Genomic DNA, 112,498 nt, shown 5'->3' with positions numbered 1-112,498 from the left:
GCTCCTCACTGCGGCAGAGGAACTCATCGATCAAGACGTCCACCCGACGGTTATCACCGAGGGCTTTGAGAAAGCTCTCGTCGAAGCAACTCGGATAGTTGATGAAATAGCTGAGAAGGTTGATCCTCTTGATAGAAACGTGCTCGAGAAAATCTCTCAAACCGCTCTATCGAGTAAGGTTGTTGCAGAGTTCAAGGAGTTCCTATCTAAGATAATTGTCGATGCGGCGTTACAGGTTGTAGAGAAGAAAGATGGCGGCTACAAGCTGAGTCTTGACGACATTAAGGTCGAGAAAAAGAGAGGCGAAAGCATCACGGAAACCGTGCTCGTGAAAGGGATTGTGCTAGACAAGGAGGTTGTCCACCCTGCTATGCCTAAGAGGGTTGAGAACGCGAAGATCGCCCTGCTCGACGCCCCATTGGAGATCGAGAAGCCCGAGTGGACGGCAAAGATCAACGTCACCACACCCGAGCAGCTGAAGATGTTCCTTGATCAGGAAGCCGAGATACTTCGAAAGAAGGTGGAGAAGATCAAGGAGAGTGGTGCTAATGTGGTTTTCTGCCAGAAGGGTATTGATGATGTTGCGCAGTACTACTTGGCTAAGGCTGGGATTCTGGCTGTTAGGCGTGTGAAGAAGAGTGATATGGAGAAGCTTGCTAGGGCTACTGGGGCGAGGATCCTGACTAGGGTTGAGGACATCACGCCCGAGGCCCTGGGCACCGCGAAGCTCGTGGAGGAGAGGAAGGTGGCGGACGAGAAGATGGTCTTCGTCGAGGGCTGCCCCAACCCCAAGAGCGTCACAATCCTCGTCAGAGGCGGCGCAGAGCACATCGTGGACGAGGCTGAGAGGGCAATACACGACGCTCTTAGCGTTGTGAGGAACGTCATACAGGAGCCGAAAGTGGTGGCTGGAGGAGGTGCCGTGGAAATCGAGCTCGCCATGAGGCTCAGAGACTTTGCCAGAACCCTGCCAAGCAAAGAGCAGCTAGCCGTGCTGAAGTACGCTGAAGCCCTCGAGAACTTCGTGGCGATACTTGCGCAGAACTCGGGTGTGGAGCCGATAGATGTGTTAGCCGACCTTAAGCGCCTACACGCAAAGGGCGAGAAGTGGGCAGGGATCAACGCCTACACAGGGAAAATAGAAAACATGTTCAATGCCGGAGTGCTCGAACCGGCTAACGTCAAGAAGCAGGTGCTTAAATCCGCAACCGAAGCGGCGATAATGATACTTAGAATCGACGATATCATCGCCGCACAGCCTCCTAAGAGCAAAGAAAAGGGCAAAGAGAAAGAATCCGAGCATAAGGGAGAGTCGGAATTCGACTAAGAGACCCCTTTTCTTTCTAAAAAAATTTAAATATTGTTTCTCTTGCTTAACTCGTTTATGTCTGATGATAATAAGCTTCAACAAAAGCAGTTTCAGGTAAAGATCGGTCCACCATGGCTGACACGTTTCGAGAAAGCGCGAATTATAGGCATTAGAGCACTGCAGATCTCTCTCGGCGCGCCCGTCTTAATTCCTATAGAAGATTTGGAAAACTTAGACTCACTGAAAATTGCTGAGAAGGAGCTGGAGGCCCATGTACTACCAGTAATTATAGTAAGGTGGACCCCCGACGGCAAGTACCAGGAGATCCCTCTTAAGTACCTAAAGTTGAGTCCCCCCTAGCTCTCCTTCCTAAGCTCTATCTTTTCATTAGTTATAACAACTTCGAAAAAGTCACCGATACTCGGTTTTGTGACGAACCTCTCCCACTCGTCCTCAGATAGCAGTATGGTCACTCGAGGCACTCTTACAGCGCCCGGTGGCGCACCGGGAAACATCCTCATTATCTGGGTGATTATGGGGGCTATTTCCCTACCTATCTCGCTATCCGGTGACCTTACGAATAGAGGTTCGGGCACTTCTCTTTCCTCACTGAGTTCGATCTTCACCATCTTTTCACCAAAAGGCGCGTCGATGGTCTGTATGAGCGTAACTTTCGCTTTAAAGCGAACACTCGTCAGAGACACGCTCACATAAAGCTTCCCCACCTTATTAAGCCTTCTGAGCTTTGAACCCTCACAGCAGATTTCAGATATGCTTGAACTCTCTTCAAGTGATATTCTGGGAAAAGCCCCGGCCGGGATTCGAACCCGGGACCTTCGGCTTTCTCGAACCCTTTCTCTAAGGCCTTACAAGGCCGACGCTCCACCAGTCTGAGCTACCGGGGCTGCTCACCATCATGCAGAGGAATCTTATCAGCTTTTCGCTAGACGTGCCCCATATTACTTGCAACTAGCTTCGGCTAGGTTTATAGTCCAGCTAATCATTCGCATTCAGTAAGGTGGGCCCGCCGGGATTCGAACCCGGGACCTCCGCCGCTCTCAGATGTGCTTACTCTTACCTTGTGAGGGCGACATCCTAACCGCTAGACGACGGGCCCTGAAAACCAACATAGAAACTACTAGAATTAAAAGTTTTTTCAGGCTGACTGCCGTTCCTCACAGCTACAGCTCGGTCGGCAAGTCACTCATCATCACAACGAAGAAGTGATGTCACGCTATATATTGACTATCGTCTAGCTAGAAGCGGGCCGGCCGGGATTTGAACCCGGGACCTACGGGTTAAAAGCCTCGACTCACCTAGCAGAGCTAGGCAAACCGTCGCTCTTCCTAGCTGAGCTACCGGCCCCGCCCGCTGTTTCTAGCATACACAATTGAGCGGATATTAACTTTTCTCTTCAATCCCGTTGTGGAGAAGCTCTGCGAGATGCTCTCGAGGAACGCGAACCTGTTGTCTTGTATCTCTGTACCTTACGGTGACCGTGCCGTCTGTTGCCGTCTGTCCATCAACGGTTACGCAGAAAGGAACCCCTATCTCATCTGCTTTTGCGTAACGTTTACCGATGCTGCCGTCTTCATCGTAGTAGGCTCGGAAACGGTCTCTCAGCTCGTTGTAAATTTTCCGAGCTAAAGTATCCAAGCCATCTCGCTTTACAAGCGGAAAAACTGCAACCTTGAAGGGAGCGATCCTAGGCTTGAGTCTAAGGTAGGTTCGCTTTTCCTCGATAGTGTAAGCCTCCGTAAGTACAGCTAGGATGATCCGCTCGAGCCCGAACGAGGGCTCTATGACGTAGGGAATAACCTTTTCTCCGTCGTCGACGATATGCAGAGGTTCACCACTGTGCTCTTGGTGCCTCCTAAGATCGAAGTCGGTTCTATTCGAAATGCCCTCTATTTCTTTCCAACCCATGTATGGGAAGTAGTACTCGACGTCAAAGGTCTGTTGGGCGTAGTGGGCCAGCTCTGATTTGATGTGTTCTCGCACTCGAAGATTCTGTGGAGATAAACCGATACGCCAAAGCCACCTAAGAGACTCTGCTATCCAATAAGCATGCCACTCAGAACCAATAAGCCCACTCGTTACAGCATCCTCCACTTTTATTTTCCTAGCCTGCTCTAAACCCTTCTCTTGATCCTCTGCAGAGAGGAGGTTTATCTCTATGTCCTTAATCTCGTCAAAGTAAGGGCAGTCGTTCAGCTTTTTAGGATTCACGAAGTACTCTATTTCCATTTGTATGAACTCTCGTAGCCTGAATAGAAAATTCCTGGGAGATATCTCGTTTCTGAAGGCTTTGCCGTACTGGGCTATGCCAAACGGAAGAGTTGCTCCCATACTGAAAACAACATTTTTAAAGTTTACAAATATCAGTTGTGCCGTCTCAGGTCGCAGGTAAACTATGAACGGAGGAGACTTTTTCGGGCCAAGGTTAGTTGAGAACATTAGGTTAAAAGCTCTAGGCTCGCTGAGCTCGCCGCCGCAGGCTGGACAACGAACGTTATGCGAGCGGAGCAGGGTTTTAATGCCTTCCAGTGTGTACTGCTCGACCTTCACGCCTAAATCTTCGAGTAAGTGATCAGCTCTATACTCTGTACCGCACTTCTGACACACGACTATATAATCAATAAAGCTTTCAACGTGGCCGCTGGCCTCCCACACCTTTGGATGTGTGATGATACTACCGCTGAGACCGTAAATGTCGTCCCTTCTTTCAACGAAGTACCACCACCAATCATCAAGTATGTTTTTCATTAGGTCGACTCCGAGAGGGCCATAATCGTAGAAACCGCTAAGGCCTCCGTAGATTTTTCCTGTCTGGTAGAAAAAACCCCTCCTAGTGCATAGCTCGGTGATTTCGTCGAGCGTAACCATCTTCTGCGCTCGTCCCACCTCCGCCAATAAATTCACCTCCAAGCCTTTTAGGAGACAAACACGAGGATATATAAGCCTACCCGGATTCTCGCGGAAACTATCCATAACGAAATGCTTAAAAAGATGGTTGCATCGCTACTTGATAGTCTGAAAGTGAGGTTATTATGCCTCGCAAGATAAACGTTCTAGAACACGAGCTCGTGCCGAAGCACATACTGCTTACGCGTGAAGAAGCTAAGAAGATCCTGAAACTGATGGGGCTTCGAAAATCCGAGCTCCCCTGGATCTATGCCACAGATCCCGCTGCCAAGGCTCTTGGCGCCAAACCAGGAGATGTGATAATGGTTATTAGGAAGAGCCCCACCGCTGGTGAAGCAGTCGCTCTGAGGTTGGTTGTTCCTGGGTGATCCGCATGCCGAAAGTGGAGCTAAGCAGTGAGGACCGCTGGGAGCTCGTGAAGGCTTATGTGAAGGAGCTCGGACTAGTACGCCAGCACTTGGATTCTTTCAACATATTTCTCGAAAAGGGCTTGCAGGAGATCGTAGACGAGATAGGGGGCATAAAACTAGAGGCTCACGGAGTTGAGATAAAGTTCGGAAAAATTGAGGTGGGCGAGCCGGTCTTTAAAGAGGCGGATGGCTCTGAAATAACTTTAACCCCCATGATTGCTAGGCTGCGCAACATAACGTACGCTGCCCCCCTATACCTAAACATGACACTTTACGTGGACGGTGAGGAGAGGAAGACTGAGAGGGTTTTCATCGGAATGCTTCCTATAATGGTTCGCAGCAGCCGATGCGTGTTATCGAGAATAACGTCTGAGGAAGAGCTCGTCAAGCTCGGCGAGGATCCACACGACCCTGGTGGTTATTTCATCATAAACGGATCCGAAAGAGTTGTAGTAATGCAGGAAGATTTGTCGGTGAACAGGGTCCTTGTGGACTACGGTGGCGCTGGAAGCTCTGTCACCCACACGGCTAAAGTTTTCTCAGTGGCCGCTGGCTACAAGGTCCCTGTTTCAGTTGAGCGTACAAAAGATGGGATGATATACGTTTCTTTCCCTCAGGTCCCCCAAAAAATTCCCGTCGTTGTAATGATGCGGGCGCTGGGACTGCAGAGGGACAGGGACATCGTTTACGCCGTGAGCAACGATGAGGAAATTCAGCATGAATTTTTCCCTGTAATACTTGAGCAATCCAAAATAGCACCGACAGTCGAGGACGCTCTAGACTACATCGGCTCCCGAGTTGCCACAGGTCAACCTAAGAACGTGAGGATCGAGCGGGCTGAGCAGATACTGGATGAGAATTTCCTGCCGCACATCGGGCGCACTAGGTCTGCGCGCCTCGCCAAGGCCTATTTCGTTGGTCAGATGGTTTCCAGGCTACTGGAGCTAAAGATGGGTCTTCGGGGTCCCGACGATAAGGACCACCTCGCGAATAAACGTCTGCGCCATGCAGGTGAACTCATAGCTCAGGTTTTCCGGGCAGCTTTCAAACAGTTAGTCCGTGAGATGACGTATTCTCTTGAGCGCCATATGACAAAAGGCCGAGACATCAACCTAGTCAGCATCGTCAGACCCGACATCATCACAGATAAGTTGAGGCACGCCTTAGCCACTGGGAATTGGGTCGGTGGAAGAACGGGTGTAAGCCAAATACTAGACAGGACTAATTACCTCTCGACCCTCTCTCACCTCCGGAGAGTTGTTTCGCCGCTATCTAGGACGCAACCCCACTTCGAAGCCCGTGAGTTGCACCCGACCCAGTGGGGTAGGCTGTGCCCCGTAGAGTCTCCAGAAGGGCAGAACTGTGGACTTGTGAAGAACCTGGCGCTCCTAGCCACGCTGTCAAACGGTTACGACGAAAAGGAAGTCTATGAGCTTCTAGTTACACGGCTTAATGTGGTGCCGCTTGAAAAAGCATTAGGTGCAAGCGTAGAAGGTGCCCGTGTGTACTTAAACGGCAGGCTCATAGGTTTTGTTGAGGACGGTGATTTGCTTGTAACCACGTTGAGAAACCTTAGGAGGCAGGGCCGGATCAGCCACGAGGTGAACGTCGCGATATACAAGCTCGGGAAGCTACAGGAGGTTTTCATAAACTGCGATGCAGGGAGAATCAGAAGACCGCTTATAGTAGTCGAAAACGGAGAGCCAAAGCTGAAACCCGCCCACGTGAAGATGCTCCGCGAGGGGACGTGGGGGTGGAGTGACTTAATACAAAACGGTATTGTCGAGTACTTGGACGCCGAAGAGGAGGAGAACGCTCTAATAGCCGACTCCGTTGACAATCTGACCCCTAAGCATACCCACCTCGAAATACACCCTGCGGCTATTCTTGGAGTGATAGCTATGACAATACCGTTTATTGAGTACAACCAGTCTCCTAGAAACTCGTACCAGGCTGCTATGGCTAAGCAATCTCTCGGGATCCCCACTCTCAACTATAGGTTACGGATGGACCCGAGAATGCACGTAATGTACTACCCGCAAAAACCGCTGGTGAAAACCAAGATTTTCGATCTGTTACCGATCGACAATCTCCCGTACGGGACAAACATGATCGTGGCCGTTCTCACCGGCGGTGGCTACAACATCCAAGACGCCGTGATAATAAACAAGGCGGCTGTCGAGCGCGGTATGACCCGCTCGGTGTTTTTCCGCACATATGAAGCCGAGGAACGCAGATATCCAGGCGGCTTAGAGGATAGGTTTGAGAAGCCTAAACCAGATCAAGAGCTTCTGGACCTCAAACCCTTTGAGTCGTATGATGCCCTGGATGAGGTAGACGGCATTGCACACGTGGAGAGCGAGCTCAAGGGAGGGCAGGTGGTGATTGGCAGAACAAGTCCACCACGCTTCTACACGGGAACCTACGAGCCGAGAGTTTTGACCAAGAGGAAGGATACATCGATCACCTTAAGGCATGGTGAGAGGGGGATCGTGGATCGCGTCTTAATTATGGAGAGCCCGGATGGTGTAAAGCTCGTAAAGGTCAGGGTTAGAGATCTAAGGCCAACAGAGGTGGGCGACAAGTTTGCCTCAAGGCATGGCCAGAAGGGAGTTGTAGGTCTACTCGTCCCCCAGGAGGACATGCCCTTCGCGGAGGACGGAATAGTCCCCGACCTCATAATCAACCCTCACGCTATTCCGTCTAGAATGACTGTTGGGCAGCTATTAGAGGCTATCACTGGTAAAGCTGCAGCTCTTTCCGGCAGGCGTATCGATGCTACTGCATTCGAAGCGCCAAGCTTAGATGAAATCAGAGAGATTCTGCGAAGCTACGGCTTTAGAAGCGATGGTAAAGAGGTCCTCTACAACGGGATAACTGGCGAGATTCTAGAAGCAGAAGTTTTCATAGGGGTCGTGTTTTACGAGAAGTTACACCACCTCGTCGCAGATAAAATGCACGCGCGCGCTCGTGGTAGGGTACAGATACTAACTAGACAGCCAACTGAGGGAAGGGCACGCGAAGGAGGCCTCAGGTTCGGTGAAATGGAGAAGGACTGTCTTGTAGGCCACGGAGCTGCGCTGTTGCTACGCGAACGTCTACTAGACAGCTCCGACAAAACGACGATATGGGTTTGCGAAAACTGTGGGTTTACTGGGTGGTATGATGCCAAGAAGAATATGCCCGTGTGCCCGGTATGCGGAGAGAAGGGGAAACTGCATCCCGTGGAAGTTTCCTACGCGTTTAAACTTCTGCTTCAGGAGTTGACAGGTTTAGGAATAGCTGTACGTCTACTGCTTAAAGATAAGATTTCCGTATGAGGTGAGAGCTGTGTCCTCCAAGGTAATAAGCGGAGTAAAATTCGGGATCCTTTCTCCAGACCTGATTAGGAAGATCGCTGTAATGCGCATTGAAACCTCCGAGCTGTATGATGAGGAGGGTTTTCCAATACCTGGAGGCCTTATGGACAGGAGACTGGGATCCATAGAACCAGGTACAGTTTGCCAGACATGCGGCAACAGGGCTGTGAACTGTCCAGGACACTTCGGCTACATAGAGCTAGCCAGACCTGTCATACATCCCGAGTTTGCGCCATACATAGCTAATATTCTGAAAGCAACCTGCAGGCACTGCGGTAGAGTGAAGCTTACCCAAGAGAAGATAGAGACTTGGAAGAGGCGGATGGAGAGCGTAGCGAAACACTGGCCTTCATTAAAGTACAAGTACGCTCGTTCTATCATGGAAGAGGCTGCGAAAGTCCAGAAGTGCCCTCACTGCGGTAGGGTTCAGTACAAGATAAAACTCGAGAAACCTTACACATTCTACGAGGAGCGCGAAGGAGGCCTTGTCAAACTCACCCCCCTTGAGGTGCGTGAGCGTCTCGAGAGGATTCCCGATGAGGATCTAAAGCTCCTAGGTTTAGACCCCAAGGAAGCGCGACCGGAGTGGATGGTTCTAAGGGTTCTACCTGTTGTCCCCCCTTCTGTCAGACCCTCAATAACGCTCGAGTCTGGAGACAGATCCGAGGATGATCTAACCCACAAGCTCGTAGACATCGTTAGGGTGAATCAGAGGCTAAAAGAGAGCATCGAGGCAGGGTCCCCACCGTTGATAATCGAAGACCTCTGGGGCCTTCTACAGTACCATGTAGCGACATACTTCAATAACGAGCTACCGGGTGTTCCTGCGGCAAAGCACCGGTCTGGGAGACCGTTAAGGACTCTTGCGCAGAGGTTAAAGGGGAAGGAGGGCCGTTTTAGAGGTAGCTTAGCTGGTAAGCGCGTAGACTTCTCTGCAAGGACTGTCATCTCTCCAGATCCAAACCTTAGTATAAACGAGGTAGGTGTGCCGATCGATGTAGCAAAAGTACTCACCGTTCCCGAGAAGGTGACACCGTGGAACCTCGAAAAGCTCAGGAAGCTCGTTATAAACGGTCCAGATACATGGCCTGGGGCAAACTACATAATACGTCCAGACGGCTCAAGGATTGATCTGCGCTATGCTAAGCACAGGGAGGAAATAGCTCAGACGCTGAAACCGGGCTACATTGTGGAAAGACACCTGCAGGATGGGGACATAGTCCTTTTCAACAGACAGCCATCTCTTCACAGAATGTCTATAATGGCTCACGTTGTTAAAGTTCTACCCTACAAGACGTTCAGGCTTAACCTCCTAGTAACTATACCCTATAACGCCGACTTCGACGGCGACGAAATGAACCTGCATGTCCCGCAGAACGAGGAGGCACAAGCAGAGGCTAGGACTCTGATGCTTGTGCAGGAGCATATAATGACTCCAAGGTACGGGGCTCCAATTATAGGCGCTATACACGACTACATAACCGGCGCGTACCTGATCACCAGGAAAGATGCTATATTCGATAAGCACAAGGCAGCGCTCCTGCTCTACAATGCTAATTACAGGGGTGAGATGCCGGAGCCCGCTATTCTAAAGCCGGGTCCCTACTGGACTGGTAAGCAGCTAGTAAGTGTTTTCCTGCCCAGTGACATGAACTATGTTGGGAGAGCCGCGGTTGCCCCAGCTTCGGGTAAGTGCGATCAGGAGTACTGTGAAAATGACGGATTTATCTTAATAAAGAACGGTAAGCTGTTGCTAGGGGTTTTCGATAAGCAGGCAGTTGGAGCTGAAAAGCACGGTACGGTGCTGCATGAGATTGTCCGCGAGTACGGGGTTGGAAAAGCGAAAGAGCTCATGGACGGGCTGTATAAGATGTTCATCACCTACCTTGATATGTACGGTTTTACGATGGGGCTCGATAGCATCGAAATACCTCCTGAAGCCGAGCAGGAAATCGCGAGAATCCTACATGAGTCGGAAAAGAGAGTTTTCGAGCTGATAGAGCACTACATGAAGGGTGAGCTGCAACCGATGCCTGGAAAGACGAGGAAAGAGACGCTCGAGGACCTAATCATGAACGTGCTAGCCGAGGCTAGAAGCAGAGCGGGAGAAATTGCAGGCATGTATCTAGGGTTGAAAAACCACGCTGTGATAATGGCTAAAACGGGAGCGAGAGGTAGCATGCTGAACCTGACTCAGATGGCCGCAGTAGTCGGCCAGCAGTCGGTGAGAGGTAAGAGGATAGAGCGCGGCTACACAGAAAGAACGCTCCCACACTTCGAAAAGGGCGACCTCTCTCCTCTCTCCAAAGGCTTCGTGTATAGTAGCTTCCGACGGGGGTTAACACCAGTTGAGTTCTTCTTCCACGCGATCTCCGGTAGAGAGGGGCTTGTAGACACGGCGGTCCGTACGGCTCAGAGCGGGTATATGTATAGGCGCCTGCAGAGCGCGATTCAGGACTTCTACGTCGCCTACGATGGGACAGTGCGCAACAGTGAGGGAATGATAATCCAGTTCAGGTACGGTGAGGACGGAGTGGATCCGGCTAGGAGTGATCACGGGAAGCCCGTCGATGTTGAGAAAATAGTTAAGAAAGTTGCCTTAAAAGGTGAGGCGTAATGAAAAAGCCGATATCTGATAGCGAACTATGGAGTGAGATCGAAAAGTACCACGAAATGCTACCGTTGTCCCTGCGTCAAGAACTTTTTGAAAAAATAAAACAGTACGGTCTGACGCGAGAAGAGGCTCTAGCCGTAATAGACGAGGCTGTAAAAAGGTACCTCTCTAGCCTTGTGGCTCCCGGCGAGGCCGTTGGAATGGTAGCTGCACAGTCGATTGGAGAACCAGCTACCCAGATGACACTAAGGACATTCCACTTCGCAGGAGTTAGAGAATTAAACGTCACGCTCGGCCTTCCAAGGCTCATAGAAATAGTAGACCTGCGACGCGAACCGTCCACCCCCTTAATGGAGATATACCTTGAACCTTCTATTGCCACTAACGAGCAGGAGGCCCTTCGGCTCGCGAGAGAGATAGAGCTGACGACGATAGAGACTCTCTGCAAGAGCGTCGTTATGGATTATTACGAGAAAAGCATAATTCTCGAGCTCGACCCCGAAATGCTTGAGAACCGGGACGTTAGTGTCGATGACGTCGTAAAAGCTCTAAATAAAATAAAAGGACGAAAGGGTAAGGTGGAGGTCTCAGAGGACGGCTTTAAAATAACTTTCTACACAGGGCTTGAAGACCTCATAAAGTTCCGGAGAATGTACGATAGGGTCCTAAACTTACGGGTCAAAGGCATTAAAGGAATAAGACATGCCATAGTTAAGCCCGTTAGAGACGAGCAAGGTAACCTGAAGGAGTACGTTATACTCACTGAAGGTAGTAATCTCCAGGCGGTGCTCTCTATCGAGGGAGTAGATCCCAAGCGGACAAAGACGAATAACATTATCGAAATCTATGAGGTTCTAGGGATAGAGGCCGCCCGCGCAGCGATAATCAATGAAATTAAAAGAGTTCTCGATGAGCACGGCTTGGATGTTGATTACCGCCACATACTCATGGTGGCTGACGCTATGACGTATACCGGCAAAGTCAGACAGGTAGGGCGCCACGGAGTTGCCGGCGAAAAAGGAAGCATCCTGGCTCGCGCAAGCTTTGAGGTCACAGTCAAAAATTTGGTTGAAGCCGCCATGAGAGGGGAGATGGACGAGCTGAAGGGGGTTATCGAAAACGTTATAATTGAGAGTAGACCTATTCCCATCGGCACAGGTGCTGTTAAGCTTAAAATGAGGTATCAAGGACCTATGGGTAGCGAAGGTGAAAGGAGATGAGTAGTGCTGATTTCATAAGGGAACTGCAGACTGTTCTGAAGACTGGTAAAGCCACGCTCGGGTATAGAAGCACGTTAAAGGCAATTGTGAACGGAAAAGCCAAGCTGGTCATTCTGGCTAAGAACGCTCCATCGCACATAGCGGAGGAACTAAAGTATTATGCCTCTCTTGCGCAGATACCTGTTTACGTATTCAGCGGTAGTAGCCGCGAGCTTGGAGCGGCATGCAACAAGCCTTTCCTCGTATCTTCCATAGCAGTTATCGATTCCGGTGAAAGTAGCATTCTGTTACTTGCACAGGGAACCGCATGAGCGTTGCACAGGGCAATAGAAGGCTCAGCAACGAAGAGCTTCAAATGATGAGCCTTTTTGAGCAGGTAACCGGTATCACTCCCAAAGATTGTATTTCAGATCACCAGTTTAACCGGCTGATATTCGTTGTAGAGAAAGGAATGGCTGGCCTAGCTGTAGGCAAGAACGGGTCAAAGGTTCGTATGTTGAGGGAGATGTTCAAGCGCGACGTTGAAGTAGTTGAAGATGGAGAAAGCATCGAGGAGCTGACGAAAAACTCCCTGTATCCAGCCCGAGTCGTGAACATCACAGTAAAAAGCGAGGGAGACAGGAAAGTGGTGATAGCCGCTGTTCCGCGTGACCATCTCGGCCTCGCTATTGGTAGAAATGGCCGAAACGCGACTAGAGCCAAGCTTCTGCTTTCCCGGTATTTCGGGGTTCATGATCTGAGAGTAGTGCAGTTCGAAGCACAATAACCTATCCTGTGGGCTCAGTTTTGTGATTATTCCTAACATTGCTTCATGCTTTCTCGGGGCTCAAAAGAGCAGAAAGCCTTTTAAATTCACACCATGAATGTTGGGTGGGATTATATGCCTGGAAGCAAATCGCCCATGGGAATGTTCGCGGCTAGAAAGCTGGAACTCAAAAGGAAGAAGTTCCGCTGGAGTGACCTAGAGTACAAACGCAGAATGTTGCAGTTGAAGAAGAAAGTTGATCCACTAGAAGGCGCTCCAATGGCGAGAGGGATTGTAATAGAAAAAGTAGGGATTGAGAGCAGGCAGCCTAACAGTGCCGTGAGAAAATGCGTGAGGGTCCAGCTCATCAAGAACGGAAAAGTGGTGACAGCGTTTTTGCCCGGTGACGGTGCGCTTCTCTTTGTCAATGAGCACGACGAGGTTGTGATTGAGGGAATAGGAGGTCCTGAAGGAAGGGCCTACGGGGATCTGCCGGGTGTAAGGTGGAAAGTAATCAAGGTGAACGGGGTATCTCTGAAGGAAATACTCCGTGGGCGCAAACAGAAGCCCACGAGGTAGACTTATGGCACCTTCTACGCCGCGTGTTACCGTCCGCGAAAGTAGAGGGAACACTCTAACCTTAGTTTTCGAGGGAGTTACGCCGCCCCTTGTCAACAGTATTAGAAGGGCGATCATAGCCGAAGTCCCTACACTAGCTATTGACGAAGTTATATTCTCGGAGAATACGAGCGTGTTCTGGGATGAGATGATCGCGCATAGGCTTGGATTAATTCCCTTGAAGGTGGACCCAGAGCTCTATGATGCTCTGCGTGAGTGCTACGAAAACAGGGGTAACGACTGTCAGGTCGTGTTCACCTTGACAGAGGAGGCCTTAGAGAGGCCTAAAACCGTTGTCAGTGGGCATTTGCGATTTGAGGGTATTGAGGGGATACTTCCCGTCAAAGAGGGCATGAGTGTTGAGCCTGTTTCTAAGCTCATACCGATTGCTAAGCTGGCCAAGGGTCAGAAGATAACTTTAACTGCTATCGCTAGGATGGGTGTGGGTAAGGAGCATGCGAAGTGGCAACCCGTTAGTGCCGTGGGGTACAAGTACAAGCCTGTAGTGAGGATCTTGAAAAAAGATGTTCCAGAAGATCTAGCAGAAAAGATCATCAACACGTGTCCTCGAAGGGTCTTCGGCTACAACAATGGCCGGCTCACAGTTCTAAATGCCGATGCGTGCTCCCTATGCCACGAGTGCTCTGAAAAGTTCCCGGATTTAGTGGATGTGAAAGGCGACTCTTCAGCAATCATCATGACTATTGAATCGCTCGGGGGCCTTCCTCCTGGCAAGATAGTTGATGTGGCTCTAGACGTCCTCGAAAGGAGGCTCAGCGCCTTTTACTCTAAGATTCTTGAAGCCGTTGATGCCTACCTTGCTCCCGCGCCAAAAGTGGAGGTTAACGGGCAAAGTTTTTAACTCCAACACAAAATGTAGACCGGTGCGAATATGCGGCGGACGATGTCCACGAACATCTATCTTAGACGGCTAATCCACACCCTTAAGAAGTACGGGAGAGAGCTCAAAGCGCCGATATGGCGTGATGTAGCTGAGTACCTGGCGAGACCTACTAGGAAGCGTGTGGAGGTTAATCTCAGCAGGATTAACAGATACACTGAGGAAGGTGATGTAGTGGTCGTACCTGGAAAGGTTCTCGGGAGTGGCGTTCTGTCCCATCGAGTGACTGTCGCCGCATGGCGCTTTTCCAGAGAGGCTTTCACAAAGATAAAAAGCGTAGGCGAGGCGATCACCATTGAGGAGCTTTTGAGAAGGAATCCTTCTGGGAAGAATGTTAAAATAATAACTTGAGAGGGTGAGAAAGTTGAGCAGCACAGTAGTTATTGACGGAACTGGTCACGTCGCCGGTCGGCTCGCTAGTATCGTTGCAAAAAGGCTTCTGAGGGGAGAGAGGGTCGTAGTCGTCAACGCTGAAAAGATAGTGGTCACAGGCAAGCCTGAATCCATCTTAGCTCTTCACTTAAAGAGATGGCTGGAGTGGAAAACCTACTACAACCCCGAGAAGCGCGGACCAAAGTACCACAGAACACCTGACAGGCTTTTTAAGAGAATGGTGCGTGGAATGCTCCCTCGTGATAAGAGTAGAGGGCGCGAAGCCCTTAAAAGGCTTGAGGTCTACGTCGGTGTTCCCGACGAGTACCGCAACGCGCAAGTGTTAAAAATAGATGAGGCTATGCTTAAAAACCCCTTCGTGCAGTACCTAACGCTCGGTGAAATATACAGCAGGTTATCGAACAAGCTCTTAGAAGGTGGTAGTCCGTGAGGGTCGTGCTAGCATCTGCTCGGAGAAAAACGGCTAGAGCTAGAGTGATAGTAAAAGAAGGCAAGGGAAGAGTGCTGATCAACGGAACTCCTCTCGAGGTGCTGGAGCCGGAAGTCGTGCGGTTGAAAATAATGGAACCGATAATGCTGGCTGGTGACATAGCTAAAAACATTGACATCTATGTTGAGTCAAGAGGAGGAGGCGTAATTGGTCAAGCATCGGCGATAAGAACTGCTATTGCCAGAGCTATCTTGGAGTGGAGCGGAAACGAGGAGTTAAAGAAAATATACCTTTCTTACGATCGGCACCTTTTGGTCGAGGATCCCAGGCAAGCTGAACCCAAGAAACCGCATGGAAGATCCGCGCGTGCAAAGAGGCAGAAAAGCTACCGGTAGGTTCTTTACGGAAGATAAAGTTCTTCCACTGTACCGTATTCTAGTATCTTGTCGACTAAATCCACGTGTGAAAGGAACATTCTGCGGCAACAGTAGCGCTTTACTCCTAGATCGTTGAGAACTTTTTCAGGGTCTTCTCCGTTATGCACCCTGGTGGCGAACTCGTTCCACTTGTCGCCTATCAGGCTACCACAGGTAAAGCATCTTACGGGGAACATCATTCAACTGGCACCCGCATCTTTTCCGCATGCTCGTAGTTAAATCGCTTTCGCTTCACGGAAAGTTATTTACTCCTTGCTGTATTTGCGCTTTAATATGGATAAAGAGACGATAAGTTTTCTAAAACTAGAGCTTCAACAACCTAGGATTTTGGTTCTTAGGGTTCCGGGGTTCCTGAAGGAGTCCGTCATTAGTGAAATCACGCACCTGGCAGACTCTCTCGGACTCTATCTGTATATCTTCTCGAAGCAGTTTGGTCGAAGCGTCAACCTCACGGAAGCTAGCGTCTATCGGGCGGTTATTAAGCTGCTTGAAGTATACGACCCGTATGCCTACCTCAACCTTAAAGGTAGTGTCAAGACACTAGAAGAAATACTGTCTAATTACTTCTTGGTGTGGTCGGAGCGTCCTTCTCCGGTCGCGGAGACTGCTTTTAAGGCACTTCTTTTCGCTCAAAAGCTCCTGTCAGAAGAGGGGCTTCATTCGCCTGGTTGTCCCACTGACCCGCTTTCCGCTGCTTTAGTCATTGAAGCCATAAACAATGAGCATAACGGGAAAGCCCGAGCGGTAGCCGTGTTCGATTGCGGCATAGTAGTTAGTGAAGACATTCTTAGGCAAGTAGTTGGCGTGCCGCTTTTCGTGAAGCCGATTTTCGTCACTGAAGCACGAGAAGTTATTACACTTGGCAAGGGAAAACGACCCCTATCTTATACCTACCTAACGTTATAGAGTAAAGTGGGCCCGCCGGGATTTGAACCCGGGACCACCACCGTGTCAGGGTGGCATCATAGCTGTGAGCCTACCCTGGCTCACTCTAGCCACTAGACGACGGGCCCTAGCGTTAGGTGGATTTACACTGGGTCTAATTTACTTTTCGCTTATAAACCAGTTGCACGCCTCAGGAAGCAACTAGCAACTTCACTCCATTACTGGTCGGAAGCCCCTTCTTCGGGGCGTCATAGGTACTATTGCGGATGCCGTGTGCTAGCCAGCCTGCTGTCTGCATTGTTGCGGGAGCGTCTTCTCTTCGTGTAGTACGACACCTGGCTGGCGACCAATGTGACAGTGCTGAGAATCGGTGATTACTCGTTGCTTCGATGATTATCCTTTTCGGCTGTATCTGAAATCGGCAATCACAGTTTTAGCGCATCTTAGAATGGAGAAACATTTAAAAACTCACGATGCCTTGAGTCATAGTTCACTCCCTGAGGTGGAAGCCCGTGAGCTTGGATGAGCTTAAGATAGCTGAGGGAGAGCTACTGATACCACTGGAAATGTATCTGACAGCTGGTGTAAGGATAGGCACAAGGATGAAGAGCAAGTTTATGGAGCCTTACATCTACGCCGCTAGACCTGATGGACTGTATCTCCTAGATGTAAAGAAAACTGATGAGAGAATCAGGATTGCTGCCCGCTTCATCGCTCGGTATGAGCCCAGCAGAGTCGTGGCTGTGTCTGGACGCCAGTACGGTTTTAGACCTGTAAGAAAGTTCTGCGGGGTTGTGGGCTGCAAACCGATTTTAGGTAGGGTTCTACCTGGAACATTCACAAACCCAGCTTTAGCCTACTACACCGAAGCCGATCTGATGATCGTCACCGACCCCCGAGTAGATGAGCAAGCAATAGTCGAGGCGGGGAAAATGGGAATACCTGTTGTAGCACTGTGTGATAGTGATTCTCCCATCACAAACGTCGACCTGATCATACCGACGAACAACCGTGGAAGGAAGGCCCTAGCTCTCATCTATTGGCTCCTTGCAAGAGAGGTTCTCAGAGCACGCGGGGACTTGCCACCTAACGGAGAGCTTCCCGTACCATTATCCGACTTCGAGGCCAAAATACTCACAACTGGAGAAGTAGTCTAAGCAAGCTTCTCTAGTCTCCTCTACCTCTACTTGGTTTGAGATAGTCCGCGCCTAGCGTGCCCACCACCTCTACTCGCCGAAGACTCCCCTTAGGGGCTATCGTAGGTCTCTCGTATTAAGCAGGCTACCCACGCCATGGGGGCATGGAGGCCGAGCGGGAACTCACGGCTCCCCACCACTACCCCTTCTCTACGGGGTTTTTCCGGTTTTCGGCGTGCAAGCTTAGAGTGAAAAAGCAGCGTTTCTAGTGCTGGCGCCCCCGATATTTTTAAGAATGTTTTTGCGGGAAGTCTTCAGGTTTGTAGCAGAGTAGCATAAGAAGACCGTAAGCCCGCTCAGCGAGATAGAGCAGAGTTACCTATCACTGCGACCCGTACTAGCCCCACACTATGCAACTTTCTCCAAAGTTTTTCTTGTTCACCCCTCGGTTCATGGAGAGCAAGGGAAGGCGGATCAAATACGGGAAGGAAGGGAAAAACTAAAAAAGGTACAGTTGCCACACTTTAAGGTAGGATGTCTAAAAGGTATCCTGCTCATGCGGGTTACTTCTACCCAAAGGACCCCGATTCCCTGCGGAAGGCAATAGAGCAGGCTTTTCTTCACAGGTTAGGACCCGGTAAGCTTCCGCCAAAGCCAGGCTCTTACTCCGGAAGCCTAATCGGAGTTGTATCTCCACATGCCGGATACATTTACTCCGGTCATGTAGCCGCACACAGCTACTACGCTTTAGCTGAAGCCGGTAAGCCTGATGTGGTTGTAATAATTGGTCCAAACCACCACGCATTAGGTGCACCGGTAGCTTTCGACGAAAACGAAGTTTGGGCTACTCCTTTAGGTGACGTAGAGATCGACGTTGAACTGGAAAAAGAGATTGCCTCTCGTGAATCCCTCCTACGCTTTGATCTCGCCGCGCACATGTACGAGCATTCAATAGAAGTTCAGGTCCCGTTTCTACAGTTCATCTTTGAGAGCGAATTCAAAATCATACCGATATCGATGATGTTGCAAACGCCCGAAGGCGCTAGAAAGGTTGCCAGAGCGATCGTGAGCGTAATGCAGGAACACGGGGTGCGGTTCTACATCGTAGCCAGTTCTGACATGAGTCACTACGTAGAGGCGAGTGTTGCTGAGAAAAAGGATAAGCTTGCAATCGAGAAAATAAGGTCACTGGATCTCGACGGGCTTTACTCTGCAGTGATCGAAGAGGACATATCCATGTGTGGCTACGGCCCTGTCATGACAGCTATGGAGGTTGCTAAACTAATGGGGTTCACCAACGTAAGGCTTCTTAAATACGCTGATAGCGGCGACGTCACAGGAGATAAAAGCGAGGTCGTTGCTTACGCCTCCATCTCTTTTTCCAGATAGCTCACGACTACCTGCTCTAGGATCAGTTAACAGAGCTCCTACGTGTTTTCTCACAGTCTCTTGTCTCGCTAAAGGCATCAACTCTTAAGCGTGCTGGCTTCGTCTTCAAACATTTTCTACTTGATACAGTCATAGACCGCCCCCTCTAGGTCGAAGCCTAGTAGCGCGAGTCGGCTACTACCGGGCGCATCTAGCATATGAGTGGGAAAATTCAAATTTATCACCGTGACAAGTTATGGGGGTTTCCTTGGAGTTCAGGACCTCGTCGCGCAAGGATAGCCACATAATACTTTCCGTTAAGGAGGATGTGTCGTCACGGACCAGCTCTTGGTTTGAGTACGTGAAATTTGTCCACCAATCAGTGCTTAGCTCATCGCTGAGTAGCGTTGACATCTCATCGGATTTCCTAGGATACAGGGTAAACGCACCGTTAGTCATAAGCGGGATGACAGGCGGCACGGAGCTCGCCAAGACTATAAACGAAGCGCTTGCTAAGCTCGCGCAGAAGTTTAGAGTACCTATTGGGGTGGGAAGTCAAAGGGCAGCATTAGAGGACCCGGCTGTCTCGCATACTTTCTCCGTTGTTAGGGAAGTGGCTCCCGATGTACCGGTGATCGCCAACATAGGTCAGAGTCAGGTTGCAAGAGGAGTTAAGCGGGAAGATGTGCTACGCTTGGTCGAGATGATCCGCGCAGACGCTGTTGCCGTACATCTAAACCCGCTTCAAGAAGCTTTACAACCTGAAGGAGAACCGGACTTCAGCGGTTTCCTGAGCAAGCTTAAAGAGTTCGTCGAGGAATCACCTGTGCCAGTGATCATAAAACAAACTGGGGAAGGGCTCTCCAGGGAATCTGCACGTGCGCTACGTGGAATAAGGATCAGGGGATTGGACGTCGGAGGTGCTGGGGGGACGTCTTTCGCAGTAATTGAAGGATTACGGGCGCGTTTAGGGGGTTTAGACGTTCTTGAGCGCGTGGCAAAAACCTTTGCTGACTGGGGCATACCGACAGCTGCTAGCATATTGGAGGTTAGGGAAGTTTTTCCTGACGCGTTGCTTATAGCGACTGGAGGTGTGAGAAGTGGCGTAGACGTTGCCAAAGCTATTAGGCTTGGAGCAGACTTCGCAGGGATAGCAAGGCCGTTGCTTAGGGAGCTTTACGAGGGTGGGATTTCCAGGGCGGAGAAATTCCTAGAACAGGTAATAAAGGAGCTAAAAATAGCGGTTTTCCTCACTGGAAGCACCAACCTAAGCGAGCTACGTGAAGCGCCGGTTGTTATCTCGGGTGAACTTTTAGTGTGGATGAAGCAGAGGAAGTTGCGGCTCGGGGGTTTAGATCATGGGGGGCTTTGAGCTTCTCCCGCACACTGCAGATGTGCTAGTCAGAGCATGGGGATCCACGCTAGAGGAGGCTTTGGCGTACGCAATACTAGGTTTCTACGAGGTAATGACGGATACGAGTAAAATCGCCCAGATAGAGCGAAGGGAAGTGAAAGCCGAGGGTTTCGATCCGGAAAGTATGCTATACAACCTCATTGAGAGGTTAATAATTCTCTTCGATGAAGAGGCATTCATTGCCTCGAAAGTCGAAAATGTGGTCTACAATCAAGAAGGAGATACTTTGCAGGTTACGGCTATTCTGGTTGGTGAAAGGTTTAACATGGAGAAGCACGAGTCACGAGTTCTTATTAAGGCTGCGACATACCATTTAATGAGAATCTGGACAGAGGGAGGTAAGTGGTACGTGCAGTACGTAGTAGATATTTAGCTCCCATCCCTGACTTCAACGACCACTCTTTTTAGAAGTAAAATGGGTATTTTTTCACGCCCTCTGTCAATGAATGTGAGAAGTTTGTGTTTTTTGAGGAATGCAAGGTCTCTGTGAACGTTAGACGGAGATCTATGTAACAACTCTGAAAGCTTTGAAATATTGTACTCGCGTTCTGAAGATAGGGTTTTTAAAATCTCTATCATCTTCTTGCTCAATAGCTTTCTTGCGGTCTCTGCCGAGATTTCTTCACGTATGTAAATACTGGGCTCTTCGCCTTCCTCCTCATACTCTAGGTACGCCTTCCTCAACTTATACGTGACAATACCGGGTTGAATGAGCTCATCTGGTGTCACGCTACGCTCAATGAAAATTCTTATCACGAGATAATAACCTTATCACTAGAGCATAATAAAGTTTTTCTTTCTGTGTTGTGCAGACAATTTAATGGGGTAAGCATCTATGGTTCCACCTCTGAGAAAAATTACAGAGTACATGTGGGAGATCCCTCAAAAGTACAAACCAGGTATGAGAGTTCCAGGATTAGTTATTGCGGATGATGTTTTGCTTGCTAAGATGAAAGACGATCTTACGTTAGAACAGGTAGCAAACGTCGCCTTCCTGCCAGGTATCTACAAGTACTCTATAGTGCTCCCTGATGGTCACCAGGGCTACGGTTTTCCGATAGGAGGGGTTGCCGCCTTCGATGCCGAAGAGGGTGTTCTCAGTCCGGGAGGCGTTGGCTACGACATCAACTGCGGTGTACGGGTTCTCAGGACGAATCTAACAGAGTCAGAGGTTAGGCCAAAGCTGAAGGAGCTCGCCGAGACGCTTTTCAGAAAGGTACCCTCAGGTCTCGGAAGCACAAGTGGACTGGAGTTAAGCTTTAACGAGCTAGACAGGGTTCTGGAGGAGGGTGTAGAGTGGGCGATCTCACACGGGTATGGGTGGAAGGAAGACGCAGATCACATAGAAGAGCGCGGGCGTATGGAAGGCGCCGACTCGAGCGCGGTGTCAAGGGAGGCAAAGCAGAGGGGTAGAAATCAGCTTGGTACGCTCGGGAGTGGAAACCACTTCCTAGAAGTTCAAAAAGTCGACAAAATATACGATCCTCAAGTAGCCAAAGTGCTAGGTATTGAGAGAGAGGGACAAGTAACGGTTATGATACACACCGGAAGCAGGGGTCTTGGACACCAAGTTGCCAGCGACTACTTGAAAATTATGGAGCGGCTTGTTCACAAGTACAAGATGCCTCTCCCAGACCGTGAGCTCGTATCGGTTCCAGCGACTAGCGAGGAAGCTCAGCGGTACTTCGTTGCCATGAAAGCAGCTGCGAATTTTGCATGGACAAACAGGCAAGTCATCACCCACTGGGTTAGGGAGAGCTTCCGTACAGTCTTCAAGAAAGACCCGGATGCCTTGGACTTACAGATAATATACGACGTGGCTCACAATATAGCGAAACTCGAAGAACATGTGGTAGACGGTAAGCGTGTGAAGGTGTACGTGCACAGGAAGGGGGCCACTCGGGCCTTCCCGCCAGGTCATCCCGACGTTCCTGCTGAATACAGAGGCATTGGGCAACCTGTACTCATCCCGGGTTCAATGGGAACAGCAAGCTATATTCTCGTCGGGACTCAGAAAGCCATGGAGCTTACCTTCGGGTCTTCCCCGCATGGAGCAGGGAGAATGCAGAGCAGAGCAGAGGCTAGGCGGAGCGTGAGGGGTCAGGAGATAAAGAACGAGTTGGAAAGCAGAGGCATCGTAGTGAGAGCGGCTAGTTTAGCTGTTGTCGCGGAAGAAGCTCCGGACGCATACAAAGACGTGGATAGGGTAGTAATGGTAGCCGACGCGGTTGGGATAGCTAAGAAGATTGTCAGAATGGTTCCAATAGCAGTGGTGAAAGGCTAAAAGTATTTATACTCTACTGCGATCGGGAAGTTGAGCGGTATGTCTCAGGAGACTCAAGGAGCAGTCCTTAAGACTCTTAGCGGTGAGGAAATCAAGCTGTTCGGGAAGTGGAGCGTCTCAGAGGTCGAAATTAGAGATCAGAGCCTGCGAAGATACATTTCGCTAAAGCCTGTACTTGTCCCCCATTCAGAGGGGAGACACGCTAAGCATCGTTTTGGTAAAGCAAACGTGTCAATCGTAGAGAGGCTTGCAAACGAGCTGATGAGACCTGGTAGGAATGCCGGGAAGAAAATGCTGGCATTAAATATAGTTAAAAGGGCATTCGAGATAATAGAGCTCAAAACAGGTAAGAACCCTGTGCAGGTCTTAGTTTGGGCTATCGAAAACGCGTCTCCAAGAGAAGAAACAACGCGCGTAATCTACGGTGGTATACTCTACCACGTATCTGTGGACGTATCGCCTCAAAGGAGAGTAGACCTTGCGCTCAGGTTTATCACTGAGGGTGCGCGCGCCTGTTCCTTTAACAACCCCAAGACGATCGAGGAGTGCCTAGCGGACGAGATTGTAGCGGCTGCGTACGGTGATGCCAACAGTTACGCTTTAAGAAAGAAGGAGGAGATAGAGAGGATAGCCCTAGCCTCAAGGTAGTATTTCTACCCATTAGCTTTAATTCCCAGATACCCTTCGATGGTTTTGGGTTCAGAAATGTCTGAAGTTGAAGTTTGGGTCGAAAAATACAGGCCACGCTCTCTCGATGAAATAGTTGACCAGGAAGAAATCGTGCGCCGTCTTAAAGAGTTTGTGAAGACCAGGAGCCTCCCCCACCTTCTCTTTGCGGGTCCCCCGGGTACTGGGAAAACAACGGCAGCCCTAGCGCTAGCCCGTGACCTTTACGGGGAGAATTGGCGAGACAACACTCTCGAGTTAAACGCCAGCGATGAGCGCGGGATAGACGTTATAAGAAGCCGCATAAAGGACTATGCCAGAACTTTGCCTATAGGCGACGTCCCCTTTAAGCTAGTGATTCTAGACGAAGCCGACAACATGACGGGTGACGCTCAACAAGCCTTAAGGAGGACTATGGAGCTCTTCAGCAGAAATACCAGGTTCATTTTGATTGCAAACTATGTTTCTAAGATAATTGAGCCTATACAGTCACGCTGCGCCGTCTTCCGCTTCCAGCCGTTGCCAAAGGGGGCGGCCATCGAGAGGCTCAAGTGGATCGCCTCTCAGGAAGGGGTAAACGTCGACGACGAAGCATTAGATGTGATCTGGGAGGAAGCGCAGGGCGATCTGAGGAAGGCTATAAACACACTTCAAGCCGCATCAGCAATAACGAGAAACGTCACCGCTGAAGTTGTGTATGCGGCCCTAGGAAAAGTTAGGCCACGGGAGGTGGAAGAAATGATTCAAAGCGCCTTAGCTGGCGACCTCTTAAAAGCACGGGAAAAGTTGAGAGTACTGCTCTATAACTACGGTCTCTCGGGCCTAGACATCGTGCGCTTCATACATAGGGAAATCTTTTCGGTGAAAAAGTCCGTTAAGCTCGACACCGTAACTCTCGCAGAACTAATTTCTCTCGTCGCGGAGGCCAACTACCGCATTGTTGAAGGATCAGACGACGAAATCCAGCTTATGGCCCTTCTATCTAAACTGGCTCTAGCAGCCCAGAGGCAACCCGTAGGCGGAAAGTGATGAGCTCTGCGGTGAAGTTCGTACCCTGGGTTGAAAAATACAGGCCTAAGAGAATACAGGATGTCGTTGGGAACGAGGAGGCCAAGAAGGAATACATAGCATGGTTGAATTCTTGGATACGTGGGAAACCTACTCATAAGGCCGCCCTCCTCTACGGGCCTCCAGGCTGCGGTAAAACAAGCATCGTCTACGCAACGGCCTCCGAGTACAAGTGGGAGCTCATCGAGATAAACGCCAGCGACGTTAGATCCAGGGAAGCTATTCAGAGCAGGGTTTTCCCAGCAATCGGGTCGGGCTCTCTATATGGATACTCCGGTAAAATAGTGCTCATCGATGAAGTTGACGGGGTGTGGACCCGCGAGGATGTGGGTGGTTTGGATGCTATCCTAGATCTGATCAATAAAACTCGGTATCCGGTGGTTCTTACGGCAAATGACCCGTGGGATCCCAAGCTTAAAGATCTCCGCGAGGCTTGCAAGCTCATCGAATTCAAGAAAATCGGTAAGCGTGAGATAATCAGGGTCCTGGAGGAAATATGCTCGCGAGAGGGCATTCAGTGCGATCGCGAGGTCTTATCCGCTATAGCGGATAATGCCAAAGGGGATCTTCGCGCGGCTATCAACGATCTTCAGACCATTGCGATGGGACGTAGATCTGTAAGCCTAGCTGATCTACAAATTCTAGGTGAAAGGGCAGAACAAGAGAATATGTTCGAAATAGTCAGGACCGTCTTGACGGCTAAGACTCCTGAGCAGGCTCTATCCGTAACACGGTTGCCGTCACTTGACTATGAGATGCTAATCCAGTGGCTCAGCGAAAACATAATTGCCCAGTATACACCCAGCTACACTGCCATCGCTGATGCTTACGATGCACTTTCGCTAGCAGATATCTATCTTGCTCGGATGAAGCGAGAGCAGATGTGGGCTTTACTACCATACGTACTGGAGCTGATGACTGCTGGCGTGGCCAGCTCGCGAGAAAGACCTCCCTTCAAATTCGTCAAGTACAGCTTTCCCGAAAAGCTTAGAATTCTCTCTCGTTATAAAACCAAGCGTGAGAAATTCACCGAGGTAGCTCGCGCAGCGGCTAAAAAACTCCACGTTTCAACAGCGACTTTCGCGACAGAGTTTCTCCCCTATCTAAGGGTTATAAATTCCTACAATAAAGAACTAGCGCAGCGAATACTACGCTCGATAGGCGTCAGCGAAGACGCAGTTAGGTACGTGCTTGAAGCCTAAGCTTTTAGTAATTTCTCGTAAAACAGCGACCCCTCAGGTTATCTGTGACAACCGTGAACAAGGGAGAATTAGCCTGAAGAGGCCTTAAGGTCTCTTTCAATCATTTCTTCGAGAACCTTTTGAAGAAGATTCAGAGGTACCCGGTTTATTCCATAGAATTCATTTTCGGAAGTCTGTGGTAAAGCAATATGCGTGCTCCTACCCTTGCCCTCAACACTACTTACGCGCGCGTCAACTAACCCCTTATGCTTCAGAAACTGAATCCTCTCCCAAATGCTTGTATGTCTTAGAGGCTTTACACCGAACCTGTTACAGAGGTCCTCGTACTCGAACTCTACATCTCCAATACTCACGTAAGCTCTCTCTTTTTCAACGAGCAGTACATTCGTTATCGCCAGAAGCAAGAGCTTCTCGTGGAGTTGTAACCGTTTAATTTCTTCCTCATCGTACGGCGTAGGCAATAGACCCTGGTTTAGAACTTCCCTCACGTCTTCCGGAAGTACCAGGCTACGTCCTTGACTTTCAGCTCTCATTGCAGCATAGTACAGGGCTTTCAAGGCCATACGGGCATCCCCTGCACCTCCGCGCTGGTGATCATAACCAAACGTGTTTGCGATCATATCGATCACTTCGTCATTGACGGCGCCAGGTCTTATAGCCCCCTCTTTCTCAATCCTGAATCGGAGAATGTCGCTTAACTGCCTTGAGGTGTACGGGTTGAAGCGAATGACGGCAGATGAGAGCGAGCTTTTAATACCCACGTTTGAAACACTCTCAATACTCAACTGGAAATCTCTGAAGATGGCAAGCATTCCCAATCCAACGTTTACATCGCTGAGAAGCTCTCTAAGCCTGATCAGTATATAGAGGATCTCTTCACCCTCCTTTTGTCGAACGAGTAAGTCCGCCTCATCTATGACGAGAACCAAATTTGAGTCCCCTCTAGAGAGGGTTTGGAAGATGTAAGTGATTACTTCATGGGTGGAGAAACCCTTTCTGGGAAACCTCAAACCAACGTCTTCTCCAATCTTCCGGAAAAAAGCGTATTTTGATCTAAGATCGTAAGCGTTAACGTAACTGGTCATGAGAGGAGGGAGTTTTCCCGAAGACGCTTGCTCGCCTAGCGTCACCAGTATCCTTTTCGCAACTGCAGTTTTTCCCGTACCAGTAGGGCCTGTGTATATCACCGTCTTGGTTACATCCTTCTCGCCTTTCACTATCGAGTAGAGGTGTCTGAGTGTCTCTTTAACTTCGCTCTCCCTATGAGGCAGGTAAAGAGGTACGTACTCGCTGCTCATCTTCTTGTGATCCAGTATGATTCGAGGTGGTAGCGAGTGCTTGTCTTCGAGCATAACTTCCCTCCAGCTTCAACAAAGTATTCTACAACCTCGAATATTATTTGTTACGTTACCTCTTCACTGCTCTGGCCTAACCTGCGCCAGGGCTGTCTGCCCCCGCCGGTCGAAGAACCCGGTGCGACCGGGTCATTGGCGCTCGCAGCGGTTCACCCTCCAGCAACTTTAGTCCGCACCGTTACGGGCTTTCTTCCATGTTCGTGCGGCACGCGGCACCTGCAGATGATTCTGCGCGAGGGTTGAAAGTGCGCGGGTCGGCTGTGCTTGTGAGTTAAGGTGTCTATTTCCGCTTATTTGAGAACGATGGAGTGAAAGCTCAATGAGATTGGGAAACGCTAAATTAATCTAACAGTTAAAACAAGCTTACAGGAAACCTTCTCGATAGAGGCTATACCCTCTCCATTAGCGCACCCTAACAGATATCTCCTTACTTGCTCATAGTATTCTTGCCTCCACCCGTCTTGGGACTTGAGCTTCACAGAAACCTTTCTGAACCTCAATCCTTTCGCTGCAGCTCTTATGCAGAGGTTTTTCAAACTCTCTTCCAGGCCAGTTTTTAACTCCTCGCTAAGTACAATGTAGCGTGCGGAAAGGATGTTCCTTATAGGAAATCTCGTAAAAAGCGCTCGAAGCGTCTCCTGGTCTAGTTTGGTTTCCACGCATATCTTACTTTCGCTAACTGTGAAGCAGTCAACATTCCTGTCGTAAGGGAAAAGCAGGTCGAGTATATCCCTTGAGACCGCTCTATCATGTCCCCGTACCACTGACACTATTAAGCTACAGTTCCTCTCGATACACTCCATTTCTCTCTACTCATTTTTTCTATCCTGTCTGTTAAAACTTCCACTCCGAGACCGGGCTTATTGGGTACCTCGATTGTTCCTCTGCTCGTTAAAGTCCACGGTGGCTCAACGATGTCTTCATCCCAGTACCTGTTGCTCGCCGAGATGTCGTTAGGGTAACTAACAGCTGGGTGGGAGGCTAAAGCAACAAGGAAGGCTCGGCCCACACCTGTTTCAAGCATCCCACCGATCCAAGCTCCAATGCCAAGCTCCAGTGCTATGTCCAGCATTCTCTTAGCAACCGTCACACCCCCTACTCGTGCCGGCTTCACGTTCACTACTTCAAGCGAACCCAACATCCACCCAATCACTAGGTCTTGAACCGATGCTATGCTTTCATCCAGGCAGATTGGGGTCGAGATCTTCCTGGCAAGCACTCGGTGCGCCAGGAGATCGTCCCAAGCAAAGGGTTGCTCGATCATAAGTAAGTCTTGCTTGTCCAGTTCTTCGAATATTTGGAGATCCCTAATTGAGTAAGCACCATTAGCGTCGACCTGAAGGGGGATATCGCCAAACTCCTTCCTTACAGCGGAAACAGGCTTGACGTCGAATCCCGGCTCTATCTTTATTTTAACTCGCCGGTAGCCTTCATCTAGTCTCAGCTTCACCTCGTCTAAAAGTTCCTTAATGTTAGGCTTGATGCCTATACTGACCCCTGCCTCGACATCCTTGGGTCTGCCCCCGAGAACCTCGGCCACCGGGATTTTCCTGAGGCGAGCTGAGAGATCTACAAGAGCCTCTTCAACCGCGGTCTTAGCCATAGGATAACCTCTAACTCGCGAGGCAAGCCTCAAAAACTCCTCTGGATCTCGGGTACCGCTCTCCATCAGCAGAGGCACAATGAATTTCTTCAATACGAGCAGTGATACTTCGAAGGTTTCATAACTATACCACGGCCCCCACTCGGCAACAAGCTCTCCCCAGCCTTCTTCTCCGCCTCTCTCCTCCACTCGAACTAAAACGACTGGTCGTGCCTTTATGCCCCCGAAACTTGTTCTAAACTCCTCCTTAAGCTTCATTTCAAGGAGATATATGTCGACCTTCCTTATCTCCACGGGTACTCACCCTCGAGTAGTTCATCCAGGGGGCTTTTTGTCAGCAGGTAGAAGTTGCGCCTCTCCTCGCCCTCGAGGAGGGACACATGCTCTACCACTATGTACCCCTGCTTAAGTAAGCTCTGAATAGCTTCGCGGAAAACGTGCTTCCATCTAAGTGCGCATTCAAAGCATACGGCTTTTAGGCTGTTTATATCACCCGGGAACTCGAGGAGAACAAGTTCGCTTGGAATATCCCGTGATATTGCAGTTGGAATTCTAACGCCGTCCCTTCTCTCTGTGTGTATGAGTTGTTGGGCAACGTCTTTCACCTCGTCGTAAGATGGTGGGGTGTCATGCCCGCTGACACGTTTTTCCACTCTTTTGCTCAGTATCCACCACTCCACCTTGAAGCGGTCGGTGGGTAAGCCGACGTTTATACCATCTGCTATTTCGCCGTAATAGTTTTCGTAGAATTTGCGTGAAACCACCCCTAGCTTCCCAAAATTGAACCTGGCGTTCAAGCCTTGGTGTGGATCAAACGTCCATACAACGAGCCTGTAGCCTCTACTTATACACCATTCTCTCTGGTGAAGTTTTAACTTGAGAGCTATACTCCTACCGCGGTACTCCTTGCGGACACCGAGCATATGAGAGTAGTGGTAGTAGCCAAACTCTGGGTCATAGCCAATAAAACCGAGGACAAAACCGACAACACGCCCGCCGTGCACCGCGGCCTCAATAAACCCCCCGTTGTCAAGTATGGCTTTCATTATGTGTGGCGGCAGAGCCTCCGCGTAGTCCGGCATGGACCAGGCATCCACCATGACCTCCATGATTTGTTTAAGGAGAGCGAAGTTATCCGGAGTTACGAAAAGCACCTCTTCCATCGATGAAAAAAGCTTCGTGTGCAATTAAAGACTTGCGCTATAGTAAGATTCTTTCATTACATTTTATGAGATATTTGCTCTAGGTTGAGGTGAACGAGTGCAAGAAAGTGTAGAATCGACGAAAACCAAGGAACAGGTGAGATGAGTGGACGCGTTAAACGGATATACGTGGGAGGAAGCTATCTTTCCTGTCCACGACGATGTCTTTATATCCTAACTTGCGGTTTTCTACCTGGAGCCGGGGTGGCCGAGCGGACCAAGGCGGCGGACTTGAGCACTATTCAAGAAATCCGTTGCCCCTCTGGGGTGCCCGGGTTCGAATCCCGGCCCCGGCGCTTTCCAGATTTGCGGGGCTCAAACCCGAATGTTACCCGGAAGAGGGATCTCGGGAGGAGAACCGTAGACTGTCTGCAGTGATAGAGATGCTGTTTTGCCTTCACTCTGGGACGAAAAAGATATTTATATGGATCTTTTCTTTACGCCACAGGTCGTATGGCTAGCGAGTTTCGCTACATCGTTAGGGTTGCGGGAGTAGATTTGCCCGGCGATAAAGCCCTAGCCTATGCATTAGCGGACATTAAAGGAATCGGCGTTAACACGGCTTACGCGGTTCTGAGAAAGATGGGCTATGACCCTCATCGGCTTCTCGGAACCCTCACAGATGAGGATGTGGAGAAACTATCCAACGCTTTACGAAACATCGAAGCACTCGGACTGCCAAACTGGATGCTAAACAGGAGGAAAGACCCTGTTACGGGGGTTGACCAACACTTAGTCACATCCGACTTACTGCTAACAGTTAGGAGTGACATAGAAACCATGAAGAAGATAAAGAGTTACAAAGGTGTCAGACACATGCTGGGCCTGAAGGTTAGAGGCCAGAGAACACGGACAACAGGCAGAACGGGGATGACGTTAGGAGTGAAGAGAGGAGCTGCAAAGCAACAGGAGCAGAAAAAGTAGTGGGTGGTTAGATGGGCGATCCTAAAAAGTCCAGGAGAAAGTGGCAGGGTCCGGGGCACCCGTGGAGGAAAGAGGTTCTAGAGGAGGAGATGCGACTGCTGGGTGAGTACGGCCTAAGAAACAAGCGAGAGTTATGGATAGCCAAATCCTTACTCAGGGAGATAAGAGCGCGAGCCAGGAAGCTGCTTGCTCTACCCGAAAACCAGAGAATTCCTTTGGAGAAGCCTCTTGTCTCTCGTCTATATCGGATGGGGCTCCTCCCTAGCGAAGACTCTACCCTTGATGAAATCCTAAGCTTAAACGTCAGGCACGTGCTTGAGAGACGGCTGCAAACAATGGTGTACAGGAAGGGACTGGCTTCCAGCATTTACCACGCGCGGCAGCTCATAACACATGGTCATATAGCAATCGGCGGTCGAAGAGTCAGGAGTCCGGGGTATCTTGTACCGAGGGATGAGGAAGATCTTATAGGCTTTTACCCGTTATCTCCTTATGCTAAGCGTTCACAGCCCATTGGGGTGGGTGGGTAAAAATGACGGAAGCTGAGAGAGAGCAAAAAGAGCAGAAACCTCGCGATGAAAAAGAAGCCAAACAGAGGAGCGATGTGGGTATAGCTTGGATATACGCCAGCTACAACAACACAATTATACACATCACCGACTTATCCGGCGCAGAAACTATAGCAATAGCCTCTGGGGGGCAAGTCGCTAAGGCGGACAGGGACAAACCTTCTCCTTGGGCTGCCATGCAAGCTGCGGCTAAAGCTGCAAAGATTGCATTGGATAAGGGTATTAGAGTTGTACACGTTAAAGTGAAGGCTCCAGGAGGCTATGGAGCAAAGACGCCTGGTCCCGGTGCAGGACCAGCGATCAGGGCGCTCGTCCGTGCAGGACTAATGGTTGACAGGATCGAAGACGTTACACCGCTGCCTACGGACTCCATTAGGAAGCCCGGAGGGCGCAGAGGAAGAAGAGTATAGAAAAATCAGACCGGAAACCTTTTCTTCACGCCTCCGAGCTGCAATGGGTCATCATCTTTCAATTTTTAGGCTACGATCCCCAAGAAATTCTTTTTGGCTCACATAGTGGTAATTATTTTTAACGAGATGGGAGTTAGTATAGGTGAGCATAGCTTGCCTTGGATCGGACTGGGAGCTGACTGCATAAAAGAGGAGGAGTTCGAAAACTACCTTACTAATTACGGCTATAGTTTTTCCAAGAAGTTCGAAATTGAGGTTCTGGTAGAGAGCTCATGGACGAGATTTAAAGTGTATGAGGTCCTAGGCTTCGTCGAGGGTGTTGCAGACATCCTTGCAGAAGCCTTTAGATGCCCAGCTTTAGAAAGTGGCCCACACTTAGTTTTAGGCGAAGTATCGGCCAAACTATGGGATGAAGCTGTGAAAGTGGTTTTTCCAAACGGCGAGACGCATGTTATCCCCGTATACACTTACGACGGCTTCCTTGATATCAGAATGCCCACCTCAAAGGTTAAAGGGTTGAAGGGCCAAATGATAGTGGGAGGAAAAGTCTTTGACCTTCCCATCACCGAGGAAGACTTTCAGAGAATAGTGCTTCTGGATAAACGCGTGCGTGAAAAGCTGGAAAAAGCAATAGCGATATATGGCGTCGAGAAGATTCTCGAGAAGAAGCTTCTGGACAAGCTCAGAGAGGAAAAAACGAGGGGTATTAAAGAGCAGAAAATAACGTACGAAATCGACCCTGAGTCGGGGATTGTCCTGTGTATCATTGACGGGAAACTCACATCTATGAGCTTGGCAAGATTTGCTGTTTTGCTTGCTCAAAGAGAGATGTACTCTGAGCTTGAGAAATTCATCTCTAATCTCGACCCTGAGCAACGCAGAGAAGTTAAAAAACACTTAGAGGAGTTTTTCCTGATATTCAAAGACTCATTAAAGTCTCCGAGCGATCTGAAGAAAATCCTGGAAAAAATTGGTTAACTTGTCGATTTTACTTCTAGCATCTTTAATGCGAATATTTAAAGTATCACTAGCAATGCATAAATATATGAAAGAGAATAATTCCACGGTATGCCTAGGATAGCAACTCGCAGCCAAACGATCGTCAGTTCTCCGATAAGAAGAATAGCCGCGCTTTTAGATGAGGCAAGGCGTAAGGGGGACATAATCAGCTTTGGAGGTGGCGCGCCGAGTCTCCCTCCCCCGCAGGAGGTGGTGGATTATCTAGCGGATTTACTTAGACGCTCTCCCCAGAGGACGGTAGCTTACGGGAGCACCCGTGGGATGATAGAGCTTCGAGAATTAATAGCCCAAGACCTTAAGAAGTACTGGGGCGTATCCTATGATCCTCGTGAAGAGATAATCATCGTAAACGGGGGGACGGAGGGAATATACCTGGCTTTAGGGTCGATTCTCGAGCCCGGAGACGAGGTCATACTCATAGATCCAACATACGTCGGGTACTCGGAGCCTATTCGACTTTTTGGTGGGCGTGTTAGGTATGTTCCCGTGCGCGTGGAGGAGGGTTACCAGCCTAAGATCGAAGATGTGAAGAAGGTTATTTCCCCGTTGACAAAAGCGTTCATACTGCTATCCCCCGATAACCCTACCGGTCGTATAGTCACTGATGCGTTCGTCAGCGAGCTTGTGAGGTTGGCAAGGGAACACGACTTCTGGATAATATTTGACGCCGTGTACAAGCACATCACGTATGGCCGAGCTACGCCTTGGGTTGACGCTTTTCCGGGAGCCAGAGACAGGACTATAACCATTCACAGCTTCAGCAAGGAGGCATCTATACCAGGGTTCCGGCTCGGCTACGTGACAGGCCCCCCTGAGGTTATAGAGGCAATGGAGAAGATAAAGCAGTATGTTTCCCTTGCACCTGACACGCCAGGGCAACTAGCGATGATCAAGTTCTATGAGAACGGTATTAAAGAGCGGTACCTCAACGAAACGGTCATTCCCACCTATAGGAAGCGCCGTGATTTCATGTACAAGGCCATACAGGAGTATTTACCCGACGCTAAGACAACACTGCCCGAAGGAGCCTTTTACTTTTTCGTAGACCTAAGGCAGTACCTCGAAGCAATGGGGAGAGATGATGAGGAGTTCGCTAATCGCTTGCTGTACAGGAAGAGCGTAGTAGTCATTCCGGGAAAATATTTCGGCGAGATGGGCAAAGGACACGTCAGAATGACTTTCGTGAGCGAAACCGAGGAGAGGATAGAGGAGGGTCTCAAGAGGATGAACGCCTACATCACTAGTTATCTCTAAGAACTAAGCTATTTTCGACTCTGTTATCTTCTTTTTTACTTCTCTTAGGGTGTATAGGAGGACTCCTAGCCTTGTGTCTTTGCTGAAGAGGACTGCCATGTAGCCTAGATCCCCGAGCTTGATGTAGATGATGCCTGAGCCGTCTGGGGCGTTGACGGTGATCCACTCCGCCTCCCCCTTCCCGAGCTCAGTGCTAGCCCTGTTGCCAACCTCGCTCAGCACAGCCGTGAGCGCCGCCACCTTCTCCTCCAGCTCCTTGTCAGCTATACTGCTCAGCAAGGGCAACCCATCACCCGTAGCGACAACAAACCCCTCAAACCCGGCAACCCTAGTAACAGGCTCAATAAGCCTCCTCAAAGCCTCAATATTCAAGCTCAGCCTGCATCACCACTAGATTAGCTTTTGACGACAATATATCTTTTACAGTTAAAATGCTACCCCGCTAACCTCTCTTAATGATTTCAACTATTCTCTTTAAAACCGCGTAGGCGGAGTTTCTCTCGTATGTTACGAGCGGCATGACGTTTTCCTGTTTTATTCCGAAAAGTTGCGCCACGATGTTCGGTTTAACACTACCTGGGAGGTCCTGTTTACTCACAGCTAAGATATGAGGATACTCGCCTAGGCTTTTCATATAATCATAGACAGCACGCGAGCGCATTACGTGTAGCATTGAGGTGCCGTCCACGATGAAGATATATCCATGCATTCCAGTTGAAAGAACTCTCCACATGAACTGGAGGCGGGTTTGCCCTGGAGTTCCAAACAGGTATACATCTACACCGTCTACACTGGTTTTGCCGTAGTCGAAAGCGACGGTCGTATACCGCTTAATCTGCGACTCATAAGATGAGGATACAGGGACTTCCGTCGTGAGAACGTTAGATGCTATAGTTTTCACAAAGGTTGTTTTACCGCTAGCATAAGGTCCACTAACGAGTATCTTTAGGTAATTTCGTTGCGTCGACATACCCGACCCCTGCTGCCTTAACGATACTATCCTCGTACTTCCTTAAGACAAGGTGTATCAGCCCAAGGTTTGGACGAGAGGCCGTGGAGAGAGCGATGAAGGAGCCATCAACCGACGAGATCACAACGTGCTCCCCGTTCTCGAATTCCACGTCTACTCTTTTTACCCGGCTACCGAAAATATCACCAAGCGCGTCGAGAGACCCCAAAGCTGCGGCAGAGGCTACCGCGAGGAACTCTGCCTGAGACTGGTCAGGCGCGATGGAGGATATCGGGATCCCGTCGCGCCAGGCGAAAACGATGGAAGAGACAGCGTCGTGAGTCTCCTTTATTATCTTCCCAAGTATCCCCCTTACTTCTGCCTCTTTATCTGAACTCATAACAGCATTGACACCTACTGTGTTTTTGAGACTACGTCTCTAAAATATCTAATTATCGTTTCTTTTATCGCATCTAGCCTAGCCTCGTTAACGTTTGCACTATCCTCCACCTCCAAGATGGCATACACTGACAAATCTTTTACATCTCCTAGGTAGAAGACTTCGAGCATCCTATCTCCTCTGACTAGTGAAACTCTAGGTGTTCCGGATATCCTTAAAATCTCAAGTATCTTCGGAGGTTCCTCACTAGGCTGACCATAGCTTTTGACAACGTATCCCTGAGAAGTTATTATACATGCATACTTAACCTCGGGGTAATGAAGCGCGAGCTCATTCAGCTCTTTAATCGAAGCCGCCTCAATACGCTGCAGGACGCGAGGGTAGGAAACTGGGCGAGGCGCCTCCTTTACCTCCCTCGCGAATCTCCTCTCAAGAAGTACGGTTTTGCTCTCGAGCGCCGTCACGCGAGAATCGATGCGGATGAAGGATTCCTGGAGATTTTTAACCGAGTTGTACAGTTCGGTTAGCATGGAAGAGGTATTCTTCTCAGATTCTTCCAGTTTTTTAATTCTTTCATCAAACTCCCGAAATCTATCCTGGGAAGCGCTACCTTCGCTTATGCGTCCTACTATTCGCTTGAGGTAGATTAAAGCGATAAAAACACTCAATGAGATGCCAAGCGAAAGCAACGTAAGGAAGATTAGATAAAAGGAGTATGGCTCTAACTGTAGCAGAGTTTGGTAGGCTTCTGAGTTAGCTAGCATAACGCAGCATGTAGTATTTCTAGAGGCCTTTTGATAAAATTATCGCAATATTAGAAAGCCTCAAAACCTGCTTTGGTAAACATTGTTTGCCAAGTAATTCACTGCAGTTTTCCGTACAAGTAGCTGATTAAGAAGCGAAACCTATAACTTCGTATCTCGCGGATACCTGCTCCAAAACTCGTATAAACTCTTCACTTAGATCCGTTTTCACCCGGCTTAAAACCGAGTTAAATGCTCTCCTGGCACTCAGTCCTTGCTTTATCCTCTTGTTTATTTCCTGAGCAGCGAAGTACAAGGCGACGCGACTAACCCTTGTAAGCTTCTCCTTGTAGGGCTGAACGAGCTTCTCAACAGTTTCAGGATCGTAGCCAGTGAGTTTTGAGAGAAGGGTCAGCGATGTTTTCTCATCTAAGAAGCGAAGGTATAAGACGACCGTGGTTTGAGGTGGGAGCTTTAGTAATCCCTCGAGACCTATCCTGTGGAACAAAATAACGTCTGCTGAGCACTTTAATCCATCTAAGAAGTACTCCGTAAAGGCTTTTTCCTCCTCATAGCTAAGGCCCAGAATTACGATCTTCCTGCCTGGTGGAAGTGTTCTGCATAAAAACTGTGCAGTTTCCCCTAGAGATTCTAGATCTGCAAAAGCGATTTTGAGTTTGTCCTCCTCGGCCACGCGCCTTCTTTCAGTAAAGCCTCTTACGAGTGCGATAATGCGAGAATGTAAAGCTATCTGTGAGCTTTCGGCGAAGTAGAGCATAGCGCTTGTTCCCATGGATGAGGCTATCCCCCATGCGTCGGCTAGGCTTGGAGAACCAATGATCGGCGTGATCGCAAGGAGGGTGACCTGCGGAGTAATCAGAGAGGCAAATGTTCTCTCGCCTACTAAGGAGGTTGCGGTTAGGGATGAAAGTAGCACGATGATTTCTGCTATAAACCTGCTGTCATGTACTAGCGCATTAAAGAGGGTTGAGTAGAAAAGCACAGCATTGGTAACTTCGTTCTCTGATGCCTGTAGTCCGCCAGGTAAAATAAGTAGCGGTGCCCTGATCTCCTCGCTTATTGAAAGAAGTAGGGAGAATGCAAAGAGGTTGGCGATGAAGCTAAGACCTGTGAAAAAGGCTTCACGTGGTTTTTCCTTCCAAGCGAGGTAGTAAAGGATGCCGAGGATCACTCCGATAGAACTCGGATGAGTGATAGCTAAGGGAACAACTAGTAAGAGAAGTGTAGATGAAACCCAACTGTGTATGTTTTTTAAGATTAGAAGAAGCTGAAAGGGAAGAAGGGCCAAAAGAGGGAGAAATCGCTGTAGACGATATAGCTCCAGCGAGAACATGGTCACAAAGACTGGAACGCCGAGTGACGGCGCAGTTAAAGCTGAGACACTTGGTACAAAGCTCAGAATTAAGCTGTTTGTTCCGGCTAAGAATATTTCAGAGTAGAGTAGCGCTGCAGTGAAAATACTTGTCGCCGCAAGCAATCGCTCTCCCACTTTAGCCTTCGCCACAATCTTCGGGAAGTGAGTTGAGAGATACTTTAATAACGTTTTCCGTTGTGGCCCCCCTCTACTGGAAAAATTTTGATGCCATTAAAGTAAATAATATTACTGTACACATAGTTGTAGGGTTGTGGAACCCTTCAAAAGCCATGTAGAAAGACTGCTAAGAGTCTTGACCAACAGAGGCCTTCAAGCTGCCCTCATATACTCTTCACCTAACATCTTCTACTTTACAGGCACAGACGCGCCCAGCGTGTCGATAATTTTAGAGACCGGAGAGGTCTTATCGGTTGCAAGCAGGCTGGAGTACTTAAGAGCTGTCGAAGAGCGTGCGGTCGGCGACGTTTACGCTTTCTCGTCTCAAGAAGAAGTGGCTGAATACGAAAGGGTAGTTGAAAGAGACCTGTATGGTGCTGTTAAGAAGCTTTTAGGGAGCATTCCTCCAGAGAAAGTTGGCATAGCTGGTGCAAGTCTTGATGTGAAGAAAAAACTAGCAGAAAAGCTGGGAGCAGAGCCTCTTGATATAACACGGGAAGTGCTGAACTTGAGGAGACAGAAGGATAGTGCGGAGATTAGCCGGATCAGGGATAGCATCAGAGTCGCCGAGCTAGCTATGCGAAAAGCGTTAGATACACTTGATAAGGGAGTAAGAGAGGTAGACATCGCTGTTGAAGTACTCAGCTTAATCCTCAAAAGTGGAGCACAACCTTCCTTCGATCCGATAATTGCCTTCGGCGATCACGCTGCTCAACCCCACGCAAAGCCCACTCAGCGCGAGCTCAGAGAAGGCGATGTAGTGAAGATAGACTTGGGCGCGAGGGTTAACGGGTACTGCAGCGACATGACCCGCTCCATCATCTTTGGAAAACCGTCGCAAAAGCAAGAGAGGGTCTTCAGAGCAGTAATTAAGGCGCTCGAGAAATCTATTGAAAGCCTGCAAGCTGGTAAGGCCGCTAAGGAGGTATACTCGGCCGCCTTCAAAGCACTAAAAGAAGAAGGCCTTCACATTTATTTCAATCATGGCTTAGGGCACGGTGTAGGCATCGAGATTCACGAGGAACCATACCTGAACAGCGAGAACGAGTCCCCTCTTCTGGTGGGAGATGTTGTGACCATAGAACCTGGAGTCTATATGGCCGGCTACCTAGGAGTGAGGATAGAGGACATGCTTTACGTAAGAGAGGACGGGGCGGAGCTACTAACATATTTCCCACGGGACTACCTAGTGATATAGGGTCTACTCTTGCACCTCACTAAGCCAGCCTTCCGGGTACTCGGCATAGCCGAGTCATTTGATAGGAAGCTGAAGAAGTCCATAGCAGTTGGAGTTTCCTACAGGAGAGATGGGATCGTGGACGGGGTCTACTTGACATGGCTGACTGTTGGCGGTCTTGACGCCACAGAGAAGATCCTTAACCTTGTAAAAGGTACGGGCAGGCGCGACTTCAACGTAGTTATGCTAAATGGATGTATTATCAGCTGGTTCAATATAGTGGATATAGCGACTCTCTACAAGGAGCTCAGCATACCCGTTATTTGCCTAAGTTACGAGGAATCGAGGGGTCTGGAGAAGTATTTAAGCGAGTATTTCCCAGGCGACTCCAAGCGCTTTGGCATGTACCTTGGGCTCGGTGAACGCAGGCTTGTCTACATAAAGAGAACGAGTAGCTACGTTTACGCCAGGTACGTTGGTATCAACGAGGAGGAGTTGCGTGAGTTGCTGAATGCCGTCACGCTTCACGGTAAGGTTCCTGAGCCCCTGCGGGTCGCCCAAACTATTGCTAGGTCAGTATACGAGTTCCTGAGGATCAATGATCCAGCTTTTCTTTCAACCTAAGCAATTTATTTGCGTATGCGCTTCTCTAGGTGCCCTCACCTTACATCAAATAATCAGGCTGGTAGCTTACTGTTACTGAAAGGCGGCAGGCCTGCTTAACGAGGTAGATGTAACTCATGTTAACCTCTGCCACTTTCTCTGATCAGCTCAGCATAGCTTCTACAGCGTCCACCGTAGGTATAGCTCTCTGTTGAACAGCTCATTTTGAATCACCCTGAGATGTCCCCAAGGTTTTTCCAGCTTCAGCTTTTAGGGTAGCTCGTGGGTGTCAGAGTACGAGCATATTAAGCTTGCCATAGCTGTTACGTGTCCAGAGGCTCCATATTCACCTCTTTAACAGCCTCCAGTATCTATCTGATCAGCGGGATTTGGACGATTGTGAGTTGAAAGCTAGGAGGAAGCAGGTGAAAGGATAAAAAGTGCCGTTGCTACTCAAGCTTAATGCTGAGGCTCCCGAGAACTATTGAGTGGAGAGATGGTGTCGTTCGCCTTATCAACCAGAAAGAGTTACCTGATAAGCTTGTCTACACTGAGACTCATGATTGGAGGCGACTAGCTAAAGCGATAAAGGACATGGAAATACGCGGTGCCCCAGCTATAGGGGTGGCTGCTGCCTTTTCATTAGCGCTTTTTGCCTGGCATTACACTGGAGACTCGCTGGAAGAGTTCTTAAGCGGGTTGGAACGCGTTGCTGAGGAGGTGAAGCAGACCCGTCCAACCGCAGTGAATCTTTTCTGGGCTGTTGAGCGGGTCATCTCACGAGCCAGGACTGCTACAAGCCTGGAAGAAGCCAGGAAAGGCGTGATAGAGGAGGCTTTGAGAATTCAGAAGGAAGACGAGGAGGCAAACCGAAAGATCGGCGAAATAGGAGCTGATTTGATAGATGACGGTGACACGATAATAACGGTATGCAACGCAGGTTCCTTAGCAACTAGCTACTGGGGGACCGCGACAGCCCCAATGTACGTTGCGAAAGAGAGGGGGAAAAACTTCAGGGTCATTGCTCTTGAGACGAGGCCTTATCTTCAGGGTGCAAGGCTGACCGCCTGGGAGCTCATGCAAGCGGGAATCGACGTTACAATCGCTACCGATAATAGTGTTGGAATCCTAGCCATGAGGGAGAGAATAGATCTAGCGATAGTAGGTGCTGACAGAGTCACGAGGAAGGGGTGGGTTGCGAACAAGCTGGGAACATACCCTCTGGCCCTCGTTTCCAGAGTACACAATATACCTTTTTACGTAGCGGCGCCTACCAGCTCGTTTGACTTGAACGCTGAAGGCCCGGGGGATTTCGAAATCGAGAAAAGAGACCCAAATGAGGTGCTAATCATTAAGGGTATCAGGATAGCTCCCGAGGGAGCTAAAGCGATATACTACGCGTTCGACCTAACACCCCCACAGCTAATTACAGGCTTTATAACCGAGAAGGGAGTACTTTACCCTCCATTCGGAAAGACCATACCGCGGGCACTGCTATAAATGCTTGATCATTTCTATTTTCGTGAAAACCGTGGATCATTTTAACCCTATAAACTGATGATTCTAATGGTGCTCGATGACAGCTAAGCTGATCCGGTTGAAGCGTCTAGTCGATCTAGTGCATGTTCTGAACGTAAGCCAGCTACCGCTGATACATCACTACCAATTAAATGGCTCACACATCTACTTTGTTCCAGTTACGCTTGGAGGCGAGCCCAGCGTAATATATTACTACGAAGCCTCCCAACCCCTTCAGGGAGTGTACATTCTATTCAATAATTTTACAGGCGAGATTCTGATCTCCAATACTTGGGCTTCGGATAGCAAGTTCTCTATAATACCGATAATTGAGGTTGAAAACCAGAGCTTCTTCTCTGAGAAGGAGCTAATCAGCGAGATCGCTAAGCGCAAGCATACAGGAAGAAAAGACAAGATCGACCAAGTCGTAGCGAGGGAAGCAGTAATCAACGTTTAAACCTTTCACCTTGTGTATACCCATCCTGATATTCAAAAACTGAGTTTACCTAACGTGCTTTTAAATTGCTTAAGTTAGCTGGGATCTACGCTGTCTACGGCTCTTAACACCAAGGCCTCGAAGATTCTGAAGCATACGCAAGCTGTTGCCAAAGATCGAAAGCGGTTTCGCAACTTATTTCCATCTTGTCCAGCCATAAAAGCTAGGTACAACGCACTGCTCGGAGTAGCTGAGAAAATTTATAAACACAGTCTGTTAAGGCTAGAGGGGTAATATGCAACGCGTCGTCTCATCAAAACCAACGAAAGTTAGAAAGAGGGAGGTCTATAACGCTCCACTGCATGTTAGGTCTAAGAGAATAGTTGCTCCTCTATCCAAGGACCTCAGGGAAAAGCTGGGCATCAAGAGAATACGCGTGAGAAGAGGGGATCGTGTCCTGATAGTCCGCGGGTCCTTCAAGGGTCACGAGGGGAGAGTCACAGGGGTTGATGTTAAAAGGGAGCGTATATTTGTCGAAGGCGCTGTTCTGCGTAAAGCTGACGGTACAGAGGTTCCATATCCTATTCACCCGTCCAAGGTTCTCGTGGTAGAGCTAGACCTAAGCGACAAGCGCAGGAAGGAGCTTGTAGAGAGAGCTAAAGTAGGTGGTCAAGGATGACGCGAAGAATAAGGAGCTCACTTAGGCATCTCCGAAGATCCATAGCGCCACCGTTTTGGCCAATCAGTAGGAAGGAATATGTTTGGACCGTTAAACCCAGGCCAGGCCCACATCCATTGTTCAAAAGCATACCTCTAGGAATTGTGATACGAGACATTCTAGGCTACACTACCACGATGCGGGAAACGCGGAGGATACTCGGTGAGAGGAAGGTCGCTGTGGATGGGCGTGTGGTAACTGATTACAAGTTTCCGGTAGGTTTAATGGACGTTGTACATATTATTCCGGAGGGAAAGTTTTACCGCGTTGTACCCGATAGCGTAAAAAGACTAAAGCTAATAGAAATACCGCCGGAGGAGGCAGGGTACAAGCTATTGAGAGTTATCAGAAAGCAGACAGTTAAGGGAGGCGCTATTCAAGTCACTCTTCACGATGGCAGGAATATTCTCCTGCCTCAATCCGGAGGAGAGAAAACAAATATTAAAACCTTCGACTCGGTCCTTATAACAGTTCCTAAGCAGGCTATAGCTCAGATAATTCCTTTCAAGGAGGGAGTTCTAGCTGTTGTGACCGACGGCCGTCACGCTGGCTTCGTCGGAAGGGTTATATCGATTCAACAGGTGTTTAAGCGCCGGGACGCGCTGGTGGTATTGCAGAACGACCAAGGAGAAACTGTGAGGACCAAACTGGAGTACGTACTTCCAGTTGGAGAGGAGAAACCCGCGATCACGATTAGGTGATGCAAATGAAGGGTACTTTACTCATGGAAACCGATCATCCGATGCGTAGGATCTTCATAAGTAAAGTTGTAGTCAACATAGGTGTCGGCGAAAGCGGTGAAAGGTTAGCAAAGGCTGCTAAACTCCTAGAGGAGCTTACCGGGCAAAAGCCCTCTCTTCGTCGGGCGAAGAAAAGCATAAAAGAATTCGGCGTGAAGAGGGGTGAAAACATTGCAGCCATGGTAACGCTCCGCGGCGAGAAAGCTGTCAGCTTTCTTAAGCGTGCCTTAGCTGCAGTCGACAACAAAATACCTGAAAAGAGCATCGATAAGCACGGCAACTTCGCCTTCGGCGTTAAGGAGCACATACTTCTTCCCGGTGTGAAGTATGACCCAGAGGTGGGAATATTTGGCTTCGATGTGGTAGTGGCCCTTGAAAGACCAGGCTTTCGTGTTGCCAGAAGGAGGAGAAAGCGGTCGAAGGTTGAGTCGAGACACCGTGTTACAAAGGAAGAGACGATAGCATTTCTGGAAAAGATTTTAGGTGTGCAGGTTGTAAGAGCAAAGAGGTGATCGGTATGGCCAAGCTTCATCCCCCGAAAAAGCGTAAGTACGGGAAGGGTAGCAGGATGTGCGTCAGGTGTGGCACTCACGAGGCCGTCATACGAATGTACGGACTAAACCTCTGTAGGAGATGCTTCAGGGAAGTTGCCGAGGATATAGGCTTCAAAAAGTATTCCTAGAGGGTGGTACGGATGATGCTAGATACACTTGCTAATGCTATGGCAACGATCTGGAACAACGAGGTCAGAGGTCATCGCGAGTGCGTCATTTACCCATCTTCGAAGTTAATAGCTCGCGTACTAAACGTCATGAAGCAGCAGGGTTACATCGAGGATTTTGAGTACATCAATGATGGCAGAGGAGGAAAAATCATCGTTAAGCTAGCGGGTAAGATTAACAAGTGCGGTGCAATTAAACCAAGGTACTCTGTTAAAAAAGACGAGTATGCGAAATGGGAGCAACAGTTCCTCCCCTCAAGGGATATAGGCATTCTAATCGTGTCCACACCACAGGGTGTAATGAGTCATCGTGAGGCCCAGAGCAGAGGCCTGGGCGGTGTACTGATCGCTTACGTATATTAGAGGGGGTGCTTAATGAGCGAGGAAAAACAGGTTGAAGGTGCCAAAGAGCCTAAGAAGATAAAGCCCTCCCTCACGCCTGAAAAGGCAAAGATGCTTCAGCTTCGCGCCGTTCTCAATCGCTCGAGGCCAAGATTCATACGCATGAATTCATGGAGGCTCAAGCGGTTAGAGGATAAGTGGCGTAGCCCTCGGAGAAGTCTTGACAACCAGATAAGGTTGCAGAGGAAGGGGTTCCCGCCTCTTGTCAAGGTCGGCTATAGAGGCCCAGCGGCTGTTCGAGGCTTGCATCCTTCGGGCTTTGAGGAGGTTATCGTTCACTCCCCCGAAGAGCTCGAGAAGATAGACCCAACCAAACAAGCAGTAAGGATCGCGTCCACCGTTGGGAGACGTAAGCGGATAGAAATCATTAAAAAGGCCGAAGAGAAAGGAATTCGCGTGCTTAACGTAGGGGGTGCTTAACCGATGGACGTGAGTGTTGCTCGCAGACTGGCATCAGAGGTGCTCGAAGTTGGGGAGAGCAGAATATGGATAGACCCCACGCGCTTAGAGGAGGTAGCCGCAGCTATAAGTCGCGATGATGTTCGGCGGCTCATAAAAGACGGTGTGATTAGAGTTCTTCCACCGTCGACGCCATCGCGTGGTCGTCACAGGATCAAGAGAGCTAAGAGAAGGAGTAGAGGCCCCGGTAGCAAAAAGGGGCCAAGAGTAGACGAAAAGGAGCTATGGATGGCCAGAGTAAGGGCGCAAAGGCGCTTCCTTAAGGCACTGAAAAACAAAGGTTTAATAGAGAAGAAGGAGTTTTGGAGAGTTTACAAGCTGATTAAAGGAGGCATGTTTAGGAGTGTAGCGCACCTAAGAATGTACTTGCACGAACACGGTATAATTAAGGTGAGCGGAAGTGGCTAGGGGGTCTACATACAGGGTTGCCTTGAAACGCCGTAGGGAGGGTAAGACGAACTACTACAAGCGAAGAAAGCTGATAATGTCTAAGAAACCCAGGCTAGTGGTAAGAATACTCTCCAGAACCGCGATTGTCCAGATCGTGAGAGCTGATCCTAAAGGAGACATCACGCTGGTTTCTGCGCACTCAAACGAGCTGAAAAAATTCGGGTGGAAAGGAGGGTTGAAGAACACTCCTGCTGTATACCTCCTCGGTCTGCTTGCAGCGCTTAAGGCCAAGAAAAATGGGGTAGAGGAGGCAGTGCTTGATATAGGATTGCATAGACCCATAAAAGGAGGCAGGGTCTTTGCGGCGGCTAAGGGTGCCATCGACGCTGGCCTTCATGTGCCTGCTGGGGAGGGGATATTCCCCGACGAAAGTAGAGTGCGAGGAGAACACATAGCCTCATACGCCAAACTCCTAAAGGAAAACGACCCTGAGATGTACGCTAAGCGTTTCTCGCAGTACCTAGCAAACGGCTTAAACCCTGAAGACCTTCCAGAACATTTTGAGGAAGTAAGGCAGCGTATACTTAAAGCCTTTACATAAGGTAAGGTATTTAACATGTCGTAGTGTAACGCTTGAAGGTGGGTCTCTGTGTCGTTGGGAAGCTGGGTTCCGCGCACGCAGGTCGGAAGGATGGTAGCAGAAGGTAAGATCAAATCTATCGATGAGATCTTTGCCAGGAATCTCCCAATAAGGGAAGTAGAGATCATTGATGCGCTTCTTCCTGACCTGAAGTTCGAAGTCCTTAATGTCAACTTCGTCCAAAGGCAAACAGACTCAGGCGAGGTAAGCCAATACCAAGTAACAGTCGCTGTTGGAAATGAAAACGGCTACGTGGGAGTAGGTATGGGCAAATCCAAACACATCGGTACAGCTATAGACAAAGCTGTTAGAAGGGCCAAGCTTAGCATCATACCTGTACGGAGAGGCTGCGGGAGCTGGGAGTGCCTATGCGGAGAGCCGCACAGTGTTCCATTTCAGGTTGAGGGTAAGAGCGGTAGCGTCCGTGTCGTGCTCATTCCGGCACCAAAGGGGGTCGGGCTTGTTGCCTCAGATGTAGCTAAAACTGTGCTTAGGCTTGCCGGCATCAACGACGTGTGGTCCCGGTCTTTCGGAGAAACGCGCACAACGCATAACATGGCTAAAGCTGTTTATGAAGCTCTGAAAGAGACCTACAAGTTTTACTCACCTGATAGTTGGTGATTCACGATGGCGCTGCTCTTCGTTCTACGGTTGCGGGGAATTCCTGACAGGTCCCCGGATGAGGAGAAGGCTTTAGAGCTTTTAAGGCTTCACAAAACGTTTCATGCCACACTGGTGCAAGACACTCCCTCAATTAGAGGGATGCTTGATAAAACTCTGAGTAGCGTGGTGACGTACGGTGAAATACGTAGGGACGTGCTGGTGGAGTTGCTCAAGAGGAGGGCGAGGGTAACTGGCAACAAGAAGTTAACGCTTGAGTATCTGCGAAAAATCGGATATGGGAGCTTTGAAGAGCTCGCAGATGCCCTGCTCAAGGGTGAAGTTAAGCTAGAAGATATTCCAGGGCTAAAGCCGGTATTTAGGCTCCGCCCCCCTTCTGGCGGCTTCAAAGGGACTATAAAGAAAAACATCAGAGCTGGTGGCGAGACCGGCTATAGAGGGGAAGCCATAAACGATCTAATACTTAAAATGCTATAGGAATAATTTATACTTCTCAGCTTATCAACGCATTGGATTTTTAAATCTCATACTGCATTTATTGTAAAGTCAAAATTTTGAAATTAAGCCTTGAGTTCTCTCAATCATCTTGTGGAAGAATAGGAAGTGGGGAACATGAGGATGGAAAAGCGATCAGTCACCTATCTTTCTACTCTTAGTGTGCAATAAACTTAAAAAAGACTCCCCTAAGACTCATTGAGGTGGCATCAACGTGGTCAGACGCCGTGAAAAGAAAAGCCGGTACTATCGCGGTAGCCGAACACACGGGTGGGGGAGAGTAGCGCAACACAGGAGAAGCGGCAGGAAGGGCGGCAGGGGATATGTTGGCTACCACAAGCACAAGTGGAGCTGGACGGTAAAGTATGCCCCTGACTGGTACGGGTCGCATGGTTTTACAAGGCATCCATCACTTGTAGTGCAGTTCAGGGCGCTCAACGTCGGTGTGCTCGATGAAAAGATAGAGGAGCTCGTAAACCTTGGGGTCGCAACAAGAAGCGGTGACAGTTACTACGTCGACCTGACGCTACTAGGTGTGAATAAACTGACGGGGAGTGGAAGGGTTTCGAAAAAAATCGTAGTGCGGGTTCATAAAGCTACCGAGCAAGCTATCGCGAAGATTTCGGGGGCCGGAGGGAAGGTCGTTACACCTGGTGAAGCCAATTGAGCACTTATGAACGGTTGTCGCTCATATTCAGAGTACTACCTGAAGTCGAGCGCCCCTCAAGGAAGCCAAGCCTTGGGGAAAGACTATTCTGGACGGCCTTAGTTCTAATAGCGTACTTCCTATTGGGACAGATCCCGCTATACGGTATTCCTAGACAGACTCAGGGAACCATCGGTGCACTCGAGTTCCTACGCATAGTCATGGCCTCAAAAAGAGGGACTTTGATAGAGCTCGGAATAGGTCCGATAGTCACGTCGGGAATAGTGTGGGAGCTTCTCGTCGGTAGCAAGATAATTAACTTGGATCTTACAACCAGGGAAGGCCGCAGAACCTTCGCCGGGCTACAGAAACTCACCGCTATTGTTTTCGCCGCACTGGAGGCTTTCGCCTACATATACGGTGGTGTGTACGGCGTCCTCACCACTACACAACAGTACCTCGTTTTCGCCCAGCTACTCGTCGCAAGCATCTTCGTTATTCTAATGAACGACATGCTTGAGAAAGGCTGGGGCGTGGGTAGCGCAGTTAGCCTATTCATAGCTGCCGGAGTAGCACAGCAAATATTCTGGGAGCTGTTCAGCCCGATAGGCCCCCTGGCGGATGGCCTGTATTATGGCTTTTTCCCATCGCTGGCCGTGGGTATCGCCACCTTTGCTACAACGGGGAACTCTACGCTCCTTCGCTATGCAATCCTTCGACCCTCGGGCTATCCTGACTTAGTAGGCTTTGCCTCGATGATTTTCCTTCTACTATTCTTGGCGTACCTTGAAAGCACAAAAGTAACTATACCTGTGGCAAGCGCCAGGTTTAGTGGAATGCGCACGCGCATACCGTTAAAACTCCTCTACGTCTCCGTAATGCCGGTAATCCTTGTAGGCGCATTATACGCCAATATTGTAATGATAACACAAGCCCTCTGGCCTCGCGTAAACCCCGGAAACACGAACCCTTACCTGAACATAATTGCGATGTACAACTACACTTCGAATGGCCCAATTCCCATGCCAGGAAGCCTGGTCTACTACATAACCCCGCCACGCTCTCTCTTCTCCGTAATCAATGACCCCCTGCATGTTCTAATCTACTCTTTGCTTTACATCATCCTAGCGGTTCTATTTGGCGTTGCATGGATTATAACTTCCGGTATGGACCCCGAGAGCCAAGCTGAGCAGCTTGCCAAAGCTCAACTACAGATACCTGGGTTTAGGAAGAGTGAGAAGGTTATTGCGAACATGCTCAGGCGATACATCTGGAGTCTGACGATCCTCAGTAGCGTTCTGATAGGTGCTATCGCCGTTCTAAGCGACCTGCTAAGAGCCATGGGAGGGGGTACGGGGATTCTTCTGCTGGTCGGAATAATCATCCAGTATTACTCGATCCTGGCCAGTGAGCGTGCACTGGAAATGTACCCATCGCTTTCGCGGCTACTGGGCGAGTAGTGTAACTCCTATACACTACGTGAAACTCGACCTCATAAGTAATCTTTCGCTTTCTTGAGTCAAAATAAAGTTTTAATATACATAAAGGCAATAAAAGCTGGTGAAATAAAAATGCCCAGGAAGGTTACTGACAAAATAATTGAGAGGAAAAAACTCATCCATGAGTACTTAAAGAAGCACGGGCCCATCCCGACAGTCGAGATAGTGAGAGACCTGGGTCTTTCCCACAGCCAGGTATTCTACATTTTGAGGCTCCTACTGCGCGAAGGTAAAGTCAAGGAGGAAAGAAGGGGGAAAATGGCTTACTGGGTAGCAGTTGACTAGGTTTAAACGGAGAATTTAAATAGTAAACGCGCTGTAATCAGGAGGTGTCAAAGATGGGAGGACGTCAAAGGACCTCCATCTTCATCGAGAAGAAGAGGGAGCTCTCCAAGGAGAAAGCTCAGGCAGCGAAGACGAAGGAGAAGCAGCCGGAAAAGTAGGATAATCGATGCTAACGTGCGCGTATCCTCCCCGCAAACCCACATACACAAGAGCGGTAGCTCTCCCCTCCTCAAACTTCTCCAACCTTCCAGAACCGGCGAAAACCTTTCACATAGCGCTCCTCGCTAGGGCTGCCGCAATATTCAGAGTGGAAGAACTGGCTGTTTACGTTCACGAAAGCTATCCATGTGACGCTATTAAAGATGTTGTGGAAGCTTTAGAGACACCGCAGTACCTCAGGAGAAAAATCATCCCTAAGAAACCCTCTTTAAAATACATTGGCCTAGTTCCTCCTCTTGCGATACCGTCTCATCAGCTGAGAAACGATGATCTAAAATACAGGGAGGGAGTTATACTTGCAAAGAAAGAAGGCAGGGTACTCGTAGACATAGGTCTGGATAAGCCTGTTCTAGCGGTGGGGGAAGGGAAAATAGGATCCCGGGTCACGGTGAAGCGAGTTGGCGATGCTTGGTTCCTGGCTTCCTCCAGCGAGGTTGAGGTTTACTGGGGGTTTAAGGTCATCTGCTTCCAAGGAATGCAACCCCTGGTGGAGCACTACAAGAGGAGGAATTTTATGATCATTGCCACATCTCGGCGAGGTAGAACTGTAGACTTAGCCTTCTTGAAGGCTCTAACTTCTGAGGTGGAAGAGCGGGAAGCTAAGGGGGTGTTGCTTCTTTTCGGTAGCTTGAAGAAAGGGGTATATGAGATAGGGAAAGAGGAGAATGTTAATGTTGATGAACTGGTAGATTTCGTCTTGAACACGATTCCCTGTCAAGGAACACGCACAGTCAGAACTGAGGAAGCTGTCCTCGCTACGTTATCGCTTCTAAACTTAGTCCTTGATTGACTCCTCGTCTTTCCGGCTGTCGCCAAACCTGTTGTTACCGCGTGGCCTGCCCCTAACGTAGTAGGTGCGACTGCTACGTGCCTTATTGCTTCTGCGCTTATTAGACGCATCGTCGTGATCGGTGAGGTCTATGGGACTAAGGCAAAGCCGAATCAAACATGGGGACTGTTGATAAAAGCGGTGACTACTCAACCACAGGTCGTGTAGAGTAAATTTAATAAACCTACACTTGTAAAAGCGAAGAGGTGTATCCTAGGAGCTGTGGTGAATGTGAATGGCGAAGGGTCATAGGCCACGTAGAGGGTCTCGAGCGTATTACCCGCGGAAAAGGGCGCGAAGCATCGTAGCTAGGATTCGTCGCTGGCCTAAAGTCAACAGGGTTGTCCCGTTAGGCTTTGCTGGTTACAAGGTGGGTATGGTTCACGTTGTAGGCGTGGAGATGAACAAGAACAGCCCCTTCTACGGTCAGGAGAGGGTGTACCCTGCTACCGTCGTTGAGGTTCCTCCTCTCCGCGTTGTCGGTGTTCGTGTTTACGCGTCGGGCTTTTATGGTTTGAAAGCTATAGGAGAGCTATGGGCCCCGAAGCTTCCGGAAGATTTGAAGCGCGCGTTCACTGCTCCTAAGAAGGAGAACTACTTCGAGGAGCAGAGGAAAAAAATAGAGGAAGTCCGCGACAAAGTGCAGGAGGTACGATTGATTGTCGCTACACAGCCTCGTATTACAGGGTTAGGGAAGAAAAAGCCCGAGGTCTTTGAGATCGCGGTCGGTGGATCGCCATCTGAGGCGCTGGATTTCGCTCTCAGCCGTTTAGGCAAGGAGATCGATGTAGGAGAGGTTTTCAAGGAAGGCGACTACGTGGACGTCATAGCTGTCAGTAAAGGCAAAGGCTTTCAAGGCGTGGTAAAGAGGTTTGGGGTAATGGAGATGCCGCGGTGGCATAAGCACCGGAAGGGCCACAGGAGAATAGGAAGCGTCGGTCCTCAAGGTCCAGCAATAATGTTCTACACTCCCTTCCCTGGTCAAACAGGTTTTCACCAGAGAACGGAGTACAATAAAAGGATACTGAAGATCGGCGATGCAAGCTCTGAGAACATAAACCCCCCGGGCGGTTGGCCTCACTACGGTCTCATAAGGACAAAGTATATCCTCGTTGAAGGAAGCATCCCTGGTGCGATTAAGCGACTAGTTAAGCTAAGGATGCCTATACGACTCCACAAGCCCGTCGAGCCGCCTAAGGTAGTTTATATAAGCACTCAGCCATGGCCTCAGGCAAGCGGGTGAGCGTAGATGGGTAGCGCCGAACTTGTTCTAAGGGAAGCGACAGTTTACGACATGGAGGGAAAGGAAGCCGGTAAAGTTCAGCTTCCGAAATTCTTCAGCATGCCAGTGCGTTTCGACTTAATAAGACGGGCTTTCCTTGCAATCTTCACATCCAAACTGCAGCCTAAGGGTACAGATCCCCTTGCTGGTCTGCGAACCACCGCTGAAAGCCTTGGCGTAGGCCACGGCATCGCAAGAGTTGCTAGAATTAAAGGAGGTTTAAGAGCAGCCCGAGTACCTCAGGCAGTAAAGGGAAGGAGGGCGCATCCCCCAAAAGTCGAGAAGATTATCAAAGAGCGCATTAACAAGAAGGAGAAAACTCTTGCACTTGCCTCCGCTTTAGCCGCAACAGCCTCGAGGGAACTCGTGCAACGCCGAGGTCACATCGTGCCGGAAAAACAACTTCCTATAATTGTCACAGACGATTTCGAGAGGATTAGCAAGGCATCCGAGTTAAGAACAGTACTTAAAAACCTTGGGCTCTGGGCAGACGTGGAACGGGCCGCTGAGCGGGTGAGAATTAGAGCCGGTAAAGGCAAAATGCGCGGACGCAGGTACAAGAAACCGAGGAGCCTTCTAATCGTCGTAGCTGATGCTAAGAATTTGACTAAGGCTGCCGGAAACATGCCTGGAGTCGACGTTGTTAGTGCACAAAAACTCACGGTGTCGCATCTTGCTCCAGGAGGCGTACCCGGGCGCCTCACGGTCTACACTGTGGGGGCGCTAAAAGTACTAGAGGAGAGACTTAACTCCGTTATGGTGGTGTGATAATGGGTAGTGGTCAAGGTGTAATCATTAGGCCGCATTTAACAGAAAAGACATTGAGGTTGATAGAGCAAGCTAACACCCTGACATTCATAGTCGATCGCCGCGCCACCAAGAAACAAATAAAGGAAGAGGTTGAGCGAATGTTCGGAGTGAAGGTTGAGAAGGTGAACACCTTGATTACGATGGACGGCAGGAAAAAAGCTTATGTAAAACTCTCTAAGGAATACTCGGCCTCAGATATAGCTACACGTATGGGAATGGTGTAGGTGGTTTAAATGGGTAAAAGAATACTGGTTCAACGCAGGGGACGCGGTGGATCAGTGTTTAGAAATCCAGGCTGGAAGCGTGTGGCACCGGCACGCTACCCCGAGTACAACGCAGAGGAGTTCAAAAACAAGGTCTTAGTCGGCTACGTGAAGGCCCTTATCCACGAGCCCGGCAGAGGTACGCCACTGGCCATTGTGAGATTTGAGGACGGCAGGGAAATGGTTATGATACCCCCAGAGGGACTGGCAGTTGGTCAAAAAATCTACTATGGTGCTAAAGCCCCCGTGGTGCTTGGAAGCATTATTGAAGTAGGCAATGCACCTGAAGGTACGATAGTATCAAACATCGAGATTCGCCCTGGGGACGGGGGTAAAATAGCGCGAAGCAGCGGAGCATATGCCACGATCTTAGCTCACTCAAACGGCAAAACTCTGTTGCAGCTTCCATCCAAGAAAGTCAAAGAGGTGGACAGCAATGCGCGCGCTACTGTGGGTATGGTTGCCGCAGGGGGACGTACCGAAAAACCGTTTCTTAAGGCTGGTAAGATGTACCACTGGTCCCGTGCCAAGTCCTTTAAGTACCCCAAAGTGAGGGGCAAGGCAATGTCGCCGTACGCGCACCCAGCTGGAGGTGGCCACCACCCGAAGGGCTTAACACCAGCTCCCCGGAACGCGCCTCCCGGGAGGAAAGTAGGGCATATAGCCGCTCGCAGAACTGGCCGCAGAAAAGGCGTTCCAAGAGCGCAGAAGTAAAAAATTCAGGTTTATTTCTTCTCCGGTTAGCCGCTTATCGTCCTCAAAATGGTGCTTTCTAGCGATGTTGCTACGCCGCCACCCAGTTTTCCCTTTATATCACGCATTACTATGCTCTCAATGAGCATCTTACTGATGTAGGGAGTTCTCCCGAAAAGAATCTTGCTTTCCCAGACCATGATGGCTTTGTTAAAGCCGACTGAACAAAGGGTTTTAGGCTTAGAAGCGAGGAAAATAGGCTTGTGTACATGGATGGGTTTTTGCCCCTCGAGTTGCCTCAGCACGTTTTTCGCGGCTGTTTTACCTTGAAGTATCGCCTCTTCGGCCATCTTCATCGCGCAGTCACTATCGTACGCGAAGTGGTTGATGTCGCCGACGGCATAAACGTCCTCAAAACCCTTAAGCTGTAAAGTCGGGTTTACTACTAGCCACCCCCTTCCTTTAGTTTCAACTGGCAAGTCGAAGCTAATTTGAGGTGCTCTGATGCCCAAAGACCAGACGATGTGGGAACACTCAAGTACGTGGCCGCTCTCAAGTATAAGCCTGTTATCCTCCACCCGCTTTACTCCATCGCCCTTTATCACTTTAACACCGCTCACACGGAGAAAGCTTTCTACGATTTCGCTCGCACGCTGGTTATTTAGAGTAGGGAGCAAGTTAGGCATTTTCTCAACGATAACAACCTTCTCTCGCCCCAGCTTTTCCGCGAGCTCACCAGCGACTTCAACTCCTGTAAGACCACCACCAGCAACGCACACGTGATCCGGTGGAGCCTCTTCGAGCCGTCTTTTCAACTGAAGATAGTCTTCCAATCGCCACGACGGGATCGTAGTCTCGGCTCCGGGTATTCCGTAGTACTCTGTCTGAGCTCCAGCCGAGAGAATCAAGTAGTCGAATTCCAAGCTTTCACCGCTCCTTAAAAGAACCTGCTTGTTCTTCAGAGATACTCCTACAACCTCACCTTTAATGAAGGAAACTCCAAGGCGTCTCGAAATCTTCTCGAAAGGCTCGGTTATATCATCTACTGTCTTTTTATCCGAGAGTAGGTAGGGTAGCGAGGGCAGGTACACAAATCTATCACTCTTGTCCACCAAAGTTATCTCACAAGACTCTGCGGCCGCTGACTGTCTTAGTATTTTCAGAGCGTAGTAGCCTCCGAACCCTCCTCCTACAACAACTATCTTTTTAGTCATACATGACGTTTTTCATAGTCGATAAGATATATTCACTTAAGTAAACTTAGTTGTTATTAGATTACCTCTCTCAACAAAGATAAGTTCGCTACCTTACCTCGTGCCGCCATGAAGGTGCTTTTCCCATCTCTCAGGGCTTATTCAAGTTCTCTAAGGGTAGAAACTGTCGTGATATTTAGGGAATTTAGGGAGAGTGCTAAGTTGGGAGGTGACTTAAGGAGTCTTAAATCAAGTTTTGCCCCCTTTAAACCCTTTGTCTTCTTTTGCATTTTAACGATGACGATAAAGTAAGAGATAAGTAGAGGGGGTGGTATCGAAAAAGCTTAAATTGCCGAGAACGTATGTGAGGCAGGTGCAACCCTAATGGAGTCGTCCAGTAAATACGCCTACCGAGGGTACAGCTTTGAAGAGTTAGCTCAGATGCCACTCGAGAAGTTCATCGAAATTGTGCCCTCCCGACAGCGAAGAACGATTCTCAGGACGATAATTAAGGGCACTAGCGAGGAGCATCTGAAACTCCTCGAAAAAATCAGACGCGCCAAGAAGCTTGTCCAAGAGGGTAAGAAACAGCCCGTCATTAGAACGCATCTGAGAGACTTCGTTATCCTCCCCGAGATGGTAGGCCTCGTGATACACGTCCACAACGGAAAAGAGTTTGTTCCGGTTGAAATAACGCCCGAACGCATAGGTCATTACCTAGGCGAGTTCGCGCTTACAACAAAGAAGGTTGAACACGGAGAGCCCGGCTTGAAGGCCACAAGATCCTCAATGTTCGTAGCGCTGAAATAGGGGTGAAGCATATTGTCGCAGAACATCAAAACATTCAATTTTCTCGTCGAAGGAGGTAAAGCTACTGCAGGTCCACCTATCGGCCCGGCTCTTGGACCTCTAGGGCTAAACGTAATGCAGGTGGTTAAGAAAATCAACGAGTTAACTCAGGACTACGCCGGTATGCGAGTTCCCGTCAAGGTAACCGTAGACGTCGAAAAGAAAACATTCGAAGTCGAGGTTGGGACTCCAACAACCGCAGCGCTTATTGTTAAGGAGCTCAAAGTTGAGAAGGGGGCCCACCAGTCGACGAAGGAATGGGTCGGGAATCTTACAGTAGAGCAGGTAATAAAGATAGCCAAGATAAAGATGAAGGACATGGGCGCAAAAACTCTTAAAGCAGCCGTTAAAACCGTAGCGGGAACCTGCCAAAGTATGGGTGTCACCATAGATGGGAAGCCCCCGAAGCAGTTTATAGCAGACCTTGAGAAGGGTTTGTACGATGAAGTTATAAGTAAACACGAGGGTGAGGCATCGTGAGCGCAACGGTAGCAAGTATCGTTAACAGCATCCCCGAAGCTATTCGTAACGCGCTCCAGGCATCTCCAAGGAGAAGGAGATTCAAACAGAGCGTTGAAATGATAGTTACCCTCAAGGATGTTGACTTGAAGAAGCCTGAGAACAGGATAAACACTATCGTTACGCTGCCATACCCTCCCCCCTCGAAGCTGGCTAAGGTTGTGGTAATAGCAACCGGTGATACGGCGCTTAAGGCTCGAGAAGCCGGCGCTGACCTCGTGATAGATGCTGAAGGGTTGCAGAAGCTTTCTGGCGACAAGAAAGCACTTAAGAAGCTTGCGAAGAGGTATGACTTTTTCCTGGCCCAAACAGACCTCATGGTGCAGGTTGGACGTGTGCTAGGCAAATTCCTCGGCCCTCGAGGCAAGATGCCTCAACCAATACCTCCTAATGCGCCAATAGCCCCCCTTATAGAGAGGTTTAAGCGGTCTATCAGAATCAGGTTGCGCGACGACCCTGTTGTCATGTGCAGGATTGGAGTGGAGGATCAGCCTATTGAGCATCTTGCTGCTAACGCAAAGGCTGTCCTGGACGAACTGCTCAAGAAATTCACGTACAACAATATTGGTAGGATATACTTTAAGCTAACCATGGGTAAACCTGTAAGACTCGAGAAAGCAGGTGAAACGAAGTGAGCGTGGCTGTAGCCATACCAGGTAGAAGAATGAGCGCAGCGAGAGCGCGTAAAGCGAAGCTCGTAGAGGAGCTGACCGGTTACCTGAAGAGCTATAAGTACTTCATGATCGCAGGGATCACGGGATTGCCTTCATCAGTCATCAAGGAGAGCCGGAAGCTGCTAAACCAAAGAGGGTCAGTGCTCAAGGTGGTGAAGAACACCCTATTCCTTCTCGCGCTCAAAGAGAGCGGCAGGTACGTGGATGAGTTCAAGAACTACCTTCGAGGGCAGAATGCCGTCATATTTACGAACGATAACCCCTTCGAGATCCTTCTTTTCCTGGACAAGCAAAAGATAATGCGTGAGGCGCGCCCAGGCGATATAGCCACCAAGGAGATCGTTGTTCCTGCTGGCAACACCGGGATACCTCCGGGCCCGGCTATAAGCCTCTTCAATAAGCTCAATATACCCATAAGGGTTCAGGAGGGCAGCATATGGGTGGCGAAAGACACCGTTGTCGCTAAGCCGGGGGACACCATTTCACCGGAGCTCGCCGATTTGCTGAACAAGCTAGGGGTAAAACCGATTGAGAGCAAGTTGAACATCAAGCTTATAGCAATTGATAGCAGGGTTGTTAAACCCGAAGAAGTAGAGCTAGACCCCAGCATCTATAAAGAAAAAATAAAGGAAGCTTACTCGCGGGCCTTCAACCTGGCCTTCAACGCGGCTATTCCTCTACCCCAGGTAGTGCACCTACTCGTTGCAAAGGCCCATCAAGAAGCGGTAGCGCTCGCCCTCGAAGCCGCGCTTCCGGTAAAGGAGACCCTGCCTTTCGCGATCGCCAGGGCTCACGCTGAGGCAACCGTCCTCTATAACCTCATAAAGTCTCGGAATCCGAACTTTTGAACATAAAGCTAAATATTTGGTAGAACCTTCTAGCCTTTGTGACGGTGAAGGAGGACTTCATTAACCTGCCGTTTTTCGTTGAAAACGGCTGGGTAAAGAAAACATGCCCTGTCTGCGGCCGTGTATTCTGGACTCTAAACCCTGAGAGGGAAAAATGCGGGGATCAGCCGTGTGAGCCTTACTCTTTCATCGGACAAAAAGTAGGTGTGAGCGTCGACTCAATATCTGAGGTTCGCAGAATGTTCATAGATTTCTTTGAGAAAAGGGGTCATACCTCCGTAAGAAGGTACCCTGTTGTGGCAAGGTGGCGTGAGGACGTTTACCTCGTGGGGGCTTCAATATACGATTTTCAGCCTTGGGTTACGGAGGGCTTAGTCCCGCCCCCCGCAAATCCACTCGTCATCTCGCAGCCGAGCATTAGGCTAACGGATGTAGATAACGTGGGGAAAACAAGCCGACACCTGACCGGGTTTGAGATGATGGCTCACCACGCTTTCAACTTCCCTGGCGTCAATATATACTGGGCGAACGAGACCGTGGAGTTCGCTTACGAACTCTTCACGAGGGTTTACGGGGTAAAGCCTGAGGAAATAACCTTTATTTACGATATGTGGAGTGGGGGTGGGAACGCAGGAGAAGACTACGAGGTCATAGTCAGAGGCCTCGAGGTTGCCACTCTTGTATTCATGCACTACAAGACAGACGAGAGCGGCGGGCTGATCCCGATAAGCAACAGGATAGTAGACACAGGCTACGGCTTGGAGCGAATCTACTGGCTCCTAACAGGCGCCTACAACGTCTATGAAGCTGTTTTCCCGGAGATAGTAGAGTACTTGAGGGTGCAAAGCGGCCTGGAGAGACCGCAGGAGGAGATAATGAGTAAAGTCGCTAGGGCCAGTGGTAGCTTAGACTACAAGAAGCCCCTCGAGGCTTTAGCTACGCTTTCAAACATAGCTCAATCTGTCGGGATGAGCGTAAACGAGCTTAAACGGTACCTGGAGCCGTATGAGGCCATATATGCCATAGCTGATCACACGCGAACTCTGATGTGGATGATTGGGGATGGGATCGTGCCGAGTAATACAGGAGCTGGCTACCTAGCTCGCCTCCTCATCAGAAGAAGCCTGAGGTATATGCGGAAGCTCGGGCTCGAGATGAAGCTGAGCGATATAATAGCTAAGCAGATAGAGAAGTGGAGAAACGATTTCCCCGAGTACAGCGAAGTTCAAGAAGACATACTTGACATCATCGATTACGAAGAGGAGAGGTTTAGGGAAACTGTCGCCAGGGGTGAGAAGGTTATCGAAGAGATAATTAAAGACAGCCTTGACAAGGGTGTCAAAGAGATTCCGGGGGACACTCTCTTGAAGCTATATGAATCGCACGGCATTCCACCCGAGTTTCTTGAGGAGAGGGCTGCGCAACGGGGTTTGACCGTGAACACCGTTGGCTTCTACTCTAAGCTGGCAGAGCTCAAAGGACGCTCGGCTCAAGCCTTCAAGGAGGCTGTGAGGATGCAGATAGACCCAAGCCTGGTTCAAGGCTTCCCGCCCACGAGAAAGCTCTACTACGAGAACGAGAAGCTTTTTGAGTTCACGGCAAAAGTTGTGGGCATTATCGACGGGAAGTACTTGGTTCTGGACCAGACGGCTTTCTACCCTGAAGGAGGTGGTCAGCTGGCTGACACGGGTTACCTTGAGTTCGACGGGCGGAGATGCGAGGTCGTACATGTCCTAAAAGTTGGCGATGTGATACTTCACGAGGTTCGGGGTGAACTGCCAGCTGTCGGGTCCACGCTGAGAGGCGTGGTGAACATAAGTAGGCGTCTCAACCTCATGCGCCATCACACTGCAACACACGTCATCCTAGGGGCACTGAGGAAGGTCTTAGGCAAGCACGTCTGGCAAGCGGGCGCGCTGAAAACAGAGGACTATGTGAGGTTTGACTTTACGCACCATAAGCCTATTACCCCAGAGCAGGCTCAGCAGATCGAGCTTCTTGCAAATCGGGTGGTTTGGGAGAACAGGCGTGTGGTAAAGCGGTTCATTGGAAGAACAGAAGCTGAGCAAAAGTACGGCTTCACGCTGTACCAGGGCGGGGTGGTCCCCGAGAAGGTGCTCAGGGTCGTGGAGATCGAGGGGTGGGATGCCGAAGCGTGCGGGGGAATGCATGTGGATAACACGGGGGAGATAGGCCTCATAAAAATTGTGGGTTTCGAGAAGATCCAGGATGGGGTTGTAAGGGTAGTATTTAAGGCGGGAGAGCCTGCTCTAAGGTACGTTCAGAGCAGAGACTTCTTGGTCTCTGCCCTTAAGGAGCTCTTGAAGGCCCCTGAAGAAACCCTCGTCGAGAAGGTGGCAGAGCTTATGAGCAGAGTAGATCATCTTGAAAAAGAGGTGAAACGCCTGAAAGAGCAGACTCTTATAGGCTCTCTTCAGCAGACCGTAGCTCCAGCTCTCACGATCGGTGAGACAGAAGTTTACCTAATCGACAGCGCTGACGCAGAGCCCCGTGAAGTTGCGACTACATTGGGAAGGCTAAAACCCAACGCGGTGGTGGTTGTGTATGGCAAAGACGGGAAAATAGCCATCAAGGTGGGCGACCGGGCACTGAGCACATACGATGCGCGAGATATAGGCAGGAAGCTCTGCGAAAAACTGGGAGGGAGAGGAGGAGGCGTGAGGGACCTATTCCAGGGCCGCGTGGACGACGTCGCAAACTTAAGGAAGGTCCTCGCGGATGTCTTTGGAGCTTGAAGTTTGCGGTAAAACAGCCCCTATACGGCTTTCACCCAGACGCGAGCTTTTTGAAGCAGCTACAGATTTCTACTATCTCCTCAATAGGGGTTACAACAGGAAGCTCACCCTCGACCTCGTAACTTCAAGGTACTCACTCTCAAGGCTAGAACGACTGTGCCTCTACCGCTCGGTCTTCCCAAAGTCGGTCAGCGATCTTCGCAAAGCAAAACTCGTGAAAGTGGGGGCTCTCAACGAGTATGGAAAGCTGGTGATAGACGGCTTCAACCAGGTAAGCACTGTAGCCTCGGCCCTCATCGGAGACACGCTTGTAGCGTCCACTGATGGGCTTGTGCGGGATCTTGCCGCTACCAACAGGAAGGTTACTTTATGCCCCCTCTATGTTTCAGCCCTCTACTTTTTACTCTCGTTCTTGAGCAGGCTGTTTAAAGGCAACGTGGTGATCGTTTTTGACTCGCAGGTAAGCTGGTCCAAACACTTCGCTGAGATTGCCAGAGAGCTGTGCACGCTCCACTCTCTGAACTGCACTACCTTGCTGTCTAATAAAGCGGACCTCACTGTCGTTGTTCAAGCTAAAGAGGGCATACCAGTCGCTTCCAGCGACTCTGTCATCGTTGACTGCGTAGCTCGCGTGTTCGATCTCGCGGGGGAGCTAGGCAAAATTATATCACCCTGCGCAATTCTAGAGATACTGGTGCCGCAAGTTGAAGAGGCTCAGCCCACGTGAGCAACGCCGAATACTGGAGAGAATGGGGTTGAACCTCCGCGACCTCCCGGATGTTGAGGAAGTGACGCTTAAGCTTAAGGACAAGGTGATCGTCATCCGAAACCCCGTGGTGCATGTTCTGGAGATAAAGGGGGGCGGTAAGATCTACCAGGTATCCGGCAACGAAGAGGTAGCTGCTCAGGTCCCGCAAACCCCGGTCGAGGTATCAGAGGAGGACGTCGACCTCGTTGTCGCGCAGACAGGGGTTAGCCGGGATGAGGCCAGGCAGGCGCTCCTAGAGAGCGGCGGCGACTTGGCGAAGGCGATTCTACTCCTCTCGGCTAAAAAGCGAGGTGTTTAGCACCTTTTAGGCACAGACCCGCGTCCAGAAACGGTGAGATAGCATGTTAAACAGGCTGAAAGGAAGACTGCAATCTGCTTTTGCCATCTTGGCAAAGCCCCTAGTTCGCGCTCGCGTGGACCCGAACTTAATTACGGTTTTCGGCCTGGTTTCCGGGATGCTGGCGGTATGCTTCTACGAGATTTACCCTCTGATGCTTCTCTTTGTCCTGCTTATGGCCCTGTCTGACGGTCTTGACGGCTACGTGGCCCGCGCGTTGAACAAAGCAACAAGTTTCGGGGCTTTCCTCGATTCCACTATAGACCGGGCTGAGGACATGCTACTAATCTACTTACTTTACCTAGTAGGGGCCGTGAACGTGCCCGAACTGGCGGCGATGTCAACGGGAGCCTTCCTCGTAAGTTACACGCGGTCTCGGGCCGAAACCTTGGGGGTTCACATGGCTGGAGTGGGCCTCGCCGAGCGCGCTGAAAGACTCATCCTGACCTTCGTTGCCCTAGCAGTCTATCCACTTAGCGCTGAATTGGCCCACGCGGTATGCCTGATACTTCTCTTAATCATAGTAGTAACAGTCATTCAACGGATCTTACACGTATACAGAACCCTAGCAGGTGGGAGCACTTGATAGAAGTCGACGGGTCCTTCGGCGAGGGAGGGGGGCAGCTGCTAAGGTACAGCGTAGCGCTCGCAGCGCTCCTCGGCGAGGAGTTGAGGGTGTTCAACATCAGAGCTAAGAGGGACAATCCGGGTTTGAGACCACAGCACATGGCTGCGGTGAAGTTCATAGCACAGCTTGCGAAGGCTCAGGTTGAAGGTCTTCACGTGGGTTCCACCGAGATACTCTTCCGGCCCTCCAGGAAAAGGCTAGAGGGGGGCACATACTCTGTATATATTGGAACAGCGGGCTCTATTACGTTATTCCTCCAGGCAACACTCCCAGTACTGCTAGCTGCCAAGGGGAGTGTGGTGCTTGAGGTGAGAGGCGGCACGAGCGTGCGCTGGAGCCCTCCATACTACTACTTCGAGAATGTTCTGCTACCGCTTTTCTCAAAGGTCGGCGTGAACGCCTCCTCGAAATTAGTAAGGCATGGTTTCTACCCCGAGGGAGGAGGGATAGTTAGAGTGACCACGTACCCTTCCTACCCTCTTTCGCCGCTCAAACTTGTGAGAAGCGACAAGGTAGGGTTAATTGAAGGGATTTCATACGTGGGAAACCTGCCGTGCAGCATCGCATCTAGGCAGGCTATCTCGGCTAAATCGTCCTTAGAGAAGATGGGTTACCACGTTGGGGAGATAAGGCTCGATTGCGATACGCCGTCTGTGGGGAGGGGGACGGGCATAGTGCTCTGGGCAAAGGTGGGGGAAGGCATAGTTGGTGGGGACTCGATAGGGGAGAAAGGTAAGCCAGCAGAAGTAGTGGGAGCAGAGGCCGCGGAAGCCCTGTACAAGAGTCTCAGGCTGGGGGTGCCTGTTGACCCTCATGCCTCAGATAACTTGGCTATCTACCTGTCGCTAGCAGATGGCGAGTCGTTTTTCGAAACCTCTGAGGTGACTTTGCATCTTGAAACAGCGCTTGAACTGTGCAAGCAGATTCTAGGCTCCGAGTATTACATCGAAAAATCTTCCATCGGAGTGAGGGTAAGTATAAGAGGAGTGGGATTCAGGTAATCACCTGCAGCTTCATCATAATTTTTGCCGGTTTTCCGCCTCCAAATGGAAAAAGGATTGTTCGCAACAGTATGAAACTTGAGAACTTTACTCCCAGGTTGACACTCTTATCTCCAGAGGCGCCCCGACTTTAACCCCGATAATGTCAGAAGCCCTACCGCGGTTCACCGCGAACTCGAGAACCCCACAGCTGTTGATGAGGGCTATAAGCTCTCCCTCCGCGGCCTCCCCGAACGTCCTGTAAAATCTCGCCGTGTAGCGTCTCCCATCAACGAGAACGTAAAGAGTTGACCCGAGACTTACACCAGCCTGTTGAAGAAGCTTTGAATCAATGCTGGTCGCTACGTTCCCGAACCGATCAATATGCGCCACGTAACCCACGAGACTTCCGTCCTTGAACGAAGTCTCAGGCTTTCTCAGGTGCACTATACCCTCCACCTGCTCTCCAACCTCCTCCACACTGCCGCCGCAGGCCAGAAAGGCGGCTACAGGCGCGAAAATGTCCCGTCCGTGAAAAGTATGCGAGCTCTTGGTCTGCCATGGGACGCGAACTATCGCCCACGCGCTAGTCGGTGGGTCTTTCGCCGCTACCTCTGCGAAAACACCATTGTCAGGCCCCACAAACCAGAACCTCCTCGTCTTGACAACTATAGGCCTTCTCTTAGTCCCTACACCCGGGTCCACAACCACGAGAAAGACCGTCCCATCAGGGAAATCGTCGAAGCAGCAGGTGAGAAGGTACTCTGCATCTAGGAGAGACCATGGATCGGTCTCATGAGTTATATCAATGAGCTCGGATCTCGGGCAAAAACGCTTCAGGACAGCTTTCACGGCTCCTACGTAATGATCCTTCGTTCCAAAATCCGTCAAGAGGGCTATTAGGCTCATGGATGCTCGAGAAGGATATCTCTCTACAAACTATTTATCCTAATCCCCGCACGAAAAAGACGTGAACATTTCGATACGCTTTGATGGCAGAGATTACACATTGGTGTACGGATGCTTGAAGGGGCTTGATGACGAAGCGTTTCAGAGCGCATTAAAGTGGTCGAGGGAAAATACTAAGGAAGGTACCTGGCTCATACTTCTACGAGACTGCTGTAAGCTGCCCGACAGGCGGGTAATAGTCACTTCTCTGCTTCACACTCTTAGGAACTTTAGTAGCGGTAGAATGATATCAAGAGATCTAGTCCACGAGTTCCTACTGTTCCTAATAGGCGTGAGAAATATCAAAGACGCGGCGAAATTCTTCGGTGAGGGTCAAGGTACCAGGGCGGGCTTCGTAGGTATAAGTAGCCGCAGCGTCGAACCCATACTCAGCTTGCTCGAAGAAATAAGGGGAGTCTTTAAAGCTGTTGAAGAGGAACCCGACGAAGACTGCTGGATTAGCCTCTACTCAGCCTTCCTGAACCTGCCCCCTGACAGAGAGCTTCTGGTCAGAGCTCTAAGGGCCAGAGCCACTCTCCTCGCCCTCACTTTGTAGACCCCTCCCACTTCTCCTTGCCTCCCTCCTCAGCTTTTCGACCGACACTATGCTCGAGAACTTTACAACACCTACTCCAGCTTTCTCGCCGATAACCTCTACAACAATAACCTTGTCAGGAGCCTCTAGACTCACTCTGTTTTTAATGTTGCTGGCGATTGCGTCGATTATCTCTTCGCGCCTGAGCTCAGAGAGCCTAACGTGCGCCTCTACTTTGTAAGTTTCTGAAGGAAGGATTCTCTCAGCCGCGAGCCTGAGTGCTGCCTCTCGGATATCATCCAGAGTTGCAGGCACCGTTGTTTGCACGGGTGTAACCTTTAAAATGTATCTGAAGTACCAAGGATTACTCATCAATTTCTCACGTATTTTCTCAGTGAAGGCCTCGGGATCCATGCTCGTTTTTGCGACGATAAGGGAGGGCAACCCCGTCTTGCTAGCATCAAGGTACTTATCGCCTATCTCGCTTGCAAAGAACCAGAGCTCACTTATACAGTCATTTTCCCGTTGCCTATAGGTTGCGACGACGAGATTAAATTCGTCTAGCATACCAGCGATCGAGCTACTTATTCCGAAAAGCATTAATATATTTCATGTGTAGCAATACCCCTTAGCCGTGAGGTGGTTACGGTGGAATTCTGCCCCAAGTGCGGCTCACTGATGGTGCCCAAAAAGAAGCAGGATGGCCTCTACCTCGTCTGCCCTAACTGCGGGTACGAGGTGAAAACAAAGGATGCTAAAGGCTACTCGATGCGTGAAAGCGTTTCTGAGGACAAGAAGACTAAGGTCTCAGTTTTTGACGTGAAAGCCGCTAGAACGGACGAGGAGGAGCGGAGCCAACTACGGGAGATCTACGAGGTTTTCCTAGAGACCCTTGAGGAACAGGAGGAAGAATCGTCCGAAGAGTGAGCCCTCGGGATAGGGATGAGGCTCGCCGTCGTCGATAAAGCACTATGCAAGCCGAGCAAGTGCAACCTCGAATGCGTGCGCCTCTGCCCGGTTAACAGGGCAGGGTCTAAGTGTGTATGGATTGATGAAGCTGAGAACAAAGCCAGGATCTCCGAAGAGTTGTGTGTTGGTTGCGGAATATGCATCAAGAAGTGCCCCTACTCCGCAATATCGATTGTTAACTTGCCGGAGAAGCTTTCTAGAAACCTTGTACACCGCTACGGCCCAAATGCCTTCGAACTGTTTAAGCTCCCGGTACCTAAGGAGGGGAGATCGCTTGGAATACTGGGTAGCAACGGAGTTGGAAAGTCAACCTCGCTTAAGATCCTAGCCGGTGTTATAAAACCGAACCTCGGGAGGTATGAGTCTCCACCTGACTGGGATGAGATAATCGACTTCTTTAAGGGTTCTGAGCTCCAACCCTACTTCGAGAAACTGGCAAGCGGCAGTCTCAAAGTATCTTTTAAGCCTCAAGCAATCGACGCTTTGAGGAAGTACTCTATAACAGTGCAGGAAGCTCTTGGGAAAGTTGACGAAAGAGGCATTGCAAGAGAGCTAATGGAGTACTTGGGGCTCTCGCAGATAAAGGACAGACCCCTCCGAAACCTAAGCGGTGGGGAGTTGCAGAAGGTCGCTGTGGCGGCAGCTTTATCTAGGGATGCTAGTGTCTACCTCCTCGACGAGCCCTCTAGCTACTTGGATGTTCGCGAAAGGCTCCGCGTGGCTAACCTTATTCGCGACCAAGTGAAGCCAGGAAAATACGTCATCGTCGTTGAGCACGACCTAGCGGTGCTGGACTACGTGAGCGACCTAGTCTCCGTCATCTACGGTGAGCCTGGAGTCTACGGAATCGTTGGCATAGTGAAAGGTGCTAGAGCCGGGATAAATGCGTTCATTGAAGGCTACATACGTGAGGAAAACGTGAGGTTCAGGGAGTATAAAATAGAGTTTCATGAGAGACCACCCCCTATTGAGTGGTCTGTTGAGAGCGTAATGTTAAGGTGGAGCGACCTTGTGAAGAAGCTTGAAAACTTCACGCTGCGCGTCGAGCATGGAGAGGTGCATAGAGGAGAAGTTATCGGCGTTTTAGGGCCAAACGGGATCGGCAAGACTACGTTTGTAAGGATGCTTGTGGGGGAGCTCGACCCGGATGAGGGCTGGATTGAAAGGCCTTTAAACCTGAGACTTAGCTACAAACCACAGTTTCTCGGAGAAGTACAATTCGAAGGTACAGTCAGGCAATTTCTTCAGGCATCGGGTGTCGATACGTCTTCAAGCTTCGTTCAGGCTGAGCTTCTGAAGCCTCTTCGTGTTCACAGCCTCTTTGACCATGATATGCGTGACCTCAGCGGGGGTGAGCTCCAGAGGGTCCTGATTGTCTCAGCTCTAGGGAGAGACGCTGACCTCTACCTCCTCGACGAGCCGATGGCTTATCTTGACGTAGAGCAGAGATACGCTGTAGCTAAGGTGGTAAAACGCCTTACCGCCGAGAAGGGTACCGCGACGATAGTGGTCGAGCACGATATTGTGGCTGTGGACTTCCTGGCCATGACGATAATGGTATTTAAAGGTCAGCCAGGGCTGAGGGGTGAAGCCCTAGCGCCGAGCAGTATGCAGAAAGGTATGAACGAGTTCCTCAGGGATATGGGTATTACGTTCAGGAGAGATCCTGAGTCTAAAAGACCGAGGATAAACAAGCCAGGCTCCTGGCTTGACAGGTACCAGAAAACCGTGCTAAATGAGTACTATTACGTCGTGATGGAGGACAAGGAGGAGAGCCGAGAATAAAAAAGTTTATAAGTTTACCTAAAGTAGAGTTAGCGCACACAAAAACAGGAGGTCGAGGTATCATGGCGGAAGCTGGAACTGTCTTCGTAGGGAACAAACCAGTTAGCAGCTACGTGCTCGCCGCAGTAACCCAGTTCACAAGCGGTAGCAAGCGTGTCATTCTGAAGGCAAGGGGCCGTGCCATTTCCAGAGCTGTCGATGCGGCCGAACTTGTTAGAAGATTCCTGGGAGGCAAGGTCAGCTACGGTACAATAAAAATTGGCAGCGAAAAGGTAGGAGAGCCTGGCAAAGAGAGAACAGTGTCCACCATCGAAATAGAGCTAGTGAAAACCGAGTAAATCAACATCTCTTCACGGCAATTTTTTCTCTAAATCTTGATTGAGTTGATATTCATGCTAAAAATAGCTACTAACTTTGACCAAGCAGTCCTTCTGAGCGGCACAAACCTGGAAGTTTCTTTCTCACTGCTAAACGTGGAGGACATGGAGCATGAGGTACGACCGTACATTTCACTCCGCGTAAACGGTAAACAGGAGGTACTTACTATATTCGACTTTGAAAAGATTCCACCTGGAGGGCAAAGAGAGTACAAAGTTAAATTGAAGATACCGGAAGTTGTGGGCGAAGGCGTTCTCGGAATATACTCTGAGGAGAAAGACGGCACTACGAAAGGCCTCGAGTTCCCCGTCTTCATAGCAGATAAAGGCGCTCCCATCTACGTTTCATTCGTCTGGCACCACCACCAAGCTCCTCAGTACTACCCTGAGGGGACATTCAAAGACCTGTGGGCCTACAAGCACGTCTTAGAGGGGGATTTCGAGGGATTTAAGAAGGGTCCCTACTCAGTGCATCTGGCCATTCACGGGGAATTCCAGGGTTTCAGCGATGTTGACCACTTCTCTCCCTCTCTACTTGAGCAGTGGGAAATGGTCGTCTCCGGGGATAGGCGCATCCCCCCAGAGGTTATTCAGCGGAAGGAAGAGATAAGAGAGCTTATGGACACGATCCGGCACCTCGTGTCTCAAGGCAGGATTGAACCCATGGGGAGCGTCTACGCTCACACAGTTTTAGGCTTCGTGTTGAAGAAGGCTCGCGAAAAGAACCTCCTCGATGAAGCAAAAAAGCTTTTATCATGGGAGATCACCCAAGGGCTCACTATTGTGGAGAATGCGGTCGGCAAGAGGCCTAAGGGATTCTGGACTCCGGAAATGTTTTGGAGCATGGAGCTAGTAGACATTTACCGTGAACACAACATTCTTTATACCGTTCTCTGCCAGCAACACTTTGAAAAGGCTAGCGGCGAAAAAGGCACGATTTATGAGCCATACATCGTGCGTAACCCGGAAACCTCTAATGATATCATAGTTTTCTTCAGAGATCTTGCACTTAGCAACTGGATAAGTTTCAACGTGGACTTCAAGGACGAAGAAGAGGCTGATATGGCAGCAAGGCGCTTCGTCATCGAACTGGCTAAGAGGCGGTTAACGGCACCGGGGGGCATCGTCGTCATCGCATTGGATGGAGAAAACTGGATGATAATACCGCAGTACCGGAGGTTTGCACCCTACTTTCTGAAACGCATAATAGAGTACATCGAGAAAAGCCAGGTTATAAAAACGACGACTCTGGAACAGTATCTACAGGGTCACAAGCCCTCTAGGGTACTTACCTACGTGCCTTACGGCTCATGGGTAAACCTCTCCGAGTCCCAGTGGACCGGGGGTGTGAAAGATGAGATGTGGGAGGAGGCTTTTAAAGCTCTGACCGTTGTCTTCTCCCTGTATAGGATTATAGGTGAAAACGCGCAAGCCCTAGCCCTCGATAGGAGCACCGAGCTTTTCCAAGCCATGAAGGCTTTAGCGATTGCCTTTGACAGCGACTTCTACTGGTATGGCGAAGTTCACAGAGAGCGCGAGTTTGTAAGAAGATGGGCGCAGCGTAGCATCGAAATAGCCGAGAACTTTGCAAAGAAATACATGCAAGCCTCCATAGTGGAGAAAGCTGATGATCATCTTGTGATTCAGCTCGAGAACAAGTCCCCTTACAGCCTTCACTTCTCGATTTTCGTTGAAGATAATGGCTTCAGAAGCGAAACTTTGGTGAAGCTTGAGCCTAACTCTAACAGGAGGATTACTGTTTACACACCGCTGAACGGAAGCCCAAAAGTAGTAGTCAAAGCGGGCGCAATAACACTTCCGGTGGCTCACTAATATCCTGCTACACTCTACTAAACTTGCTTATTACCTCCAGGGCTTTTTCGCGCGCGTACAAGCTACCCGAAAATGCTCTATGGACTCTGCGGTCTATGGCTTTTCTTTTCAAGCTCTAGAAGCTAAATTACAGTGCTCGTTTTCGCCTCGGGCTAGCATGGTAACAGGTTCGAGCTGCGGCTCGCAAGTCTTAAACCGAAGTGCCACGAAGTTATACCCGTGAGCGAGGCCGAGGAGAATGCTCGCATTATCGCTCTGACATTGGCGCTTGAAGGCATACGGGTCGCTGAACCAGGGGCGGCTGTGAAGCGCTATATATCTGTAAGCAACTCTGCAATTCAACTGCTGGACGGGACCGAGATACCACTCAAAGGCAGAGTGTATGTTGTCGGCGCGGGAAAGGCGTCTGGAGGCATGGCTCAGGCTGTCGAGGAAATTCTCGGAGATAGAGTAGCAGGCGGGGTGGTAGCCGTCCCAGAAGAGCTCGTGGGAAAATACTCCCTGAAGAAAATCAAGCTAGTAGGGGCAACCCATCCGAGAGCCTCACAGAAGAGCGTTGAAGCAGGGCGCTTGGTCCTAGAAACGGTTTCGAATCTGTCTGAGGAGGATGTGGTTATAGCTCTATTCTCGGGAGGAGGCTCAGCCCTCCTGGAGTACCCTGTGGAAGGCGTGACAATAGACGAGATAGGGGATCTGAGCATACTTCTGATGAAGCGCGGAGCAGATATATTCGAGTTAAACACCGTACGCAAGCACCTCTCTCGAATTAAAGGAGGGTGGCTGGCTCGGCACTCTCAACCAGCAACGGTGCTCACGCTTATGATATCTGACGTCGTAGGAGACAGAATGGATACCATCGCCTCGGGTCCCACTGTTCCCGACCCGACAACGTTTAAAGACGCGTACGCGGTACTTACTAGGTACTCGGTGTGGGATGAAGCCCCTGAGTCTATAAGAAAGTACATTGAGAAGGGATTACAGGGCCTCGCTCCAGAGACGCCTAAACCCGACGATCCAGTTTTCTTAAAAGTGATTAACAGGGTTATTGCAAGTAATATACAATCTTTGGAGGCTATGGCAGCTAAAGCCCGAGAGATGGGTTACGCGCCTCTAATACTAACATCTATGCTTGAGGGAGAAGCACGAGAAGTGGGCAAAGTAATAGCATCAATTGTAAAAGAAGTGAGAAGAACCGGTAACCCCCTACCACCGCCGCTCGCACTTCTCATAGGAGGCGAGACCACCGTGACTGTGAAGGGCGGGGGGATCGGGGGTAGAAACCAGGAACTGGCCTTAAGCTTAGCAATCTACTTGAAGGGAGTAAAAGGAGTGGCTGTCGCCTGCCTTGGAAGTGACGGGCGTGACGGTCCCACAGACGTAGCGGGCGCCGTCGTGGATGGCTCAACTTACGAGAAAGCCATATCTATGGGGCTGAGACCAGAAGAATTCCTTGAAGAGAATGACAGCTATGAGTTCTTCAAGGAAGTTGGGGGTCATATTAAGACAGGCTACACGGGTACGAATGTTAACGACTTCGTAGTAGCTGTTATTGAGGAGATATAGAGAAACAGTAAAAATGAAATAAAAATTTTTAGGGAAAAATGCCTAGAAGTGCCGTCTGCCTCCTCTTCTGCCTCTAAATCCTCCTTCCTCGAATTCCCTCTCAGATACGTTATTCTCGGAGTTCACGTTCTCGATCTTCTCATCGGAAGGTTTAATTGAGCCAAAGCGCCCAAGCCCCAACCTAAGCTTACCTTGATACAGTGACACGTACCCGTTCTGAAGCATCACTGTTTGTCCTATCATTTCACGGAACCTGTCGATCTCGTTGTCCCACGCCGTGAGTATAGCTACACCGGTTTCATCGCCAACAAGAACATCGGCTACGCGGTGCTCGGAACCATCACGTCTAGAGGTAATCTGCTTCTCATTGTCGACGTTGAGTACCTTGAAGGTTACAGAGAACCTTCGCGTGCTCGGAGTTATGTCAGCTATTTTTACTTCCCTTGTTTCTGAGCTATACATTCGCCTCTCATGTCGCCTTTTTAGGCGCGAGTCACTAGCACAGGCCACAGTAATATACCTGTCGTTTTTCTCGTCGCCATCCCCTAATCGTTGTGTTCGCCGCAAGTTGTAAGAAAACGGGTCTACTCGCCTTACCAGTCTTCTCTTCAAACGAAGTCACCATTTTTTTCGGTAGCTTCCGAGTAGCAACAAAAGGTGTCCCGCTCTCTAACGGCCTCTTTCTCTCCCATCTCTCAAAATAGAATCAATTGTCCAGAAGTGTAAACTACGAAAAGCTACGGTCTCTTTGTTCGAAGGGTTTACTTGCTTTTCTCAGTGAAATACCTCGTGAGAATGGCTCTAAGCATTATAATCGTCCCCAACAGGTCTCTGCGCAAGAAACCCTTCTTGTAAAGAAACTTGTCGCTCACGAGCCTCTTTCTCTGCACAATCTTTCGGTGGGCAAGACGCCTAGGCAAGTTAGAGATAACGTTTGCCGTCGCCTTTAAGTAGGCATATGCCTCGCGTCCCCTCAGCGATAGGCTTAGCATTAGGACATTCAAATATGCTAGGTAGAGAGTAGACACCAGGCTTGTAGCCATGTTTTCGGCTTCAAGGTTTTTTATAATGTTTAGAAGCCTGTTCCTAAAACCGAAGTAAAGCTTATCGTACCGGAGCCTGTTCTCGAACTTATCCTCGTGGTAGACAATCGCCCGAGGCTCATAAGCCACCGCGTAGCCCTGTAACCTAACTCTCCAGCTGTAATCAGTGTCGTCATCGTAAATAAAGTACGTGTCGTCGAAACCCAAGGCCTGAAAGTACAGCTCACGCCTAGTTATCATGAAAGCGGACGAGGCTGCAAATATTTCCAGTGGCTCCTCATACGCCCCAGCTTCCTGCCCATACGTAGTCACCCACGTTCCGGCAATGTCAAGCCCCAAACCCATATGGTCCATTTTCCCACGGTTGCTTTTAGAGACAACTTTCGCCTGCAGAATGCCGATTCGAGGCTCCTTCTCCATCGTTTCAACTAGAAAACGTATCGCTTCCGGCGTGACGAAGACGTCATTATCCATAAAGATCAGGTATTTGGATTCCGGATCGCTTGCTACTGCCCCGATGTTGTGAGATGCGGAGGCACCGATGTTCGAGTCAAAGTGGACAACCTTGATTGCACGGTCTTTGAAATCCTCTCTTATCTTCTCCTCTAAACTCTGAGTCAGCGAATCAACAACTACAACCTCGAAATCAGGGTAGTCGCTTCTTAGGAGGCTCTCCAAGCAGCGCCGAAGCACATCATACGACCTGTAGTTCACAACAACAACGCTAACCCTTGGTAGACCATTCACGCGCCCTCTAACAAGCAGGACCATTAAATTACTTTAGCATACTTATATGAGCAGGCTTCCTACACCACACGTGGTCTGATCATGAAAACGTCGCTTACAGCGTGGTTAAGACGACACGCGGTGCTCTTGGCTCAACTCATCCTAATCATCGTCATAGTCCTTTACATCGCCCAGGGCTTCGACGTCGAGGAGTTTTTCCAAGCAATTTCCTCGGTTAACCCTCAGCTACTTCTATACCTCGTACTCTTCGAAGTAGCCTACTACCTTTCTCACGCGTTAGCCTACTGGGCTTTAGCCTACAAAAGGTTTAGGCTCCGCTTGAGGGACGCTGTGGGAGGAACTATGCTTGCCTGGCTCGTAGATCTCCTATTACCCAGCGCTTTCATCGAAGGTGACATAGTTAGGATTGTTTTTCTAAAGCAGTACGGTGATTGGGCTGAGTCGATAAGCTACGGTCTCTTCTTTCGCTTCCTCCTCAACACTACGCTATCCATTTTCATACTCGTAGCTTCTCTCCTCATCGTGAACATATATGTGGGGTTCTCTCACTACATGCTACTTTATGCCTCGGCCGTCCTCCTCTCGATCCTTAGCTCAGCTCTTATCGCACTTTTCATTTTTAATGCACAGAAATTAAAATCCTTCATGTCCAGACTCGTCTCAAAGCTCCCCATCAACAATAAGCACGCACTTCTGAACGACCTCAACAAATTCCTGGATTACGTCTCCGAGACATCTAGGGATTTCTCTCCGTACAACTTCTACCTTTGGCTCGCCGTCATCGCCCTGATGGGGCAGTGGGTAAGCGGGATAATGACCCCCTACTTCTCTTTGAGGTGCGTGGGCATCGATATTAATCCTCTGCTGATAGCTCCAGGGTATACAATACTTTCTACACTCTCACTAGCGTCTATAGGAGTACCCTTCATGATCGGGAGCGTGGACGTCGCCTTAATTACACTCTACATCATCCTCGGGGTCCCTAAAGAGCGCGCGGTCCTGGCTACACTGATAGGCAGAAGCGTGACAATACTCGTGACCCTCTCCCTAATATACCCCATAGGAGTCTACTACTCAAAGAAGATTTTCTCCGAGAAGAATCTGAAGGAGATTAAAGGTACTCTCACGAGGCTAGCGAGAGACTACGGCATCGAAGTCCCGTTCCTAAAACCCTGAGCGCAGTCTCGCTAGCCAAACGTTTCTCGGAGCTCCCTTCGAACCCTGTCCCTAATTCTCTCGTCGAGAAAGCTATCAATGCTTTTTATACCCGATAGCGTTGAAACTGCGATCACGTGCGAGCATATCCCTTTCTCCTGGAATCCTTTGCATGTGCACGTCAGCCTCCCACCCTCCACTCTGACGAGGTGTTTACCGTTTTTACCCATAACGTAGTACAGGTACGGGCTTATCTTCACCACGCGCCCTTCAGCCAGTAGCCAGGCCGCTCTAGCTATCATCCTATCCAAAGGAATTTCCCGCTGCATCGTAGCTTCTCCTTTTCCCTCAGCGTTATTCGCCGACATTACGGTAGATTTTAATTCCATACCGACTTATTAAGCTTGAGCCTCATGAAGCGTATTGCGATTATATCAGATACCCACGATAACCTCGATGCCGTGAACGCATTTCTCGCGAGAACTGGTGGTAGTATCGATGCTATCATACATGCAGGCGACATTGTTTCCCCGTTCACGCTAAGGTTATTCAAGGGGTTTAAGGTGTACGCGGTGTTCGGCAACAATGATGGCGAGAAGCTTTTACTTGCGAAAACAGCGGAGAACGTTGGAGTCGTACTAGAGGAGGCCCCCCTCTTCCTCAAGATCAATGGAAGAAGCATTGCCGTGATTCATGGAGCCTCCACACCGGAGAAAACTGAACAGTTGGTTGAAGCCCTGGCTAGGAGTGGTCTTTTCGACATCGTGGTCTATGGTCACACGCACAGAGTGGACGTCCGGAAAATAGGAGAAACGCTTGTGGTAAACCCCGGCGCTCTCTCGGGGTACCTTGCTACTACGCGCACCTTCGCTGTAGTTGACTTAGAAAAGCTTTCAGTGGAGGTAATTGAGGTGTAGCAAGCCTTGGACAGCATGGCGCTTCTGAGCCTCATCCGGGAGGCAGCTAGAGAGGGTGCTGAAAGGGCTATTGAAGCCATCAAGCTAGGGACAGCTGGTAGCGTTGTAGGCAAGGGTAAAGGCGGTGATTACTCGCTTCAGGGCGATGTGGCGTCCGAGGAGGCTATCATAAACTATCTCCGTCAACACATGGGGGGGTTAAGGGTAATATCGGAGGAAGCCGGAGAACTTTCCTACGGGGAGAGTCCCACATATACATTCATTATAGACCCCATCGACGGAAGCAGGAACTACAAGCGCGGGCTACCCTTCTTCGCCATCTCTATTGGCGTTGTGGAAGGCGAGACCTTAGACGACCTCATTGCAGGCGTTGTGTACGCTCCTCTCCTAAACATGGAGTTCACCGCTGTCAGAGGTCAAGGCGCTTGGCTGAACGGGAAACCAATTAGAGTGACATCTCAGGATGATCTTGCCAACGCTCTAGTCTTCGTTGGAGCTACGCCTAAGGCTGTCTTTCTCCCACAAGTTTATGCGCTCATGCTCACGCTTAGGGGGGGTGTAGTCAGGAGCCTAGGTAGCGCCAGCCTAGAGCTCTCGTTTGTGGCATCGGGAGGTGTAGACGCTTACATAGACCAGTGGGGTACCATGAGGGTCATTGACGTCGCGGCAGCTATCCTTATAGCGCGTGAAGCGGGTGCCTGGGTTAAAGTGAGGGGCTCTCTCAATGAGCGGGGAGCTGTTTCACTTAAAGAGAAACTAGCAGTAATAGCCGCCTCTACTGAGAAGCTTGGGAAGCAGCTGGAGGCTGTTTACCGCGAAGCGCTCAACATGGACTTCACAGAGATGTTCTATGCCTCGTGATATTCTCTACCTTGACGCCCACGTACACCTCTACGAGTTCCAGGTGGAGGACGTTGAGCGCTTCGTCTCATCGGGCATACGACTGATCGCGGTTTCAGAGGATTACCTTTCATCCCTCAAAGTCTTGGAAATCCGCGACTCCTACCCAGAGAACGTCCTCGCTTGCGTGGGGTTGCACCCTTGGAACCTGAAAGAAGAGGGCGCGGCCACCCATGAGGTAGATCTGATCGAGGCCCTTATCTCAGATGCGGATTGCGTAGGCGAGGTTGGGCTCGACTTGAAGTTCGTAGCTGCCACGTTCCCGTTGCAGAGAAAAATCTTTGAGCGCTTTGTAGAGCTCGCCAGAACGCACAACAAGCCTATGAACATCCACTCCGCTGGAGCGTGGCGTCAAACACTGGAGCTTTTAAAGCAACATGGTGTGAAAAGCGCTGTTTTCCACTGGTACACCGGCCCCCTAGATCTACTACCGGAGTTACTTTCTTCAGGTTACATGATAAGTGTGAACGCCTCACTGCGCTTACAGCCGAAGGCTAAGCAGGTAGTATCTGCGGTTCCGGTGAGCTCGATGCTAACAGAGAGCGACGGACCCTACCACTATAGGGGCCTTACTCTCACCCCACTTTTGATCCCAGAGCTAATAGCAGAAATAGCCTCCTTGAAAGGTATCCCCGAAGACACCCTGAGGAAAGAAGTGCTCGGGAACGCCAAAAAGCTTTTTAATAGGTAATCGGCGTCTTCCTGCTGAATAGGATCTTCCTTCGATGAAGAGTACTCCCGGTGCCGATGCGATGAGGGGAACTTACCCTGCGGATTCTGGCAGAATTCGTCTTCTCAGACGGTTTGGTACTCATCACCTTTCAGTGTCGCAGGTGCTCATCAGCAATTAGCTCAAACACTACGTCCTAATTATGCTTTCACCGAGCTCACTGCCGTGGAATCCCCTCGCATCAACGCAGGTGGCTTGCGCGCGAAACGCGTGTACACGATGCTGAGCGAGTTAATGTAAGTTTTTTAAGTTTCGTCGGGCTGTGAAACCTGTGCGTACGCTTGAGTGCAGGGGGTATAGGATCTTCGTTTACAGGGAACTGACGCTCAGGCACGGCATCTTGGTGCAGGGGCTACCTGGGATAGGCTTGGTGGGGAAGATCGCCGTTGATTACATTGTCTCGACGCTCGGGCTGGAGAAAGTGGCCGAGCTCGTGGGCCCTGGGCTACTCCTCCCCGTCGGAAACGCTGGGGTTTTTGTCGACCAAACGGGAAGCCTGAGGCTTCCATCCTACAAATTCTACCTCTATAGCGGCGAGGAGCATGACATCCTTTTTCTAACGAGCGAGGTTCAACCCGTCAGTTGGGCTCAGTATGATGTCGCGGATTGTGTTCTCGACTTCTTCAGCTCTCTTGGTGGTGAAAAAGTTATAGGGGTCTGCGGGACATCCTCCGAGACTCCGACAGTTGAGGTTGTTTTCACGGTAGCTGGCTCTGGATCAGCACCGGAGCTCGAAGCCCTCGGCCTCAAGCGTAGTGCTGGCGGGACCATAACCGGGGCGTGCGGCCTTCTACCTGCGTTAGCCGCGCTAAAAGGCATTGAAGGCCTCGTCATAATGGGAAGCACGCACACTCCCGAGCCGAACTTTGAATCTTCGCGGGAGGTGGTTAGAGTTCTGTCAAAAATTCTGAAGCTTGAGGTGAATCTGGAGGGCCTGGACAAGCTTATTCAGGAAGAGAAAGCGCGGGAAGAGGAGCTGAGGAGAGAGATCGAGAGAGCAGAACAGGCTGAGGAGAGAAAAGAAGGCTTGCCGAGCTGGTACGTCTAGCTCCAGCTCACCGCTTCCCAGTCCTCCTCCAGGATTTCTCCTGCTACAATCGATTCAAACATCTGCCACATCTTCTCTAATTTCTCATCGTCTTGGGTTCGCTTCATCAGCTCGCGCCAATCGTTCCAGCTCTCAAAGAGGTAGATTTCTAAAAGCACTGCCTCACCCTCCGCCTCTCTTATAAGCGTTAGCTTCTTAAACTCCACGGAGTAGGATCGCATGATTGAGTCCATCTCTCTGATTAGCGCAACCGCCTCAGACAACCTCTCTGATCTGACTTTGTACCGAAATGTCCTCGAATACACAACAAGTCAGGGCAAGCTCGGTTTAAATATTCGCCGATCACTGATGACATGAGCTTAGGTGAGGTACGGAGACATACTGTTGCTTGCAATCATTACGATCCTGATACTTTTGGTAGCCACGGGTGAACCAAGAGAACTCTATGTTCCAAGCGTGGCTAAACAGGATGTTAACGCGGCAGTTTTTCTGGGGTTTGTAGCCTTAGTTTCGGTAGGTATTTACGTAGCAAGGTACGATGTCGCGGAGGTGATCCGCGAGCTCCTCAAAAGAGATAAGAATAGAGGAGAGAGTAGGGGAAAAAGCTTTGCTTTCTCCCTGCTGTTCAACCTTCTTCTCCTGCTGCTAGTACTCCTGGTAATAAGCAGGAATCCATCCAAGGAGGAATATCAGGTTCAGCTTAACACCATGCCCGCTAACACCTCTCTAAATCAGGAATTCAACACGTCGGGTACGCGGTTAAACTCCACTGTCACCACTTTCTATCCGCAAGCCTCGGGGAAACTCTTGCCCTATACGCCCTGGATAGCCTCAGTTCTATTGGGATTAGCCATTGCCTCAGTTTTTCTTACGGCTCGGATTAGCCGCAGAGAACAGGTAAACAGCAAATTGGCCACGAGAGAAGTGCGTGAAGCAATTCTGGAGGAATCAAAGCAGGCTCTGACTATGATCAGATCCGACTTATATGTTAGGCGCGTTATATCCGAGCTATACAAATCTTTTTGCCGAGAGCTTAACAAGAGGCGAGTTGACACGCCAGGGCAGATGACAGCTCGAGAAATAATGCAGCGTACAATTATCTTGATACCTACCATCCCGATCGCCCCCCTAGAGGATCTAACGTACCTTTTCGAGAAGGCCCTATACAGCGATTATCCATTGAACACGGAAGACCGCGAGCGCGCTGAGAAAGCCTTAGCGTCTCTAATCAACCACCTTGAGGCGACGTAGAGTGGAGAGAGCTGTCAAGACTCTGCTCGTTTTAGCGTCTATTTCACTCGCTGTTGCCGTAGTCTACGAAGCGTACGGTTTGCGGCTGGCATGGAGTATAGCGTGGCTTTCGTCGCTGCTTTTAGCGGCTGTAGCCACCCTGCAGGTAGTCGTTATGATGCTTAAATCCCTGAATCGCCCTAAAAGGAGAATCAAAATCGAGAGCGAGGAGTATAAGGGGCTAATCTATGAAGTGGAAGAAGCGTTGAGCAAAGGACACGAGCCTTCCCCTAAAGAACTCAAGAAAAGGATTTTTCAGGGAGCCTAAACGAATATTAACAGTATCTCTCATTCAAAAACGGTCAACGAGATGCCTGATAAACAGCTCTTCGAGAGGCTCTATGCTGAGATCGAAAAGGCTATTGTCGGAAAGAGAGATGTCGTTGAGAAAGTTTTAGTCACGCTCCTAGCTCAAGGTCACCTGCTCATCGAAGACTACCCGGGAATGGCTAAAACCCTTCTAGCTTCATCTTTTGCTCAGGCGCTTGACCTGGAGTTTCGGCGTGTGCAATTTACCCCGGATCTACTACCCTCGGACATCACAGGGGGCTACATTTATGACCCAAAGATTGGGGATTTCAAGCTTAGAAAAGGACCGATATTCACGAACATTCTTCTCTCTGACGAGATAAACAGAGCCCCGCCGAAGACGCAGAGTGCGTTGCTGGAAGCCATGCAGGAGAGGCAAGTTACAATAGATGGGAGTACGTTTGCTTTGAACGAGCCTTTTATGGTTGTAGCCACCCTCAACCCGATTGAACTCGAAGGAACATACCCTTTACCGGAGGCCCAGCTGGATCGCTTTCTGATGAAGGTAAAGATGGGATACCCTAGCTTCGAAGAGGAGAAGATGATTTTGAGAAAACGCATCGAGCGGAGAGCGGATAAGCCTATAATCAACAAAGTCGTCTCGCGGGATGAGATCCTCGCACTTCAGAGAGCCGTAGAAGACGTCTACGTGGACGAGAGTATCCTCGAGTACATAGTGAAGTTGGTCGCCGCTACCAGACGACTGAAGGAGGTAGAAGTGGGGGTCAGCCCGAGAGGCGCAGAGGCTCTGATGAAGGCCTCAAGAGCCCTTGCATTCATACGAGGCCGAAAGTACGTCATTCCCGACGATGTAAAGGAGCTCGCTGTTCCAGTTCTAGCACACAGACTTGTACTGAGGGTTGAGAGCGCAATCAGGGGTTTCACATCCGAGGAGCTTGTCAAACAGGTTCTTGAGAAAACCGAGGTTCCGAGAGAAGTAAGGGATTAACGTGTTGACGGAGAAGGGTTGGGCCACAGCGATACTAGCATTGCTAATTGTTTCATTAGCTGTAGGTCTGCAAAAGTGGAGCCTCCTCCTCTTCTCCCTTCCGCTAATCTACTCTTTAATCTTAAGTCGGCAAGCCCCAGCTACGGGTACAGTGCGTGTTGACTTATCTCGAGAGCTCTCCAGAACGAGGCTTATTGAAGGCGAGGAGCTTGAAGTCAACCTGAGAGTAAAGAACCTCTCAAACTCTCCGCTAATTCTAGGCCTCGAGGATAAGATAGCGGAACCTCTTACAGTCGTGGAGGGCGCAAACAAGGGCATCCTGGTTCTGAGGCCGCGTGAGGAGAAATCAGTCAAGTACAGGGTTTCTTCTATAAAGAGAGGTCATTACGAGATAGGTCCTGCTATAGTCGAGATATACGATCCTTTTCTAATGAGAAGAGTGGAGAGGTTCAGCTTCGAACAGGATAAAATCGTGTACTTACCCAAACTGCTAAGAAAATACCGCGTAGGCTTGGCTGCAACCTACACTATTCCCAGGACAGGCGAAATAGTCTCAAAAAGACCCGGTGAGGGCGGAGATTTCCTGGAAGTTAAAGAAGCTCAAGGAGGGGTTTTGCGCCGCATAAACTGGAAGGCGACAGCTAAGCTTCAAAAGTGGATGGTTAATGTCTTCGAGTCTGAGAGGCTCACCAACGTAATCGTAGTTCTTGACGTGAGTGGTAGGAGGATCCTGGGTAGAGAAGTCGAGGATTTCGTTGACGCTGTAGTAAGGGTAGCCGCCTCATTGGTGTTTGGATTGACACTTTCAGGCTACCGCGTCGCGATGCTTGTTGTGGGAAACTACCGCGACTGGGTTAAACCGGGCTCAGGGAAAAGGCACCTGATCAGGCTCTTGTCTGCACTAGCTGACGTGCGCTACTTGCCCACAAGACAGATCGTCGACTACGGCGAAGTCTTCAAAAGGATCTCGTACATCCTCTCTCCCTCGGGCTCATCCGTCGTCGTCATTTCTTCTTTCACAGAGGAAGAGGTCTACAGAATAATCTCGGAGGCTGAAGGCATGGGCTACAGCATAACGTGTATAGCCGTTAACCCATTCGAGATACCAAGCCTGCGTATCCTCAGGTCGAAAAACCTTCTCTCAGAGATCTGGAGAGAGGGGATACTGGAAATTTTACCTCGCAAATCAAGAAGAGCCGTTGTGGTAGAGCCCTATGAGTGAGCAAGGTTTTCTCGCCTTAACCCTCTTAATCCTCTGCGCTTTGACGGTGCTGTTGTTAAGGCTTCCGATCACCTACACGCTCGTTTTTATCTCACTTCTAGCACTGGAGTTCGCCGGTTACCGCGCCTCCCACGTGGAGGTTATCGAGTCTGCATTCTCCACCATGTACCTATTCTTGGTCATACTAACTGCCTTTGATCAATTAGACCTAGTTTCTGCGATGTTTCTAGGCCTCCTTTTGATAGCCTCGCGGGACTCGTTACACATAATCGGTAAAGGGACTTTAGCTGGGGTGCATTATGTCTTAAACTGGTACACGCCGCTCTACATAGCCTTAACGCTCGTGCCCCTCATCTGGGAGAGCGTTGAAAGCATACAATGGAGGCCCCCCTCACTTGCCATAACTCTGACAGTCGCGGCTATCGTCTATGTCATTTACCGGATTGCGAGCGAGGCGACTCCTTGAATCGCATTTCGAGGATACTTAGGACTCTTGGTATGACAACGGGAGCTTGCTCGTTGGCCTCTACGGTTATGAGTCTCCCCCTCTCTTCGTAAAAGCGTATAATCGGCGTGAATTGCTCGTGGAAAACTTTCAGCCTCTCTCTGATCACTTCAGGCCGATCGTCACGTCGAATGATAAGAGGTCCACCGCACTTGTCACACACTCCTGGCACCTTGGGAGGCATGTATTTAACGTGGTAGATGGCGCCGCAGTTAGCGCACACGCGACGCCCGCTAAGCCTCTCTATTATAACATCCTCCCGAGCGATGAAGTTTAAGACTAGATCTGGCTTTGCGAACTCTTCGAGAGCAAGAGCCTGGGGTAACGTCCTGGGGAAGCCATCCAGTATGAACCCGTTCCTGCAATCGGTTTCCTGAAGCCTCCTCTTAACTATCTCTATTACAAGGTCATCAGGCACTAACAGGCCTTTGTCCATGTACTCTTTCACAAGCTTCCCAAGCTCGCTGCCCTTCCTAGCCTCCTCTCTGAAAATGTCGCCCGTAGATATGTGAGGAATACCGTATCTTTCACTGACAGCCTGCGCGTAAGTTCCCTTCCCGACGCCCGGAGGACCTATAAATACGAGCTTCACGTCGTTCCTCCCGCTCACTTTCACAAGATATCTAGTTAAAAATTTATGTAGCTAAGCCTGTGTATTTGTGACCAAGATGCCTTGGAACCACGAGGATCTCGTTCTGAAGGCGCTCGATGTAGGCTCGAGCCTCGGGGCTCGATACGTCGAAGCTAGGTACCACAGGCATAGCAGGAGTAGCCTCTTTTCCAGGAACGGAGAGGTCATCGGGACGGAGTCTTCTGTCTCGGAGGGCATAGCAGTCAGAGTTATCGCCAACGGGGCGCTTGGCTTTGCTTCAACCACTATTCTCACAGAGGAAAGTGTGAGGAAGACTGTTGAAGACGCTTTCAGAAAGGCGCAGGCTCACAGCAAGCTCGTAAAGAAGCCCATTGAGTTTTCCCAGGAGAGGCTAGGAAGAGCCACATATGAAGTGAATGAGGTTAAACCCTTCACGAACGTTAGTGTAGAGGAGAAGGTATCCTACCTCTTTGACTTGTGGAAAAACGTCAGCTCCTCTGTTTCTACCGCGCGCGTCGCCACGCTAACATCCTGGATCGGGGAAAGCGTGGAAGAGAAGGTGGTCGCGAACACTGACGGTGCCTACATCAAGAGCAGGATACCTCGGCTCTCTTTAGGCTACAACGTCGTCGTGACCTTGCCTTCTCAGGGGACCATCCAGCGCTTCTTCTCACATGGCGCGTCGGGCGGGTACGAGCTCCTCGAGAAGTGGAATGTGATCGGTTATCTCCCGGAAGATGTGCGGAAGTTTGAGAAAATAATTCTAGAGGCAAGGTCTCCCCCAACGGACAGACCTGTTGACGTAATAGTGGGTAGCGAGATCGTCGGGCTTATGGTCCACGAGAGCTGTGGGCATCCCAGCGAAGCAGACAGGATACTCGGGCGCGAAGCCGCGCAGGCTGGAAAGAGCTTCATAAAACCTGACATGTTGGGCGAAAAAATAGGAAGCGAGTATGCAACTGTGATAGACGACCCCACAATTCCGGGAAGCAACGGCTTTTACCTTTACGACGACGAAGGGGTCCCTGCCCGTCCAAGGTTTCTCTACAAGGAGGGCAAGATAAACGAGTTCCTGCACAACCGCTGGACAGCAAAGCTCTTCGGGGTTAACAGCAACGCGGCCGCCAGGGCCATGAGCCACGAGTCCGAGCCCATAATCAGGATGGCGAACACCTACTTTAAGCCCGGCGACTACACGTTCGAGGAACTCCTAGAGGACGTGAAGTTTGGCGTGTACATTAAGAGTTACATGGAGTGGAACATCGACGACGAGCGGTGGAGCCAAAGGTACGGTGGCCTGGAGGCATACCTGATTGAGAACGGGGAGTTGAAGAACCTAGTGAAAAATCCCGTCCTGGAGCTCACGACAAAGACATTCTACAGCAGCGTGGATGCCGCGGACAAGAACCTGGAGTTTTATGCCGGCACCTGCGGGAAAGGCGAACCAATGCAGGGGGTACCTGTGTGGTTCGGGGGTCCAAACGTTAGGGTGAGAAACATTTTGTTGCGGGTGATAGCGTGATGGACCTGTTAGAAGTGGGTACTAAGGTTAAAGAGAAAGCCCTCGAGATTGGCTTCGACGAGGTTGCAGTCGGGGTAACCGCAACCGAGAGCGTTATGGTAAAGTTTGCTAACAGCGAACCCAGCGTCGTACAAAACTGGTCAACTATCGAGGTTGGTGTCTACGTTACGAAGGGCCAAAGGATACTCGGGACTAGCGCGCCTGTAAGCTCGCTGGAAGACGCGTACAGGATCCTTGAAAAACTCTATGCGATGCATCATAGGCTTCCTCCAAGTATGCTCTACGCTCCTCTCCCCGAGCCAGGGAAGTCAGCGGTGCTTCAGGGGCTAGTAGACAAGAAGCTCATCGAATCAATCCGCGACCCATCCGGCATTTCTGAGGCTATAGTTGAAGCCGCAAACCGCTATAGAATAGACTACTTCGCCGGAATGCTCCAGATCTCGCACGACAGGAAAGCCCTGGTGACGAGCAAGGGTGCGGAGATGCAGGAGGAGTCCACATACCTTAAGATGTACATCCGCGCGTTCGCCGGTGAGGGGTCGGGACAGTGGTCGTTAGGCACTAGGAGGCTGGATATGAGGAGAGTCGAGGAGGTGGCGGAAACCGCGGCAGACTTCGCCTTCCGCTCCAGGGTGCAGGAGGAAGTGCAGCCTGGGAGGTACAACATCCTGCTTTCACCAATGGTTGCTGGGAACCTCTTCAACTACATCGCCGACATGGCGCTCGCCCACAGCGTGCTGATGGGTAGCTCGATATTCATGAACAATCAGCCTGGAGATAGGGTTGCCTCCGAAGCGTTAACCATCGAGGACGCCCCCCACCTTGCGGAGCTACCAGGCTCCACCTCGTTCGACGACGAGGGGATTCCAACCTACAATAAGCCGATAATAGAGAAGGGTGTGCTCAAAACACTTCTTCACAACACCAAGACTGCCTCGAAGTTCGGCGCTAAGACAACCGGAAACGCTGGCCTCGTGTTTCCGCGATTATGGGCTCTCAACGTGAGGCCTGGGGACTACAAGTTCGAAGAGCTCTTGAGCGAGATGAAAAACGGCCTTATAGTCACCAACAACTGGTACACCAGGCTTCAAAATTACGTTGAGGGCATCTTCTCTACCATAACCAGGGATGCGATATTCATCGTGAAAGACGGCGACATTGTCGGCGCGGCTAGGAAGCTCAGAATAGCCGACTCGTTCCCGAGGATGCTTCAGAACATAGTTGCTGTTGGCGACACGCCCTACGACATGTACTGGTGGGAAGTCGAGACACCTACTAGAACACCTTACATTCTAGTAAGAGATCTGGGAACCTCCAAGCACACCGCTTAAGCCTAAGCTTTTCTTTCTACTCCCTCTGATGGCTACTAGAGCGAATACTGTAGCTACGAAAATGGCGATGATCACCAGAATAGTGACGTACACGCTCGTACGCTTCAACGCTGGAGTTGGAGCACCCTCGAGAGCAGCAACGCTTCTTTCGTCCAAAAGCCTGTCCCCGGAGAAAAGCTGGACTACAACGTTCTTCGAGTCCACGTAGGGGAAGGCAACCTCCTTCTCTTCCCTGGAAAAAAGGTAAATCTTCCTAACCTGCTCCGAACCTCCTTTAACGTAAACGTAGACGTAGCCGCTGCTACCTCCAGTATTCTTTATCTTCAAACGCAGTGTACCGCCCTCTAGGACTGCATCCGTTATCGCGGCGGTAACTTCGGGGGGCTCGCCAACGTGTTTTAACCCGGGGATCACGAGGATGAAACTGTATATGTCAGGGGCCTCCTGCTCGTTGAAGTTGATCCACATAAGTCTGCCCTGCCCTTTAGCAGAGGGGCCGTGGGCGAAGAAGGGCTCCCATGCGAAGTTCTCAAGAGTGGTGCCGTTGAACACTATCTCTAAAACATCTATCCAGCTCCGTGGATCAGTGCTCGTGAAGCTGTCGCGAAGCTTGACTTCAAACACCGAGTCGTTTATCTTTCTTACGTAGTTGCTGGTGTTCAAAAACACCTTTACTGACAAAACGTAGGCGCCTCGGAACTCCGTCATCTTGCCTGTACCCGCCGCGTCGCAGAGCACCGATTCACCGTACCTTTTATCCATCTGCGTCAAAACCTGGAAGTTGAGTAGCCTAGGGTTGTCGGAGAACATCAGGAGTATGTAGCTTAGCGTCTGAGAGGTTTGGTTCCTCATAGCTACCTCAACCTCTTTGTTCTCGAACAGGCTCTTACCGTCGACCGTAAAGGGGTGCAACTTAGCGTCAACAGTAGCCGTTCCGTCAGCGTTGAAAGTCACCCTGAAGTTGAGAGCGATCCAGTACGACGGCTGTGATCTTGATTCTGTGGCATGCAGCGTGAGGAGTCCCAGCAAGATGATCAGCAAGCTCCTCCTCATGAGAGCTCACCGTCGAACCAGTACTCGATGTAGCTCAAGGTCATGTAGCTGGGAATGCAGCTGCTCGTCAACGACGATCCATAGTACTTGGTTTCTTCGAAGCCGAAAACCACGTGCCTTGCGCTGAACCGCCCAACATTAGGTGACATTCCATCCAGCATGTCCACGTCGATCCACCCGTACGGGTCTATGTAAACCTGAGGCCACATGTGCCCGCCCCAGTGGCTCAGGATCGCCTCGCCCTCCTCCTCAACGGTGCTCATGTTAAGCCACATGTGCTCCTTGTAGCTTGTCAGCAGGAAGCCGTAGGCGGCTCTGGCGGGAATTCCCAGCGAGCGTGCCATGGTTATGAAAACATCCGAGACTTCAACGCAGTCCCCCTGAATAGCGTAGCCCCTACCGGTATACACTAGAGCGTGGTTGCTCCCGCTACGCCCCAGGTTCACGGTGTACCTAACTCTGCCAACGACCCAGCTCGCAAGCCTATCAACTACCTCTAGCGGAGCGTCCCGGTAGGCGGTATCATAGGCGATTTTTACCAGGGTTGCGTTGTATATATCCCAGTACATGGTAGACCTTGTGTACTGCCTTACTAGCTCTCCCTGGGGCCATACCCCCCGGCTCTGCGCCCTGTCGATCTCGTATGGCGTAACGATAACTCTGTATGTCACGTTAACCCAGACCCTCTCGTTTGGCCTAGCCGTCACAGCAGCCACTGCGAACACGTTGCCATCCTCGTCCTGCAGGAGCCTGATAGGCCTGGGCTCTATCTTTACCACGTAGCTTTGCTGGAAGCTCGTGTTCTGGGGGAGTGAAATGTATATGTAGTCATTAACCGTGACGTTGTTGTTATTCACTAGGAGGAAACGTCCGACGATTGTGTAAGTTACCTGAGACCCGAGCTTAAAACCTGAGGAAGAAGTTGTGAGAGGAGACAGGGGGAGAAAAACCACCGCTAGAACAATACACGCGAGAACCAACCTATAGCTACTATGACCCATCATCAGTAACCTTTCTACCTGGTTTATAAGCACACCTCTTCACGACTGTTCCGGATTTCCCCTCAATAACCTCGGGAAGCCTATCAAGGCTACCTATACGTGCCTCTCTACCTGTTACGCTGGCGTAGAGCACCGACGCCTCCACCTTAGGACCCATGCTCCCTTTTGGGAAGTAACCTCTCTCTAGTAGCTCCTCAGCCTCCTCGCAGCACATCTCCCGAATAACAGCCTGGCTCGGCGTACCGAAATCGCGGTAAACACCTTCGACATCCGTTAGAATGACAAAGGCGTCCGCGTCCAGTGATATCGCCAATAGTGACGAAGCGAGGTCTTTGTCGATCACAGCGTCAACGCCCTCAAGCCCTTGGTTTCCTCGAACAACAGGCACGCCCCCGCCCCCCACGGCAACCGTAACCTCAAATCTCTCAATAGAAGCCCTTATCTGCTCGAGCTCAATTATCTCTCTAGGCCTCGGGGACGGGACAACGCGCCTCCACCCCTTCCCCTGAACGAATATCAAACTCCACCCCCTTTGCCTGAGCCTCTCCACCTCGCTCTCAGGGTAATACGGCCCAATAGGCTTAGACGGGTTGAGGAAAGCGGGGTCACCGGGATCCACGAGAACCCTTGTCGGAACCACGTTAACCCTGACTTCAGGGCAGCATCTCTCGAAGGCTGTCTGGATCATGTACCCGATAAGGCTCTGGGTCATGGCAACACAGGCGTGTAGCGGCATTGGGGGGACCTGCGCAGCACACTCCTGCTGAAGGTACAAGTTACCAACCTGAGGCCCATTCCCGTGCGTGAGCACGACCCTGTAATCTTCTGCTAGACGCGCCAGAGCCGGTGCGACGCGTGAAAGGTTTTCAACCTGCTCCTCAAATGTTCCAGCCTGGCCCTTACGGATGAGAGCATTCCCGCCAAGCGCTACAACGATAGTCTTCTTCACATAAGGTTCCTAACGAAGCTAAATATAAAGAACACTCAGAATAAATTTAAGCGGAGAAAACGAAGAAAAGAAAAACCTTTCGCACTACCTCCCCGGAAAACAGTTAAAGTTCTGGAGCCCCCTTCACGAACTCCTCAATGCTTCTCTCAACCAGCTTTCGAGCCTGCTCGTACAGCTGTATAAGGAGACGCCCCTCCGGAGTTAGCGACGTACTTCCTCTCTCCCCGCCACCCCTATGCGATTCAACCACCTTCTTTCCCAGAAGCTTTTCAACGCGTTGCAGGTACCTCCATGCGAAGCTGTAGGAAACTCCCAGCTCCTCAGCTGCCTTGACCAGAGAGCCTTTTTCTTCAATCTTCTTGAGAAGTAGGTATCCACCCTCTCCTATGAGAGGCTTCCCGTTAGCAGTAAGCCAGAGTTTAGTCCTCGCTGATATCTTAACCAAATCATCCACCGGCTATTGGTGGAAAGATAGCTATCACGTCACCATCTTTCAGGCTTACCTCACCGATGAACTGTATGTGCCTGCCGTTCACAAGGATTAGCCTGTCGCTTCTGTAGCTACCGTCCTCGAAGACCTCTCTAACGAACTCCTTGCCGAGCACCCTGGCGGCGTTCTCGATAGCCTCCCTGAAGTTGCCGCTTGTCTCAACCTCAACCTCTTTAACACCGTACTTATCACGTAAGGTAGCAAACAACAATATCTTAACTTTAGCCACGGAAAACTAAAAGAGAAGGCAAAGAAAACCTTTTCGGTTTAAAGCTCGATGCCCAGCTCCTTCAGCTTCTCCTTCGTGGGAACTCCGTCGACCCAGCCGCGGAGCTGGTAGTACTCTTTGAGCATCTTGTCGAGCTCGACAACCTGGCCCTTCGCCGGGCCCTCCGGCATCGGCTCGTGCGTCAGCCTCCTCGGTAGAGTGTCGTCCTTGGCCGAGAACCCGTAGAGCGACATCATGTAGCGCTCAAGGTTGTATATCCTCTCACCGATCTTCATGACATCATCTGCCGTGAAGTTAAAGCCGGCAACTGTGTTGAATAGGTCCGCGTAGTCCTTGGCGCCGATCTCGAACGTGGTGAACAGGCAGTTTACAGCGGAGTTGACTACGCTGGTGAGGTCCTGGAACACCTTCACCCACTGGGCCTTCCCCTCAGGTGTCCGCGGGTCGATCTTCTGCGGAAGACCAAGAATCTCGGGCGATATTGTATAGCCCGTGACGTGGCAGCCTCCCCTGTTGGCTGTAGCGTAGTTCAGGCCGATACCCTTGGCGCCACGCGGGTCGTATGCCGGCATCTCTAGGCCCTTCACGCTCATCGAGAGCTCCGGTGCACCGTACATTTCGGCAAGTCTCCTGCTGCCGAGTGCGAGCTTGGCACCGAAACCCGCTTTGTACGCAGTTCTCCATGTCGCCTCAACCAGTGCTGCAGCGTTACCGAATCTCATGTCCAGGCCCTGAAGGTCCTCCTCTGGAATGTAGCCCTTCTCGTAGAGCTCCATGGCTGCCGCAATCGTGGAGCCGAGCGAGATCGGATCCATGCCGAGCTCGTCGCAGAGGTGGTTAGCCTTTATTATCGCGGCAAGGTCCATCACGCCGGTCGAATTACCAAGGGCCCATATTGACTCGTACTCCGGTCCTTCGCTGTAAAGGATTTGGTATGGACCATAGGGAACTTTGACTACACGACCGCAACCGATCTGGCAGCCCCAGCAGGGGCGCCTGGCTATCAGGTAGGTCTTCTCGAGGGTTTCGCCGCTGATCTTGTCTGCCTCCGGGTTGTAGCCGAACTGCCAGTTCTTGTAGGGTAGCATGCCGGCCTGGTTTATTATGTTTACGAGTACAGCTGTGCCGTATTTAGGCAATCCTTCGCCGGTTACAGGGTTCTTCTTGATCCTCTCGATGAGGCTCCTGGACAGCTCGCGGAACTCGTCAGGCTTAGCTACCTGAGGCTTCTCGTCGCCGCCAACGACGACAGCCTTCAGCTTCTTGCTGCCCATGACTGCACCTACTCCTGTGCGCCCTGCCGCTCTGTGCTCGTCGTTCATAATGCTGGCAAACAGTACCAGGTTTTCACCGGCTGGGCCGATGCAGGCTACGCTTACGTTCTTAGCCTTGACCCTTCCCTTCAGCACCCTGGTTGTGTCGAAGACGTTCCGACCCCAGAGGTCCGAGGCGTCTTTAATCTCTGCATGGCCGTTCACGACCTCGAGGTATACCGGCTTCTCTGATGCTCCCTCAACGACTATCATGTCGTAGCCAGCGAACTTCATGTAGGCTCCGAACTCTCCGCCGCTGTTCGCGCTGCCCACTGAGCCCGTCAGGGGAGACCTCAGTGTCATGACGTGGTGCCTTCCCGGTGAAGGAACGCCTGCAACTCCGGTTAGCGGCCCGGTCCCGAAGATTAGGACGTTTTCAGGGCCGAGCGCGTTGATGTCCTTAGGAGATATTCCCTTCTTCATGTACTCCTTCAAATACCTGTAATACAGTAGGTACAAGGCGTATCCTTTTCCTCCGATGTACTTCTCAGCAACTTGCGGATCAATGGGCTCGGTCCTTATCGTCTTGTCAGTCAGGTTCACAAAGAGAATTTTACCCATGTATCCGCCTTTCATCGGCGGTCAATCACTATTCTTGCTTTCTAGTAGAAAAGTTTTACGATATTTCCGGATAAAAATATCGCGAAATTTTTAATAAAAATACACAGTCATGATAGCTCACGCTTGGCACGTCCACCTCTCACTGATCTGGCTTCCTCGCGGCTTTCATAATGTCCTGTGCAGGCTTTCGTTATGCAAGGATCCCCCTTGAGCGATCCGACAGCCTTTTTCTCGAGTATGTCGACGTTCTGAGTCTGGTTGAACCAGGTCTGCGGTTTGCAAGCTGACTAAGACCTTCTCGTTAACTTCCTGGTTAGATTAGGGTGCATGCGCCAGGGTATGGGCATTTCAATTGACCTAGCAGTGTATTACGTAGCAGTGCAGGCACCCCTTGGAGCCTCTCTCGCTATCTAGCAACTTTACGAGAAGCGGAAGTGTTAAGGCGAAGTAGGGGGTTAGGGGAAAACAAAAATGTGTAGCAACTACGTATAGGCTTGTGGATGTTTGCCCAAGCTTGATCGTAGAAAGCCTTGGTGTCAGGAAGATCGTTATACCTAACTCCGCCTTAGAATCGCTCTGGCGCGAGTGTCCAAGCGAGTGCGTCGCAGCACTTTCTGGTACGAGAATCGAAGACGTGTACCACGTTTTGGAAGCGTACAAGCTTAGAGGAGCCTATACCCAGGGGACTTTCCGAGTGGACTTTGGAGACTGGGTTGAAGCCGTGCGCAGGGCCACATCCAACGGGCTAGAGTACATCGGCCTCCTCCACATTCACAAGGATTCTCAATCGACACCTTCACCCCTAGACCTGAGGAGGATGATGGAGTGCCCCGGTGAGGTCTGGGTTATATTGTCTAAAAGTGGTGTCAGGGCCTGGGTCTACGAGTCAGAGCTACGCGAATTGACAGTTTTCGTGACATAGCCTTTGCACAACCTCTAAATCATCGCGAGTGTTCACGTTGAAGAACTCCAGTCGCGGGTTCTCGGATATTTCCTCCACGCTCACGTACTTTGTCCTTATGTTTTCGAGAAGCCACGAGACCCTCAGACTGCTGAGCGCGGCGTTGCTGAGGGCTCGCCTCACAGCCTCTCTCCTGTAGACGGCGATAAGGGGCTCAACGTACCCGTTGGGCCACCTCGGTACAACGGCATCGTTTTCGTCGTCGAGAAGCTGGTGGAGTGCTTTCATCGTCTTTCCTCTGATGAAAGGTGTGTCAGCGGGGATCACTGCAAAAATCCCTTCTTTAACGGTCAGCGAGGCCGTGTACAGGCCGCTCAGCGGCGAGGCCACCTCCAGGATATCCCTTACTACATCCACTCGCAACCCTAAACCGGTAGCTATCTTGGAGACTGCTTCGATCTGCTCGGCGTCATGCACTATAACGGTTACCTTGTCGAAGTACCCTGACATGGCCTCCAGTATCCTGAGGATCATCGGCTTGCCGCACAGCTCCAGAAGGGGCTTGTAAACCCCGCCTAGCCTTCGACCAGCACCTCCGGCCAGCACTACTAGGTTCAACCAGAGCACCCTGTGTTGACGTGATTAATTATGAAAAATGTTTTTACGTGTCAGGTTGTCGTTTCGAGGCGTGGAGCGTTACGTAGAGAGGGTCGCGGGAGGCCTAATTACTCTGCTTGAAGCCCTGATAGCGTTCCTGCTCGCCATAGCCGTCGTGCTGTCTCTGTGGAAGCTCGGAGGAGAAGCGTTTAAGCTGGCTGCCGAGGCAACCTTCGACAGACAGCACTTCGTAACCTTTCTCGACGAGTCACTCCTTATGATAGTGGCGGTGGATCTTATGCGAACCCTAGTGGGAGGCATTGTCGAGAAGAGGATCTCGGTGATCGTCGTCCTCGAAGCGGCCCTTATCTTCATAATTCGAGAGATAATAACTATGGAGCTGAAGGAGGTTTCAGACATACGCCTTATCCTTTACATCGTTGTGTTCGTAGCACTCTTCGCGTCGTGGATCATATCCCGCAAGACTCGCCTGGCAGATCAGCAGGATGAAGTATAATCCCTCAGCAATTCACTGAACACAGTCGCGAAGGCGCTGTACGCTTCTCTCCCGTAAAGGCAGAACACAATCCTGCTCACGCTTTTCAGCCTGCCGGCCGTCTCTAGGACAGCCCTGGCGGCTATCTCCGCGCACTTCTCGTAGGGGTAGCCGTACACCCCGGTGGAGATAGCCGGGAAGGCTATGCTCTTCAGCCCCAGCTCCTCTGCTTTGAGAAGCGAGTTCGTGAAAGCATTCAGGAGCTTCTGGTCTCCCAGAGGATCCCCATACTTTGGACCCACCGCGTGGATTACGTACTTCGCCTTGAGTTTACCAGCTCCAGTGACAGCCACCTGGCCCTCGGGCACGGGTCCATGTCTCGAGACATACTCATCGCTTTCCCGCTGTATAGTGTAACCCCCCTTCTTAACAATCGCTAGCGCAACACCGCCTCCGTGTTTAAGGTAGCTGTTAGCGGCGTTAACTATAGCGTCGGCCTCTAGCTCCGTTATGTCGCCTTCGATGAGCTCAACTGAAACTCCCTGCACCTTGAAGCACGCACGCATAGTAACTTTAAAACCCCTTCGAGGTGTTATAAGGAAATCGCTGGAGGCATGCCTGAGATAAGTCTACCTAAAGGGTACACGCTGGTAGCCCATGGCCCCTCGAAGGTCAGAATCCTCGAAGGCTCTGTAATGGTCTTCGGAGCGACTCTCAGCGCCGGGAGCGAGGCCTTTGCGGAGCCCACCAGGTCGTTACCCCTGTACGCTACAGGCGACTCTAGACTGGAGGTCGATAAGGGTAGCTTCTCCCTGTTTGAAGGGGACACGATACCGGCCGAGTGGTACAGGCTCGCAGAGGCTCTAAGCCAGGGCGAGTTCAGGCGCGTCATCATTATAGGGGATGTGGACAGCGGGAAAACCTCTCTCGCCACGTTGCTTGTCAACTCTCTCACGGGGAGAGGGCGAAGAGTGGCTGTTATCGACGCGGATGTGGGGCAGAAAAGCATAGGGCCTCCAGGGGCTATTGGGCTTGGCGTAACCGCGAAGCCCGTCTACTCCCTCGTGAACGTCGAGGTTTATGACTCCTTCTTCATAGGCTCTAACACTCCCTCGGGGCTACTCCACAGGAGCATAGGTGGTGTAGTTGCCCTTCTGCGTAAGGCTGAGAAGCTGGCCGATATCACGATAATAGACACCACGGGCTGGGTTACCGAAAGCGAGGGTAGAGACCTAAAGTTCATTAAAACCCTCGCCGTAGAACCTGACCTCGTTGTGCTCGTGGGTGGATCCAGCACCCTAGTCCAGCTGGAGCGCCCCCTGAGGAAGATGTTTAGGCTCACTAGAGTTCCCAAGCCTCATTACGTCTTCGAGAGGAGTAAGGGGGACAGGAGAGAGTACAGAAGGTGGGTGTTCTCGAGGTACCTCGCATCAGCTTCCGTGAAAAGCGTGGACTTCGCCAGCATAGACATAGCTTACACGTTCTTCTTCACAGGCACCCCCCTGGCTGCGGAAGAAGTTTCAAGGCTTCAGGCGATTTTAGGAGTCAACGTGCTTTATGCTGAGAAGTCGGACGATCACATTGGGGTTATCGCTCAACCCCAGCCCCCTCCACAAGCTATCGAGCTAGCAAAGAGCGTGTACGGCGTAAGGCACGTCAAAGTGCTAAGCGGCTACGAGCTAATGCACAGCGTTGTAGGCTTCATGAGCCGGGAAAAGTACTGCGAGGGCATAGGCGTCATAACCGGGGTTAATCCCCGTGAAGGCAGGATCCAGGTCCTGACTCCGGTCGACAATCCCGCCGAGAAGCTTTGGCTGCTGGGAGTCCAGAAGGTGAACCCTAACACGTTTGAGGAAGAGGCAGGGTTAGAAAAATGGTCTATTTAACGTATTTACGCCTCAACCTTCTCAAATCTATCCTTCAGCTTGGATAGAATCTGCGGGAGAGTGGTGTACTCCATCTCCTCGGGGCCGAGCCTGTGAGGCATGAATGGACCGTGCCTCCTCATGTAGTCAGCGACTTCCTCCGCGATCCTTCTGGTGTAGTCGAAAGCAGGGTCGTCGAACAGGTCGACGGGGCCCTCCAGCAAACCATCATGTAGCTGAAATCCTAGACCTACAACCCTGGGCGGGCCGTCGAAGCGCGTGCACTTCGCGTCGCGGAGGCTCACAGGCATTAGTGGCCCCGTGTGGGAGCCTCGCATCCAGCCGGAAACCAGGTGCGGGAAGGCAAACGCCTCCAGAACCTCCCCTGTAGCCGGAAAACCGTGCTGCGCCCTGATTATCAAGACGGGATCGTCCTTACCGACGTACCTCCCAGCTATTAGTGAGAGCCTGGTCACCGAGGCTGAAGCCGCAACCTCATTATCCACTCTTCTCCAAACCTTCCTGATCACATACCTGCCTGTTGTCCCTATGAGACCCAGGAGGTCGTAGATCTCCTCAGGAGCCCTCAGCTTCACGGCTTTACCCTCTATAAGGTCCAAGACCTCGAAGGTAAACCCTTCGTGCATCAGCGGGTCGATGACTAGACCTGCCGTGTTAAAGGGATCCGCGAATATCTTGTACAGCTTAAAGTTCCAAGCACCAGGCTCCGTCTTATCAGCTGAAAAGACAAGGATCGGCTCGCTCTTCCTCTCCTCAAACTCCATCTCAGCGACTCCTGGCCCCAGCCCTCTTACGTTTCCAGAGAAAGACTCGCTCAGGAGGTCCTGCCCTGCGCCGTAGAGCTTGTAAACCTTGCTGACCTTCTCAGTCGCCTCGACGAATATGTCCCAGGCGAGCTTGTGTATCTCGGGGCTGTTCTCTCCTCTGAGGTGCGTCATCAGCAGCTGAAGGTCATCCCCGACGTGGTACACATAGTAGTCGATTATTAAGCCTGTCTCCTTAGCCTCCTGAAGCTTTTTTCGCGCAAGCTCTTCGTGCTTTGGATGAACTATAACGTGTCCGGCAACCCCGCCAATGTCAGCCTTAATAAGCGATACTGTTACCTTCATCGTGTTTTCATTGCGTCATCCTAACTTATAATTATGACTTAGTAATTTTGCGTAAGCTCAAAAACGTTTAATCGAATAAGCTTTTATTGCTCTCCTGAGAGCTCTACGTGTGCCTGAAGTTACTTGCCCTAAGTGTTCAAGAAGCTTCGACGTTAAGGTGGACGAAGAGGTAGTCTCGTGGCCAACAGGAACCCTCTGAAGATTGCAGCGATCGTCATCCCCCACGATGACCACCAGGTTGTAGTTTTCGTGAATTCCGAGGGTAGGGTCGTTCGGATCGAGTGGTCAAGCTCTTCAGAGCGGCCTGTCCTGAACTCCCTGCTTGAGATACCTGTACCGTCCAGCAGGGCGCCTGAGCCCAAGGGCTTGGAGACGCTGGAGTGGATGTTCCTTGCGATGTGCGATGGCAGGCGCACACTTCAAGAAATCTGCACCGCCCTGAATATCCCCGTGGGAACAGGTAGGCTTATCGTGGAGAAGCTTAGGTCGCGCGGCTACGTGGAGAGAATTATCGTGAGGCCTCGAGTGTGACTACCTTCTTTCCTCTAGGTGCGATAAGGTAACTTTGGCCACCTCGGTGGTCACCGCTAGCGTAGCTATCACAGCTACGGCTTTCTCGAAATCTTCAAGAGAGATCTGTGTTATGTCGAGTGCGACCTGCACTGGAGGAATACTTAAGATCAGCAATTGTACGATGAAGGATAGAACCAGCGTCAAGAGGAGGGGCTTGTTGCGCAGGGGCGAGAGCTTGTAGATCGGGCTTCTGAGAGACCTGAACAGATAAGCTAGGACAAGCTCGCCGAGCACCATGGACGTGAAGAGCGTAGTCCTAGCCTCCACTACGGAGACACCGTTTCCCAGGAGAAGCTTGAACAGAAAGGCTAGGCTGAGCGTGAAAACGAGCGGCGTTATTACTAGGAATGCCAGCGTCTCCCCTCTCGAGAATATAGGCGAGTTGGGCTTTCGCGGCTCTCGCTCGAGAAGGTCAGGCTCGCCGGGCTCAAGGCTTAGCGCGATCGCTGGCGCCCCGTCTGTGACGAGGTTAACCCAAAGTATCTGCGTCGCCGTGAACGGTATTGGGAGGCCCATGAAGGTGGCGAAGAGTGGGACTAGAAGCTCCGTGATGTTAGCCGACAGCAGGTAAACAAGGTACTTTCTGATGTTTTCGAATATTTCACGACCAAGCTTTACTGCTTCAACTATCGTCGCGAAGTTGTCGTCGGCTAACACCATGGAAGCGGCCTCTTTGGCCACCTCAGTACCTGTAATACCCATCGCCACGCCGACATCCGCAGCCTTGAGAGCCGGCGCGTCGTTTACTCCATCTCCGGTCATAGCCACCACATGCCCCCTCTTTTTTAGTGCTTTAACTATGCGAAGCTTGTGTTCGGGGGACACGCGTGCATAGACCCGGATTCTCTCAACTTTCTCGGTAAGCTCTTCCTCGCTCATCTTCTCTAGCTCGGCACCAGTGATCACGATGTCTCCCTCCTCGAGCATACCGAGTTGCTTCGCTACGGATAAAGCCGTGAGCTTGTGATCGCCTGTTATCATCGAGACCTTAATCCCTGCTCTCTTACACGTTTCCAACGCGCTTTTAACCTCTGGGCGAGGGGGGTCTATCAGGGCTACTAGGCCAAGGAAAACTAGATCTTTCTCGTCATCCTCAGATACAGTTTCCTTTTCATGATCGAAGAACTTAACCGCAAAAGCGATGTTTCTCAACCCCTCTCTGGCGAACTCATCGTTGACCTCGAGGACCCTCCTTCTAACCTCGTCTGTCAGTTCAACAGCCTCACCGTTAAACGTGAGGATCTTTGACGATAAAGGTAGCAGAACTTCAGGAGCACCCTTCACGAACATCACCTTCCCACTCTGGTGCACATGAAGCGTGCTCATCCTCTTTCTCTCGGAGGAGAAGGGAACCTCGCCTACCCTCTCCAAGGATAAAGTTACTCCGGCTTTCACCGCGAGAACCTTGAGAGCACCCTCCGTCGTATCACCTCTGACGATCCACTTCCCATCCGAATTAGATAGCTGAGAGTCGTTGTTATTGTACGCGTTTAAAAGCAGCATGTACAGCGGTTGAATTCGAGAAGCCTCAACGCGGGAGCCTCCGAGCAGTATTTCTCCTCTCGGGTCGTAGCCCGTACCTGTAACCTCAAACGTGACGTCGTAAACCCAGATCTTCACCGCCGTCATCTCACCCTTAGTCATGGTCCCCGTCTTATCGCTGCAAATGTAAGTTGTCGAGCCCAGCGTCTCGACAGCCGGAAGCCTCTTAACGATGGCGTTCCTCTTCGCCATCTTGTAAACACCGATGGCGAGCGAGCCCGTTACCACGACTGGAAGAGCCTCCGGTACAGCCGCAACAGCTAGACTCACAGCCCAAAGTAGCAGCTCCAGAGGATGGAGCCCCCAGAAGAACATGCCTACAATCGAAACCACGGAAGCCACGACTAGCATGAGAACCAGGAGATTCCTCCCGAGCGCGTCGAGCTGCCTCTCGAGGGGGGTTTTCTCGGTTTTAACCTCCTGTAGTGACTCAGCGATTTTCCCAAGCTCGGTGTTTTTCCCCGTTGCCACGACGACGGCTTTCCCCTTCCCGTACACTACCACAGTACCCGCGAAAACCATGTTCACTCTTTCCGCTAAAGGCGCGTCAGCTTCTAGGGTCTCAGCGATCTTGTCCACAGGGGTAGACTCTCCAGTAAGCATGGACTCGTCAACCCGGAGGTTTACTGCCTCGAAAACTCTAGCGTCTGCCGCGACTCTATCGCCAGCGTTTAGCACGAGCACGTCCCCAGGTACAACTTCCTCCGAGCGAACGGTCTTCACCTCACCTTCCCTTATGACTGTTGCGAGAGGCGACGCCATTTTTTTGAGGGCTTCAAGGGCCCGCTCAGCCCTGTACTCCTGGTAAAAGCCTAGGACTGCACCCGCCAAAACGAGAACAACTATGACCAAGGCGTCGAGAGTCTCGCCTATCGCAACTGAAAGGGCTGTTGCGAAAAGAAGCAAACCGGTCAGAGGGTTCAGGAACTGGTTCAGGAAAAGCCTCAAGGGGCTAATCCTCTTCTCCTCCTCAATCCTGTTCGGCCCCCAAACTTTAAGACGTCTACGGGCCTCATCCTCGCTCAGCCCTAGAGGAGTTGTGCGCAGCCTCTCGAAGACTTCCTCCTGGCTGAGAGCGTGCCAAGGAGTGCTCTCACTCATCTTCGAACGATAGCCGTGAGAACGCCGAGCTCTAAAAACTTAACTTAATAAAGGCGATGAAAGTGCCGGGGCGTAGCCAGGAGGTCAGAGGAGCCTCCTAAGGAGCCTCTCCACCTGCTCGCTCTCAATGATGGATTTAAGCCTCTCGCACCCACAGGGAGGCGGGGAAACGCTGGGCACGAGAAGTAACGGGGCTTTTCCGTGGAATTCGCGATTAAACGCGTCCAGCACTGTGTCCTCGGTCACTGTACCTCCTACCATGTTCACTATTACCGCCTTCACAGGTATACCCGCATCTGAGAGCTCAGCATAGACTCTGCGCGTGACGGAGAAATCCACAGGTAGAGGCCTGGACACGATCACGGCTCTGTGTTGCTCGGATTTGAGAAACTCCAGAATGTTGCTCGCCAGCCTCCTCCAGGATTCAATAAGCTCGAGCGGCTCGGCGCCTCCAGTTCTAACCTTATCGATAACCCCTTTAAGCTTTAGGTAGAGCTTCGCGGCATCACCCAGGTGCTCGTAGAACTCCTTCTCGATGCGGAGCATCCTTATACCCCCGCCCGTAGCCATGGTGTCCCAGACCATGAAGTCAGCGTTTATCCTGTGGAACTTATCCCAAACATAGTAAAGAGTGAACTCCTCCACGATGCCCGGAGCTCCAGCCACGTAGTCGATGATCTCCCTACCCACCGGGAATATGCTGGATGCTACCCTGTAAACCTCTTCTCCGAACCTCTCCTTCCACAGCTGTACGATCTTCTCCTCGGTAAGCTGCTCCGCGACAACCCCGTTGCAAACCTCCCTGGGCTCATCGGAGAACTCTACGCCCAAAACATCGTGCAGAGAGGGGACAAAATCCGTTGAAATCAGGTAAACCCTGTAACCTCTCTCTGCTAGCTTAACAGCCAGCGCCGATGAGAGCGTTGTTTTTCCAACCCCACCCTTACCCCAAAAGCTGATAAGCACGGGCACAGTAGCTTCGTGTTCAAGGCTAAATATATTCTTTTTAGGAAAACACTAACCTTATTACACGGGCTTTAAGACAGCTCCTGTGAACCTGTGGGACCTCTTGGAATCCTCGAAATGGCTGGCGCGGCAAGGATGGATGATGAGAGGGATTCCTACAGCTATAGCTGAGACGGTCTCGCAGCACTCCTGGGAAACCGGGTTAATCGCTTACCTTATCGCCTCGAGAGTAAATCCCGAGGAGTGCCCGTTGAACCCGTACAAGGCCGGGATGCTCGGGCTCGTTCACGACTTGCTGGAAGGAGTTCTGGGCGACATCCCAAGGTACACGAGCCTTCAGCTGGGAGACCTGAAGAACAGTCTGGAGGAAAAGGCTATCAGCGAGCTTGAAATGGAGCCGAATCTTCGAGAGTTGCTAAAAGAGTGGGAGGAGGGGGCTACGCCCGAGTCAAAAGCCGCGAGGATAGCTGACAGTCTGTCCACCTACCTGCAGGCATTGAGGTACATAAGATCGGGCTACAATAAAGCTCTGGAAATAGCTGAGACTTCCCGACGAAAAGCGATCGATCTCGCAAGGGGTACGTGCTTCGAGACTGTAGCTGTGCAAATGCTCAGCGACATCGAGAGAGCACTCCTCCGTGACTCTAAAAGCTGAACTTTGAAATTAAAAGGTTCAAACTTTTCAAAAACCTTATATCAACGCGGCGCATCCCTATTCGTAGCTATGGATGATAAGGACGCTGTCATACTCAGGATGCTGATGGACAACGCGCGCACACCGCTCACCGAGATAGCTAAGGCTGTAGGAGTGACCGATGTAGCGGTCAAGAAGAGGATACAGAAGCTGGAAAGAGAAGGCGTGATCAAGAAGTACACCATCGTCGTTGAGCCGAAGAAGATAGGGTACAACGGTGTAGCCCTTGTGGGCGTGGACACAGACCCAGATAAAGTTCTCTCTGTGGCACACGAGCTCTCAAAGCGCGAGTTCACAGTGTCTGTTTTCGTCACAACGGGAGATCACATGATAATGACCGAGGTTTGGGCTAAAACAGGCCAAGATCTAATGAAGATAATTGAGGAGATCGGCAGGATGGAGGGAGTTAAAAAGGTCTGCCCAGCTATAGTCCTAGAGAGGATCAAGTAGCTTCCTCAGCAGCAAGAACACGCGCGCCTGCAGCCTGAGCTTTTCGAATGACCCGCTCTCCGAGACGACCCCCTTCTCCCTGAGAGAGGAGATCAGCTGGGAAAAGCCCTTGCCATCCAGGCCGAGCCTCGTAGACGCCTCGCTAGCATCGCGACTCACTGCTATCACCTTGATCGCCTTCAGCTCCTCCTCGCTCAGCCCATCGACACTCACATTAAGTAGTCTAGACAGCGCCTCGACAAGTGCGCTCTCAACAAGCCGCTCCAACTCCTCCGTAGACACGAAGTGGAAGTAATCCGGCAGTAGCACGACCTCTACTCCGAGTTCGCGCGCGTACACTTCAGCCGGCTTATCAGCGAACCCCCTAGCGACGATCAGAGGCTTGGCCCCAATGAGCTGAGCATTAGCAAGCGCCTGCCTCACATCGGTCGTTGAAACCCTCCCCGACTTAACCTCGACTGCGTAAAGTTCCCCACCTTTGCGCGCAATAGCGTCGACCTCAGCTACCTCAACCCCTTCTCTGACAACCCTGTGCCTGTACGAAACGATCTCGAAGCCGAGGCTCTCAAGAATATGGAAAGCCAGAGTCTCGGTCCAGAACCCCCTACGGGAACCCACTTTACCTCACCCAAAGGCTTCTAAACATAGCCTTAACGTCGCCTAAAGTAAGCGTTTTCGCGAAGTCTACGTTGGAGAGCTCCTTCAACCTCAACCTAGCGAGGGTGGGCTGATACCGCCACAGCGCTAGCTCCCAGAACAAGTCCCACGTAGCCACGCTAGAGTAGTGCCTCCTGTACATGAGCATCGCCGAGTGCTCGAGCAAGCCGAGGTCCTCGACCTCCCGAGCTTCAGCGGCCTTAAGCTCGTAGAGGCTACGGTAGGGGCAGAAGCGGCACGAGACCCTAGGTATTCCGAGAAGGTAGTGGGGATGCACCAAGTGGTGCTCCGCAACAATCCTCGCTGCATCTAATGCTGTAAAGTCGTAAACCAGGTTTAACGTGCGACCTTGCACAAAACTACTTTTTGTAGCTAAGCCTTTGAGCCTGCTCATCCTTTTACCGCTTTCAAGCATGCGGTCCCCTTTAGCCTCAAAGTCGGCGCCCAGGGCCTTCCGCGCCTCCCTCAGAGCCCTCGTCTTGAGGTAGGTGCACCACCTTACGCCACGCCTAGGTAGCCCCTCGCGCATGAGATAGAACTGCATCATCCTCCTGTCCGCCTCCACGTATAGGAACTCTACTCCCAGCTTGTTAGCGATCCTCTCGGCTATGTCAATGTTTTCAAGGGGTTCGAGGTAGGGGACGTGGACGTACACAGCCAGGAGTTTGAAGTCTATGTGCTCGCGGAGCCTCGACAAGATGAGTAGCTGAGCTGTGCTGTCCTTCCCCCCACTTAGATCAGCCATCACAAGCTTACCGTCAAGTGTCTCCCTGAGAGCCGTCGCAGCCTGAGCTACACGCTCTTCAAGCAACCCCTCTCGAGGCTCTAGAGACGGCACGATAGGGTTCTCGTAGAGAATTCTGAACAGCTCGCTTTCCGTTTTCAACCCGAAACCTCTCTCTCCTAACCACAGGTAGTGCTCCTGGACGTTTCCGCGTGTAACCTCGACGTAGTCGCCGAAAGTCCTTACAAACCCCTCCACTTTCCCGTCTACAAGCACTGGATATGCCTCCATCATGAGCCCATCGAGAATTCTCCTCGTAGCAATAGTTCATTTAGTTTTCCGCTGACTTTTTCGCCTCCAGCAGGGTTGAGAGAGGGGTCACGAGCATTATAGCGACGTCTGTGAGCTACCTTAGCAGTCACATCGCATGTCGCGCAATTCAGGCCCATTGATGCGCTTAAGGAACTCAGCCTACGAGGCGCCGGATCTTTCCAGTAATACTGTAAAACTGAGAAATGATTAAGGAAAAACAATGCCTAAATTAGTTTGGTTTAAATGATTACTACTTGGACTTTGCCCTCTAATTCTTTCTTGAAGCGCTCAGCGTCACTTGCTGAGCCGACGATTGCCCCGTAGTGCATCGGGATAGCTAGCTTAGGCTGGATATCCAGCGCCGCCCTAACGGCCTCCTCAGCGGTCATGACATAAGTCCCGCTAACCGGTAGTAACGCAACGTCCACCCTCCCTTTAAGCTCCTTCATCTCCGGAATGTGGTCGGTGTCTCCGGCGTGGTACACTCTAACACCACCGATAGTGACTATGACGCCGACACCCTTGTACTCGCGCGGGTGAAATCTCTTATTGACGTTATATGCGTGAACAGCCTCTACGGTAACCCCCTTCACCTCAACTCTGCTCCCGGGCTCGACGAGGTGATAACGGAGACCCAGTTTCTCAACCTTCCCCTTACAGTTCACGCTGGCAATTACGACAGCGTCTTTTTTCGCCACCTTTAGAACATCGTCAGGGCTGCAGTGGTCATAGTGATCGTGAGTGCATATCACGATGTCGCCGTCCCTTGGAGCGCCCTCGACCTCGAAGGGATCAATGTAGATCGTCACACCGCCTGCTGAAAGCCTGAAGGTGGCGTGCTTTAAGTGCTCTACGAGAAGCCCTTGGAATGTTAACGAACCCATCACGTTATCTGTCCCGACAACCAATATAAGGCTTTCCTGAGCCTTTACACCAAGCTCCCGGCAACCTGACTTAGGCTGTAATGTTTTTAACCCTCCTTGGTTTAAGAAATTTGTGGGGAGCGGGGGTGCCCGAGCTAGGTCAAAGGGGGCGGACTCAAGATCCGCTGGCGTCGGCCTACCCGGGTTCGAATCCCGGCCCCCGCACTTCACACATCTGAACCCCCTCGCGCGCTGAAAGTTCTAGGAGATAGTCTCTCCTCAAAGGCTCCTCTAGGAAAACGCGAGGGTTTGTCCAGGAGAGGTCTTACTCGACTTTGAAGAGGGGGTCTCCCTGCTTCACAACGCCCCCCTCCTCAACGTAAACTTCAGTTACAGTCCCGCTCGTATTTGACTTGACTTCAACAAGGGTTTTCATAGCCTCAATCACCGCAAGCACGTCTCCAGAGCGGACAATATCCCCCTTCTTCACGTTGACCTTGGACACTCTTCCAGTAATGGGCGACGTCACGACACCCTTGCCTAAAGGTGGTGACTCGACCTTCTTGACTATCCCTGTCTGCAGGACGGAGAGAACGGTCTCGAGCGGGCTCCCCCCCTCCTCAACTTCGACCTCAACCTCGAAGGCCTCACCATCTACTATGACCAGGAACTTCTTCCTCATGCGCTCACCACTGGGAGAGAGCATCATCCTCGGTTACGTCCAGCGCCCGCGCGAGCCTCCACGCGCTGACGGGTGTGGCGGCGAGAGCTCTCTGATGCCTCCGGCGCCGCTCCCTGGAGCGCATGTACGCTATGACCGCTGCTAGAACGACGGCGCGCTTTCCAGGCTCCATCCTCACACCGGCGGGACTCCGTGCTTGCGAGGTGGTCTGGGTTGCCTCTCACGCTTGTCCATGAGGAACTGGAGCAACTTGTAGAGGTAGGGCCTCGTCTCCCTGGGGAGTATCACGTCGTCAACGTACCCCCTGGCTGCCGGCACGTAAGGGTTCGCTATCTCGCTCCTGTACTTCTCAGCGAAGACCTTAGCGAGCTCCTCAGGGTTCTCGGCCTTCTCGAGCTCCCTCTTGTATATTATCTCAATAGCCCCCTCGGGCCCCATGACCGCTATTTCAGCTGTCGGCCAAGCTAGGACGAAGTCCGCTCCCAGGTGCTTGCTCCCCATCGCGATGTACGCCCCGCCGTAAGCCTTCCTCAGTATGACAGTAATCTTCGGTACTGTGGCGTCAGCGTAGGCGTAGATTATCTTTGCGCCGTGCCTGATCACTCCGTGGTGCTCCTGGTAGGTGCCCGGCAGGAACCCCGGGACGTCGACGAACGTTACTATGGGGAAGTTGAACGCGTCGCAAAACTGCACGAACCTGCTTATCTTGTCCGAAGAATCTATGTCGAGGCTCCCGGCCATCACGGCGGGCTGGTTCGCCACAACGCAGACCGCATACCCGCCAAGCCTAGCAAAGCCCACCACAGCGCTTTGAGCGAAGTGCTGGTGGACTTCGAGGAAGCTTCCTGCGTCGAACACCCTGTAGATCACTTCTCTGACATCGTAGGGCTTCACCGGGTCGTCCGGCACTACACCCTCCAGCGAGCTGTCCTCGCGGAGCGGGTCGTCGCCCGTCTCGACGAAAGGAGGATCCTCGGTGTTGTTGCCCGGCAGGTAGCTCAGCAACCTCCTCACGAGGGCAATCGCCTCTCGGTCGTCCTCCGCTATGAAGTGCGCGACGCCGCTTCTAGACGCGTGGATCTCCGCGCCCCCAAGCTCCTCGAACGTCACATCCTCTCCTATGGATGCCTTCACGACCTTAGGGCCTGTTATGAACATGTAGCTTTTCCTAGTCATCACAATGAAGTCGGCCAAGGCAGGGCTGTAAACAGCTCCGCCAGCGCAGGGACCCATTATGGCTACGATCTGCGGGACCACGCCGCTCGCCATGACGTTCCTGTAGAATATCTCCCCGTAACCCTTGAGTGAGTCGACGCCCTCCTGGATCCTCGCACCCCCGCTGTCGTTAAGCCCTATGACAGGAACACCCAGCTTTAAGGCCAGCTCGATCGTCCTGGCGATCTTAGTCGCGTGCATTTCCCCGACGCTCCCGCCCATGAACGTGAAGTCTTGAGCGTAGACCGCTACGCGTCTCCCATCGACGGTTCCGAGGCCCGCGACGACACCGTCGCCGTAGGCTTTCTTCGACTCCATGCCGAAGCCCGTGGCTCTGTGCTGGACGTACCGCCCGATAGGGATGAAGGAGTCCGGGTCAAGCAGGAGGCTAAGCCTTTCATGCACTGTGAGCCTCCCCTGCTCGTGGAGCCTTCTCACGAGCTCCTCGCTCAGACTGTCAGCCGCTCTTCTACGCTCAATCAGCTCAGCGATCCTCCTCTCATCCATCCAACAGGCACCCTCGCGCCTAGGAGAGCTCGAGTACCCAGACTTCGAACTCGCCCCCGTTCAGCCTCACTCTAACCTGCTCAGCCCCCCTTCTCACAGCTTCGAGAACCATGCCGATATGCCTCTGAACCCTGGCTACAGATTCAAGCCAGTCCCCGTTGGCGACGCGCAGGGTGTGAGGCACTCTAAGGGCGCGAAGGTCGCTGTCAGCGATGCCGTTGAGTCCTTGAACGCTGAAAGCATCGCCCTCCCTAACTGGAAGCTTGCCGCTAGCCGCGGCGCTTAGACCTCTGACGGAGAGGTACGCTGTTGCCCCGGACCTGATCATCACGCCCTCGCGGGCGAAGAAAGCGGTCCAGGGCTCCACCCTTCTCCCATCGGCAATAACCTCCGCATCCCCTGCCACGGCCATCAAGGTTTTACCGTTCAAAACAGCTTCAAACTCCCCGCCCTGGAGCTCGATGGCTGGGGCTGTGAGGCTGTTAAGTGAAAGCAGGTTTGACACGGCGTGGGCGAACTTATCTTGCGACCCCAGGGGGTTAGGCGAAAGGAAAGCCCTGTATGCCTTTCGTACTACCATCGTCATACAGCCATACACCGCTTAGGGTGCCTTACACGCCATGTGGTATTTAAGGCTTGCCGATAATCGCTTCAACGATCGTCGAAAGCTCCAGTCTATACTACCCAGTCCTCGATACTCCTATTCCCCATTACTAGAACCCGGATGAAGCCGGCCAGAAGGATTGTGAACCACAAGGGCTGATACACCAGGAAGTATAGCGGGTAGAGGTACAGGTACGACTTCATGCCGACGTACCGCGATGCTATGAAATGCCAGGACGAGAAGGCGAGGAGCACGGCCAGCAGAGGGATAATGTAGACGATTTGCAGGTTAATGGAGAGAATCGCGGCTAGCGGTATGAACTGGGCCGTCACGGAGGAAAGAGAGAGCAGCGCTAGGTAGAGAGTCTTCGCGAATGTGTGGTTGTAGAGTAGGAAGGGCAGGAGGGTCGACACGAGCGACGGCAGGGAGATCAGCAGGCCCGGTAGCAGCACGTGAGGCATCCTGGCGAGAGCCCTAAACCCCACCCTGTAGTACCTCTGCAACCAGTCCGCTAAACCAACCGCCCACCTTTTCCTCTGCTTGTACCACTTCCTCCATGACTCTGGGGCGTAGTTGTAAACCTCGGTGGTGTCGATGTACGTGAACCTGTGGCCCTTCAGGAAGCTCCTGACCGCCAGGTCGAAGTCCTCCGAGATTATCGGCTTGAAGAACCCAACCTCCTCCAAGGCCCTCCGCGTGGCGGCGAAGGCGGCTCCGTTGATCGCCACAGTCCTCCCAGCAAAGCGAGCCATCAGCTTGCTCGCGAAGTTCGTGGCCACGTACTCTATGTAGACCATTTTCCCAAGAAGCCCCCCACCAACGACAACCTTCTTTATATCAGCTATGTCGAACCCCTTAATCCCATCCACGATTTTCTCGATGAAAAGGGGGTCCCTAACCTCAACGTCATCGTCGAGGAAAACCACGACCTCCCCCCGCGAGAGCCTCAAGGCTGTGTTGAGGGCGCTAACCTTCCCCGCTCTTCTAGCGTTGAAGACGACCCGAACCCCCTTGATCCGCGAGAGCGCCGAAGCAACCTCCTCAGACGGCTCGTCCACAACTACGATGATCTCGAGGCTCGGGTACTTACTCCCGGCCAGCGCGCTAACAAGCCTGACAAGCCTGTCGCTCCCGCGGAACGAGGGGATCACAACGCTAACAGACTTTAGCTCCTGGGGGCTCTCAACGGCCAAGGCAGGCACTTCGGCAGACGACACGCTTAGGGGAACGCCGCCATTAATAAATCGTTTACGCGATTAAACAAGCGATGTACGGCGAGCACGCAACGGAGGACCTTCAGGGGATCATACTAGCTCTAGCCAAGCGCGACGTCTACAACGGCGTGGGACGCGTCTTCATAACCGAGCTGGAGGCTCAAGGCTTCACGCGCGAAGAGGTGACGGCCGCCATAGAAAGCTTGAAGTCCAAGCATAAAGTTGCGGTCATCGGAGATGTGATAAAGGTTTACTTCCGGGAGAAGCCATGAGGCAGTACAAGTGCCTCAGCACGCCCATAGGCGAGCTCTGCTTCATCGTGGAGGGCAGGATGGTGCTGGCCCTGCACTCGAAGAAGCGCGTCAAGCCAGCCGGGGCCCAGAGAGGCGGAGCCGAAGCAGAGGCTTTCGAGAAGGAGCTTCAGGAGTACCTCCACGGATCAAGAACCAGCTTCACCTTCAAACCCGCGCTCTCGGGATCCAGCTTCAAGCGAAGTGTCCTCGAAGAGGTCCTCAAAGTGCCCTACGGGACGACCACGACCTACAAGGAGATTGCCCGAAGGCTCTCAACAACCCCCCGCTCCGTCGCTGCAGCCCTCAGCTCGAACAGCATACTCATAGTCGTCCCTTGCCACCGGGTCATCTCAGCGTCCGGGTGGATAGGGGGCTACGCCCTGGGGGTCGACGCGAAACTCTTCCTCTTAAACCTCGAGAAGGCAAGCCTTCTTTAATCTTAGACGGAGATATAATAAGTTTTAGAAGACTTAGTAGTCATGTCAATTGTTGTTTGATGACAATGACTAGTATTCTTTATGGAATATAGTTTAAAATAACAGAATAGGAAAGAGTTTCGGATTGCTTTTTCGGTGCAATACTAAATTTTTCAGAAGATGAGTTCTTTCAGCTTAAGACTTTTCAACTCCTCAAGGAAAATATTTATAAACTAGGTATGGCGGAGAAATACGATGGCTGAAAGCCGCAGGAGAAATTTGTTGCTGGTAACAGCTGTCATAGCTATAGTACTCGTTGCGGCTATTGTAGCATTCATATTCTTACAGCAGCCACCACCTCAACAACCTACTGCCCCAGCTCAGCAACCAGGAGCTCCTCCTCAGCAACAACCAGTTACACAGCCTACGAAGCCTTTCCATAAACAAATATTATACCTTATCGTTAACGACGAGGGAACCAGGATCAATATGTACAAGACGGGCGTCTTCGACATAGCCGTTGTTACTCCTGCACGTTGGCCTGACGTAAACAACACGCCAGTTGATGGTTTCAGCCTACACCTTGTACGTAGACCCGATAAGCCCCAGCTGACAATACAGTATGTCGGGTTAAACCCGATGAGAGCACCTCTTAATATAACGGAAGTCCGCTACGCATTAGCATACGCTGTACCCTACGACGTGATACTCAACCAAGTGTTCAACAAACTATACACTAGGCTCTACACAATAGTTCCACGCGGGATGCCTGGCTACACAGAGTATGGAATCGTTAAGTTTGAATACAACATGACTAAAGCTAAGGAGCTAATCGCGTCCCTTAAAGCAAAGGGCTTTGACCCGAGCAAGTACACAATCACAATAATCTACAACGAGGGTAACACCGCTCGCCAGCAGATCGCTACACTCCTTCAACAGTCGTGGAGCGAGCTTGGTTTCAAGGTTACCGTCGAGGCGTATGCCTGGCCAAAGTACTTGGAGCTTGTTGACAACTTCCAATACGACGTGATGTTACTAGGTTGGATACCTGACTATCTTGATGCAGACAACTTCTTAATGCCATTCGTGTGGGGAGGTGCTGAGTTCAAAAACATAGAGTACGCAAGTAAAGTAGCCGCAGGCGATGTAGGAAAGTACTTAGCCAAGGTAGATGAAGCTATAGAGACTGAAAAATTCATTGTAGTTGTAGGACCTAAAGGCTCAGGTGCAACCTACACTGGGTCAACAAGCAAGCCGCTAGTAGTTGTGGCCTACGAAGTAGATTGGGAGGCTACAAACGCAAACTGGGAGAAGCCGGTAAACATGGTTACACTAGGTACAGGCGGCCTAAAAGATATAATTCTAAGTGCACTCTGTAAGGTCTCTCAGAGAATATTAGAGCCAGACGCCCGAGAAGCGGTTATACAAGCTGCTGTCATCAAGTTCAACAAAGCGAGCTCGCTAATTATGCTTGGTCAGCTCATTACCGGTGAAAACTATGGTAGCTGGGTTTACGGCATGTACTATCCAGTAGGCGCAGTTTCCACACGCTACGACCTTGTCTGGGAAGACCCCAAGGCTCCTGTGGTCGACACCGGAGTTCTTGGCATCAAAAATAACCCAGAGACAATGGTAATAGGCGACATAGGTTGGCCTGACACCTTCGATCCTGCAAAGTCCTACGAGTCATTCGGTTGGGAGATATTCGAACACACATACAGGAGGCTTGTGACTCTCTGGAAGGAAGAAACCGAGCCTATACCTGACCTAGCCGTAGCATGGGCCTTCAGCAAAGATATGACAGAGCTCTACTTTGTCATAAGAGGTAATGTTGTCGGTTACGACCCGTGGAACAACAAGACTTACCCGATTGACGCTACCGACGTACTCTTCTGCATATGGAGAGCTGTGAGAGCTAATTTGCCAGGTGGACCGCAGTGGATGATTGACGAGTTCATCGATGTGAATGCTTCAACAGTGCTAAGCGAGGAGGAATTGGACAGTATTGCTAGGAGCCAGGGATTAGTGACGGCATTTAAAGGTAAGAGCGCCGAGGTCCACAGCTTAAAGGATCTGCTCAGCTTCTTCGGATATAGTGGATCAACAGCAGGCGTGGTCAAGTTCAAGTTGAAGTTCCCATATGTGCCAATACTGCAAATCTTCCCAACAGGTGTCGGCGCCATCTATCCAATGGAGTACGCGCTAGGCGACCAATACAGCGCCGCAATTGCAGCGTCGAAAAACGGCAAGGATCCTGCAGCATGGGCTAAGTTTGTGCAACCAGGCGAGGATGATCCAATACACCAGTTGCTAGCAAAGAAGCCTGTATCAACCGGACCCTACTACGTGGCCGACTACAAAGAGGACAGTTACATCCTGCTGAAGTACAATCCATATTACTGGAACGCAACGTTATGGAAAGAACTGTATGGCTTCAAGCCCTAAAACTAATATTTTTTCTTTTCCTCTAACCATGATCAGTTAGGTGACGCTCATGGGGTTGGCTAGCTTCCTCGTGCGACGGATGATATCGTTTATTCCCAGCATTATAGGTGCCCTTCTAATTACGTACGTGATCGCCTATGTGATTCCGACAGATCCCGTTAGGGCATGGGTTGGCGAAAAGTTACTTAACCCGCAGACTCTGGAGGACTTGAGAAGAAAGTATAAATTTGATGCTCCCTGGTACGAGCAATTTGCTTTCCTCGTAGCCCAGCTACTGACAGGACAGCTCAGAGATCCAACAAGAGGTGACTTAGTTGTCGAGCAGGTAGCCCAGCGTTTCCCGGTGACTGTAGAGCTAGCAATCTTTGCATTCTTCTTTACCGTTGTTATAGGAATTCCGCTAGGAATCGCGGCTGCGGCGAAGCGGGATAGTGCTCTAGATCTCTTCGTGCGAGTTTTCGCGCTCTTCGGTAGCTCTATGCCGTCGTTTGTGCTGTACTACCTTCTCATACTCGTTTTCTACGTGTATGTGAAGACTACACTTCTAGCAGGTGTTCCCGCATTTTCCAATGCCTGCGCGATGCAACTAGCTGGGCTAAAGGATGGTGTCCCAGTATTTGGTTGGATAGCGTGGGCTGTTGGCCAGGTTCCTATGTTCGGTGCGCTTATGTGCGGCGAGTTTCAGGTAGTTTCCGATACGTTTACAAGAATGTGGTTGCCTGGTTTCGCTCTCGGCGTGCTTTCGGCAGGTTTCATCGCTAGGATAGTGAGGAACAGTCTCCTCGACGCATTGAGCTCTGAATCAATTCTTTTTGGAAAAGCCCGAGGGCTATCCAGCTGGACAATTTGGAAGCATGCGCTTAAAAATGGCTTTGCGCCAATTATCACTATTCTTGGCCTAGATTTTGCTGGATTGCTGACGGGCGCTATTATCGCGGAGACCATCTTTAACATCCCAGGCTTAGGAAGGTATATTTACCAAGGGATCACGCGCTTGAACTTTCCTGTAATCATCGCCGGCACTTTCCTATTCTCCTTGGTGTATATTATCATGAATCTAATTGTAGACATACTATACGCGGTGTTAGATCCGAGGGTAAGGTACTGAGGTGTCGAAACCATGAATTTTCTATACACTCTCTTCTCAAAAATCTTGAACGGGTACGTTGCACTAAGGGAAAGGCTAAGCCCGGGCTGGCTAGACAAGAATAGGTCTAAGTTGCAGGAGACTAAGCTCACGCTTTATGCTTTAGCAACTTCAAAAACCGGAGCCGCAGGGTTACTACTCGTATTTATCACAACTTTCCTCGCAATATTCGGTCCCTTTATAGCGTGGGAGCCCTACGACACTTACCCGCTATTACAAAACCCGAGCTTAGCTGGAATGTTGCCCTACCCCCCATGTTTCGGTACCTGTTCAGGGTTACCGTTATGGGGAACCGACAACTATGGACGGGATGTTCTCTCGTTAGTAGTTAGGGGCTTCAGGATAGCCCTTGTCATGAGCTTCATCATAGTTCTTGTGGGAGCTGCAATAGGGGTGATTCTCGGTCTAATTGCGGGCTACTTCGGTGGTTTAGTGGATGAGGTGATAATGAGGTTTACTGATATGATGTTCGCTTTCCCAGGCCTTGTATTGGCGATCGCATTTAGTCTCACGTTGAGGATATCAGTGAGGAACGTGTTGGCGGAAAACCCTGCGCTTACCTCTTTCTTCGCTGCGATTTTCGCCCTAAACCCGGGAGATGCACCGAACATTGCAAACCTCCTCTCTCTTTTCCTCGCCATGATTTTGGTTTGGTGGCCTCCCTATGCTAGGGTTGTTAGAGGCTCTGTACTGACAATAAAGGAGCAGGGGTTTGTTGAAGCCGCAAAAGCCTTAGGCCTTTCCACCTGGAGGATCCTGCGGAAACACATCTTGCCCAACATCCTCTCACCTCTACTTGTTATGCTTACGTTTGACATAGCTACAGCTGCTCTCTCTTCAGCCGCTCTCTCTTTCCTCGGTCTAGGGGCACAGC

The 112,498-nt window shown here is 50.8% G+C and carries 127 protein-coding genes and 6 tRNA genes (2 of these 133 running past the window's edge); 89 read left to right on the top strand and 44 right to left on the bottom strand.

The features are described 5' to 3' along the window. Together thsA and MOV14_RS04335 are read left to right on the top strand one after the other, a co-directional pair. A protein-coding gene (gene thsA / locus MOV14_RS04340; RefSeq protein WP_318538005.1) for a thermosome subunit alpha crosses the window boundary here: on the top strand, positions 1-1,327 show its 3' portion. It extends 320 nt beyond the left edge of the window; 1,327 of the gene's 1,647 nt are visible here — the last part of the coding sequence; its start codon lies beyond the left edge, outside the window; its stop codon occupies positions 1,325-1,327. Between the two features lie 57 nt (positions 1,328-1,384). After that, on the top strand, positions 1,385-1,669 hold the full coding sequence (locus tag MOV14_RS04335; RefSeq protein WP_318538004.1) for a DNA-directed RNA polymerase subunit K: 285 nt from the start codon (positions 1,385-1,387) through the stop codon (positions 1,667-1,669). On the opposite strand, the gene MOV14_RS04330 is transcribed toward MOV14_RS04335, so the two are convergent. The 5 genes from MOV14_RS04330 to MOV14_RS04310 form a co-directional block, all read right to left on the bottom strand. After that, entirely contained in the window at positions 1,666-2,013 is a 348-nt protein-coding gene (locus MOV14_RS04330; protein ID WP_318538003.1) for an arcadin 1, read from the bottom strand. The genes MOV14_RS04335 and MOV14_RS04330 overlap by 4 nt on opposite strands. Before the next feature lie 102 nt (positions 2,014-2,115). After that, positions 2,116-2,214: transfer RNA gene (locus tag MOV14_RS04325), tRNA-Thr, on the bottom strand. Between the two features lie 114 nt (positions 2,215-2,328). Next, positions 2,329-2,426, bottom strand: a tRNA-Val gene (locus MOV14_RS04320). Between the two features lie 146 nt (positions 2,427-2,572). After that, positions 2,573-2,674: transfer RNA gene (locus tag MOV14_RS04315), tRNA-Lys, on the bottom strand. Between the two features lie 36 nt (positions 2,675-2,710). Then, a complete protein-coding gene (locus tag MOV14_RS04310; RefSeq protein ID WP_318538131.1) occupies positions 2,711-4,213 on the bottom strand; it encodes a glycine--tRNA ligase in 1,503 nt (500 codons plus the stop codon). A gap of 146 nt (positions 4,214-4,359) precedes the next feature. Here MOV14_RS04310 and MOV14_RS04305 point away from each other — a divergent pair, with 146 nt between their 5' ends. From MOV14_RS04305 to MOV14_RS04255, 11 genes are all read left to right on the top strand, one after another. Then, positions 4,360-4,602, top strand: a complete 243-nt coding sequence (locus MOV14_RS04305) for a DNA-directed RNA polymerase subunit H (RefSeq protein WP_318538002.1) — start codon at positions 4,360-4,362, stop codon at positions 4,600-4,602. A gap of 5 nt (positions 4,603-4,607) precedes the next feature. Beyond that, the gene (locus MOV14_RS04300; protein WP_318538001.1) at positions 4,608-7,964 is read left to right on the top strand and encodes a DNA-directed RNA polymerase subunit B; all 3,357 of its coding nucleotides are present in this window, start codon (positions 4,608-4,610) and stop codon (positions 7,962-7,964) included. A 10-nt stretch (positions 7,965-7,974) separates the two neighbouring features. Further along, on the top strand, positions 7,975-10,620 hold the full coding sequence (rpoA1, locus tag MOV14_RS04295; protein ID WP_318538000.1) for a DNA-directed RNA polymerase subunit A': 2,646 nt from the start codon (positions 7,975-7,977) through the stop codon (positions 10,618-10,620). 11 nt (positions 10,621-10,631) lie between these two features. Next, positions 10,632-11,837 carry a DNA-directed RNA polymerase subunit A'' gene (rpoA2, locus tag MOV14_RS04290; RefSeq protein ID WP_442786699.1) on the top strand — a complete coding sequence of 402 codons (1,206 nt, stop codon included), beginning with the start codon at positions 10,632-10,634 and terminating at the stop codon, positions 11,835-11,837. Then, a complete protein-coding gene (locus tag MOV14_RS04285) occupies positions 11,834-12,148 on the top strand; it encodes a 50S ribosomal protein L30e (protein WP_318537998.1) in 315 nt (104 codons plus the stop codon). The genes rpoA2 and MOV14_RS04285 overlap by 4 nt, the downstream gene beginning before the upstream one ends. Further along, on the top strand, positions 12,145-12,603 hold the full coding sequence (locus tag MOV14_RS04280) for a NusA-like transcription termination signal-binding factor (RefSeq protein WP_318537997.1): 459 nt from the start codon (positions 12,145-12,147) through the stop codon (positions 12,601-12,603). Before MOV14_RS04285 ends, MOV14_RS04280 begins: the two co-directional genes overlap by 4 nt. A gap of 114 nt (positions 12,604-12,717) precedes the next feature. After that, complete coding sequence (locus tag MOV14_RS04275) at positions 12,718-13,161, top strand: 30S ribosomal protein S12 (protein WP_326403754.1); 444 nt, start codon at positions 12,718-12,720, stop codon at positions 13,159-13,161. 4 nt (positions 13,162-13,165) lie between these two features. Then, complete coding sequence (locus MOV14_RS04270; RefSeq protein ID WP_318537996.1) at positions 13,166-14,062, top strand: DNA-directed RNA polymerase subunit D; 897 nt, start codon at positions 13,166-13,168, stop codon at positions 14,060-14,062. A 30-nt stretch (positions 14,063-14,092) separates the two neighbouring features. Beyond that, the gene (locus MOV14_RS04265) at positions 14,093-14,452 is read left to right on the top strand and encodes a 50S ribosomal protein L18e (RefSeq protein ID WP_442786685.1); all 360 of its coding nucleotides are present in this window, start codon (positions 14,093-14,095) and stop codon (positions 14,450-14,452) included. A gap of 13 nt (positions 14,453-14,465) precedes the next feature. Then, positions 14,466-14,924 (top strand): 50S ribosomal protein L13, encoded by a 459-nt coding sequence (locus MOV14_RS04260; protein WP_318537994.1) that lies wholly within the window; start codon positions 14,466-14,468, stop codon positions 14,922-14,924. Next, the gene (locus MOV14_RS04255; protein WP_318537993.1) at positions 14,921-15,319 is read left to right on the top strand and encodes a 30S ribosomal protein S9; all 399 of its coding nucleotides are present in this window, start codon (positions 14,921-14,923) and stop codon (positions 15,317-15,319) included. The genes MOV14_RS04260 and MOV14_RS04255 overlap by 4 nt, the downstream gene beginning before the upstream one ends. A gap of 5 nt (positions 15,320-15,324) precedes the next feature. Here the strand turns inward: MOV14_RS04255 and MOV14_RS04250 are convergent, their stop codons facing one another. Then, positions 15,325-15,540: a DNA-directed RNA polymerase subunit N gene (locus MOV14_RS04250; RefSeq protein WP_318537992.1), complete on the bottom strand. Its 216-nt coding sequence runs from the start codon at positions 15,538-15,540 to the stop codon at positions 15,325-15,327. Positions 15,541-15,634: 94 nt separating this feature from the next. On the opposite strand from MOV14_RS04250, the gene MOV14_RS04245 reads away from it, so the two are divergent. Next, positions 15,635-16,267, top strand: coding sequence for a hypothetical protein (locus MOV14_RS04245; RefSeq protein ID WP_318537991.1), 633 nt, complete (start codon positions 15,635-15,637; stop codon positions 16,265-16,267). Between the two features lie 7 nt (positions 16,268-16,274). Here MOV14_RS04245 and MOV14_RS04240 read toward each other — a convergent pair. After that, positions 16,275-16,374: transfer RNA gene (locus tag MOV14_RS04240), tRNA-Val, on the bottom strand. 384 nt (positions 16,375-16,758) lie between these two features. Here MOV14_RS04240 and rpsB point away from each other — a divergent pair. The 4 genes from rpsB to MOV14_RS04220 all read left to right on the top strand — a co-directional run bounded on the left by rpsB (position 16,759) and on the right by MOV14_RS04220 (position 20,537). Further along, on the top strand, positions 16,759-17,403 hold the full coding sequence (gene rpsB, locus MOV14_RS04235; RefSeq protein WP_318537990.1) for a 30S ribosomal protein S2: 645 nt from the start codon (positions 16,759-16,761) through the stop codon (positions 17,401-17,403). A 513-nt stretch (positions 17,404-17,916) separates the two neighbouring features. Continuing rightward, entirely contained in the window at positions 17,917-18,771 is an 855-nt protein-coding gene (gene amrB, locus MOV14_RS04230) for an AmmeMemoRadiSam system protein B (protein ID WP_318537989.1), read from the top strand. A gap of 247 nt (positions 18,772-19,018) precedes the next feature. Beyond that, entirely contained in the window at positions 19,019-20,122 is a 1,104-nt protein-coding gene (fni, locus tag MOV14_RS04225) for a type 2 isopentenyl-diphosphate Delta-isomerase (RefSeq protein ID WP_318537988.1), read from the top strand. Next, entirely contained in the window at positions 20,109-20,537 is a 429-nt protein-coding gene (locus tag MOV14_RS04220) for an archease (RefSeq protein WP_318537987.1), read from the top strand. The genes fni and MOV14_RS04220 overlap by 14 nt, the downstream gene beginning before the upstream one ends. On the opposite strand, the gene MOV14_RS04215 is transcribed toward MOV14_RS04220, so the two are convergent. After that, on the bottom strand, positions 20,534-20,893 hold the full coding sequence (locus MOV14_RS04215; protein WP_318537986.1) for an HVO_A0114 family putative DNA-binding protein: 360 nt from the start codon (positions 20,891-20,893) through the stop codon (positions 20,534-20,536). The genes MOV14_RS04220 and MOV14_RS04215 overlap by 4 nt on opposite strands. A gap of 106 nt (positions 20,894-20,999) precedes the next feature. Between MOV14_RS04215 and MOV14_RS04210 the strand changes: the two genes are divergently transcribed. From MOV14_RS04210 to MOV14_RS04195, 4 genes are read left to right on the top strand one after another with little or no spacing between them, the layout of a single operon-like run. Beyond that, complete coding sequence (locus MOV14_RS04210) at positions 21,000-22,448, top strand: RtcB family protein (RefSeq protein WP_326403753.1); 1,449 nt, start codon at positions 21,000-21,002, stop codon at positions 22,446-22,448. A 39-nt stretch (positions 22,449-22,487) separates the two neighbouring features. After that, positions 22,488-23,096, top strand: coding sequence for a 30S ribosomal protein S7 (locus MOV14_RS04205; RefSeq protein ID WP_318537985.1), 609 nt, complete (start codon positions 22,488-22,490; stop codon positions 23,094-23,096). A gap of 57 nt (positions 23,097-23,153) precedes the next feature. After that, entirely contained in the window at positions 23,154-24,143 is a 990-nt protein-coding gene (locus MOV14_RS04200; protein WP_318537984.1) for a replication factor C small subunit, read from the top strand. Continuing rightward, complete coding sequence (locus MOV14_RS04195; protein WP_318537983.1) at positions 24,143-25,384, top strand: replication factor C large subunit; 1,242 nt, start codon at positions 24,143-24,145, stop codon at positions 25,382-25,384. The genes MOV14_RS04200 and MOV14_RS04195 overlap by 1 nt, the downstream gene beginning before the upstream one ends. A gap of 68 nt (positions 25,385-25,452) precedes the next feature. Here the strand turns inward: MOV14_RS04195 and MOV14_RS04190 are convergent, their stop codons facing one another. The 4 genes from MOV14_RS04190 to MOV14_RS04175 form a co-directional block, all read right to left on the bottom strand. After that, positions 25,453-26,736, bottom strand: a complete 1,284-nt coding sequence (locus MOV14_RS04190) for a Cdc6/Cdc18 family protein (RefSeq protein WP_318537982.1) — start codon at positions 26,734-26,736, stop codon at positions 25,453-25,455. Positions 26,737-27,074: 338 nt separating this feature from the next. Beyond that, a complete protein-coding gene (locus MOV14_RS04185; RefSeq protein ID WP_318537981.1) occupies positions 27,075-27,542 on the bottom strand; it encodes a hypothetical protein in 468 nt (155 codons plus the stop codon). Beyond that, positions 27,512-28,636, bottom strand: a complete 1,125-nt coding sequence (gene menC / locus MOV14_RS04180) for an o-succinylbenzoate synthase (RefSeq protein ID WP_318537980.1) — start codon at positions 28,634-28,636, stop codon at positions 27,512-27,514. The genes MOV14_RS04185 and menC overlap by 31 nt, the downstream gene beginning before the upstream one ends. Beyond that, complete coding sequence (locus MOV14_RS04175; protein ID WP_318537979.1) at positions 28,627-29,505, bottom strand: GNAT family N-acetyltransferase; 879 nt, start codon at positions 29,503-29,505, stop codon at positions 28,627-28,629. The genes menC and MOV14_RS04175 overlap by 10 nt, the downstream gene beginning before the upstream one ends. A 237-nt stretch (positions 29,506-29,742) precedes the next feature. On the opposite strand from MOV14_RS04175, the gene MOV14_RS04170 reads away from it, so the two are divergent. The 6 genes from MOV14_RS04170 (at position 29,743) to MOV14_RS04145 (ending at position 33,721) form a co-directional block, all read left to right on the top strand. Then, positions 29,743-29,840: transfer RNA gene (locus MOV14_RS04170), tRNA-Ser, on the top strand. A gap of 157 nt (positions 29,841-29,997) precedes the next feature. Next, the gene (locus MOV14_RS04165; RefSeq protein WP_318537978.1) at positions 29,998-30,468 is read left to right on the top strand and encodes a 30S ribosomal protein S13; all 471 of its coding nucleotides are present in this window, start codon (positions 29,998-30,000) and stop codon (positions 30,466-30,468) included. Between the two features lie 11 nt (positions 30,469-30,479). Beyond that, on the top strand, positions 30,480-30,998 hold the full coding sequence (locus MOV14_RS04160) for a 30S ribosomal protein S4 (protein ID WP_318537977.1): 519 nt from the start codon (positions 30,480-30,482) through the stop codon (positions 30,996-30,998). A 2-nt stretch (positions 30,999-31,000) separates the two neighbouring features. Beyond that, complete coding sequence (locus tag MOV14_RS04155) at positions 31,001-31,447, top strand: 30S ribosomal protein S11 (protein WP_318537976.1); 447 nt, start codon at positions 31,001-31,003, stop codon at positions 31,445-31,447. A 93-nt stretch (positions 31,448-31,540) separates the two neighbouring features. After that, positions 31,541-32,425 carry a hypothetical protein gene (locus MOV14_RS04150; protein ID WP_318537975.1) on the top strand — a complete coding sequence of 295 codons (885 nt, stop codon included), beginning with the start codon at positions 31,541-31,543 and terminating at the stop codon, positions 32,423-32,425. Positions 32,426-32,515: 90 nt separating this feature from the next. Continuing rightward, entirely contained in the window at positions 32,516-33,721 is a 1,206-nt protein-coding gene (locus tag MOV14_RS04145) for a pyridoxal phosphate-dependent aminotransferase (protein WP_318537974.1), read from the top strand. A 3-nt stretch (positions 33,722-33,724) separates the two neighbouring features. On the opposite strand, the gene MOV14_RS04140 is transcribed toward MOV14_RS04145, so the two are convergent. The 5 genes from MOV14_RS04140 to MOV14_RS04120 all read right to left on the bottom strand — a co-directional run bounded on the left by MOV14_RS04140 (position 33,725) and on the right by MOV14_RS04120 (position 37,338). Next, positions 33,725-34,093, bottom strand: a complete 369-nt coding sequence (locus MOV14_RS04140; RefSeq protein ID WP_318537973.1) for a roadblock/LC7 domain-containing protein — start codon at positions 34,091-34,093, stop codon at positions 33,725-33,727. A gap of 70 nt (positions 34,094-34,163) precedes the next feature. Further along, on the bottom strand, positions 34,164-34,691 hold the full coding sequence (locus MOV14_RS04135; protein WP_318537972.1) for a GTP-binding protein: 528 nt from the start codon (positions 34,689-34,691) through the stop codon (positions 34,164-34,166). Next, positions 34,654-35,070: a roadblock/LC7 domain-containing protein gene (locus MOV14_RS04130; protein ID WP_318537971.1), complete on the bottom strand. Its 417-nt coding sequence runs from the start codon at positions 35,068-35,070 to the stop codon at positions 34,654-34,656. Before MOV14_RS04130 ends, MOV14_RS04135 begins: the two co-directional genes overlap by 38 nt. A 14-nt stretch (positions 35,071-35,084) precedes the next feature. Next, on the bottom strand, positions 35,085-35,759 hold the full coding sequence (locus MOV14_RS04125) for a hypothetical protein (protein WP_318537970.1): 675 nt from the start codon (positions 35,757-35,759) through the stop codon (positions 35,085-35,087). A gap of 202 nt (positions 35,760-35,961) precedes the next feature. Next, on the bottom strand, positions 35,962-37,338 hold the full coding sequence (locus MOV14_RS04120) for a hypothetical protein (RefSeq protein WP_318537969.1): 1,377 nt from the start codon (positions 37,336-37,338) through the stop codon (positions 35,962-35,964). A gap of 121 nt (positions 37,339-37,459) precedes the next feature. Between MOV14_RS04120 and MOV14_RS04115 the strand changes: the two genes are divergently transcribed. From MOV14_RS04115 to MOV14_RS04010, 22 genes are all read left to right on the top strand, one after another. Further along, a complete protein-coding gene (locus MOV14_RS04115; RefSeq protein ID WP_318537968.1) occupies positions 37,460-38,563 on the top strand; it encodes a M24 family metallopeptidase in 1,104 nt (367 codons plus the stop codon). A gap of 9 nt (positions 38,564-38,572) precedes the next feature. Next, positions 38,573-39,166: an endonuclease dU gene (locus MOV14_RS04110; protein WP_318537967.1), complete on the top strand. Its 594-nt coding sequence runs from the start codon at positions 38,573-38,575 to the stop codon at positions 39,164-39,166. Between the two features lie 441 nt (positions 39,167-39,607). Next, positions 39,608-40,645, top strand: coding sequence for an S-methyl-5-thioribose-1-phosphate isomerase (mtnA, locus tag MOV14_RS04105; RefSeq protein ID WP_318537966.1), 1,038 nt, complete (start codon positions 39,608-39,610; stop codon positions 40,643-40,645). A 76-nt stretch (positions 40,646-40,721) separates the two neighbouring features. Beyond that, on the top strand, positions 40,722-41,120 hold the full coding sequence (locus MOV14_RS04100) for a hypothetical protein (RefSeq protein WP_318537965.1): 399 nt from the start codon (positions 40,722-40,724) through the stop codon (positions 41,118-41,120). 274 nt (positions 41,121-41,394) lie between these two features. Further along, positions 41,395-41,778, top strand: a complete 384-nt coding sequence (gene rplX / locus MOV14_RS04095; RefSeq protein WP_318537964.1) for a 50S ribosomal protein L24 — start codon at positions 41,395-41,397, stop codon at positions 41,776-41,778. Further along, positions 41,775-42,518, top strand: coding sequence for a 30S ribosomal protein S4e (locus MOV14_RS04090; protein WP_318537963.1), 744 nt, complete (start codon positions 41,775-41,777; stop codon positions 42,516-42,518). The genes rplX and MOV14_RS04090 overlap by 4 nt, the downstream gene beginning before the upstream one ends. A 5-nt stretch (positions 42,519-42,523) precedes the next feature. Beyond that, on the top strand, positions 42,524-43,069 hold the full coding sequence (locus tag MOV14_RS04085) for a 50S ribosomal protein L5 (RefSeq protein ID WP_318537962.1): 546 nt from the start codon (positions 42,524-42,526) through the stop codon (positions 43,067-43,069). 5 nt (positions 43,070-43,074) lie between these two features. Beyond that, entirely contained in the window at positions 43,075-43,239 is a 165-nt protein-coding gene (locus MOV14_RS04080) for a 30S ribosomal protein S14 (protein WP_318537961.1), read from the top strand. A 12-nt stretch (positions 43,240-43,251) separates the two neighbouring features. Then, positions 43,252-43,641 carry a 30S ribosomal protein S8 gene (locus MOV14_RS04075; protein ID WP_318537960.1) on the top strand — a complete coding sequence of 130 codons (390 nt, stop codon included), beginning with the start codon at positions 43,252-43,254 and terminating at the stop codon, positions 43,639-43,641. Between the two features lie 12 nt (positions 43,642-43,653). Continuing rightward, positions 43,654-44,100, top strand: coding sequence for a 50S ribosomal protein L32e (locus MOV14_RS04070; RefSeq protein ID WP_318537959.1), 447 nt, complete (start codon positions 43,654-43,656; stop codon positions 44,098-44,100). 3 nt (positions 44,101-44,103) lie between these two features. Next, positions 44,104-44,547, top strand: coding sequence for a 50S ribosomal protein L19e (locus MOV14_RS04065; RefSeq protein WP_318537958.1), 444 nt, complete (start codon positions 44,104-44,106; stop codon positions 44,545-44,547). Then, positions 44,540-45,130 carry a 50S ribosomal protein L18 gene (locus MOV14_RS04060; RefSeq protein WP_318537957.1) on the top strand — a complete coding sequence of 197 codons (591 nt, stop codon included), beginning with the start codon at positions 44,540-44,542 and terminating at the stop codon, positions 45,128-45,130. The genes MOV14_RS04065 and MOV14_RS04060 overlap by 8 nt, the downstream gene beginning before the upstream one ends. Positions 45,131-45,178: 48 nt before the next feature. Next, positions 45,179-45,790 carry a 30S ribosomal protein S5 gene (locus MOV14_RS04055; RefSeq protein ID WP_318537956.1) on the top strand — a complete coding sequence of 204 codons (612 nt, stop codon included), beginning with the start codon at positions 45,179-45,181 and terminating at the stop codon, positions 45,788-45,790. Between the two features lie 6 nt (positions 45,791-45,796). Then, positions 45,797-46,267 (top strand): 50S ribosomal protein L30, encoded by a 471-nt coding sequence (locus MOV14_RS04050; RefSeq protein WP_318537955.1) that lies wholly within the window; start codon positions 45,797-45,799, stop codon positions 46,265-46,267. A gap of 232 nt (positions 46,268-46,499) precedes the next feature. After that, positions 46,500-46,952: an uL15m family ribosomal protein gene (locus tag MOV14_RS04045; protein WP_318537954.1), complete on the top strand. Its 453-nt coding sequence runs from the start codon at positions 46,500-46,502 to the stop codon at positions 46,950-46,952. Then, positions 46,949-48,391, top strand: coding sequence for a preprotein translocase subunit SecY (gene secY, locus MOV14_RS04040; protein WP_318537953.1), 1,443 nt, complete (start codon positions 46,949-46,951; stop codon positions 48,389-48,391). The genes MOV14_RS04045 and secY overlap by 4 nt, the downstream gene beginning before the upstream one ends. A 111-nt stretch (positions 48,392-48,502) precedes the next feature. Then, the gene (locus MOV14_RS04035) at positions 48,503-48,715 is read left to right on the top strand and encodes a FaeA/PapI family transcriptional regulator (protein WP_318537952.1); all 213 of its coding nucleotides are present in this window, start codon (positions 48,503-48,505) and stop codon (positions 48,713-48,715) included. Positions 48,716-48,881: 166 nt separating this feature from the next. Further along, a complete protein-coding gene (locus MOV14_RS04030; protein WP_318537951.1) occupies positions 48,882-49,724 on the top strand; it encodes a putative RNA uridine N3 methyltransferase in 843 nt (280 codons plus the stop codon). A 274-nt stretch (positions 49,725-49,998) separates the two neighbouring features. Beyond that, a complete protein-coding gene (locus MOV14_RS04025) occupies positions 49,999-51,006 on the top strand; it encodes a 50S ribosomal protein L3 (protein WP_318537950.1) in 1,008 nt (335 codons plus the stop codon). A gap of 6 nt (positions 51,007-51,012) precedes the next feature. Then, positions 51,013-51,813 (top strand): 50S ribosomal protein L4, encoded by an 801-nt coding sequence (gene rpl4p, locus MOV14_RS04020; protein ID WP_318537949.1) that lies wholly within the window; start codon positions 51,013-51,015, stop codon positions 51,811-51,813. A 2-nt stretch (positions 51,814-51,815) separates the two neighbouring features. After that, positions 51,816-52,079, top strand: coding sequence for a 50S ribosomal protein L23 (locus MOV14_RS04015; RefSeq protein ID WP_318537948.1), 264 nt, complete (start codon positions 51,816-51,818; stop codon positions 52,077-52,079). A gap of 9 nt (positions 52,080-52,088) precedes the next feature. Then, entirely contained in the window at positions 52,089-52,832 is a 744-nt protein-coding gene (locus MOV14_RS04010) for a 50S ribosomal protein L2 (RefSeq protein WP_318537947.1), read from the top strand. A 26-nt stretch (positions 52,833-52,858) separates the two neighbouring features. Here MOV14_RS04010 and MOV14_RS04005 read toward each other — a convergent pair whose 3' ends face one another. Beyond that, positions 52,859-54,025: an NAD(P)/FAD-dependent oxidoreductase gene (locus MOV14_RS04005; RefSeq protein WP_318537946.1), complete on the bottom strand. Its 1,167-nt coding sequence runs from the start codon at positions 54,023-54,025 to the stop codon at positions 52,859-52,861. Between the two features lie 363 nt (positions 54,026-54,388). Between MOV14_RS04005 and MOV14_RS04000 the strand changes: the two genes are divergently transcribed. Genes MOV14_RS04000 through rtcA form a run of 9 tightly spaced genes read left to right on the top strand, consistent with a single transcriptional unit; the run spans position 54,389 to position 62,385 of the window. Further along, positions 54,389-54,814, top strand: a complete 426-nt coding sequence (locus tag MOV14_RS04000; RefSeq protein ID WP_318537945.1) for a 30S ribosomal protein S19 — start codon at positions 54,389-54,391, stop codon at positions 54,812-54,814. Positions 54,815-54,838: 24 nt separating this feature from the next. Beyond that, positions 54,839-55,333, top strand: coding sequence for a 50S ribosomal protein L11 (locus MOV14_RS03995; protein WP_442786698.1), 495 nt, complete (start codon positions 54,839-54,841; stop codon positions 55,331-55,333). Further along, entirely contained in the window at positions 55,330-56,007 is a 678-nt protein-coding gene (locus MOV14_RS03990) for a 50S ribosomal protein L1 (RefSeq protein WP_318537943.1), read from the top strand. Before MOV14_RS03995 ends, MOV14_RS03990 begins: the two co-directional genes overlap by 4 nt. Beyond that, entirely contained in the window at positions 56,004-56,894 is an 891-nt protein-coding gene (locus MOV14_RS03985) for a 50S ribosomal protein L10 (RefSeq protein ID WP_318537942.1), read from the top strand. The genes MOV14_RS03990 and MOV14_RS03985 overlap by 4 nt, the downstream gene beginning before the upstream one ends. Before the next feature lie 38 nt (positions 56,895-56,932). Further along, a complete protein-coding gene (alaS, locus tag MOV14_RS03980) occupies positions 56,933-59,650 on the top strand; it encodes an alanine--tRNA ligase (protein ID WP_318537941.1) in 2,718 nt (905 codons plus the stop codon). Next, entirely contained in the window at positions 59,634-60,377 is a 744-nt protein-coding gene (locus tag MOV14_RS03975) for a DUF434 domain-containing protein (protein ID WP_318537940.1), read from the top strand. The genes alaS and MOV14_RS03975 overlap by 17 nt, the downstream gene beginning before the upstream one ends. Further along, positions 60,355-60,717: a nascent polypeptide-associated complex protein gene (locus MOV14_RS03970; protein WP_318537939.1), complete on the top strand. Its 363-nt coding sequence runs from the start codon at positions 60,355-60,357 to the stop codon at positions 60,715-60,717. Before MOV14_RS03975 ends, MOV14_RS03970 begins: the two co-directional genes overlap by 23 nt. 43 nt (positions 60,718-60,760) lie before the next feature. Then, on the top strand, positions 60,761-61,342 hold the full coding sequence (locus MOV14_RS03965) for a CDP-alcohol phosphatidyltransferase family protein (RefSeq protein ID WP_318537938.1): 582 nt from the start codon (positions 60,761-60,763) through the stop codon (positions 61,340-61,342). Next, positions 61,339-62,385: an RNA 3'-terminal phosphate cyclase gene (rtcA, locus tag MOV14_RS03960; RefSeq protein WP_318537937.1), complete on the top strand. Its 1,047-nt coding sequence runs from the start codon at positions 61,339-61,341 to the stop codon at positions 62,383-62,385. Before MOV14_RS03965 ends, rtcA begins: the two co-directional genes overlap by 4 nt. 87 nt (positions 62,386-62,472) lie before the next feature. Here the strand turns inward: rtcA and MOV14_RS03955 are convergent, their stop codons facing one another. Then, positions 62,473-63,273 (bottom strand): SAM hydrolase/SAM-dependent halogenase family protein, encoded by an 801-nt coding sequence (locus MOV14_RS03955; protein WP_318537936.1) that lies wholly within the window; start codon positions 63,271-63,273, stop codon positions 62,473-62,475. A 61-nt stretch (positions 63,274-63,334) separates the two neighbouring features. Between MOV14_RS03955 and MOV14_RS03950 the strand changes: the two genes are divergently transcribed. Beyond that, positions 63,335-63,868 (top strand): hypothetical protein, encoded by a 534-nt coding sequence (locus MOV14_RS03950; protein WP_318537935.1) that lies wholly within the window; start codon positions 63,335-63,337, stop codon positions 63,866-63,868. Here the strand turns inward: MOV14_RS03950 and MOV14_RS03945 are convergent. Continuing rightward, positions 63,830-64,414: a THUMP domain-containing protein gene (locus MOV14_RS03945; protein WP_318537934.1), complete on the bottom strand. Its 585-nt coding sequence runs from the start codon at positions 64,412-64,414 to the stop codon at positions 63,830-63,832. The two genes, MOV14_RS03950 and MOV14_RS03945, sit on opposite strands and share 39 nt — an antisense overlap. A gap of 72 nt (positions 64,415-64,486) precedes the next feature. On the opposite strand from MOV14_RS03945, the gene MOV14_RS03940 reads away from it, so the two are divergent. From MOV14_RS03940 to MOV14_RS03920, 5 genes are all read left to right on the top strand, one after another. Next, on the top strand, positions 64,487-64,774 hold the full coding sequence (locus tag MOV14_RS03940) for an NADH pyrophosphatase zinc ribbon domain-containing protein (RefSeq protein WP_318537933.1): 288 nt from the start codon (positions 64,487-64,489) through the stop codon (positions 64,772-64,774). Positions 64,775-64,789: 15 nt separating this feature from the next. Next, positions 64,790-66,601, top strand: coding sequence for a ribosome biogenesis/translation initiation ATPase RLI (locus tag MOV14_RS03935; RefSeq protein ID WP_318537932.1), 1,812 nt, complete (start codon positions 64,790-64,792; stop codon positions 66,599-66,601). A 62-nt stretch (positions 66,602-66,663) separates the two neighbouring features. Then, entirely contained in the window at positions 66,664-66,939 is a 276-nt protein-coding gene (albA, locus tag MOV14_RS03930; protein ID WP_318537931.1) for a DNA-binding protein Alba, read from the top strand. Between the two features lie 36 nt (positions 66,940-66,975). Then, positions 66,976-68,811: a glycoside hydrolase family 57 protein gene (locus tag MOV14_RS03925; protein ID WP_318537930.1), complete on the top strand. Its 1,836-nt coding sequence runs from the start codon at positions 66,976-66,978 to the stop codon at positions 68,809-68,811. Positions 68,812-69,030: 219 nt separating this feature from the next. Next, entirely contained in the window at positions 69,031-70,374 is a 1,344-nt protein-coding gene (locus tag MOV14_RS03920; protein WP_318537929.1) for a glycerate kinase type-2 family protein, read from the top strand. Positions 70,375-70,416: 42 nt separating this feature from the next. Here the strand turns inward: MOV14_RS03920 and MOV14_RS03915 are convergent, their stop codons facing one another. Together MOV14_RS03915 and MOV14_RS03910 are read right to left on the bottom strand one after the other, a co-directional pair. Then, a complete protein-coding gene (locus MOV14_RS03915; RefSeq protein ID WP_318537928.1) occupies positions 70,417-70,986 on the bottom strand; it encodes a hypothetical protein in 570 nt (189 codons plus the stop codon). A gap of 149 nt (positions 70,987-71,135) precedes the next feature. After that, positions 71,136-72,188: a glycosyltransferase family 2 protein gene (locus MOV14_RS03910; protein ID WP_318537927.1), complete on the bottom strand. Its 1,053-nt coding sequence runs from the start codon at positions 72,186-72,188 to the stop codon at positions 71,136-71,138. 57 nt (positions 72,189-72,245) lie between these two features. Between MOV14_RS03910 and MOV14_RS03905 the strand changes: the two genes are divergently transcribed. Then, positions 72,246-73,340 (top strand): lysylphosphatidylglycerol synthase transmembrane domain-containing protein, encoded by a 1,095-nt coding sequence (locus MOV14_RS03905; RefSeq protein WP_318537926.1) that lies wholly within the window; start codon positions 72,246-72,248, stop codon positions 73,338-73,340. Between the two features lie 11 nt (positions 73,341-73,351). Here the strand turns inward: MOV14_RS03905 and MOV14_RS03900 are convergent, their stop codons facing one another. Then, a complete protein-coding gene (locus MOV14_RS03900) occupies positions 73,352-73,687 on the bottom strand; it encodes an SWIM zinc finger family protein (protein WP_318537925.1) in 336 nt (111 codons plus the stop codon). A 45-nt stretch (positions 73,688-73,732) separates the two neighbouring features. Here MOV14_RS03900 and MOV14_RS03895 point away from each other — a divergent pair, with 45 nt between their 5' ends. From MOV14_RS03895 to MOV14_RS03880, 4 genes are all read left to right on the top strand, one after another. Then, positions 73,733-74,236, top strand: a complete 504-nt coding sequence (locus MOV14_RS03895; RefSeq protein ID WP_318538128.1) for a metallophosphoesterase — start codon at positions 73,733-73,735, stop codon at positions 74,234-74,236. Between the two features lie 15 nt (positions 74,237-74,251). Further along, positions 74,252-75,097 carry an inositol monophosphatase family protein gene (locus MOV14_RS03890; protein WP_318538127.1) on the top strand — a complete coding sequence of 282 codons (846 nt, stop codon included), beginning with the start codon at positions 74,252-74,254 and terminating at the stop codon, positions 75,095-75,097. Continuing rightward, on the top strand, positions 75,087-75,827 hold the full coding sequence (locus MOV14_RS03885; protein WP_326403752.1) for a TatD family hydrolase: 741 nt from the start codon (positions 75,087-75,089) through the stop codon (positions 75,825-75,827). The genes MOV14_RS03890 and MOV14_RS03885 overlap by 11 nt, the downstream gene beginning before the upstream one ends. 310 nt (positions 75,828-76,137) lie before the next feature. Beyond that, positions 76,138-76,914, top strand: a complete 777-nt coding sequence (locus tag MOV14_RS03880) for a PAC2 family protein (RefSeq protein ID WP_318537923.1) — start codon at positions 76,138-76,140, stop codon at positions 76,912-76,914. On the opposite strand, the gene MOV14_RS03875 is transcribed toward MOV14_RS03880, so the two are convergent. Further along, positions 76,911-77,177 (bottom strand): hypothetical protein, encoded by a 267-nt coding sequence (locus MOV14_RS03875; RefSeq protein WP_318537922.1) that lies wholly within the window; start codon positions 77,175-77,177, stop codon positions 76,911-76,913. The two genes, MOV14_RS03880 and MOV14_RS03875, sit on opposite strands and share 4 nt — an antisense overlap. 100 nt (positions 77,178-77,277) lie before the next feature. Between MOV14_RS03875 and MOV14_RS03870 the strand changes: the two genes are divergently transcribed. The 5 genes from MOV14_RS03870 to MOV14_RS03850 are packed head-to-tail and all read left to right on the top strand — an operon-like array spanning position 77,278 to position 81,150. Next, the gene (locus tag MOV14_RS03870; RefSeq protein WP_318537921.1) at positions 77,278-78,165 is read left to right on the top strand and encodes a DUF4129 domain-containing protein; all 888 of its coding nucleotides are present in this window, start codon (positions 77,278-77,280) and stop codon (positions 78,163-78,165) included. A 1-nt stretch (position 78,166) separates the two neighbouring features. Further along, positions 78,167-78,472, top strand: a complete 306-nt coding sequence (locus MOV14_RS03865; RefSeq protein WP_318537920.1) for a hypothetical protein — start codon at positions 78,167-78,169, stop codon at positions 78,470-78,472. 42 nt (positions 78,473-78,514) lie between these two features. Then, a complete protein-coding gene (locus MOV14_RS03860; protein WP_318537919.1) occupies positions 78,515-79,462 on the top strand; it encodes an AAA family ATPase in 948 nt (315 codons plus the stop codon). A 4-nt stretch (positions 79,463-79,466) separates the two neighbouring features. After that, a complete protein-coding gene (locus MOV14_RS03855; RefSeq protein ID WP_318537918.1) occupies positions 79,467-80,684 on the top strand; it encodes a DUF58 domain-containing protein in 1,218 nt (405 codons plus the stop codon). After that, the gene (locus MOV14_RS03850; RefSeq protein WP_318537917.1) at positions 80,677-81,150 is read left to right on the top strand and encodes a hypothetical protein; all 474 of its coding nucleotides are present in this window, start codon (positions 80,677-80,679) and stop codon (positions 81,148-81,150) included. The genes MOV14_RS03855 and MOV14_RS03850 overlap by 8 nt, the downstream gene beginning before the upstream one ends. Here the strand turns inward: MOV14_RS03850 and MOV14_RS03845 are convergent. Further along, the gene (locus tag MOV14_RS03845; protein WP_442786697.1) at positions 81,116-81,781 is read right to left on the bottom strand and encodes an adenylate kinase; all 666 of its coding nucleotides are present in this window, start codon (positions 81,779-81,781) and stop codon (positions 81,116-81,118) included. The two genes, MOV14_RS03850 and MOV14_RS03845, sit on opposite strands and share 35 nt — an antisense overlap. Before the next feature lie 76 nt (positions 81,782-81,857). Between MOV14_RS03845 and MOV14_RS03840 the strand changes: the two genes are divergently transcribed. Both MOV14_RS03840 and MOV14_RS03835 read left to right on the top strand, forming a co-directional pair. Further along, positions 81,858-83,303 (top strand): TldD/PmbA family protein, encoded by a 1,446-nt coding sequence (locus tag MOV14_RS03840; RefSeq protein ID WP_318538126.1) that lies wholly within the window; start codon positions 81,858-81,860, stop codon positions 83,301-83,303. Then, entirely contained in the window at positions 83,303-84,634 is a 1,332-nt protein-coding gene (locus MOV14_RS03835) for a TldD/PmbA family protein (RefSeq protein ID WP_318537915.1), read from the top strand. The genes MOV14_RS03840 and MOV14_RS03835 overlap by 1 nt, the downstream gene beginning before the upstream one ends. Here MOV14_RS03835 and MOV14_RS03830 read toward each other — a convergent pair. The 6 genes from MOV14_RS03830 to MOV14_RS03805 form a co-directional block, all read right to left on the bottom strand. Beyond that, a complete protein-coding gene (locus MOV14_RS03830; RefSeq protein ID WP_318537914.1) occupies positions 84,596-85,687 on the bottom strand; it encodes a hypothetical protein in 1,092 nt (363 codons plus the stop codon). The genes MOV14_RS03835 and MOV14_RS03830 overlap by 39 nt on opposite strands. Continuing rightward, positions 85,684-86,691: a transglutaminase-like domain-containing protein gene (locus MOV14_RS03825; RefSeq protein WP_318537913.1), complete on the bottom strand. Its 1,008-nt coding sequence runs from the start codon at positions 86,689-86,691 to the stop codon at positions 85,684-85,686. Before MOV14_RS03825 ends, MOV14_RS03830 begins: the two co-directional genes overlap by 4 nt. Then, positions 86,678-87,637: a carbamate kinase gene (arcC, locus tag MOV14_RS03820; RefSeq protein ID WP_318537912.1), complete on the bottom strand. Its 960-nt coding sequence runs from the start codon at positions 87,635-87,637 to the stop codon at positions 86,678-86,680. The genes MOV14_RS03825 and arcC overlap by 14 nt, the downstream gene beginning before the upstream one ends. A gap of 103 nt (positions 87,638-87,740) precedes the next feature. Beyond that, positions 87,741-88,082 (bottom strand): winged helix-turn-helix domain-containing protein, encoded by a 342-nt coding sequence (locus MOV14_RS03815; protein ID WP_318537911.1) that lies wholly within the window; start codon positions 88,080-88,082, stop codon positions 87,741-87,743. Position 88,083: 1 nt separating this feature from the next. Beyond that, positions 88,084-88,356, bottom strand: a complete 273-nt coding sequence (locus tag MOV14_RS03810; RefSeq protein ID WP_318537910.1) for a MoaD family protein — start codon at positions 88,354-88,356, stop codon at positions 88,084-88,086. Between the two features lie 38 nt (positions 88,357-88,394). After that, the gene (locus MOV14_RS03805) at positions 88,395-90,245 is read right to left on the bottom strand and encodes an aldehyde ferredoxin oxidoreductase family protein (protein ID WP_442786684.1); all 1,851 of its coding nucleotides are present in this window, start codon (positions 90,243-90,245) and stop codon (positions 88,395-88,397) included. A gap of 499 nt (positions 90,246-90,744) precedes the next feature. Between MOV14_RS03805 and MOV14_RS03800 the strand changes: the two genes are divergently transcribed. Then, on the top strand, positions 90,745-91,152 hold the full coding sequence (locus MOV14_RS03800) for a Mov34/MPN/PAD-1 family protein (protein WP_318537908.1): 408 nt from the start codon (positions 90,745-90,747) through the stop codon (positions 91,150-91,152). Here the strand turns inward: MOV14_RS03800 and mobA are convergent. After that, the gene (gene mobA, locus MOV14_RS03795; RefSeq protein ID WP_318537907.1) at positions 91,123-91,749 is read right to left on the bottom strand and encodes a molybdenum cofactor guanylyltransferase; all 627 of its coding nucleotides are present in this window, start codon (positions 91,747-91,749) and stop codon (positions 91,123-91,125) included. The two genes, MOV14_RS03800 and mobA, sit on opposite strands and share 30 nt — an antisense overlap. A 70-nt stretch (positions 91,750-91,819) precedes the next feature. Between mobA and MOV14_RS03790 the strand changes: the two genes are divergently transcribed. Beyond that, on the top strand, positions 91,820-92,245 hold the full coding sequence (locus MOV14_RS03790) for a phosphate-starvation-inducible PsiE family protein (RefSeq protein WP_318537906.1): 426 nt from the start codon (positions 91,820-91,822) through the stop codon (positions 92,243-92,245). On the opposite strand, the gene MOV14_RS03785 is transcribed toward MOV14_RS03790, so the two are convergent. Beyond that, complete coding sequence (locus MOV14_RS03785; protein ID WP_442786683.1) at positions 92,227-92,790, bottom strand: ADP-ribose-binding protein; 564 nt, start codon at positions 92,788-92,790, stop codon at positions 92,227-92,229. The genes MOV14_RS03790 and MOV14_RS03785 overlap by 19 nt on opposite strands. A gap of 48 nt (positions 92,791-92,838) precedes the next feature. Here MOV14_RS03785 and MOV14_RS03780 point away from each other — a divergent pair, with 48 nt between their 5' ends. Next, positions 92,839-94,110: a Clp1/GlmU family protein gene (locus tag MOV14_RS03780; RefSeq protein ID WP_318537904.1), complete on the top strand. Its 1,272-nt coding sequence runs from the start codon at positions 92,839-92,841 to the stop codon at positions 94,108-94,110. 5 nt (positions 94,111-94,115) lie between these two features. On the opposite strand, the gene fbp is transcribed toward MOV14_RS03780, so the two are convergent. Next, positions 94,116-95,219: a fructose-1,6-bisphosphate aldolase/phosphatase gene (gene fbp / locus MOV14_RS03775; protein ID WP_318537903.1), complete on the bottom strand. Its 1,104-nt coding sequence runs from the start codon at positions 95,217-95,219 to the stop codon at positions 94,116-94,118. Between the two features lie 177 nt (positions 95,220-95,396). On the opposite strand from fbp, the gene MOV14_RS03770 reads away from it, so the two are divergent. Then, a complete protein-coding gene (locus MOV14_RS03770; RefSeq protein ID WP_318537902.1) occupies positions 95,397-95,750 on the top strand; it encodes a MarR family transcriptional regulator in 354 nt (117 codons plus the stop codon). Here MOV14_RS03770 and MOV14_RS03765 read toward each other — a convergent pair whose 3' ends face one another. Beyond that, complete coding sequence (locus MOV14_RS03765; RefSeq protein WP_318537901.1) at positions 95,751-98,435, bottom strand: cation-translocating P-type ATPase; 2,685 nt, start codon at positions 98,433-98,435, stop codon at positions 95,751-95,753. A gap of 84 nt (positions 98,436-98,519) precedes the next feature. Further along, the gene (locus MOV14_RS03760; RefSeq protein ID WP_318537900.1) at positions 98,520-99,401 is read right to left on the bottom strand and encodes an ArsA family ATPase; all 882 of its coding nucleotides are present in this window, start codon (positions 99,399-99,401) and stop codon (positions 98,520-98,522) included. A gap of 85 nt (positions 99,402-99,486) precedes the next feature. Between MOV14_RS03760 and MOV14_RS03755 the strand changes: the two genes are divergently transcribed. Further along, positions 99,487-100,056, top strand: a complete 570-nt coding sequence (locus MOV14_RS03755; RefSeq protein WP_318537899.1) for an HD domain-containing protein — start codon at positions 99,487-99,489, stop codon at positions 100,054-100,056. A 69-nt stretch (positions 100,057-100,125) separates the two neighbouring features. Further along, positions 100,126-100,545 (top strand): Lrp/AsnC family transcriptional regulator, encoded by a 420-nt coding sequence (locus MOV14_RS03750; protein WP_318537898.1) that lies wholly within the window; start codon positions 100,126-100,128, stop codon positions 100,543-100,545. Here the strand turns inward: MOV14_RS03750 and MOV14_RS03745 are convergent. From MOV14_RS03745 to MOV14_RS03735, 3 genes are all read right to left on the bottom strand, one after another. Next, a complete protein-coding gene (locus MOV14_RS03745) occupies positions 100,528-101,163 on the bottom strand; it encodes a restriction endonuclease (protein WP_318537897.1) in 636 nt (211 codons plus the stop codon). The genes MOV14_RS03750 and MOV14_RS03745 overlap by 18 nt on opposite strands. 1 nt (position 101,164) lies before the next feature. Continuing rightward, the gene (locus MOV14_RS03740; protein WP_318537896.1) at positions 101,165-102,220 is read right to left on the bottom strand and encodes a phosphoadenosine phosphosulfate reductase domain-containing protein; all 1,056 of its coding nucleotides are present in this window, start codon (positions 102,218-102,220) and stop codon (positions 101,165-101,167) included. Positions 102,221-102,477: 257 nt separating this feature from the next. Next, positions 102,478-103,122, bottom strand: a complete 645-nt coding sequence (locus MOV14_RS03735; RefSeq protein WP_318537895.1) for an MBL fold metallo-hydrolase — start codon at positions 103,120-103,122, stop codon at positions 102,478-102,480. 119 nt (positions 103,123-103,241) lie between these two features. On the opposite strand from MOV14_RS03735, the gene MOV14_RS03730 reads away from it, so the two are divergent. Further along, a tRNA-Leu gene (locus MOV14_RS03730) sits at positions 103,242-103,326 on the top strand. Between the two features lie 100 nt (positions 103,327-103,426). On the opposite strand, the gene MOV14_RS03725 is transcribed toward MOV14_RS03730, so the two are convergent. From MOV14_RS03725 to MOV14_RS03705, 5 genes are all read right to left on the bottom strand, one after another. Next, positions 103,427-103,783 (bottom strand): biotin/lipoyl-containing protein, encoded by a 357-nt coding sequence (locus MOV14_RS03725; RefSeq protein ID WP_318537894.1) that lies wholly within the window; start codon positions 103,781-103,783, stop codon positions 103,427-103,429. A gap of 4 nt (positions 103,784-103,787) precedes the next feature. After that, the gene (locus tag MOV14_RS03720) at positions 103,788-103,955 is read right to left on the bottom strand and encodes a hypothetical protein (protein ID WP_318537893.1); all 168 of its coding nucleotides are present in this window, start codon (positions 103,953-103,955) and stop codon (positions 103,788-103,790) included. A gap of 2 nt (positions 103,956-103,957) precedes the next feature. Further along, the gene (locus tag MOV14_RS03715; protein ID WP_318537892.1) at positions 103,958-105,505 is read right to left on the bottom strand and encodes an acyl-CoA carboxylase subunit beta; all 1,548 of its coding nucleotides are present in this window, start codon (positions 105,503-105,505) and stop codon (positions 103,958-103,960) included. 19 nt (positions 105,506-105,524) lie between these two features. Beyond that, positions 105,525-106,085 (bottom strand): hypothetical protein, encoded by a 561-nt coding sequence (locus tag MOV14_RS03710; protein WP_318537891.1) that lies wholly within the window; start codon positions 106,083-106,085, stop codon positions 105,525-105,527. A 95-nt stretch (positions 106,086-106,180) separates the two neighbouring features. Beyond that, entirely contained in the window at positions 106,181-107,326 is a 1,146-nt protein-coding gene (locus MOV14_RS03705; RefSeq protein WP_318537890.1) for a glycosyltransferase, read from the bottom strand. Between the two features lie 50 nt (positions 107,327-107,376). On the opposite strand from MOV14_RS03705, the gene MOV14_RS03700 reads away from it, so the two are divergent. The 5 genes from MOV14_RS03700 to MOV14_RS03680 all read left to right on the top strand — a co-directional run. Further along, positions 107,377-107,595 (top strand): hypothetical protein, encoded by a 219-nt coding sequence (locus MOV14_RS03700; RefSeq protein WP_318537889.1) that lies wholly within the window; start codon positions 107,377-107,379, stop codon positions 107,593-107,595. Next, a complete protein-coding gene (locus MOV14_RS03695; RefSeq protein WP_318537888.1) occupies positions 107,592-108,053 on the top strand; it encodes a methylated-DNA--[protein]-cysteine S-methyltransferase in 462 nt (153 codons plus the stop codon). The genes MOV14_RS03700 and MOV14_RS03695 overlap by 4 nt, the downstream gene beginning before the upstream one ends. 234 nt (positions 108,054-108,287) lie before the next feature. After that, positions 108,288-110,477: an ABC transporter substrate-binding protein gene (locus MOV14_RS03690; RefSeq protein ID WP_318537887.1), complete on the top strand. Its 2,190-nt coding sequence runs from the start codon at positions 108,288-108,290 to the stop codon at positions 110,475-110,477. A gap of 49 nt (positions 110,478-110,526) precedes the next feature. Continuing rightward, complete coding sequence (locus MOV14_RS03685) at positions 110,527-111,585, top strand: ABC transporter permease (protein ID WP_318537886.1); 1,059 nt, start codon at positions 110,527-110,529, stop codon at positions 111,583-111,585. Positions 111,586-111,597: 12 nt separating this feature from the next. Beyond that, on the top strand, positions 111,598-112,498 hold the 5' portion of the coding sequence (locus MOV14_RS03680) for an ABC transporter permease (protein ID WP_318537885.1). 194 nt of this gene lie beyond the right edge of the window; 901 of the gene's 1,095 nt are visible here — the first part of the coding sequence; the start codon lies at positions 111,598-111,600; its stop codon lies off the right edge, out of view.

It is taken from the genome of Infirmifilum sp. NZ (assembly GCF_022693705.1).
Taxonomy (GTDB): Archaea; Thermoproteota; Thermoprotei; order Thermofilales; family Thermofilaceae; genus Thermofilum.
This window is presented reverse-complemented; position numbering and strand designations above follow the sequence as displayed.

Bases quoted from the DNA above. Each gene is read 5' to 3' on its own strand.
- MOV14_RS04000 (WP_318537945.1), top strand. From the start codon at position 54,389: ATGGAGTCGTCCAGTAAATACGCCTACCGAGGGTACAGCTTTGAAGAG.
- MOV14_RS03830 (WP_318537914.1), bottom strand. From the start codon at position 85,687: ATGAGGAGGAGCTTGCTGATCATCTTGCTGGGACTCCTCACGCTGCAT.
- MOV14_RS04025 (WP_318537950.1), top strand. From the start codon at position 49,999: ATGGCGAAGGGTCATAGGCCACGTAGAGGGTCTCGAGCGTATTACCCG.
- MOV14_RS03895 (WP_318538128.1), top strand. From the start codon at position 73,733: ATGAAGCGTATTGCGATTATATCAGATACCCACGATAACCTCGATGCC.
- MOV14_RS04220 (WP_318537987.1), top strand. From the start codon at position 20,109: ATGGGGGGCTTTGAGCTTCTCCCGCACACTGCAGATGTGCTAGTCAGA.
- MOV14_RS03805 (WP_442786684.1), bottom strand. From the start codon at position 90,245: ATGAAAGGCGGATACATGGGTAAAATTCTCTTTGTGAACCTGACTGAC.
- mtnA (WP_318537966.1), top strand. From the start codon at position 39,608: ATGCTGAGGCTCCCGAGAACTATTGAGTGGAGAGATGGTGTCGTTCGC.
- MOV14_RS04075 (WP_318537960.1), top strand. From the start codon at position 43,252: ATGATGCTAGATACACTTGCTAATGCTATGGCAACGATCTGGAACAAC.
- MOV14_RS04175 (WP_318537979.1), bottom strand. From the start codon at position 29,505: ATGGAAGAGGTGCTTTTCGTAACTCCGGATAACTTCGCTCTCCTTAAA.
- MOV14_RS04205 (WP_318537985.1), top strand. From the start codon at position 22,488: ATGTCTCAGGAGACTCAAGGAGCAGTCCTTAAGACTCTTAGCGGTGAG.
- MOV14_RS04285 (WP_318537998.1), top strand. From the start codon at position 11,834: ATGAGTAGTGCTGATTTCATAAGGGAACTGCAGACTGTTCTGAAGACT.
- MOV14_RS04200 (WP_318537984.1), top strand. From the start codon at position 23,154: ATGTCTGAAGTTGAAGTTTGGGTCGAAAAATACAGGCCACGCTCTCTC.
- MOV14_RS04100 (WP_318537965.1), top strand. From the start codon at position 40,722: ATGACAGCTAAGCTGATCCGGTTGAAGCGTCTAGTCGATCTAGTGCAT.
- MOV14_RS03860 (WP_318537919.1), top strand. From the start codon at position 78,515: ATGCCTGATAAACAGCTCTTCGAGAGGCTCTATGCTGAGATCGAAAAG.
- MOV14_RS04165 (WP_318537978.1), top strand. From the start codon at position 29,998: ATGGCTAGCGAGTTTCGCTACATCGTTAGGGTTGCGGGAGTAGATTTG.
- MOV14_RS04050 (WP_318537955.1), top strand. From the start codon at position 45,797: ATGGCGCTGCTCTTCGTTCTACGGTTGCGGGGAATTCCTGACAGGTCC.
- MOV14_RS03840 (WP_318538126.1), top strand. From the start codon at position 81,858: ATGCCTTGGAACCACGAGGATCTCGTTCTGAAGGCGCTCGATGTAGGC.
- MOV14_RS04070 (WP_318537959.1), top strand. From the start codon at position 43,654: ATGAGCGAGGAAAAACAGGTTGAAGGTGCCAAAGAGCCTAAGAAGATA.
- albA (WP_318537931.1), top strand. From the start codon at position 66,664: ATGGCGGAAGCTGGAACTGTCTTCGTAGGGAACAAACCAGTTAGCAGC.
- MOV14_RS03685 (WP_318537886.1), top strand. From the start codon at position 110,527: ATGGGGTTGGCTAGCTTCCTCGTGCGACGGATGATATCGTTTATTCCC.
- MOV14_RS03850 (WP_318537917.1), top strand. From the start codon at position 80,677: ATGAGTGAGCAAGGTTTTCTCGCCTTAACCCTCTTAATCCTCTGCGCT.
- MOV14_RS04130 (WP_318537971.1), bottom strand. From the start codon at position 35,070: ATGAGTTCAGATAAAGAGGCAGAAGTAAGGGGGATACTTGGGAAGATA.
- MOV14_RS04245 (WP_318537991.1), top strand. From the start codon at position 15,635: ATGGATAAAGAGACGATAAGTTTTCTAAAACTAGAGCTTCAACAACCT.
- MOV14_RS04265 (WP_442786685.1), top strand. From the start codon at position 14,093: ATGCGGCGGACGATGTCCACGAACATCTATCTTAGACGGCTAATCCAC.
- MOV14_RS03740 (WP_318537896.1), bottom strand. From the start codon at position 102,220: ATGATGGAGGCATATCCAGTGCTTGTAGACGGGAAAGTGGAGGGGTTT.
- MOV14_RS04305 (WP_318538002.1), top strand. From the start codon at position 4,360: ATGCCTCGCAAGATAAACGTTCTAGAACACGAGCTCGTGCCGAAGCAC.
- rpl4p (WP_318537949.1), top strand. From the start codon at position 51,013: ATGGGTAGCGCCGAACTTGTTCTAAGGGAAGCGACAGTTTACGACATG.
- MOV14_RS03700 (WP_318537889.1), top strand. From the start codon at position 107,377: ATGTACGGCGAGCACGCAACGGAGGACCTTCAGGGGATCATACTAGCT.
- fbp (WP_318537903.1), bottom strand. From the start codon at position 95,219: ATGAAGGTAACAGTATCGCTTATTAAGGCTGACATTGGCGGGGTTGCC.
- MOV14_RS03690 (WP_318537887.1), top strand. From the start codon at position 108,288: ATGGCTGAAAGCCGCAGGAGAAATTTGTTGCTGGTAACAGCTGTCATA.
- MOV14_RS04280 (WP_318537997.1), top strand. From the start codon at position 12,145: ATGAGCGTTGCACAGGGCAATAGAAGGCTCAGCAACGAAGAGCTTCAA.
- MOV14_RS04005 (WP_318537946.1), bottom strand. From the start codon at position 54,025: ATGACTAAAAAGATAGTTGTTGTAGGAGGAGGGTTCGGAGGCTACTAC.
- MOV14_RS03955 (WP_318537936.1), bottom strand. From the start codon at position 63,273: ATGAGCCTAATAGCCCTCTTGACGGATTTTGGAACGAAGGATCATTAC.
- MOV14_RS03695 (WP_318537888.1), top strand. From the start codon at position 107,592: ATGAGGCAGTACAAGTGCCTCAGCACGCCCATAGGCGAGCTCTGCTTC.
- MOV14_RS04210 (WP_326403753.1), top strand. From the start codon at position 21,000: ATGGTTCCACCTCTGAGAAAAATTACAGAGTACATGTGGGAGATCCCT.
- MOV14_RS03910 (WP_318537927.1), bottom strand. From the start codon at position 72,188: ATGGTCCTGCTTGTTAGAGGGCGCGTGAATGGTCTACCAAGGGTTAGC.
- MOV14_RS03965 (WP_318537938.1), top strand. From the start codon at position 60,761: ATGTTAAACAGGCTGAAAGGAAGACTGCAATCTGCTTTTGCCATCTTG.
- MOV14_RS03725 (WP_318537894.1), bottom strand. From the start codon at position 103,783: ATGAGGAAGAAGTTCCTGGTCATAGTAGATGGTGAGGCCTTCGAGGTT.
- MOV14_RS03835 (WP_318537915.1), top strand. From the start codon at position 83,303: ATGGACCTGTTAGAAGTGGGTACTAAGGTTAAAGAGAAAGCCCTCGAG.
- MOV14_RS04085 (WP_318537962.1), top strand. From the start codon at position 42,524: ATGAAGGGTACTTTACTCATGGAAACCGATCATCCGATGCGTAGGATC.
- MOV14_RS04145 (WP_318537974.1), top strand. From the start codon at position 32,516: ATGCCTAGGATAGCAACTCGCAGCCAAACGATCGTCAGTTCTCCGATA.
- MOV14_RS04090 (WP_318537963.1), top strand. From the start codon at position 41,775: ATGACGCGAAGAATAAGGAGCTCACTTAGGCATCTCCGAAGATCCATA.
- MOV14_RS04065 (WP_318537958.1), top strand. From the start codon at position 44,104: ATGGACGTGAGTGTTGCTCGCAGACTGGCATCAGAGGTGCTCGAAGTT.
- MOV14_RS04015 (WP_318537948.1), top strand. From the start codon at position 51,816: ATGGGTAGTGGTCAAGGTGTAATCATTAGGCCGCATTTAACAGAAAAG.
- MOV14_RS03890 (WP_318538127.1), top strand. From the start codon at position 74,252: ATGGCGCTTCTGAGCCTCATCCGGGAGGCAGCTAGAGAGGGTGCTGAA.
- MOV14_RS03780 (WP_318537904.1), top strand. From the start codon at position 92,839: ATGCCTGAGATAAGTCTACCTAAAGGGTACACGCTGGTAGCCCATGGC.
- MOV14_RS04300 (WP_318538001.1), top strand. From the start codon at position 4,608: ATGCCGAAAGTGGAGCTAAGCAGTGAGGACCGCTGGGAGCTCGTGAAG.
- MOV14_RS04270 (WP_318537996.1), top strand. From the start codon at position 13,166: ATGGCACCTTCTACGCCGCGTGTTACCGTCCGCGAAAGTAGAGGGAAC.
- MOV14_RS04195 (WP_318537983.1), top strand. From the start codon at position 24,143: ATGAGCTCTGCGGTGAAGTTCGTACCCTGGGTTGAAAAATACAGGCCT.
- MOV14_RS03945 (WP_318537934.1), bottom strand. From the start codon at position 64,414: ATGCTAGACGAATTTAATCTCGTCGTCGCAACCTATAGGCAACGGGAA.
- MOV14_RS03785 (WP_442786683.1), bottom strand. From the start codon at position 92,790: ATGCGTGCGTGCTTCAAGGTGCAGGGAGTTTCAGTTGAGCTCATCGAA.
- MOV14_RS03715 (WP_318537892.1), bottom strand. From the start codon at position 105,505: ATGGATGAGAGGAGGATCGCTGAGCTGATTGAGCGTAGAAGAGCGGCT.
- MOV14_RS04035 (WP_318537952.1), top strand. From the start codon at position 48,503: ATGCCCAGGAAGGTTACTGACAAAATAATTGAGAGGAAAAAACTCATC.
- MOV14_RS04030 (WP_318537951.1), top strand. From the start codon at position 48,882: ATGCTAACGTGCGCGTATCCTCCCCGCAAACCCACATACACAAGAGCG.
- MOV14_RS04250 (WP_318537992.1), bottom strand. From the start codon at position 15,540: ATGATGTTCCCCGTAAGATGCTTTACCTGTGGTAGCCTGATAGGCGAC.
- MOV14_RS03720 (WP_318537893.1), bottom strand. From the start codon at position 103,955: ATGGAGCCTGGAAAGCGCGCCGTCGTTCTAGCAGCGGTCATAGCGTAC.
- MOV14_RS04155 (WP_318537976.1), top strand. From the start codon at position 31,001: ATGACGGAAGCTGAGAGAGAGCAAAAAGAGCAGAAACCTCGCGATGAA.
- MOV14_RS03935 (WP_318537932.1), top strand. From the start codon at position 64,790: ATGAGGCTCGCCGTCGTCGATAAAGCACTATGCAAGCCGAGCAAGTGC.
- MOV14_RS03825 (WP_318537913.1), bottom strand. From the start codon at position 86,691: ATGATGGGTCATAGTAGCTATAGGTTGGTTCTCGCGTGTATTGTTCTA.
- MOV14_RS03975 (WP_318537940.1), top strand. From the start codon at position 59,634: ATGTCTTTGGAGCTTGAAGTTTGCGGTAAAACAGCCCCTATACGGCTT.
- rplX (WP_318537964.1), top strand. From the start codon at position 41,395: ATGCAACGCGTCGTCTCATCAAAACCAACGAAAGTTAGAAAGAGGGAG.
- MOV14_RS03765 (WP_318537901.1), bottom strand. From the start codon at position 98,435: ATGAGTGAGAGCACTCCTTGGCACGCTCTCAGCCAGGAGGAAGTCTTC.
- MOV14_RS03735 (WP_318537895.1), bottom strand. From the start codon at position 103,122: ATGGGTTCGTTAACATTCCAAGGGCTTCTCGTAGAGCACTTAAAGCAC.
- MOV14_RS04010 (WP_318537947.1), top strand. From the start codon at position 52,089: ATGGGTAAAAGAATACTGGTTCAACGCAGGGGACGCGGTGGATCAGTG.
- MOV14_RS04335 (WP_318538004.1), top strand. From the start codon at position 1,385: ATGTCTGATGATAATAAGCTTCAACAAAAGCAGTTTCAGGTAAAGATC.
- MOV14_RS04190 (WP_318537982.1), bottom strand. From the start codon at position 26,736: ATGCTCGAAGACAAGCACTCGCTACCACCTCGAATCATACTGGATCAC.
- MOV14_RS04185 (WP_318537981.1), bottom strand. From the start codon at position 27,542: ATGGAGTGTATCGAGAGGAACTGTAGCTTAATAGTGTCAGTGGTACGG.
- amrB (WP_318537989.1), top strand. From the start codon at position 17,917: ATGTCTAAAAGGTATCCTGCTCATGCGGGTTACTTCTACCCAAAGGAC.
- MOV14_RS04160 (WP_318537977.1), top strand. From the start codon at position 30,480: ATGGGCGATCCTAAAAAGTCCAGGAGAAAGTGGCAGGGTCCGGGGCAC.
- MOV14_RS03710 (WP_318537891.1), bottom strand. From the start codon at position 106,085: ATGGTAGTACGAAAGGCATACAGGGCTTTCCTTTCGCCTAACCCCCTG.
- MOV14_RS03900 (WP_318537925.1), bottom strand. From the start codon at position 73,687: ATGTCGGCGAATAACGCTGAGGGAAAAGGAGAAGCTACGATGCAGCGG.
- MOV14_RS03905 (WP_318537926.1), top strand. From the start codon at position 72,246: ATGAAAACGTCGCTTACAGCGTGGTTAAGACGACACGCGGTGCTCTTG.
- MOV14_RS04135 (WP_318537972.1), bottom strand. From the start codon at position 34,691: ATGTCGACGCAACGAAATTACCTAAAGATACTCGTTAGTGGACCTTAT.
- MOV14_RS04080 (WP_318537961.1), top strand. From the start codon at position 43,075: ATGGCCAAGCTTCATCCCCCGAAAAAGCGTAAGTACGGGAAGGGTAGC.
- MOV14_RS04275 (WP_326403754.1), top strand. From the start codon at position 12,718: ATGCCTGGAAGCAAATCGCCCATGGGAATGTTCGCGGCTAGAAAGCTG.
- MOV14_RS03750 (WP_318537898.1), top strand. From the start codon at position 100,126: ATGGATGATAAGGACGCTGTCATACTCAGGATGCTGATGGACAACGCG.
- MOV14_RS03885 (WP_326403752.1), top strand. From the start codon at position 75,087: ATGCCTCGTGATATTCTCTACCTTGACGCCCACGTACACCTCTACGAG.